This window comes from Telluria sp. ZT3P25, from assembly GCF_059685895.1.
Genome location: NZ_JCASIJ010000001.1, coordinates 3,198,751 through 3,314,093, shown reverse-complemented (window position 1 = coordinate 3,314,093; position 115,343 = coordinate 3,198,751). Strand labels below are relative to the sequence as shown.

General features: G+C 63.5%; 98 protein-coding genes (2 of these 98 only partly in view). 32 read left to right on the top strand and 66 right to left on the bottom strand.

Annotated features, from left to right (window positions below; translation table 11 throughout):
• The 3 genes in view from fliH to fliF are tightly spaced (each overlapping or abutting the next) and all read right to left on the bottom strand, a layout consistent with a single transcriptional unit that may run on beyond the window.
• Window positions 1–611: the 5' portion of a flagellar assembly protein FliH gene (gene fliH, locus AC56LY_RS14690; RefSeq protein WP_499580684.1), read on the bottom strand. 133 nt of this gene lie to the left of the window's left edge; only the first 611 of its 744 coding nucleotides appear in the window; the start codon lies at window positions 609–611; its stop codon lies beyond the left edge, outside the window.
• Window positions 611–1,615 (bottom strand): flagellar motor switch protein FliG, encoded by a 1,005-nt coding sequence (fliG, locus tag AC56LY_RS14685; RefSeq protein ID WP_499580682.1) that lies wholly within the window; start codon window positions 1,613–1,615, stop codon window positions 611–613. Before fliG ends, fliH begins: the two co-directional genes overlap by 1 nt.
• Complete coding sequence (gene fliF, locus AC56LY_RS14680; RefSeq protein ID WP_499580681.1) at window positions 1,608–3,308, bottom strand: flagellar basal-body MS-ring/collar protein FliF; 1,701 nt, start codon at window positions 3,306–3,308, stop codon at window positions 1,608–1,610. The genes fliG and fliF overlap by 8 nt, the downstream gene beginning before the upstream one ends.
• 188 nt (window positions 3,309–3,496) lie before the next feature.
• On the opposite strand from fliF, the gene fliE reads away from it, so the two are divergent.
• Both fliE and AC56LY_RS14670 read left to right on the top strand, forming a co-directional pair.
• Window positions 3,497–3,871: a flagellar hook-basal body complex protein FliE gene (gene fliE / locus AC56LY_RS14675; RefSeq protein ID WP_499580679.1), complete on the top strand. Its 375-nt coding sequence runs from the start codon at window positions 3,497–3,499 to the stop codon at window positions 3,869–3,871.
• A 79-nt stretch (window positions 3,872–3,950) separates the two neighbouring features.
• Window positions 3,951–5,870, top strand: coding sequence for a M14 family metallopeptidase (locus AC56LY_RS14670; protein ID WP_499580677.1), 1,920 nt, complete (start codon window positions 3,951–3,953; stop codon window positions 5,868–5,870).
• A gap of 10 nt (window positions 5,871–5,880) precedes the next feature.
• Here the strand turns inward: AC56LY_RS14670 and AC56LY_RS14665 are convergent, their stop codons facing one another.
• From AC56LY_RS14665 to AC56LY_RS14595, 15 genes are all read right to left on the bottom strand, one after another.
• Complete coding sequence (locus AC56LY_RS14665) at window positions 5,881–7,230, bottom strand: type II secretion system protein GspD (RefSeq protein WP_499580675.1); 1,350 nt, start codon at window positions 7,228–7,230, stop codon at window positions 5,881–5,883.
• Window positions 7,227–7,568 (bottom strand): hypothetical protein, encoded by a 342-nt coding sequence (locus AC56LY_RS14660; protein WP_499580673.1) that lies wholly within the window; start codon window positions 7,566–7,568, stop codon window positions 7,227–7,229. Before AC56LY_RS14660 ends, AC56LY_RS14665 begins: the two co-directional genes overlap by 4 nt.
• A complete protein-coding gene (locus tag AC56LY_RS14655; protein WP_499580671.1) occupies window positions 7,565–8,095 on the bottom strand; it encodes a GspMb/PilO family protein in 531 nt (176 codons plus the stop codon). Before AC56LY_RS14655 ends, AC56LY_RS14660 begins: the two co-directional genes overlap by 4 nt.
• Window positions 8,092–8,754: a PilN domain-containing protein gene (locus AC56LY_RS14650; protein ID WP_499580669.1), complete on the bottom strand. Its 663-nt coding sequence runs from the start codon at window positions 8,752–8,754 to the stop codon at window positions 8,092–8,094. Before AC56LY_RS14650 ends, AC56LY_RS14655 begins: the two co-directional genes overlap by 4 nt.
• Complete coding sequence (gene pilM, locus AC56LY_RS14645; protein ID WP_499580667.1) at window positions 8,747–9,859, bottom strand: pilus assembly protein PilM; 1,113 nt, start codon at window positions 9,857–9,859, stop codon at window positions 8,747–8,749. Before pilM ends, AC56LY_RS14650 begins: the two co-directional genes overlap by 8 nt.
• Window positions 9,860–9,878: 19 nt before the next feature.
• Entirely contained in the window at window positions 9,879–10,766 is an 888-nt protein-coding gene (locus AC56LY_RS14640; protein ID WP_499580665.1) for a DNRLRE domain-containing protein, read from the bottom strand.
• Window positions 10,763–11,254: a PilW family protein gene (locus tag AC56LY_RS14635; RefSeq protein ID WP_499580664.1), complete on the bottom strand. Its 492-nt coding sequence runs from the start codon at window positions 11,252–11,254 to the stop codon at window positions 10,763–10,765. The genes AC56LY_RS14640 and AC56LY_RS14635 overlap by 4 nt, the downstream gene beginning before the upstream one ends.
• Entirely contained in the window at window positions 11,251–11,661 is a 411-nt protein-coding gene (locus tag AC56LY_RS14630; RefSeq protein WP_499580662.1) for a hypothetical protein, read from the bottom strand. The genes AC56LY_RS14635 and AC56LY_RS14630 overlap by 4 nt, the downstream gene beginning before the upstream one ends.
• Window positions 11,662–11,711: 50 nt before the next feature.
• The gene (locus tag AC56LY_RS14625; RefSeq protein ID WP_499580660.1) at window positions 11,712–12,266 is read right to left on the bottom strand and encodes a prepilin-type N-terminal cleavage/methylation domain-containing protein; all 555 of its coding nucleotides are present in this window, start codon (window positions 12,264–12,266) and stop codon (window positions 11,712–11,714) included.
• An 18-nt stretch (window positions 12,267–12,284) separates the two neighbouring features.
• On the bottom strand, window positions 12,285–12,845 hold the full coding sequence (locus AC56LY_RS14620) for a type II secretion system protein (RefSeq protein ID WP_499580658.1): 561 nt from the start codon (window positions 12,843–12,845) through the stop codon (window positions 12,285–12,287).
• A gap of 141 nt (window positions 12,846–12,986) precedes the next feature.
• A complete protein-coding gene (locus AC56LY_RS14615; RefSeq protein WP_499580656.1) occupies window positions 12,987–14,105 on the bottom strand; it encodes a type II secretion system F family protein in 1,119 nt (372 codons plus the stop codon).
• A 5-nt stretch (window positions 14,106–14,110) separates the two neighbouring features.
• Window positions 14,111–16,147: an ATPase, T2SS/T4P/T4SS family gene (locus AC56LY_RS14610; protein ID WP_499580654.1), complete on the bottom strand. Its 2,037-nt coding sequence runs from the start codon at window positions 16,145–16,147 to the stop codon at window positions 14,111–14,113.
• Window positions 16,144–17,697: an HD domain-containing phosphohydrolase gene (locus AC56LY_RS14605; RefSeq protein WP_499580652.1), complete on the bottom strand. Its 1,554-nt coding sequence runs from the start codon at window positions 17,695–17,697 to the stop codon at window positions 16,144–16,146. Before AC56LY_RS14605 ends, AC56LY_RS14610 begins: the two co-directional genes overlap by 4 nt.
• 27 nt (window positions 17,698–17,724) lie before the next feature.
• The gene (locus AC56LY_RS14600) at window positions 17,725–18,102 is read right to left on the bottom strand and encodes a response regulator (RefSeq protein ID WP_499580650.1); all 378 of its coding nucleotides are present in this window, start codon (window positions 18,100–18,102) and stop codon (window positions 17,725–17,727) included.
• A complete protein-coding gene (locus AC56LY_RS14595) occupies window positions 18,099–19,928 on the bottom strand; it encodes a PAS domain-containing sensor histidine kinase (RefSeq protein ID WP_499580648.1) in 1,830 nt (609 codons plus the stop codon). The genes AC56LY_RS14600 and AC56LY_RS14595 overlap by 4 nt, the downstream gene beginning before the upstream one ends.
• A 298-nt stretch (window positions 19,929–20,226) precedes the next feature.
• On the opposite strand from AC56LY_RS14595, the gene AC56LY_RS14590 reads away from it, so the two are divergent.
• Together AC56LY_RS14590 and AC56LY_RS14585 are read left to right on the top strand one after the other, a co-directional pair.
• Entirely contained in the window at window positions 20,227–22,470 is a 2,244-nt protein-coding gene (locus AC56LY_RS14590) for a phosphocholine-specific phospholipase C (protein WP_499580646.1), read from the top strand.
• A 35-nt stretch (window positions 22,471–22,505) separates the two neighbouring features.
• The gene (locus AC56LY_RS14585; protein WP_499580644.1) at window positions 22,506–23,090 is read left to right on the top strand and encodes a PEP-CTERM sorting domain-containing protein; all 585 of its coding nucleotides are present in this window, start codon (window positions 22,506–22,508) and stop codon (window positions 23,088–23,090) included.
• On the opposite strand, the gene AC56LY_RS14580 is transcribed toward AC56LY_RS14585, so the two are convergent.
• From AC56LY_RS14580 to AC56LY_RS14525, 12 genes are all read right to left on the bottom strand, one after another.
• Window positions 23,087–24,583 carry an HD domain-containing phosphohydrolase gene (locus AC56LY_RS14580; RefSeq protein ID WP_499580642.1) on the bottom strand — a complete coding sequence of 499 codons (1,497 nt, stop codon included), beginning with the start codon at window positions 24,581–24,583 and terminating at the stop codon, window positions 23,087–23,089. The two genes, AC56LY_RS14585 and AC56LY_RS14580, sit on opposite strands and share 4 nt — an antisense overlap.
• Before the next feature lie 70 nt (window positions 24,584–24,653).
• On the bottom strand, window positions 24,654–25,406 hold the full coding sequence (locus AC56LY_RS14575; protein ID WP_499580641.1) for a flagellar brake protein: 753 nt from the start codon (window positions 25,404–25,406) through the stop codon (window positions 24,654–24,656).
• A gap of 9 nt (window positions 25,407–25,415) precedes the next feature.
• Window positions 25,416–25,760, bottom strand: a complete 345-nt coding sequence (locus tag AC56LY_RS14570; RefSeq protein ID WP_499580640.1) for an EscU/YscU/HrcU family type III secretion system export apparatus switch protein — start codon at window positions 25,758–25,760, stop codon at window positions 25,416–25,418.
• Window positions 25,753–26,892 (bottom strand): flagellar hook-length control protein FliK, encoded by a 1,140-nt coding sequence (gene fliK / locus AC56LY_RS14565; RefSeq protein ID WP_499580638.1) that lies wholly within the window; start codon window positions 26,890–26,892, stop codon window positions 25,753–25,755. The genes AC56LY_RS14570 and fliK overlap by 8 nt, the downstream gene beginning before the upstream one ends.
• 22 nt (window positions 26,893–26,914) lie before the next feature.
• The gene (locus tag AC56LY_RS14560; protein WP_499580636.1) at window positions 26,915–27,256 is read right to left on the bottom strand and encodes a flagellar protein FliT; all 342 of its coding nucleotides are present in this window, start codon (window positions 27,254–27,256) and stop codon (window positions 26,915–26,917) included.
• Window positions 27,257–27,264: 8 nt separating this feature from the next.
• Entirely contained in the window at window positions 27,265–27,717 is a 453-nt protein-coding gene (gene fliS / locus AC56LY_RS14555) for a flagellar export chaperone FliS (RefSeq protein WP_499580634.1), read from the bottom strand.
• 25 nt (window positions 27,718–27,742) lie between these two features.
• On the bottom strand, window positions 27,743–30,367 hold the full coding sequence (gene fliD, locus AC56LY_RS14550; RefSeq protein WP_499580632.1) for a flagellar filament capping protein FliD: 2,625 nt from the start codon (window positions 30,365–30,367) through the stop codon (window positions 27,743–27,745).
• 179 nt (window positions 30,368–30,546) lie between these two features.
• Window positions 30,547–30,891, bottom strand: coding sequence for a flagellar protein FlaG (locus AC56LY_RS14545; protein ID WP_499580630.1), 345 nt, complete (start codon window positions 30,889–30,891; stop codon window positions 30,547–30,549).
• Between the two features lie 85 nt (window positions 30,892–30,976).
• Window positions 30,977–32,437 carry a flagellin N-terminal helical domain-containing protein gene (locus AC56LY_RS14540; protein WP_499580628.1) on the bottom strand — a complete coding sequence of 487 codons (1,461 nt, stop codon included), beginning with the start codon at window positions 32,435–32,437 and terminating at the stop codon, window positions 30,977–30,979.
• Window positions 32,438–32,629: 192 nt separating this feature from the next.
• Window positions 32,630–34,228, bottom strand: coding sequence for a diguanylate cyclase (locus AC56LY_RS14535; RefSeq protein ID WP_499580626.1), 1,599 nt, complete (start codon window positions 34,226–34,228; stop codon window positions 32,630–32,632).
• Between the two features lie 101 nt (window positions 34,229–34,329).
• Window positions 34,330–34,977: a response regulator gene (locus tag AC56LY_RS14530; protein WP_499580624.1), complete on the bottom strand. Its 648-nt coding sequence runs from the start codon at window positions 34,975–34,977 to the stop codon at window positions 34,330–34,332.
• Window positions 34,970–35,662 carry a sensor histidine kinase gene (locus AC56LY_RS14525; RefSeq protein WP_499580623.1) on the bottom strand — a complete coding sequence of 231 codons (693 nt, stop codon included), beginning with the start codon at window positions 35,660–35,662 and terminating at the stop codon, window positions 34,970–34,972. The genes AC56LY_RS14530 and AC56LY_RS14525 overlap by 8 nt, the downstream gene beginning before the upstream one ends.
• Before the next feature lie 47 nt (window positions 35,663–35,709).
• Between AC56LY_RS14525 and greB the strand changes: the two genes are divergently transcribed.
• Together greB and AC56LY_RS14515 are read left to right on the top strand one after the other, a co-directional pair.
• Entirely contained in the window at window positions 35,710–36,276 is a 567-nt protein-coding gene (gene greB, locus AC56LY_RS14520) for a transcription elongation factor GreB (RefSeq protein WP_499580621.1), read from the top strand.
• A 28-nt stretch (window positions 36,277–36,304) separates the two neighbouring features.
• Complete coding sequence (locus AC56LY_RS14515; protein ID WP_499580619.1) at window positions 36,305–36,919, top strand: biliverdin-producing heme oxygenase; 615 nt, start codon at window positions 36,305–36,307, stop codon at window positions 36,917–36,919.
• A 41-nt stretch (window positions 36,920–36,960) separates the two neighbouring features.
• On the opposite strand, the gene AC56LY_RS14510 is transcribed toward AC56LY_RS14515, so the two are convergent.
• From AC56LY_RS14510 to AC56LY_RS14495, 4 genes are all read right to left on the bottom strand, one after another.
• Window positions 36,961–39,210 (bottom strand): RelA/SpoT family protein, encoded by a 2,250-nt coding sequence (locus AC56LY_RS14510; RefSeq protein ID WP_499580617.1) that lies wholly within the window; start codon window positions 39,208–39,210, stop codon window positions 36,961–36,963.
• 78 nt (window positions 39,211–39,288) lie between these two features.
• Window positions 39,289–39,492 (bottom strand): DNA-directed RNA polymerase subunit omega, encoded by a 204-nt coding sequence (rpoZ, locus tag AC56LY_RS14505; RefSeq protein WP_019922806.1) that lies wholly within the window; start codon window positions 39,490–39,492, stop codon window positions 39,289–39,291.
• Window positions 39,493–39,581: 89 nt separating this feature from the next.
• Window positions 39,582–40,229 carry a guanylate kinase gene (gene gmk / locus AC56LY_RS14500; RefSeq protein ID WP_499580615.1) on the bottom strand — a complete coding sequence of 216 codons (648 nt, stop codon included), beginning with the start codon at window positions 40,227–40,229 and terminating at the stop codon, window positions 39,582–39,584.
• Window positions 40,230–40,400: 171 nt separating this feature from the next.
• The gene (locus AC56LY_RS14495; protein WP_499580613.1) at window positions 40,401–41,288 is read right to left on the bottom strand and encodes a YicC/YloC family endoribonuclease; all 888 of its coding nucleotides are present in this window, start codon (window positions 41,286–41,288) and stop codon (window positions 40,401–40,403) included.
• A 94-nt stretch (window positions 41,289–41,382) separates the two neighbouring features.
• On the opposite strand from AC56LY_RS14495, the gene AC56LY_RS14490 reads away from it, so the two are divergent.
• From AC56LY_RS14490 to hemW, 5 genes are all read left to right on the top strand, one after another.
• On the top strand, window positions 41,383–42,396 hold the full coding sequence (locus AC56LY_RS14490; protein ID WP_499580611.1) for a serine/threonine-protein kinase: 1,014 nt from the start codon (window positions 41,383–41,385) through the stop codon (window positions 42,394–42,396).
• Between the two features lie 8 nt (window positions 42,397–42,404).
• The gene (locus AC56LY_RS14485) at window positions 42,405–43,334 is read left to right on the top strand and encodes a PP2C family protein-serine/threonine phosphatase (protein ID WP_499580609.1); all 930 of its coding nucleotides are present in this window, start codon (window positions 42,405–42,407) and stop codon (window positions 43,332–43,334) included.
• Between the two features lie 11 nt (window positions 43,335–43,345).
• Window positions 43,346–44,077: a ribonuclease PH gene (gene rph / locus AC56LY_RS14480; RefSeq protein ID WP_499580607.1), complete on the top strand. Its 732-nt coding sequence runs from the start codon at window positions 43,346–43,348 to the stop codon at window positions 44,075–44,077.
• Between the two features lie 79 nt (window positions 44,078–44,156).
• On the top strand, window positions 44,157–44,747 hold the full coding sequence (rdgB, locus tag AC56LY_RS14475) for an RdgB/HAM1 family non-canonical purine NTP pyrophosphatase (protein ID WP_499504254.1): 591 nt from the start codon (window positions 44,157–44,159) through the stop codon (window positions 44,745–44,747).
• 1 nt (window position 44,748) lies between these two features.
• The gene (gene hemW, locus AC56LY_RS14470) at window positions 44,749–45,999 is read left to right on the top strand and encodes a radical SAM family heme chaperone HemW (RefSeq protein WP_499580605.1); all 1,251 of its coding nucleotides are present in this window, start codon (window positions 44,749–44,751) and stop codon (window positions 45,997–45,999) included.
• A 13-nt stretch (window positions 46,000–46,012) separates the two neighbouring features.
• Here hemW and AC56LY_RS14465 read toward each other — a convergent pair whose 3' ends face one another.
• Window positions 46,013–46,828: a zinc-binding metallopeptidase family protein gene (locus tag AC56LY_RS14465; protein ID WP_499580603.1), complete on the bottom strand. Its 816-nt coding sequence runs from the start codon at window positions 46,826–46,828 to the stop codon at window positions 46,013–46,015.
• A 369-nt stretch (window positions 46,829–47,197) separates the two neighbouring features.
• Here AC56LY_RS14465 and AC56LY_RS14460 point away from each other — a divergent pair, with 369 nt between their 5' ends.
• From AC56LY_RS14460 to AC56LY_RS14435, 6 genes are all read left to right on the top strand, one after another.
• Window positions 47,198–47,953 carry an NlpC/P60 family protein gene (locus AC56LY_RS14460; RefSeq protein ID WP_499580601.1) on the top strand — a complete coding sequence of 252 codons (756 nt, stop codon included), beginning with the start codon at window positions 47,198–47,200 and terminating at the stop codon, window positions 47,951–47,953.
• Window positions 47,954–48,351: 398 nt separating this feature from the next.
• Window positions 48,352–51,084, top strand: coding sequence for a type VI secretion system Vgr family protein (locus AC56LY_RS14455; RefSeq protein ID WP_499580599.1), 2,733 nt, complete (start codon window positions 48,352–48,354; stop codon window positions 51,082–51,084).
• A gap of 74 nt (window positions 51,085–51,158) precedes the next feature.
• On the top strand, window positions 51,159–51,566 hold the full coding sequence (locus AC56LY_RS14450) for a hypothetical protein (RefSeq protein WP_499580597.1): 408 nt from the start codon (window positions 51,159–51,161) through the stop codon (window positions 51,564–51,566).
• 48 nt (window positions 51,567–51,614) lie between these two features.
• Window positions 51,615–52,898 carry a PGAP1-like alpha/beta domain-containing protein gene (locus AC56LY_RS14445; protein WP_499580595.1) on the top strand — a complete coding sequence of 428 codons (1,284 nt, stop codon included), beginning with the start codon at window positions 51,615–51,617 and terminating at the stop codon, window positions 52,896–52,898.
• The gene (locus tag AC56LY_RS14440; RefSeq protein ID WP_499580593.1) at window positions 52,895–54,277 is read left to right on the top strand and encodes a T6SS immunity protein Tli4 family protein; all 1,383 of its coding nucleotides are present in this window, start codon (window positions 52,895–52,897) and stop codon (window positions 54,275–54,277) included. The genes AC56LY_RS14445 and AC56LY_RS14440 overlap by 4 nt, the downstream gene beginning before the upstream one ends.
• Window positions 54,270–54,530: a PAAR domain-containing protein gene (locus tag AC56LY_RS14435; protein ID WP_499455406.1), complete on the top strand. Its 261-nt coding sequence runs from the start codon at window positions 54,270–54,272 to the stop codon at window positions 54,528–54,530. Before AC56LY_RS14440 ends, AC56LY_RS14435 begins: the two co-directional genes overlap by 8 nt.
• Window positions 54,531–54,632: 102 nt before the next feature.
• Here AC56LY_RS14435 and AC56LY_RS14430 read toward each other — a convergent pair whose 3' ends face one another.
• Genes AC56LY_RS14430 through AC56LY_RS14420 form a run of 3 tightly spaced genes read right to left on the bottom strand, consistent with a single transcriptional unit; the run spans window position 54,633 to window position 60,613 of the window.
• On the bottom strand, window positions 54,633–56,081 hold the full coding sequence (locus AC56LY_RS14430; protein ID WP_499580591.1) for an efflux transporter outer membrane subunit: 1,449 nt from the start codon (window positions 56,079–56,081) through the stop codon (window positions 54,633–54,635).
• Window positions 56,078–59,266, bottom strand: coding sequence for an efflux RND transporter permease subunit (locus AC56LY_RS14425; protein WP_499580589.1), 3,189 nt, complete (start codon window positions 59,264–59,266; stop codon window positions 56,078–56,080). Before AC56LY_RS14425 ends, AC56LY_RS14430 begins: the two co-directional genes overlap by 4 nt.
• A 24-nt stretch (window positions 59,267–59,290) precedes the next feature.
• Window positions 59,291–60,613, bottom strand: a complete 1,323-nt coding sequence (locus AC56LY_RS14420) for an efflux RND transporter periplasmic adaptor subunit (RefSeq protein ID WP_499580587.1) — start codon at window positions 60,611–60,613, stop codon at window positions 59,291–59,293.
• 124 nt (window positions 60,614–60,737) lie between these two features.
• Here AC56LY_RS14420 and AC56LY_RS14415 point away from each other — a divergent pair, with 124 nt between their 5' ends.
• Complete coding sequence (locus tag AC56LY_RS14415; protein WP_307732143.1) at window positions 60,738–61,394, top strand: TetR family transcriptional regulator; 657 nt, start codon at window positions 60,738–60,740, stop codon at window positions 61,392–61,394.
• Window positions 61,395–61,720: 326 nt separating this feature from the next.
• Here AC56LY_RS14415 and tal read toward each other — a convergent pair whose 3' ends face one another.
• The 5 genes from tal to AC56LY_RS14390 all read right to left on the bottom strand — a co-directional run bounded on the left by tal (window position 61,721) and on the right by AC56LY_RS14390 (window position 66,604).
• Window positions 61,721–62,650: a transaldolase gene (tal, locus tag AC56LY_RS14410; protein ID WP_499580585.1), complete on the bottom strand. Its 930-nt coding sequence runs from the start codon at window positions 62,648–62,650 to the stop codon at window positions 61,721–61,723.
• Between the two features lie 19 nt (window positions 62,651–62,669).
• A complete protein-coding gene (locus AC56LY_RS14405) occupies window positions 62,670–63,167 on the bottom strand; it encodes a free L-methionine (R)-S-oxide reductase MsrC (protein WP_332531379.1) in 498 nt (165 codons plus the stop codon).
• 35 nt (window positions 63,168–63,202) lie between these two features.
• Window positions 63,203–64,057: an SIS domain-containing protein gene (locus AC56LY_RS14400; RefSeq protein ID WP_183555662.1), complete on the bottom strand. Its 855-nt coding sequence runs from the start codon at window positions 64,055–64,057 to the stop codon at window positions 63,203–63,205.
• A 9-nt stretch (window positions 64,058–64,066) separates the two neighbouring features.
• Window positions 64,067–65,536 carry a glucose-6-phosphate dehydrogenase gene (gene zwf / locus AC56LY_RS14395; protein WP_499580583.1) on the bottom strand — a complete coding sequence of 490 codons (1,470 nt, stop codon included), beginning with the start codon at window positions 65,534–65,536 and terminating at the stop codon, window positions 64,067–64,069.
• A 138-nt stretch (window positions 65,537–65,674) separates the two neighbouring features.
• Window positions 65,675–66,604 (bottom strand): LysR family transcriptional regulator, encoded by a 930-nt coding sequence (locus tag AC56LY_RS14390; RefSeq protein WP_499580581.1) that lies wholly within the window; start codon window positions 66,602–66,604, stop codon window positions 65,675–65,677.
• 133 nt (window positions 66,605–66,737) lie between these two features.
• On the opposite strand from AC56LY_RS14390, the gene AC56LY_RS14385 reads away from it, so the two are divergent.
• From AC56LY_RS14385 to AC56LY_RS14375, 3 genes are all read left to right on the top strand, one after another.
• Window positions 66,738–67,709, top strand: a complete 972-nt coding sequence (locus tag AC56LY_RS14385; RefSeq protein ID WP_499580579.1) for an aromatic alcohol reductase — start codon at window positions 66,738–66,740, stop codon at window positions 67,707–67,709.
• 72 nt (window positions 67,710–67,781) lie between these two features.
• Entirely contained in the window at window positions 67,782–69,215 is a 1,434-nt protein-coding gene (locus AC56LY_RS14380) for a methyl-accepting chemotaxis protein (protein WP_499580577.1), read from the top strand.
• A 145-nt stretch (window positions 69,216–69,360) separates the two neighbouring features.
• The gene (locus tag AC56LY_RS14375) at window positions 69,361–71,769 is read left to right on the top strand and encodes a TonB-dependent receptor plug domain-containing protein (protein ID WP_499580575.1); all 2,409 of its coding nucleotides are present in this window, start codon (window positions 69,361–69,363) and stop codon (window positions 71,767–71,769) included.
• 53 nt (window positions 71,770–71,822) lie between these two features.
• Here AC56LY_RS14375 and AC56LY_RS14370 read toward each other — a convergent pair whose 3' ends face one another.
• On the bottom strand, window positions 71,823–72,719 hold the full coding sequence (locus AC56LY_RS14370) for an SMP-30/gluconolactonase/LRE family protein (protein ID WP_499580573.1): 897 nt from the start codon (window positions 72,717–72,719) through the stop codon (window positions 71,823–71,825).
• A 24-nt stretch (window positions 72,720–72,743) separates the two neighbouring features.
• Entirely contained in the window at window positions 72,744–74,387 is a 1,644-nt protein-coding gene (pgi, locus tag AC56LY_RS14365) for a glucose-6-phosphate isomerase (protein WP_499570036.1), read from the bottom strand.
• A 230-nt stretch (window positions 74,388–74,617) separates the two neighbouring features.
• Between pgi and edd the strand changes: the two genes are divergently transcribed.
• Genes edd through AC56LY_RS14345 form a run of 4 tightly spaced genes read left to right on the top strand, consistent with a single transcriptional unit; the run spans window position 74,618 to window position 78,388 of the window.
• Window positions 74,618–76,537, top strand: coding sequence for a phosphogluconate dehydratase (gene edd / locus AC56LY_RS14360; protein ID WP_499580571.1), 1,920 nt, complete (start codon window positions 74,618–74,620; stop codon window positions 76,535–76,537).
• A complete protein-coding gene (gene eda / locus AC56LY_RS14355; protein WP_343025066.1) occupies window positions 76,534–77,157 on the top strand; it encodes a bifunctional 4-hydroxy-2-oxoglutarate aldolase/2-dehydro-3-deoxy-phosphogluconate aldolase in 624 nt (207 codons plus the stop codon). The genes edd and eda overlap by 4 nt, the downstream gene beginning before the upstream one ends.
• Before the next feature lie 20 nt (window positions 77,158–77,177).
• The gene (locus tag AC56LY_RS14350) at window positions 77,178–77,714 is read left to right on the top strand and encodes a Rhs element Vgr protein (protein WP_499580569.1); all 537 of its coding nucleotides are present in this window, start codon (window positions 77,178–77,180) and stop codon (window positions 77,712–77,714) included.
• On the top strand, window positions 77,711–78,388 hold the full coding sequence (locus AC56LY_RS14345) for a penicillin-insensitive murein endopeptidase (RefSeq protein WP_499580567.1): 678 nt from the start codon (window positions 77,711–77,713) through the stop codon (window positions 78,386–78,388). The genes AC56LY_RS14350 and AC56LY_RS14345 overlap by 4 nt, the downstream gene beginning before the upstream one ends.
• Window positions 78,389–78,449: 61 nt before the next feature.
• Here the strand turns inward: AC56LY_RS14345 and AC56LY_RS14340 are convergent, their stop codons facing one another.
• Genes AC56LY_RS14340 through AC56LY_RS14325 form a run of 4 tightly spaced genes read right to left on the bottom strand, consistent with a single transcriptional unit; the run spans window position 78,450 to window position 82,568 of the window.
• Window positions 78,450–79,526: a porin gene (locus tag AC56LY_RS14340; protein ID WP_499580565.1), complete on the bottom strand. Its 1,077-nt coding sequence runs from the start codon at window positions 79,524–79,526 to the stop codon at window positions 78,450–78,452.
• A gap of 48 nt (window positions 79,527–79,574) precedes the next feature.
• Entirely contained in the window at window positions 79,575–79,877 is a 303-nt protein-coding gene (locus AC56LY_RS14335; protein ID WP_499580563.1) for an AtuA-related protein, read from the bottom strand.
• 1 nt (window position 79,878) lies between these two features.
• Window positions 79,879–81,216 carry an acyclic terpene utilization AtuA family protein gene (locus AC56LY_RS14330; protein ID WP_499580561.1) on the bottom strand — a complete coding sequence of 446 codons (1,338 nt, stop codon included), beginning with the start codon at window positions 81,214–81,216 and terminating at the stop codon, window positions 79,879–79,881.
• Window positions 81,217–81,248: 32 nt separating this feature from the next.
• Window positions 81,249–82,568 (bottom strand): CitMHS family transporter, encoded by a 1,320-nt coding sequence (locus AC56LY_RS14325; RefSeq protein WP_499580559.1) that lies wholly within the window; start codon window positions 82,566–82,568, stop codon window positions 81,249–81,251.
• A 129-nt stretch (window positions 82,569–82,697) separates the two neighbouring features.
• Here AC56LY_RS14325 and AC56LY_RS14320 point away from each other — a divergent pair, with 129 nt between their 5' ends.
• Entirely contained in the window at window positions 82,698–83,639 is a 942-nt protein-coding gene (locus tag AC56LY_RS14320) for a LysR family transcriptional regulator (RefSeq protein WP_499580557.1), read from the top strand.
• A gap of 21 nt (window positions 83,640–83,660) precedes the next feature.
• On the opposite strand, the gene AC56LY_RS14315 is transcribed toward AC56LY_RS14320, so the two are convergent.
• The 9 genes from AC56LY_RS14315 to AC56LY_RS14275 form a co-directional block, all read right to left on the bottom strand.
• Entirely contained in the window at window positions 83,661–85,325 is a 1,665-nt protein-coding gene (locus AC56LY_RS14315; RefSeq protein WP_499580555.1) for a methyl-accepting chemotaxis protein, read from the bottom strand.
• A gap of 260 nt (window positions 85,326–85,585) precedes the next feature.
• A complete protein-coding gene (locus AC56LY_RS14310; protein WP_499580553.1) occupies window positions 85,586–87,262 on the bottom strand; it encodes a methyl-accepting chemotaxis protein in 1,677 nt (558 codons plus the stop codon).
• 270 nt (window positions 87,263–87,532) lie between these two features.
• Window positions 87,533–88,732, bottom strand: coding sequence for a dipeptidase (locus tag AC56LY_RS14305; protein ID WP_499580551.1), 1,200 nt, complete (start codon window positions 88,730–88,732; stop codon window positions 87,533–87,535).
• Window positions 88,729–90,306, bottom strand: a complete 1,578-nt coding sequence (locus AC56LY_RS14300; protein ID WP_499580549.1) for a serine hydrolase — start codon at window positions 90,304–90,306, stop codon at window positions 88,729–88,731. The genes AC56LY_RS14305 and AC56LY_RS14300 overlap by 4 nt, the downstream gene beginning before the upstream one ends.
• Window positions 90,303–91,337, bottom strand: a complete 1,035-nt coding sequence (locus AC56LY_RS14295) for an N-acetyltransferase DgcN family protein (RefSeq protein ID WP_499580547.1) — start codon at window positions 91,335–91,337, stop codon at window positions 90,303–90,305. Before AC56LY_RS14295 ends, AC56LY_RS14300 begins: the two co-directional genes overlap by 4 nt.
• Complete coding sequence (locus AC56LY_RS14290; RefSeq protein ID WP_499580545.1) at window positions 91,337–93,574, bottom strand: TonB-dependent receptor; 2,238 nt, start codon at window positions 93,572–93,574, stop codon at window positions 91,337–91,339. The genes AC56LY_RS14295 and AC56LY_RS14290 overlap by 1 nt, the downstream gene beginning before the upstream one ends.
• Before the next feature lie 27 nt (window positions 93,575–93,601).
• Entirely contained in the window at window positions 93,602–94,900 is a 1,299-nt protein-coding gene (locus AC56LY_RS14285; protein WP_499580543.1) for a peptide MFS transporter, read from the bottom strand.
• The gene (locus AC56LY_RS14280) at window positions 94,897–95,907 is read right to left on the bottom strand and encodes a dipeptide epimerase (protein WP_499580541.1); all 1,011 of its coding nucleotides are present in this window, start codon (window positions 95,905–95,907) and stop codon (window positions 94,897–94,899) included. The genes AC56LY_RS14285 and AC56LY_RS14280 overlap by 4 nt, the downstream gene beginning before the upstream one ends.
• On the bottom strand, window positions 95,907–97,955 hold the full coding sequence (locus tag AC56LY_RS14275) for a serine hydrolase domain-containing protein (protein ID WP_499580539.1): 2,049 nt from the start codon (window positions 97,953–97,955) through the stop codon (window positions 95,907–95,909). Before AC56LY_RS14275 ends, AC56LY_RS14280 begins: the two co-directional genes overlap by 1 nt.
• Before the next feature lie 137 nt (window positions 97,956–98,092).
• Between AC56LY_RS14275 and AC56LY_RS14270 the strand changes: the two genes are divergently transcribed.
• The gene (locus AC56LY_RS14270; protein ID WP_499580537.1) at window positions 98,093–98,776 is read left to right on the top strand and encodes a helix-turn-helix domain-containing protein; all 684 of its coding nucleotides are present in this window, start codon (window positions 98,093–98,095) and stop codon (window positions 98,774–98,776) included.
• A gap of 330 nt (window positions 98,777–99,106) precedes the next feature.
• Here AC56LY_RS14270 and AC56LY_RS14265 read toward each other — a convergent pair whose 3' ends face one another.
• The 4 genes from AC56LY_RS14265 to AC56LY_RS14250 all read right to left on the bottom strand — a co-directional run bounded on the left by AC56LY_RS14265 (window position 99,107) and on the right by AC56LY_RS14250 (window position 103,771).
• On the bottom strand, window positions 99,107–100,519 hold the full coding sequence (locus tag AC56LY_RS14265) for a hypothetical protein (protein WP_499580535.1): 1,413 nt from the start codon (window positions 100,517–100,519) through the stop codon (window positions 99,107–99,109).
• Window positions 100,520–100,614: 95 nt separating this feature from the next.
• On the bottom strand, window positions 100,615–101,838 hold the full coding sequence (locus AC56LY_RS14260; protein ID WP_499580533.1) for an ABC transporter permease: 1,224 nt from the start codon (window positions 101,836–101,838) through the stop codon (window positions 100,615–100,617).
• Window positions 101,835–102,569, bottom strand: coding sequence for an ABC transporter ATP-binding protein (locus AC56LY_RS14255; RefSeq protein WP_499580531.1), 735 nt, complete (start codon window positions 102,567–102,569; stop codon window positions 101,835–101,837). The genes AC56LY_RS14260 and AC56LY_RS14255 overlap by 4 nt, the downstream gene beginning before the upstream one ends.
• Entirely contained in the window at window positions 102,566–103,771 is a 1,206-nt protein-coding gene (locus AC56LY_RS14250; RefSeq protein WP_499580529.1) for an efflux RND transporter periplasmic adaptor subunit, read from the bottom strand. The genes AC56LY_RS14255 and AC56LY_RS14250 overlap by 4 nt, the downstream gene beginning before the upstream one ends.
• A gap of 172 nt (window positions 103,772–103,943) precedes the next feature.
• Here AC56LY_RS14250 and rpiA point away from each other — a divergent pair, with 172 nt between their 5' ends.
• Together rpiA and AC56LY_RS14240 are read left to right on the top strand one after the other, a co-directional pair.
• Window positions 103,944–104,621: a ribose-5-phosphate isomerase RpiA gene (gene rpiA / locus AC56LY_RS14245; protein WP_499580527.1), complete on the top strand. Its 678-nt coding sequence runs from the start codon at window positions 103,944–103,946 to the stop codon at window positions 104,619–104,621.
• A 14-nt stretch (window positions 104,622–104,635) separates the two neighbouring features.
• A complete protein-coding gene (locus AC56LY_RS14240) occupies window positions 104,636–104,962 on the top strand; it encodes a hypothetical protein (RefSeq protein ID WP_499580525.1) in 327 nt (108 codons plus the stop codon).
• A gap of 84 nt (window positions 104,963–105,046) precedes the next feature.
• Here AC56LY_RS14240 and AC56LY_RS14235 read toward each other — a convergent pair whose 3' ends face one another.
• Both AC56LY_RS14235 and argA read right to left on the bottom strand, forming a co-directional pair.
• Window positions 105,047–105,319 (bottom strand): oxidative damage protection protein, encoded by a 273-nt coding sequence (locus AC56LY_RS14235; RefSeq protein WP_183555634.1) that lies wholly within the window; start codon window positions 105,317–105,319, stop codon window positions 105,047–105,049.
• A gap of 48 nt (window positions 105,320–105,367) precedes the next feature.
• The gene (gene argA / locus AC56LY_RS14230; RefSeq protein ID WP_258835248.1) at window positions 105,368–106,681 is read right to left on the bottom strand and encodes an amino-acid N-acetyltransferase; all 1,314 of its coding nucleotides are present in this window, start codon (window positions 106,679–106,681) and stop codon (window positions 105,368–105,370) included.
• Between the two features lie 54 nt (window positions 106,682–106,735).
• Here argA and hrpA point away from each other — a divergent pair, with 54 nt between their 5' ends.
• Window positions 106,736–110,857, top strand: a complete 4,122-nt coding sequence (gene hrpA, locus AC56LY_RS14225; protein ID WP_499580523.1) for an ATP-dependent RNA helicase HrpA — start codon at window positions 106,736–106,738, stop codon at window positions 110,855–110,857.
• A gap of 64 nt (window positions 110,858–110,921) precedes the next feature.
• Here the strand turns inward: hrpA and AC56LY_RS14220 are convergent, their stop codons facing one another.
• Window positions 110,922–111,584 carry a PRC-barrel domain-containing protein gene (locus AC56LY_RS14220; RefSeq protein ID WP_499580521.1) on the bottom strand — a complete coding sequence of 221 codons (663 nt, stop codon included), beginning with the start codon at window positions 111,582–111,584 and terminating at the stop codon, window positions 110,922–110,924.
• 242 nt (window positions 111,585–111,826) lie between these two features.
• Between AC56LY_RS14220 and AC56LY_RS14215 the strand changes: the two genes are divergently transcribed.
• On the top strand, window positions 111,827–113,668 hold the full coding sequence (locus tag AC56LY_RS14215) for a DEAD/DEAH box helicase (protein ID WP_499582053.1): 1,842 nt from the start codon (window positions 111,827–111,829) through the stop codon (window positions 113,666–113,668).
• Window positions 113,669–113,947: 279 nt separating this feature from the next.
• On the opposite strand, the gene AC56LY_RS14210 is transcribed toward AC56LY_RS14215, so the two are convergent.
• Window positions 113,948–114,988 (bottom strand): SDR family oxidoreductase, encoded by a 1,041-nt coding sequence (locus AC56LY_RS14210; protein WP_183555629.1) that lies wholly within the window; start codon window positions 114,986–114,988, stop codon window positions 113,948–113,950.
• A gap of 294 nt (window positions 114,989–115,282) precedes the next feature.
• On the opposite strand from AC56LY_RS14210, the gene AC56LY_RS14205 reads away from it, so the two are divergent.
• Window positions 115,283–115,343, top strand: the 5' portion of a protein-coding gene (locus AC56LY_RS14205) for a transposase (RefSeq protein WP_499580519.1). The gene runs 341 nt beyond the window's last position; only the first 61 of its 402 coding nucleotides appear in the window; it begins with the start codon at window positions 115,283–115,285; its stop codon lies off the right edge, out of view.

Below are 115,343 nucleotides of genomic sequence, written 5' to 3'. Positions count from 1 at the left end.
ATGATGCGCCAGCCGCCGGTGGCCAGTTCTTCGGCCATGCCATGGCGCACGAGTTCGGCGTCGTGCGGGTTGAGTGTCAGCAGGGCCGGCTGCTGCAGGATCGGCAACTGGTTGATGGCGTCACGCACCACCGACATGATCAGCTCGGGCCGCACGTCCAGGCCGGTGCGCACCATGCCGCGCGCCAGGCGCAGCGCCAGGTCGAGCACGTCTTTCGCGATCGTCTCGTCGGCCTGCGCCACGGCCTCGCCGAAGCTGGCGGCGACCGTGCGCAATTGCTCGAGTTCTTGTGCGGCGGCTTGTTCGCCTTCGGCACTGCCGGCGGCGAAGCCATCGGCATGGCCTGCGGCGTGGCCTTCGGTGCGGCCCTGCGTGCGGCCTTCGTCCAGGCCCTGCTGGAAGCCTTCCTGGCGCGCCGCCTCGCGCATTGCTTCGAGTTCTTCGACGCTCGGCAGCATGACGTTCGGCGGCAGGTCGAGGCCGTTGATGGACACGCCCGCCGGTGGTGACGCTTCAGCAGCGCGCCGTGCAAGCGTGCTGGGGCGCTCGTCGCCAAACGAGGCCATCTCCCAGCGCTGGTAGGCGCTCTGCTGTTCTTTTGGTATTGCCATCAGACGAACGAATCCTCTCCTTTACCACCCAGGACGATCTGGCCTTCATCGGACAGCCGTCGCACGATCTGCAGAATCTGCTTCTGCTGGGATTCCACTTCAGACAAACGCACGGGACCTTTGGATTCCAGGTCTTCGCGCATCATTTCGCTGGCACGCTGCGACATGTTCTTGAACACTTTCTCGCGCAGATCCTGCGACGCGCCCTTGAGCGCGATGATCAGCATGTCGGACTGTACTTCACGCAGCAGTAACTGGATACCACGATCGTCGATATCGATAATATTGTCGAACACGAACATCTCGTCCATGATCTTTTGCGCCATGTCGTTGTCGTAATTCTTGATGTTGTCCATCACGGCCGATTCCTGCTCGCCGCTCATGAAGTTCAAGATCTCGGCCGCCGTACGCACACCGCCCAGCGACGACTTCTTGATGTGCTCGTTGCCCGACAACAGCTTGGTCAGCACGTCGTTCAGCTCGCGCAGCGCGGCCGGCTGCACGCCGTCGAGCGTTGCGATGCGCAGCACCACGTCGTTGCGCAGCCGTTCAGTAAAGTTTGCCAGAATTTCACAGGCCTGGTCGCGCTCGAGGTGGACCAGGATCGTGGCGATGATCTGCGGGTGCTCGTTGCGGATGAGTTCGGCGACCGACACCGAGTCCATCCACTTCAGGCTTTCGATGCCCGACGCGTCCTTGCCGCCGAGAATACGGTTGAGCAGCACGGCCGCCTTGTCGTCGCCCAGCGCCTTGGTCAGCACCTGGCGGATGTATTCGTCCGAATCCAGGCCCACGGTGGAATGCAGATTGGTCTCGGTGACAAAGTCTTCGAGCACCGTGACCACCTGGTCGTGCTGCACGGCTTTCATCTGCGCCATTGCGGCGCCCAGCTTGAGCACTTCGCGCGGGCCGAGGAACTTCATCACCTCGGACGCTTCGGATTCGCCCAGGGCCAGCATCAGGATGGCGGCCTTGTTCGTATTGTCTTTGTCTTTATCACTCATTTGAACCCAACCATCCCTTGATCACGTTAGCGACGATGCGCGGATCCTTGTTTGCCAGCTCTTGCGCCATTTTCAGGTTGGCGCGGTAGCCCATGTCCTGGCGTATCTTTTCTTCTTCCTTGATCGCTTCTTCGGCTGGCGTGTCGGCGACCTCTTCTTCGGCGTTCTCGTCCTTTTCTTCTTCCTTCGGTTCTTCCGGCACAGCGGTGGCTTCGTCGAACTTCTTGATGGCCGGGCGCAGCAGCGGACGCAGGAAGCGGAAGTACAGGAACGCGATCACGGCAGCCACGAAGGCGTAGCGGGCCAGGTCCTTGAACAGCGGGAAGTTCGCCGGATCGCTCCACCAGGTCGGTTCTACCACTGCCTCGGCCGGTTTGTCCACGCCGTCGAATGGCGCGTTGGTCACGTTCAGCGTGTCGCCGCGTGCCTGGTTGTAGCCCATGGCCTGCTTGACCAGCTCATTGATCTGGGCCACTTCGGCCGCGGCCAGCGGACGCACGGTGACCTTGCCGGTGGCCGGGTCGACGCTGCGGCGGTGGTTCACGACCACGCCGACCGTCAGGCGCTTGATGCCGCCCATCGGACGCTGCTCGTAGCGGATGGTCTTGTCGACTTCGTAATTCGTGGTCGAGTTCTTGCTGGTCGGTGCGGTTGGTGCGGCCGCTTCGGCCGGCGGCGCACCCTGGATCGGCGCCGTGTTCACACCCGGCGGCTGGTTCGACAGCGCGCCCGGCACGCCAGAGGCAGCACTACCCGCGCCGACCACTTCCGAACTCTGCGTGCTGCGGATCGCCTGCGGCTCCGGTGGCGAGTTCGGCTTGTACATTTCGGCTGCGGTATCGACCTGGGCGAAGTCCACTTCAGCGGTGGCTTCGGCGCGCACATTGCCTTCACCGACGAGCGGCTTGATGATCGACTCGACCTGCTTGATGATGTTCTGCTGGACCTGGTCGACGTACTTGAGCTGGGTCGGATCGAGCGATTTGCCGCCCGCGCCCTTGTTGCTGGTATCCGACAGCAGCGCACCGTTCTGGTCGACGACGGTGACGTTGCCGGTGGTGAGTTCCGGCACGCTCGAGGCGACCAGGTGGACGATGGCGCTGACCTGACCCGGATCGAGCGCGCGGCCTGGCTGCAGGTTCAGCAGCACGGATGCAGTCGGCTTTTGCTGGTCGCGCACGAAGACGGACGGTTTTGGCAGCGCCAGGTGGACGCGCGCTGCGGCAACCGAGCCCAGCGACTGGATCGAACGTGCCAGCTCGCCTTCGAGCGAGCGCTGGTAATTGACCTGTTCCAGAAACTGCGACACGCCCAGCTTCTGGTTCTCCATCAGCTCGAAGCCGACATTGCCGCCTTTCGGCAAGCCCTGGGCCGCGAGTTTGAGGCGCAGGTCGTGAATATGCTCGGCCGGCACGAGGATCGCATTGCCGCCTTCCGAAAACTTGTACTGCACACCCATCTGGTCGAGCGACGCCGTAATGGCGCCGCCATCGCGGTCGCTGTAATTGGCGAACAGGACCCGGTATTCCGGCGCCTGGCTCCACATCCACACCGCAATCATCAACGCCAGAATGAGCGCGACACCACCACCCACGGCAACGCGCTTGCCCATGGTCGTCTGGAAAAACGACGGGGTAGCAGGGGTCGGCGTGCCTGGTGGCGTGTCGATAAGGTTTTCAGCAGTTGCTGCCATGGTGGAGGGGCCTGGTCAAAATGGGTGGGATAGCCAGCATTATGGAGCCACTGGGCAACATTCAAACCCCGAAATAGCGGGCGTTTACGGGCCTGATTCGCCCGTCGGATTCGCTTTGGCGCTGCTATTCTGATTTCCTGAATGCATTTGTAGAGTTTTCTGCAAGGCGAACACAAGCGGAGGGCAAGATGAGTATTGGCGGCATTGGCGGCATTGATACAAGCCGGATTCAGGCCATGATGGAGCAGCTCAAGGCGGCAGCGACGAAGGCGTCGGCGGCGCCCGAGGCAGCCAGTGGCGTGGGCGGCGCGAGCGCGATCGGGGGCAAATCCGCGGTCAAGCTGGATTTTGCGGAAGCACTGCACAGTACGCTGCAGGGCGTGAGCGACCGTTCGGCCGAGGCGCAAGCCCTGAGCAAGCGGTTCACGATGGGCGACGATACGGTCAGCCTGTCGGACACGATGGTGGCGATGCAGAAGTCCAGCATCGCGTTCCAGGCGACTGTGCAGGTACGCAACAAGATGATGTCCGCGTATCAGGACATCATGAACATGCAGGTGTAGGGCAAGTCCTGCAGCAGCAACAGGGATCGTCGGGCAGTCTTTTTGATAATCCATTATCATTATCGTTTGCCCGCAAACGATGCTTCCGTTCGCCGGGCCCACCAGCCAGTCCTGCCGACGCCATGCAGGCACTGGCATCCCAGTCAAAGGATGCAAGTTGCCGACGTTCCCATCGATCTTCTCCACACCTTTTCTGCTGATGTCGCTTGCGGCATCGGCCAGCACCGCAGCAGAACCGTCACTGCTGCCGCCCGCCGCGCCATGGACGGGCGCCAGCGAACAACTGGTCGCCGCCCCGAACGACCCGTGGATCACGCCGGCCGAGAAATCCGATTTTCAGGATTCTCCTGACGCTGCCAGCACGCTTGACTATCTGCGCGCCATGGATGCGAAGTCCGATCTGCTCTCGCTGCACACGTTCGGCAAGAGCTACCAGGGCCGTGAACTGGTCTACGCGCTGGCGAAGAAACCCGGTGCCGGCAAGCCGGTGGTCATGATCCAGGCGGGCATCCATGCCGGCGAAATCGACGGCAAGGATGCGGGCCTGATGCTGCTGCGCGACATCGCGTTTCGCGGCCGCGATGATCTGCTCGACCGGGTCGATATCGTCTTTATTCCGATCCTGAATGTCGATGCGCATGAAAACACCAGCCCGTTCGGTCGCCCCAATATGCGCGGGCTGCGCACCAAGGGAGCGCGCACCAATGCGCAGGGTCTCGACCTGAACCGCGACTACGCCAGGCTGCAGTCGCCCGAGATCGCCGCCGTGGTCGCACTGCTGCAGCGCTTCGATCCGGCGCTGTACATCGACGTGCATGTCAGTGACGGCACCGATTACCAGTACGACACCACGTACACGTTCGCCGGCTGGGGCAGTTATGCCCGCTCGCGCGCGACCGCCGGGTGGCTCATGAACGACTACACCACGGCTGTCGACGCGGCGTTGGTCGCACAAGGGCATGTGCCGGGTGTCTATCCCAGCTGGATCGATGAAGACCAGCCGGACAAAGGGCTGCGCATCAGCGCCGAGGGGCCGCGTTATTCAACCGGTTACGGCGATTTTGCCGGCATTCCGACGGTGCTGGTCGAGAATCACACGATGAAGCCGTACAAGCGCCGCGTGCTCGGTACCTATGTGCTGCTGGAACAATCGATCAAGACCGTCGCCCGCGATCATGCACGGATTGCGCAGGCCAAGTCGCAAGACCGGGCCGCACGTCCGGCGCGGCTGATGACAGGGTGGGAGCGTGACCCGGAACCGCTGGCAACACGCGACTTCAAGGGGTATCGCTACGACACCTACGACTCGAAGGCCTCAGGCGCACGCGAGTTGCGCTGGACCGGAGAGCCAGTCGACATCGGTTTGCCGGTGTACGGTGTACGCGCGACCAGGGAAATGGATTTTCCCAAAGCCTGGTGGGTGCGGCCAGAGCAGCGGGACATCATTGCAACGTTGCGTGCCCATGGCGTGCAGATGCAAGCGCTTGCCAGGCAATGCACGCTCCCGCTCGAGGTGGTCGGCTTCGCCAACGGCAAGGATCGGATAAACCCCTATAAGGCCGTCAAGAATGTGAGCCTGCCGGCAGGGGCGGTCCGCATCACCTCCGACCAGGCGAAACGATCGCTTGCCGCTGCGCTGCTCGCGCCGGAAAGTGATGACTCCTTCCTGGCGCAAGGCTACTTCGACCAGGCGTTGCCGCCCGAATCGCGCTTGTCCAACCACCTGCTGGCACCATTGGCAGACCGGATGATGGGAAGCGACCCGGCATTGCGCGCAAGCTTCGAGCAAGCGCTTGCCAGCGACAAAGCCCTGTCCTCGGATCCTCAGGCGCGCTTGCGCTGGTGGCTACAGCGATCTGACTATTTTGAGCGCTCGCTGTTTACCTATCCCGTCTTCACTGAGCATGGGACGACGACCTGCCGGTTCGATGCCGGCGTCAGCGCCGACGCCAGTGTCATCCATGACGTGCAACCGGTGAATCCCCGGGAGACGAGGTAAAAGGCAAGGACTAGCGGTCGAGCGTATCGAGCTTGCGGTCGAGCATATCGCCGCGCGTGCGCATCGTCTGCTCGGCCTGCTGGAGCGTGCGTTCCGTGACGCCATCGATGGCCGGGCCACTGGAAGGGACGATGCGCGGCGTGATGACGACAATCGTTTCGGTGGCCGCGCCGCCGTCGTCGGTGCTGCCGAACGCGCCGCCAATCACCGGAATATCCGACAGAAATGGGATACCCAGGCGCCGGTAGGTGCGGCTGCGCTTGATCAGGCCGCCGATCAGGACCGGTTGCCCGTCACTGGCCACCAGCTGCGTGTTTACTTCGGTGGTCTTCTTCGACGGAATGCCGGCCGATACCGAGCCGGAGCTCACTTCGGGCCGGATCTTCATCATGATGCGTCCGTCGGCGTCGACCGACGGCGTCACGCGCAGGATCACGCCGGTGTCGAGAAACTCGATCGATTCGGACGTGACGTTGTTGATCGTCGTCGTCAGGCGATAGCCCAGCTGGTCGCCGACGTTCGTGCTCGCTTCCTGGTCCTCGAGAGCGAGCAGGCGCGGCGTGGCCAGCGTGTGCACGCGGCCCTTGTTGCTCAGCGCGCTCAGGTAGGCCTCGATATTCCCGTTCACCAGGTTCAGGAAAAAGCGCGGGCCGGCGCGCGTGGCAAAGCCGCTCGCGCCAACCGTGTCGGGGCCGTCGCCGCTGAACACGCGTGACCAGTCGACCCCGAAGTTTTCGTTCTGGTCGAGCGTGATTTCCAGGATCTTCGCTTCGATCAGGATCTGCTGCGGCGCGCGGTCGATTTCGCGCAGCACTAGTGCCGCGCGCTCCAGACCCGCCGGCGTCGCTTCGACGACGAGCGTCTTGGTCTGGTCGAGCACGGTCACCGTGCCTGGCACGCCGATCTGGCGCGCCAGGATGGCGCCCACCTTGGTCACGTCGGCGTAGCGCACCTTCATCGCTTTCACCTGCAGAATGGCGCCGCGCTCGGGCAGCGCTACTTTGGGGTCCGAGATCAGAAAGCCGCCCGCACGTTCCGTCACCGTGAAACCGCCGGCTTCGGCGATCGCCTCGATCGCCTCGCGCACCGTCATGTCGTACAGGTTGATCGAGACGTTGCCGCCAACGCCCTTGCCCAGAACGATATTGATGCGTGCGCTGCGCGCAATCATGTTGAACAATTCTTCGATGGGCGTGTCGCGGAACGTGTACGACATCGTCACCGGGGCCAGGGGCACCGGTGCAGTGGCCGTGCTCTTCGTCACCACGGCCGGCGCGGCCGTGTTCGCGGCCGCGGGCAGAGCCAGCGCCAGCGCCGCCCAGGCTGCGCACAGGGCGACGGGCAGGTAGCGCGGCGTCATTGGGTGTCCTTGTCCTGCATCGTCAGCAGGTGCTCACTGCCGGCATGCGTCAGCAGCACGCCGCGCGCATCGATGCGCACGACCTTGTAGCCGGCGACGCGCTCGCCTGTGGCGACGACATTGCCATCCAGATTGGCCAGCGACTGCGCGCCATTGAGCACCACCGCGCGCAGGCGTAGTGGCGTGGCAGGCACGGCGGCGGCGGTGGCTTCCAGTGGCGCGCTGGCCGGCAGCCGGCTGACGAACGGATCGCGCAGGCTGCGGGGCGGGTTGGCCAGCACGTTGGCTGCCATGCCGGTCAGACCGAGCGCCAGCGCCAGTGTCAGGGTGTGTTTCATGGTGGTGTTCCAGTGTCGTAGATGACAAGCTGCAGGGTGATTGCGCGGTCGTCGGTATCGGGGGCGGCTTCCACGGTCAGTCGTTGCATGCCGACGGTTGGTTGCTGCCGTTCGATCGTGGCGAGCCACTCCAGCACGGCGCCATACCCGCCACTGGCCACGATCTCGACCGTGAGCAGGCGCACGCCCGCCACGGTGCGCTGCGCCCCTTGCGCTGCCGACAGCACGGCCACGCCGGACTGCGTGGCGCTGCGGCTGACCGCTGCAATGAGGGCCACGGGCTCCGGTGGCGTGGCCGCGGGCGTGATGGCAGGGGCGGGCGTCGACGGTGATGTCGCGACCGGTGCGGCTGCGCCTGACGCTTCCATCGCGGCCAGCGCTGTCTTGTGCTGCCGGTAGGCGGCCAGCGGCGCGCGCAAGCCCAGCGTCCATGCCAGCAGCAGCACGATGACGACTGCGCCGCCGACGATCAGATTGAGCTGGCGTGCGGGCAGGGCGACGAGCAGGTCGCGCAGTTTCGGGATCATGGCGCCTCCGGCGGCGGAACCAGCGTGACCACGGCGCGAAAATCGATCGCCGGCATGGTCGGACTGGCGCTGCTCGAAAGCAGTTCGACGCCGTGCATGCCCGGTATGCGCCCCAGGTTCGACAGGAAATCGGTGATGCCGTTGTAATCCGCAGCCTGGCCGGCCAGCTCGACGCTGCTGACCATGACGAGCGTGCTGCCGTCGGCATTGCCGGTGGCGATCGTCGTCGCCCGGCCATCTGGCACCGGGGCCGGTGTCGCCGCCGAGGCTGGGGCAGCGGCAGTGGCCTGTTGCAGGTCGCGCTGCAGATGGATGGCGGTCAGCCAGGCCGCCGCGGGCAGCGCGCTGTCGATGGCGGCGGCGAGTGCGGCCAGTTCGCCTTCGCGCCGCAGCGCGCGCAGCAGGCCCTGTTGTTGCAAGATGCGCTCGCGCGCCGCGTGTTCGGTCGCTGCCTGCGCCTGGCTGGCCGTGGCCGCGCTGGCGGCCTGCTGCAGCGTGGTCGTGCGGCGCTCAAGCGCTGCGCTGTGCCAGCGCAGCGCAGCGCTGCCGGCCGCTGCAGCCAGAACGATCGCCGCCAGCGCCAGGCCGGTGCGGCGCAGCGTGCGGCGCACGCGCACGCCGTCGCGGTAGCTGCGCGGGATCATGTCGATATCAGCCATCGGCGCCTCCGCGCAGCGCCAGGCCGGTGGCCAGCGCGAGCGACGTCGTCGCCGGTTCGCCTGCGGGGTCGCGGGCCGACTCGGGGAACGCGCCGAACGGATCGAGCAGGTGCACCGGCACGTCGATCAGCTCGGCGATCCGTGACTGGATATCGGGGTAGCGCGCCAGGCTGCCATTGAGGTACAGGCGGCTGATCGAGCTGCCGCGCGTGCGCGAGGCCACGTACACCTGGGTATGGGCGAGTTCGTCTGCCAGTGCCTGGCAGGCCGGGTGCAGGATGGCGCGGATCGCGCGCTGCAGCTCGATGTGCGGGTCGTCGATCGCCATGCCCGGGCGCGCGCCGATGCCATGCTGGCGCAGCAGGCTGGCGGCGGTATCGGCTTGCAGGTCGAGCGCCCCTGCGACGGCCCCCGCCAGCATGTCTTCGCCAAACGCGATCTCGCGATCGAGCATCAGGCGCCGGCCCCAGATCACGGTCAGGTAGCTTTTGGCGGCGCCGAAATTGAGCAGCGCGACCGATTGGCCAACGTCGCTGCCGTGCAGCGTGGCGAGCAGGCGGCCGATGGCGGCCGGGCCGATGTCCAGCGCAACCGGCTCCAGGCGCGCGTGTTCCAGCATCGCCAGGTAGTCGAGCACCCGGTGCTTGAGTGCAGCAGCGACCAGCACCTGCCGCTCGCCGCCGTCCATGTCGGCGCCCCGCACCTGGTAATAATCGATGACGTGCTGCCCGGCGCGCTCGCCCAGTTGCTCGCTCACCGCGCGGCCCACGGCCTGCGCCTCGGTCTGGCCGGCGGCGACATGCACCGTGAGCGGCAGGATGCGCACGTCGGCCGGGGGCAGCGCGGAAATCACGCGGCGGCCCTGGAACGGCGCCTGCGCCAGCGCGGCATCGACGAATTGCACCAGCGCCTTCGGTGACGCCAGCAGCACATCACGTGGCATGGGATAGGGCAGGGAACTGGCGGCGCGCAGCCGCCAGCCGCCGTCGCGCCAGTCGGCCTGTACCAGGTTGAGCCGGTTGGCGGCAAAATCGGCGCCGATCGGCCGCGCTGCGGATGGCCGCAGCCGGTGCTGAATGGTCGTTACGAGTTGGCGCAATGTCATGATGGGCTCACGTCGATCATCAGCACTTCTTGGCACGCACGATCTGCAGCAGCGGACGCAGGTTGGCGAAGGGCGTTTCGCGGCTATAGAAACTGACGTTTTTGCCGTCCTCGACCAGACGCAGCAGGACGCCATTGATGGGCAGGCGCTTGCTGGCCCAGCCGTCGAACAAGCCGGTCAGGTCCCAGTTGACATCGACGCTGCCGACACTCGCCGAGGCCAGCACGGCGTCTGTGTAGGCGCCGCCGTTCCAGTTCGACCCCGGGCGCGCCTTGGTCCATGTAGCGCCCCTGTCCCACTGGGTGGTAACGCGGTGCACGGCAACCTGGCGCACCACGCCGCTGAAGGCGGTCGGCACCAGGTTCAGCGTGGCCGACACCACCAGCACGTCGTCGTCGATCTCGTCCTTGTCCCAGTTCATCAGGATGTGCGACTGGCCCGAGACCAGGCGCAGCGTCTGCTGTTTCTCTTGCGGGTCTTGCGATCCTGCGCTGGTCAACACGATCGTGGTGTCGATCGTGTCTTCCGACATGTCGACGCGCTCGGTCTGCTTCAAATCGTACAGCTGCAATGGGAGGGACGTCACCTTGCGCATTGCGCCGTTAACGGTGGCGGTGGCGGTGACGTTGATGATGTCCTCGTTCCTGATCGTGATCGTCACAGTGCCCCCACCCAGGGAAATGGGGCCGACGGGCCGTGTCACGCAGTCGCCGACCTGCCCAGACCACCTGGCAGCTGCAACGCCCGCTTCGGCCAGGTAGGCGGCGGCGCGGCCCTCGTAATCGTCATTGATCGAGCGCAGTTCGACGCTGCCCGCACGGTTGATGCCGAACGCCAGCGCCGCGAGCGTGGCCAGCAGCAGCGACACCATCAGCAGCAATGCGCCCTCCTGGCGCCGCGGCATCATGGCGTCGCCCCGAGTCGGACGGTGCGCGCATACGCGACGCTGCAGTCCTGCCCGCGGCTGGCATCGCAATCCGGACGGTCGAAGACGAGCTCGATGCGCAGGACGCGACGCCCGGCACCGATGTCGGGCACGCGCAGGTCGAATGCCCGTACACCGGTGGCGAGCACCGAATTGCGCAGCGTTTTGCCAGCCGGAGCGGTTTCGACGAGAGCGCCGTTAGTGAGCGTGTATTGCCGTGGTGCGAGCCAGGCAGCAGGGTTGCCGAGATTCGCGTCAATTGGTGGTGATGCGCTCATGGCTTGCGTGACAATGCGGTCGAGGACGAAACGGGCATCCGCGTTCTGGTCCAGGCCGGCACGCACGAAGCGCGCGCTGTCGGCGCCGGCGCGCAGCATCTCGCTCAGCGGCAGCATCACGAGCGCCGCGATGGTCAGGCCGATCATCAGTTCGAGCAGTGTGTAGCCGTGTGCAGGGCGGGGCATCGTCATCGCGCCACCAGCGTGGTCAATGGCCAGCGGCCGGCGGGGGCGGCCAGCGCCGTGGTCACGCGCAGCAGATGCTCGCCGGTGCCGCCCAGGCCGATTCTGCGGGTGCTGTCGACGCCGTAGCGGGTGATGGTGACGGTGAGGGCCGGGCATTGGTCCGGCAGCGCCGGTGAGCGGGCGCCACCGGGCGTCGAATAGACCGACGGCGCGTCGGGCGCACCGGCGGCGCTGAGCAGATCGACGTAGGGTTCGGCCAGCACTGTCTCCATCAGCGCGCTGACGCAGTCGAGTTCGCGCGCCGCCAGGGCGCTGTCGGCAGGTACGTTGATGGCGCCGCGCAGCGCATTGGCGGCCGGGATCAGGCAGACCGACAGCAGCAGCAGGGCGAACACTGCTTCGAGCAGCGTCATGCCAACGGTCCTGGTGCGCGATGGGAGAGCGTGCATGGTCGGGAAGATGGTCAGGAAACCGTGATGCGACCGGTGGCGTCGACTGTGATCGTGCGCTCGACATCGCCGGCGCCCAGCACGACCTGGCCCGTGCGCAGCGGGCTCTTGCGTGCGGGGTCACTGCCGACACCGCGCAGCAGCTTGCCGTCCGCATCGAATGCGACGGCCGCAGCGGTCGAGTTGTCATCGAAGGTAAAGGTGCAGCGCACGAGGGCCATGGTGTTTCCGGCGGGGGCAACGTTAAGGTTGAGCAGATAGGGAGCGCGGCTGAACGGATGTTCGACCGGGTCGCGCGCCACCCGTGTGGTGGTCTTGTCGGTTTCGAGTGCGAACACCGCAATGGTGTTGGCCGCGGCATTGCAGTCGAATAGCCGCTGCGCGCCGCTGTACTGCGCGTTCTCGCGGGCGAAGCGCAGGGCGTTGACCACTTCGCCAGCGGCGGCATCGGCGCGAAATTCCGCCACCGGTTGCGCCGTCGGGATGGCGACGGCGGCCGCGATGGCGAGGATGGCGACCACGATCAGCAGTTCGGTCAGCGTGTACGCCGCGCAGCGATGTGCGTACACGCTCCCGAACCCGTCAGCTTAGCGGATCGACCAAGCCTTGCCGTTTGGATCGAGCGCTGTACTGTTAATGATGAAGCGGCCGGTCTTCGTGTCGTAGGCCCAGCCCTTGCTCTCTGCAGTTGGCGCTGCCATTTTGCCGTCAGTCGTGACCAAGATGGTCGCAACGTTGTTGATCGGTTCGACCGGGATGCCCTGGCGTAGATACGGGCCGAAGCGGTAAGCGCCACCGGCGATCGAGCAGGTCTGCCCTGCCGCGTTCGATGAATATTGCATCTGATCCCTCATCGCTTGCTCCGTTCCTGCCAGGCCGGTGCCGGGAACGCCACCAGCAGGGCAATCTGTCGCAACCGCTGAGTTTGTGCCAGGATAGACGAAGCCGGTATGCTGGGCGCGGTATTGCTCGATCGAATTGCGTATGGTTGCCAAATTAGCGTCCAGCGCCGAGCTTTGCGCATCCGACGTCGCCGCCGAAAACTGCGGAATCGCAATCGCAGAAATAATTGCAAGAATAATCACGACGATCAGCAATTCGATCAGGGTAAAACCGGCTGCGGCGGTGCGCTTGAATGAACGGTACATAATAGTTTTCGGGAGTTGAACACCCCTGGATAGGGGCGTTGATTTGTAAAAATTGTCAGTTCCACAGGGTAACATAAGCATGTTTCCACACGGAATGTCGAAATGTATCGTGTGAAGAATGTGTGGTTTTTGAGAAACGATTCAGTGCACAGCGCGTGATAATTTAAATATCGGCAAGATGAGCGAGCTGACAATCGTGCCGACCAGGACACCCATCACCAGCAGCATCACCGGCTCGGCCATCTTCGTCAGGCGTGCCAAGAGGCGCGTCAATTCGCGGTCGTACGAATCGGCCACGCGGGTCATGACGCGGCCCAGCGTGCCGGTCGCCTCGCCGGTGGCGATCATCTGGCGCACCGACAGCGGCACGAAATTGCTGTGCTCGAAGCCGGCGGCAATGCCCTTGCCCTCGGTGACATCGCGTTCAAGATCGAGGATGAAGCGCTGGAAGTCGGCATTGGTCACCACCGCGCGGCAGGCCTCGAGCGTGGCCAGGATCGTCACACCGTGTTCGAGCGAAATGCCCATCACGCGCAGCAGGCGCGTCAGATAGATCTTGGCGAACACGTCGCGCACGACCGGCAGGCGCAGCTTGGCACGGTCGATCGCGATGCGCATCCCGGGCTGGCGCATCAGCATCCAGCCCGCGCCGACAGCGCCGGCCGTGAGCGCCGCGACAATCGCGGCATGGCCGGTGAGCACCTGGCTCACCACCAGCAGCGCGCGCGTGGTAATCGGCAACTGCTCGTGAATCGACGCGAACATGACGGCAAACTTGGGGAACACGAACGTCAGGATGAACACCACCACCCCGAACGAAAACGTCAGCAGGATCACCGGATACGACAGGGCCGAGACCAGCATCGCGCGCAGGCGCTCCTCTTTTTCGTCCAGCTCGACCAGTTGCACCAGCACCTCGGCCATGAAGCCGCCGGCCTCGCTGGCCGCGATCAGGTTGACATAGCTGCCCGGGAACAGCGCATGGCGCCCGAGCGCCGACGAAAAGCGCTCGCCGGCCAGGATGTCGTCACCGATGGTCCCGATCATCGTGCGCAACTGGCCCGGTTCGGTCTGGTCGTGCAGCGACTGGAGCGCCGTGTGCAGCGGCACGCCCGTCTCGAGCAGCAGCGCCAGGCGCTCGGTAAACAGCGCCCGTTCACGCATCCCCGGCGGGCGCGCGCCCAGCGTCCACCACGAGGCAGCGGGCGAGGCGGTCTTGATGGCCGGGCCGGGGCCGGGAGCGTCGAGTTCGATCGGCATGACGGTTACAGGGAATGCACGACGCGCGCGATTTCTTCGGGCGTCGTGTGGCCATCAAAAGCGCGCGCCATGCCGTCGGCGTACAGGTCATGGTGGCCGGTCGAAGCCACGTGCGCGGCCAGCTGGTCCTTGCTGGCGTTGGCCACGATCATGCGCTGCAGGTCGGGCCCGACTTCGAGCAGCTCGTAGATGCCCATGCGTCCCTTGTAGCCCGAGTCATAGCAGGCCGGGCAACCGCGCCCGCGCATCAGGCGCAGGTCGCCCTGGCCGCGCCAGCGGTAAGCCGCCGCCGCTTCGGGCGTGGCCAGGTAGCTGGTGCGGCACCCCTGGCACACGCGCCGCACGAGACGCTGGGCCATCACGCCGATCAGGGCCGACGACAGCAGGTACGGCTCCACGCCCATCTCGACCAGGCGCGAGACCGCGCCCAGCGTGTCGTTGGTGTGCAGCGTGGTCAAGACCAGGTGGCCGGTCAGCGCCGCCTGCACCGCGATCTCGGCGGTCTGGCGGTCGCGCACTTCGCCGATCATGATGATGTCCGGGTCCTGGCGCAGCACGTGTTTCAGGATCTTCGGGAAGCTCAAGCCGATGGCGTCATTGACCTGGTTCTGGTTGATGATGTCGAGCTGGTATTCGACCGGGTCCTCGATCGTGACGATGTTCTTTTCGATGCTTTTCAGGTGGCTGATCGCCGCGTACAGGCTGGTGGTCTTGCCGCTACCGGTGGGGCCGGTGACCAGAATCAGGCCATGGCTGCGCCCCAGCAGGCGCTTGAACGCGCCGACCGCATGCGCATTCATGCCGAGCTTGTCGACGTCGAGGATCGACTGGTTCTTGTCGAGCACGCGCAGCACCACTTTTTCGCCGTAGATGCCGGGCAGGGATGAAAAGCGCAGGTCCACGGTGCGGCCCTGGGTCGCCACCTGGATGCGGCCATCCTGCGGCAGGCGGCGCTCGGCGATGTCGAGGTTGGCCATGACCTTCAGGCGCGAGACGATCGCCGGGTGCTGGTCCACGCGCGGCGACATGACTTCGTACAGCACGCCGTCGATGCGCAGCCGGATACGGGCGCGGTTGCGCGAGATCTCGATGTGGATGTCGCTGGCGCCATCGCGGATCGCGCGCTGGATCACGGCATTGACCATATTGATGACCGGGCTGGCCCCGGCCATCTCGTCGATCTGCGTGTAGTCGTCGGGAATCGTCGACTCGATCAGTTCCAGGTCGCTGGCTTCGGTCTGCACGAAATCGGGCAGGGCGCCGCCATACGCTTCGTCGGCCAGGCGCCGGATATCGGCCGGCGGCGCGACCACGATGCGGATGCGCACACCGGTGCGGGCGCGCAGTTCGTCGATGCTGTGGATCGCCTGCGGCTCGGCGCTGGCCACCGTCAGCGTGCCCTGCACCTGGAACAGCGGCAGCACGTTCAGGCGCCGCGTGACATCGCGTTCGAGCAGCGCCAGCGCGCCCGGGTCATACAGGCCGGTGCGCAGCTGCACATACGGCAGGCCCAGCTGGTCGGCCAGCGCCTGGTACAGCGCCGCTTCGGTGATCCACTTGCGCTCGACCATGATGAGGCCCATGCGCTTGCCGGTCTGGTCCTGCAGGCGCGCCGCTTCGGCAACCTGTTCGGCGCTGGCCGCGCCACGCTCGACCAGGATGTCGCCCAGCTTGCTGCCCGGCTCGCGCACGCGGCGCGGCGCGGTGGGCCGCGCGTCAAACAGCGGCAGCTGCTCGAGCAGGCCCGTGGCGGCCAGGATGTCCTGGAGCAGGGGGTTCGGGTACGCCAGCTTGAGCCAGCCGCCCAGCTCGCCGAGGCGCTCGCCCATGTCGGCCATCATGCTCAGCGCCCGCCCGGACAGCAGCGTGACCTTGCCCAGGTCAACCACGATCGACACCTGGTGCTGGGCCACGCACTCGTTCAGCGCCGCCTGCAGCGTCTGGACAGCCTCGTCGGCCACCAGCGCCGTCAGCGGCGCCAAATACGTCATGGCGCCGATGCGGCTGCGGGTGATCCGCTCGGGGGCAGCGGTCTCGCTCATGCGGTGACGGCGACCTGTGCTGGGGCCGGCGCAGGCGCCGGATCGCGGGCGATGCGGAACTCGGCGATCCAGCCCGGTTCGGCGCGGCACACCGTCTCGAACATCGCCACCACGCCCGGGTCGAGCTGGGTACCGGCGCAGCGCGCGATCTCGGCCATCGCCACTTCGTGGCTGCGCCCGGCGCGGTAGGCGCGCGAGCTGGTGATCGAGTCATAGGTGTCGGCCACCGCGATGATGCGCGCGTTGTACGGAATGTCGTTGCCCGCCAGGCCATGCGGATAACCGGTGCCGTCGTACTTTTCCTGGTGGTGGCGCGCGCCCGGCACCGCGCCCTTGAGGCGGTCGATGTGGCGCAGGATTTCGTAGCTGCGCTCGGGATGGACCATGATGAAGGTGAATTCATCGCGCGTCAGGCGCCCCGGCTTGCACAGCACCGCATCAGGGATGCCGATCTTGCCGACGTCGTGCAGCAGCGAACCCCAGAACAGGTTGTCCAGTTCGCGCGGCGGAAGGCGCAGCGCGCGGCCGATTTCCATGGCGATGTGGTGCACGCGCTCGCTGTGGCCGCGCGTGTACGGGTCTTTCGCTTCGACCGCCTCGATCAGCGCGGCCGCCATCTGCTGGTTGAACTTGCTCGTTTCGGCCAGCATGCTGTGCATGCGCGACAGGCTCGACAGGTGATTGGCCAGCACTTCGCCCAGCTTGCGGTCGCTGTTGCTGAAGTCTTCCTTGTTCGCATGGTTGAGCAGCACCAGGATCGCCACGACCGACTTGTCCTGGAAGACCGGGCAGCACAGGATCTTGAACGGCATGTCGGTGAAGATGTAGGCGCGGCGCGGATCGTCGGGCTCGTTCATGACGATCGGCTGGCGCGACGAATGCGAGAAGCGGTACAGGTCGCCGCGCATCTCGACCAGCACCAGATCCAGGTTATGGATCGGCGCCGACAGGTTGGTGGCCGACACGCACAGGTTCTCGCCCGGCTTGATGAAGGCGGCAACGTCGGCGTCCATGTGGCTGGCCCAGCTCTCGAGCAGCTCGCCGAACAGGTCTTCGCCCGTGGTCATGTCCTGCACCTGGCGGTCGATCGCATACACAAGGTGCAGCTCTTCGTAGCGGTCCGACAGTTCGTCGGCCATCGCATCGAGCTCGCCCTGCGTGCGGCAGTCGTCGGCGATCGTGCTGGCGATGTCTTCGAGCGCTTCGGCCAGTGCGTCCCACGCGAACGGCACGTCGGTGGCCGTCGTGGCCGCTGTGTTTGCACGGACCGCGAGGTAGCCGATCAGGCCGCTTTTGGCGATGATCGGCGTGTAGAGCAGGGTGGCGTCGCCCGCATCGTGGCGCTGCATGCCGTCGCCCGTGGATGGCCAGGCAAAGCCGCCCATATTGAGCGCCGTGATCCACGATGCAAGCGTGCTGTCGCCAGGCGCGCTCCAGCAGGGTGCGCCAGTGGCGTCGCAGACGGCCAGTGCGTAATCGCTTCCGGTGCTGCGGCGCAGCCAGCGCTCGTGGCGGGTGTAGTCGAGGGTCGGCAGAAGATCAAGGGACATGGGCAGGCTTTGGTGGCTGGCGCGGCGTTACGCCAGGGCCGCAAAATGGCGGGACAACCGCGCCACCAGCTGGCGCGGACTGAGGGGTTTTTCCAGGAATTCGGTATTGGCCAGTTCGCGCGCCCAGGCACGCTCGTCGAGCGCGGTCATCGACGTCATGACCAGGATCAGGAACGGGTGGTCCGGATAGGTGGCGCGGGCCAGCGGGCACAGCGTGCGTCCGTCCATGCCGTCCATCTGGATATCGCTGATCAAGACATCGGGCAGCTGCTGCGCCATGCAGGCCAGCGCCGCGTTGCCATCGCTGGCCGTGGCCACGATATAGCCTTCGCGTTCGAGCGACAGGCGCAGCACGCGCAGGACATGGGGCTCGTCGTCGACGAGCAGGATGTGGCGCGCGCTCATAGCACGGCGGCGCCGGCGGGCGCGGAAACGATCTTCAGGTGGACCGAGAAGGTGCTGCCCACGCCCGGCTCGCTTTCGACGACCAGGCGGCCGTGGTGCAGTTCGACGATCTGTGCCGCCAGGTACAGGCCCAGGCCGTGGCCACCGCGCTGGGTGGCGGCGCCCGCTTCGCTGACGCGGTAGAACTTCTCGAAGATGCGGTCCTGGGCTTCCGGCGCGATGCCGATGCCGGTGTCGCGTACGCTGATCACGATTTCATTGTCCTCATTGCGGGCCGCCAGCGTCACGCTGCCACCCGGGCGGTTGTATTTGATGGCATTGGTCAGGAGGTTGTTCAGCGCAATGCGGAACAGGTCCTTGTCGATCGCCACGGCCTCGAGTTCGCGCGGCAGGTCGAGCAGCACGCGCAGCTGCTTGCCTTCGGCGCGCGGCAGCGCCTGCTCATACGCGTCGCGCAGCATGTCGTCGAGCCGCACGCGGTTGCGTTCGGGGCTCATGCTGCCGGTTTCCAGCTTGCTCACATTGAGCAGGTTGCCGACCAGCGCATTCATGCGCTCGATCTCGTCCTGGATCACGTTCAGCGATTCGACCCGCATGCTTTCGTCGTCGCTGTCGGCCAGCATCTCGGCGTACATGCCGATGACGTTGAGCGGCGACTTGAGTTCGTGCGAGACGTGGGCGACGAAGTCGTTGCCCGCCTGGCGCGCCAGGTATTCGCGGGTCACGTCACGCAGCACGACCAGCGTGCCGAACGACATCGTGCCGTGGCCGCCGCTGAGCGGTTGTGCGGTGGCGCTCAGTTGCCGGCCCTCGACATTGAGTGGCGCAAAGTCGGTCTTGTGCGAGCGGGCGTTGTCGCGCAGGTCGCCGCTGTAGCGGCCGAACAGCGTGCGCAGCGCCGGATCGCAGCACCACGCATCGAGCGGCTGGCCAAGGATCTGGTCCATCGGGATGCCCAGCAGGGGCTCGACCTTGCCGGACGCGAACGTGACGTCGCCGGCCGGATCGAGCATCAACAGGCCGTCGGGCAGCGACTGCAGCGCGGCATTGAGCTTCTTGCTGCCGTATTGCAGCAGGCGGTTGTCGGCGGTGGTGTTGAGCGAACCTTCCTCGAGCTGGACGATGCGGGCGCCGGCCTGGTCGAGGTAGTGCTGCATATTGGTGATCAGTTCGCGCATGTCGTCAGCGCCGGGCTGATCCGGCCTGTCGGGCGCGGCGAGCTGGCGCAGCTGGCCGCGCAGCTGGGTGCTGAGCGCCGCCAGGGGCGCCATTTCGCGCTTGATGACGACGTACATGACCGGCACGACCAGAAACATCATCAGTGCCAGCAGCGCGAGGAACGAGACATCCTGCGCCAGCACGGTAAAGCCGGGCTGGTGGAAACCCACGCGGACGAATGCCGGGCCGCCGCTAGCATCGGTGAGCGGGCCATAGAATTCGCGCAGCGGCGCGCCACCGTTCGTTGCCGGCAGCGTCCGTTCGCCGAAACCGGTGCGCGCATCGGCAGGCAGCGCTGTGGCGGGCGTGATGCTGCCGCTGCCCGCGATTTCTGCCAGCGTGCGGCCGTTCGCATCCCCAATCGTGACATAGGCAAAGTCGCTGTCAGCGTTCGACGCAAGCACGGCGGCCAGCACACCGCTGCGGCCGCTGCTGTCGGCGAGGAGGGACATCGGAACCGTGCTGAGCGCCTTGACTAGCCCGACACCCTTGTTGCGCACCTGCGCAGCCTGGCTGGCCTGCTGCCGGACCACGAGCAACGCGACCACGAGGGTGATGGCAGCCAGCGCACAGGCGATGAGGATGATGCCGATGCGGTTGAGTTTCATGCGGATGGACTTGGGAAAATGGAATCTAACGAACTGTAACGATCGAAACTATAGGTCTCGGGTTGCAAACAGGCAAATACAATTCCAATCGTGCGCAACATTTCTTTAAAAAAATAATTGGGTGACAACGTCGAATGTTGTTTTCAGGTTGCTTCGAGGTTTCCTGACAGTTCGGGAATGTGTCATGGCGTCGTCACGATCGGGGCGTACGCTGGCGCCGTCTTGCATCATGTCTGCAAGACAACACTTTGCAACATAAGTTTCCTGGCTAAAACACTTACGTCTTTGGATAGATCCTATGACCTCACGACGCAGTTTCCTGCGCAATAGTGCGCGCGCGGGTATCGCCGCCGGCACGTTTGCCGCCTTTCCGCCCGCCATCCAGCGCGCCCTTGCCATCCCGGCCAATAACGCGACAGGTACCATCCGCGACGTCGAGCACGTCGTGATCCTGATGCAGGAAAACCGCGCCTTCGACCATTATTTCGGCACGCTCAAGGGCGTACGTGGCTTCGGTGACCGCTTCACGATCCCGCTGCCCGAAGGGCGCAGTGTCTGGCAGCAACGCCTGGCCAATGGCAACGTCGTGATGCCGTTCCACCTGGACGCCAGCCGTGGCAACGCCCAGCGCGTCAATGGCACGCCGCACGACTGGGTCGACAGTCAGATGGCCTGGGACAACGGCCGCATGGACCAGTGGCCGCGCTACAAGAATCCCATTTCGATGGGCTACTTCAAGGAAAGCGAGATCCCGTTCGCGTTTGCGCTGGCCAATGCGTTCACCGTCTGCGACGCCTACCACTGCGCGATGCACACGGGGACCGACGCCAACCGGTCGTTCTTCCTGACCGGCACCAACGGCGCCGGGCCCACCGGCACGGCCTTCGTCTCGAATGAGTGGGATGCGATCGACGGCTTGCCGGGCGGCGTCAACACCGGCTATACCTGGACCACGTATGCCGAGCGCCTCGAGAAGGCGGGCGTGAGCTGGATCAGCTACCAGAACATGCCCGACGAGTGGGGCGACAACATGCTCGGCGCGTTCCGCCAGTTCCGGCGCGCCAATATCGCCTCGGGCTATCCGGTGTCCAGCGGCGGCGCACCCGGCCAGCCGTACACCAACACGGGCCAGGCGCTGCCGTATCACGCCTACGATGCGGCCACCGACAACGCGAAGAATCCCCTCTACAAGGGCATCGCCAACACCTTGCCGGGGACCCAGCCCGAGCAGTATCTGGACGCCTTCAAGCGCGACATCCGCGAAGGCAAGCTGCCGCAGGTGTCGTGGATCAATGCACCGTCGATCTACTGCGAACACCCGGGTCCATCGAGCCCGGTGCAGGGCGCCTGGTTCCTGCAAGAGGTGCTCGACGCGCTGACGGCCAATCCCGAGGTCTGGAGCAAGACGGTTTTGATCGTCAACTTCGACGAGAACGACGGTTATTTCGACCACGTGCCGTCGCCTTCCGCGCCATCGCCGGACGGCAAGGGCGGCTACGCCGGCAAGACCACGCTGTCACCTGGCGCGCTGGGGCCGGAATACTACACGCACCCCCGGCCTGCCGGCAGCACCCGCCAACCGGCAGCGGACGGGCGCGTCTACGGGCCCGGCCCGCGCGTGCCGATGTACGTGATTTCGCCGTGGAGCCGCGGTGGCTGGGTCAATTCGCAGGTGTTCGACCACACGTCGGTGCTGCGCTTTCTGGAAACGCGGTTCGGCGTCATCGAGCCGAACATCAGCGCGTATCGCCGCGCCGTCTGCGGCGATCTGACCAGCGCCTTCAACTTCGCGACACCGAACGACGAGGCGTTGCCGGCGCTGCAGGGCCGCACCAATCGCAGCCAGGCCGATGCCCTGCGCGCCGCGCAGCAGCGCCTGGCGCAGATCGCGCCGCCAGCGTCGCCGCAGATGCCGATCCAGGCCCCGGGCACGCGGCCATCGCGCGCGCTGCCGTATGAACTGGCCACCACCTGCCAGGTGCAGCCCGGCGCCACGATGGCTGCCGTGCAGGTCACGCTGAACTTCATCAACACTGGACGCCAGGGCGCGGTCTTCCACGTGTATGACCGCAAGAACTTGGCGGCCGTCCCGCGCCGCTACACCGTCGAGGCAGGAAAATCGCTGGCCGACAACTGGGCGCCCGCAGTGGGCGGCGCGTACGACTTGTGGGTGCTGGGCCCGAACGGCTATCACCGCCACTTTACCGGCAGCGCGCTGCGCGCCGTTGCCGCGGGCCAGGCGCGCCCGGACGTCCACGTGCGCTGCGATGCCGCCACGGGCGAGCTGGTACTGCGCCTGATGAACACCGGCGCGGCGCCGTGCACGTTCAACCTGAATGCAAACGCCTACGCGCAGCTGCGCCAGCTGCACACGCTGGCGCCGCGCACCGAACTGCTCGTGCGCATTGCGCTGGCGGCCAATGGCTACTGGTACGACCTGAGCGCCACGGTCTCGGGCCAGCCCGATTACCTGCGCCGCTTTGCCGGGCGCGTCGAAACCGGCCGCCACACGGTCAGCGATCCGGCGCTGGGCCTGGTCTGACCATGTTCGCTCCCATTACCACCAACAGGAATTTCATGCATCCCATGCTTCGTAACGCGGCCGCAGCCGTCGCCTTTGCGCTGTGCGCACCCTTCGCTTCGGCGACCGTACTCGACTTCGACGACATCACCGGCCCTGACGGCTATGCCGCCGTCGCCGCCAACTACGGCGGCCTCGACTGGTCGGGCGCCGGCCTGAATGTCTTCACGAGCGAGCAGGATCCGTTTGTCGCCCATTCGGGCACGGGCCGGGTCACCACCGACTGGATCGACGGCGGGCCGGTGGCCAGCACGATCCGGTTCCTGGCGCCCACCGTGTTCGACGGCGCCTGGTTCTCGGGCTACGAGGACAGCAGCGTGCGCTTCGACCTGTACTTCCAGGGTCTGCTGGTCGCCAGTACGGCGGCGCTGCAACTGTCCGGCGTGGCCACGTTCCTGGACGCCGGTTGGGATGGCGCCATCGATACGGTCGTTGTCTCCAGCGGCGCACAGGGCTCGTATGCGATGGATGACTTCAGTTTCGGCGGCGTGACCGAAGTGCCGGAGCCGGGTTCGATGGCGCTGCTGCTGGCGGGCCTGGGGCTGGTAGGCGCGTTGCGGGTGCGCCGCACGCAGTCCTAAATCAGCCCCAGCGTCAGCGCGCGCAAGGTTGCCGCGGCGCGGGTCGCGCATCCCAGCTTGCCCAGGATGCTCTCGACATGCGTGCGCACGGCGCCGTGACTGATGCGCATCGCGCGCGCGGCGTCCTTGCCCGTCTGGCCCAGACTGAGGCGCTGCAGCACGTCGACCTCGCGCGCTGACAACAGCTGGTCCGTTGGCGTCGCGATTGACGCCGCGGCGGCGGCTGCCAGCACGGTGTCCACCGCGGTGCGGTCGAGCCGTCCGCCTGTCACCTGCGCTTCGAGCAGGGCCAGCGTCGACGCCGGTTCGTGCGCGGCGCGCCATGGCCGCGGCGAGCGCAGGGCGACATAGACCGTCGCCGCCGCCAGCAGGCGTTGCGGCATGCCGAGTGTGGTGGCATCGAGACTGCGAAAATAGCCGCTGCCATCGAGCCGTTCGTAGATTTGCGAGGCCAGCTGCGCATCGGCCTCGATACCGTCGATCCGGTTGCCGATGCGCGCGGTCCAGTAGGGCGCGCGGCGGATGGCTTCCCAGTCGGCGCTACCCGGTTTGCTTCTGCGTTCCCAGACGGTGTTCGACACGGCCACGCGCCCGATCCCGTGCAGCAGCGCCGCGCGCGCCAGGCTGCGCTGGTCGGCGTCCGGCAGGCCGATGCCTTGCGCAGCGATCTGCACCAGCTGCGCCACGCGGCGCGCATGGCCCGCCAGCCAGGGCAGCTTCAGTTCGACGGTGTCGGCCACCAGTGTCAGCGGCACCGACAGTGGCAGGAAGTCGTTCTGCAGCGCCGGTTCCTCCAGCGTGTCGGCTGCTTCGAGCCATGCCTGCGCGTGCGGCGTTACCTGCGCGACCAGCGCCGCCGGATACCTGACGCCGCCCAGGCGCGTGACCATCGCCAGCGCAGCGCTATATCCATGCGCGCGCGTGAGGATCTCGATGTCGCCGGCCAGCGCCACATACTGCACGACGGCCGGTACCGCACTGCCTTCCAGACCGTATGGCTGGCCGCGGCCATCATGGCGTTCGAACAGGTGGCGCAGGCCGTTCTCGACGGGAGCCGGCAGGCCGAGCATGGCGGCGATGTCGCCCGCGACCTCGCAGTGGATGGCGGCCAGTGGTGTGAGGTGATGCTTCACCTGGTCGAGGCGCGCGGCCTGCTGCGCGCTGAGCGTGCGGGTCAGCATCGCGTGGCGGCCACCGATGTCATCGCCCAGCAGCGTGACAAAACCGGTGGCCGTGGCGGTGCTGCCGGACCAGCGCAAGCAGGCCACCATGCGCGCGTGTGCAGCAGCGGCGGCATCGCCACCGGCAGCCAGCGCGATGCGTGCGGCCAGACGCGCAGCGCGCGCAGAGGCGTCGATGGGCTGGCCCATGGCCAGGTCGCCCACGATCGCGAGCAGTCCCATGGCCTGCGCCAGCGTCACCGTGTCGTGGCCGTGCAGGCCGGCGCTGGCGGGCGAGAGACAAGGGCGGGGTGCCTGGGTGGTCGTGTGCATGAAGCCGATCGTATAGCCAGCCGTATCTGCAGCGGCGGGGCGGACCCCGACCGTGCGGATATCTGAAAAATCAGGCCAGCCCGGCCAGCTTCGCGTTGCGCTCGCGTTCGAGCTTGGTGATGTAGCGCTGTACCCCCGCCAGTGCACCGCGCGAGATGTCGACGAACTGACAGCCGATGCGGCGCGTGGTCTTGTGGTTCAGCAGCGTGAGCTCGAGCGAGTTGCGGATTTCGAGCGAGGTGGCGATCGGCCCGATCTCGGGCAGTTCGATGCGGCAGTTGGCGATCACGCGCCCGACCGTGGTATCGAGCAGCAGCTTGCTGTCGAGAAGGGCGATGCCACCCACGCTGATGTCATGCAGCGCGAACACGCTCATGCCGCCGGCGCCGCCATCCATCGGCACCGGAATCAGTGCGCGCACGGGATTGCTGACCGGCGTGGCCATGCGGTAGTACTCGCGCCGCTGCAGGCGGATCAGGGTGGGGGGAATGTCGGCCCGCAGTGCCGGCTCGCCGCGCCAGACTGTCGGGGCCAGATTGGCAGCGCCGAACAGGATGCGGATCTTGTCGAGCGTGGTTTCGCATTTCGCGCGCGCTGCGCCCGTCATGCGCTGGTTCTGGGCCGGATCGATCGAGCGATCCAGCACCAGCGTGTTGCTGTCTTCGTCCACGGCCAGGATCGAGGTCACGCAGACGTCGGCCTCACCCCTGATCAGCAGGCGGATCAGCTGGTTGTGTTCGCCGATCTGGCGCAGCAGCGAGACGATCTCGCGACGCGATGCGACTTCGTAGTCGTGCCAGTCTTCCAGTTCTGCTTCATCCATTGCTAGGCTTTATGTCCTTGACGCTTGTTCCGGGGGGAGGTGGGGCGTCGGATCAGGTGCGGTGGGCATTGACTCACCGTTCTTTTTAGCCGACTCAATATGATATAGCCATGCCAACAGTTCCGCAATTGCTCGATACAGCGTTGGTGGAATTTCGCGGTCCAGATCGACCTGCATGAGCAGCGACACGAGTTCCTTCGATTCGTGCACGAACACGCCCGCATCCTGGGCGCGCTGGATGATCTGTTCGGCGACCATGCCGGAGCCCTTGGCCACGACCGTCGGCGCTTTTTCGCCGGCGCTGTAAGCCATCGCCACCGCGCTCTTGATGCGCTGATTGGCCTGCTTATTCATGGGCACCATCATCATCGTTCTTCGGCGCCGCCGCGGCCCGCGCGCGGGCGTCAAACCCCGCCAGCGGCGTGCCCACCGACTCGAGTGCGCCGGCCAGGTTCGGCGCGTGCTGGCGCAGCAGGGCGGCAGTGGCGTCGTCGCCGGTCGCAAGCCCGATCTGCAAGGCCCCGCCCACCATCCGCAGCTGCACATCGAGTTCGCCCAGTTCGGGAAAGCGCAGGCGCAGGCGGCTGTTCCAGATCGCCTGCTCGTCGCCGCCGCCGCCGTGGGCTTCGCGCTGCACGTCCCATTCCATCGGCTGGCCGGGCCAGAGCTGGCCTTTCCACGCCAGTTGCGATTGCTCCTGCGCCGCCAGCTGCATGCTGATGAACTGCGCGGTCGCGGGATCCTGCAGGTTCGGGCGCGCGCCGGCCTGCGCCGCCTGTTGCTGCGGTTCGCCCGCCAGTTCGGCCAGCGGGCGCGAGCCCTGCGCCCATTCGGCCACGTGCGATTCGTAGAACACGCCGCTCTTGCCGAACGCCTGTTTCAGGCCGGCGGCCAGCGCCGCCGGATCGGCGTCCGGCGTGGCCACCACCGGCGCATGGCCGGTGACGGCAGTGAGCACTGTCTCGGCTTTCTGGGCTGCCGCCAGCACGCCGGCCAGGGCCTGGGCAGTGGGACTGAGCGTGGTATTTTTCGCTTCGGTGCCGCCGGCAAAGGCTTGCGCGCCCAGCCCGGCGCTGGAGGCCAGCAGCGCGCCGGCGCGGCCAACGGCGGCGCCTTCGCGGTAGCCCAGCGGCGCGCCCGGTGCGTCGGTTTCGGCTTGCGGTGCGGGGCCGGCTTCGGCGAAACCGGTGGCGGTGGTCTGGGTGCCGACCTGGAAGGTGGGGCGGGGATGCAGGCCGATCAGCGTGAGCGGCACGTCGGCGCCGACCAGCGCGCCGGGCGGCAGTTGCATGCGCGCCTGGGTATCGGCGAACTTGACGATGAAGGTGCCGTCAGTCAGTTTGGCCTGGATTTCGCCGTGGATCGCCTTGCCGAGAAGCGGCGCGACGGCGCGCGCAAAGGCTTGCTGGCGCGGGTCGACCGCCTGCTCGGCGGCCTGGGCCGGCGTGATGCGCGTGACGCCGGAAACAAGATCGCGGGGCAGCATCAGTCAACCCCCGCCGGGCGCATCAGATGCCGTAGGCGCGCGCGACGCGGCGTTCGGTCGACTTGCTGTTGATCAGGGACGACAGGTGCGCCATCCATGGGCTGGTCAGGTCGCGAATGCGGCGGTCGGCGTCCAGCATGCGGCGGATCGCATCGACCTTGCGTACACGCTCCTGGCCGGCCAGCGGGCTGACGCCCTCGTTGGCCTTGAGGCGGCGCGCGTGGGCAGCGCATTCCTGTTCGAGCTCGGCCAGACGGTCCCATTCGCTGGCAGTGGCCGCGTCGAGCATGCGCTCGGTAATGCCGACCATCGTTTCGTAGACCGACACCACTTCTTGCCCGTTCATCGTCATCGTCATCGTCATCGTCAACCTTATGCGCTCATCAGGGTAGGGGCACGCTGGATGGCCGGCACGGCCTGCTCAGGTGCATCGTTTTTTTCGCCGATCTGGACCCAGGCTTCGCGCAGGTCGGACATCAGGCCATGGATTTCTTCGATGATCGCGATATCGTTCTTGATATTGGCCTGCAGCAGGCGGCGGCTCATGTAATCGTACAACGCATCGAGGTTCTGTGCGATTTCGCCGCCCGCTTTCTGGTCGAGCGAGGCGCGCAGGCCGTTGTCGATGATCGTGATGGCCTTCGAGATCGAGGCGCCCTTGGCGGCCACGTTCGACGACTTGATGTGGTTGATGGCGCTGAGCAGGGCAACGATCACGCCGTCGTACAGCATCACGACCAGCTTTTGTGGCGACGCGGCAGCAACGCCGGTTTCCAGGCCAACGGTTGCATAGGCGCCGACGCCGCGTTTCGGGGTTCCAAACATAAGAGATTCTCCGGTGATGCTGAAATTATCGGTTGGCCGACAGGGCCGCCAACTGCTGGGTAAGGTAATCCGACGTCGACTGCATCGACGACAGCGTGGCATCGAGTGCGACGAACTGGGCGCGGTAGCGTTTTTCGATGCTGTCCAGGCGGGTTTCGAATTTCGCGGCCTGATCGGCGATGGTCTTGATCGACACGTTCAGGCCGTCGGTCTTGCTCTTGAGCAGACTGTCCTTGCCGACGAAACCTGTCGCCAGGTTGTTGAGCTGAAAGGCAAAACCCTGCGAGAAGGTGACCGCGCCACGATCGCCCAGGATGCCACCCGTGATCGAGACCTGGATGCCTTCGGCGTTCGATCCTGGCGCTGCAGTGAGCGACTGGCCGTTTCCGGTGGCGGCCACGCCGCCGATCGTACCGATGACGTCGGCGCCCTTGACGGGTGCGGCGCCGCCAAAGATCGATTCAACCGCGCTGCCGCTGATGCCGGTAATCGCGATGTTCGACGTCGAACCGTATTTGCTCGAGGACAGCGTCAGGATGCCGTCCTCGCCGACCTTCGCCTCGGTCGCATCGCCAGCGCCGGCAAACGTCGCGTTGCCATTGATCGACGAGCGCAGAAGCGCGGCCAGGTCGTCCTTGCTGTACGTGCCGGCCGGCAGCTTGATTTCCTGTGACTTGCTTTCGGTAACCGGATCGGTCTGGTTCAGTGTGACGCGCCATACCGTGTTCGGTGCGATCGTGGTCGTCGTGCCCAGTGCGGCGCTGCTCGCCAGCGCTCCCTGCGAGGCCAGGCTGGTGATGTTGACGCCATACGTGCCGGCCTTGGTTGCAGCGCTCGACTTGTCGAACTTGACCAGGCCGTCGGTGGTCGAGCCCATGGCCGCAAACAACCCGCCGAAGTCGGCAGCGTTGTCGGTAATTGCCTTGTTCAGCTTGCCCGAATCCAGCTTCAGGCTGCCGTCCTGCTGAAACGAGATGCCGACCTGGCTCAGCGAGTTCAATTTGCCGCCAGTGCCTTCCATGACTGCGCTGATCTGCCGGCGCATCTGGCTCTGGATTGCGCGCACGCTCGCGTCGCCCTGCAAGACACCGCCCTTTTTCGTCTCGGCGTTGTATTTGGTCATGCCGCTCATCGTGGAATTGAGCGTGTTGAAGGCCTTGACGAAGTCGTTCACCGCCGTGCTGATTGCCGCCGTGTCCTTCGTCACGGTCAATGTACTGCTGCCGACCGCGCTGACGTCGAGCGTCACACCCTGGATCGCATCCTTGACGCTGGTGCTGTCGCTCTTGATCTCGATGCCGTTCATGTTCAGCAGCGTGCTCTGGGCGCCGGCGGTCTGGGTCATGCCTTGCACACCGGCCGGGTCGTAGCCGAGCAGGGCGGCCAGAGCCGGGTCGGCTGCCGCGCCGTCTTCCCCCGAGACGCCGATCTTCATTGACGTTGCTTCACCAGTTTTGGTGGACGTCATCACCAGGTGGAACGGATTGCTGCTGCCGTCGGACACGATGGTGGCGGTCACGCCCATGTCCGCCTTGTTGATGGCGTCGCGAATGCCTTGCAGTGTCTGGTCGCCTGCTTCCAGCGTGATGGTCTTGCTGTTGAGCGCGCCGTTGAGCGAAAACCCCGAACCCTGGTGCGAGCCGACACTGCCTGCGGTGAAGCCGGCCGAGGCCGGGTTGTTGCCACCGACCAGGATCTGGTTGCCGTCGTTCGAGCGCAAGGTGACGGCGGCCGTGGCGGTCGTCGTGGCGCCGGTGTTGACGGTGGTGTCATCGTGCTTGAGGCCACCACGCACGGTACCGGTGACCGTTTCGGTCACGTCGATGGTATTGCCGTCTGCGGACTTGAATTGCAGCGTGCCGTCGGCGGCGCTGCCGGTGACGCTGATGTTGGCTGCGGCCAGCGCATTGCGTGTGCCGGCGCTGGCCAGTGACGTGTCGAGCGCGGCACCGGTCAACGGCGCGCTGCCGGTGTTCAGGCTGGCCAGTTGCACGCCACCAACGGACAGTGCATAGCTCGAACCGCTGTCGACGCTCACCTGGCCAAAGCCGGCGAACAGGTCTGCCGCAGTTTCGGTACTGCCCGCAGTGGCGACGACGCCCGTTTTCTCGCTCTGGGCATTGATCGCTTCGGCCAGTGCACGGGCGCTGCGGGTCGTCGGCGTGGTGCTGATCGCCACGCCATTCAGACTCAGCGAACCGTTGGGAATGCCGCCAGCTGCCGCCGCCAGGCCCAAGGCATTGCCGGTCGCGCCAAAGGTGCCACCGGTAATGGTGCCAAACTGGAACGTCAGATTGGTTGGCGAACCGGAGCCGATCGTGGCGGTGCTGCTGGCCATGCCGGACGTTTTCAGGCTTTGCGACTGGGCCAGCTGGGTGACATTGACCTTGTACTTGCCCGGAACGGCGCCAGCGCCGGCGGTGCCGGTGAAGACATCCCTGTTGGAAGGTGACGCACTGAGACCCTGGAAGGTGTTCGACTGGTTCAGCGACGTCAGGGCGCCCTGGAACGCGCCCACGGCGGCGCTGACCTGGCTCAGGGCGTTGTTCTTCTGCTGCAGCGCCGCCGTCTTCTTGGCGTAGTTGTCGAGCGGCCTGGATTCAGCCTGCATCAGCTTCGCTACAATGCCATCGATGTCGAGGTTGGCCACATGTTTCTCCGGTGAAAGCAATAATGTAAGTCATTATCGGCAGAAACAAACCTTACTTAAGAGCGGTAAAGGCGGCTCTATTTTTATTTTGGTCGGGATTGTCAGGAACGATGTCGAAGCACCATGTAAAAACGCCGCATCCGGTCAGGTGCGGCGTTTCGGGTGAGCAGCGGACTGCGTCAGGCGCTTTGGTCCAGCAGGCGCCCCACCATCTTGTCGATCGATTTGGCCATTTCCAGGGCCTCCTTGGTCGGCATCTGGCGGACGACTTCCTTGGTGTCGCGGTCGATGATCTTGACCACGAGCTCCTTGCTCTCTTCGTCGATTTCAAACTCGAGGCTCTGCGCCGATTTTGGCAACGCTTCATTGAGTTTCTTCACGGCGGACGACACCTCGTCCCGGTCTGGCCTGGCTTCAGCTTTCTCCGGTGCTGCCCGTGGTGCCGGGGCAGCCAGCCCGCTCGCCAGCGCTGGACGTTCGTCCAGTTTGGCGGGGGGTGACGACGCAATGGATGGAATTTGCATGGCGTATCCTAACGAAAATTCCCCAGCCAAATTTCTTCAGCCGGGGAACCGCTTACCGAGTGGTACTGTTACTAAGCGTTAGCGATTAGCCACGCAGCAGCGACAGGACACCGTTTGGCAGCGAGTTGGCCTGGGCCAGCATCGACGTACCAGCCTGTTGCAGGATCTGACCACGGGTCAGCTTTGCGGTCTCCGAAGCAAAGTCGGTATCGACGATGCGGCTACGCGATGCCGACAGGTTCTCGGTGGTCGACGACAGGTTGGAAATCGCCGATTCGAAGCGCGACTGCAGTGCGCCGTATTCAGCGCGCTGGCCGTTGACTGCTGCCAGGGCAGCGTCAGCCACCTTGATGGCTGCCTGAGCGCCATCGAAGGAACCGATATCGATGTTGGCCACCGATTTCAGACTCGACGAAGCAGCCAGGGCGAAGCCGGTATCGGTGGTTTCGGCCACGGAGAAGCTCTTTTCCGAGTCCATGGTCACGCGGCCATTGGCGACAGCGGTGCCAGCGGCAGCCAGAGCGACTGGACCGGTATTTGCCTTGCCATCTGCCTTGTAGGTCGCCATGCTCAGGGCGGCGCCGCCGGCGGCATTCTTGTTATCGAGCTGGATGTTTGCACCAGACGTGTTGCTCAGCTTGATACCACCGTTTTCAGCATCGTACTGAGCGGTGACGCCAGTCTTTGCCGTCTGGGCATTGATTGCGCTGATACCTGCAGCGTAGTCATCGGCCTTGCTACCGCTACCCGAGACCGAGAACGATACGAGCACTGCCGTGTCGTTGTCCGATTTCACCTCGATGGCGAACGCGCCGTCGGTCGAGGTGCTTTTCAGCAGCGCATCGGTACGGGCAGTTGCCGTCACACCGGTCTCGCCCGACTTGTTGTTGATCTTCGATGCGATGGTTTTTGCGGTATCGGTGGTCGCCGTGGCGATGGCGCCACTGCCACCGAGGTAACCCGACACCGTGACCGAACCAACTGCAGCGCCGCTGGTAGCAGCTGCCTGGAGGGCATCGCCGGCGACCTGGTTGTTGCCGTAGGTCGAGGTGTTGAAGTTTGCGCCGGTCATCGAGATCAGCTGGCCGGCATTGGCGCCAACCTGGAAGTTCGAAGTGCCGGACGAACCGTCAAGCAGCTTCTGGCCGTTGAATTCGGTGGTGTTGGCGATGCGGTTCAGTTCCGAGGTCAGCTGGGTGACTTCAGTCTGCAGTGCTTTGCGGTCGCTGGCCGAGTTCGACGAGTTCGACGACTGGACAGCCAGTTCGCGGACACGTTGCAGGATGTCGCCCGAGCTCGACAGAGCGCCTTCAGCGGTTTGCGCCATCGACACGCCATCGTTGGCGTTACGGGTCGCTTGCGTCATACCCTTGATTTGCGAATTCATGCGGTCCGAAATCGCCAGACCAGCGGCGTCATCCTTGGCGCTGTTGATGCGCATACCCGACGACAGGCGTTGGATCGAGGTATTCAGCTGCGACTGCGAGGTCGACAGGTTGCGCTGCGAGTTCAGGGATGCGACGTTGGTGTTGATTACTGATGCCATGGTGTTTCTCCAGACTAGGTCTTACTAGGGGTGCAGCGACCGTGCTGCTGTTCACTTTGGTCCGTCGCGTTATTCAGTGACGTTCAAACCGCTGTTGTTGCTGGTAACGGTGCCCTGTGGAAAAAGTTTAGGGCCGGACGCAAAATAAATCGTTTTTTTTACCTGTCTGGAAAAACACGCGCTCAACACTTGTCAATCCGCCACGACTACCCGGTTCTTGCCGCTGCTCTTGGCCTGGTACATCGCTTTATCGGCCCGCGCCATCAGCGATGCCTGTTCTTCGTTCTGTACCCGCAGCGCGACCCCGCACGAGAAGGTGATCAGCATCTTTTCGTTATCGTGCAAGAAGAAGTGCCGGGTCAGCTCGCGCTGTACCCGCACCATGGCTGCGGCCGCCGCGTCGACCGTCGTCTCGGGCAGCAGGATCAAGAATTCCTCGCCGCCGAAACGCGCAATCACGTCCATCGAGCGCAGCGTCTCGCGTACGACCTTGACCAGGTGCTTGAGCGCGGCGTCGCCCGCCATGTGGCCGTAGGTGTCGTTCAGGCGCTTGAAGTTGTCGAGGTCGAGCAGCGCCACGCACAGCGGCGTGTTGCGGCGGTCGGCGCGCGCGCTTTCGCGCTCGAACACGTCGTCCAGGCCGCGGCGGTTCAGGCTGCCGGTCAGCTGGTCTTCGCGCACCAGCTCGCTCATATGCTGCAGCTCGGCTTCCAGTTCGCGGATGCGCTGCTCGGCTTCCTGCACTTCGCGGTGCGCGCCCACCATGCGGTCGCGCGAGGCCAGTGCTTCATCCTGCGCATGGCGCGTCTCGCGCAGCACGTCGTTCAGAACGGTATTGAGTTCGCTGATGTCGCTGGCGCCGCCGATGCGCTCGGAAAAGTCGCCCAGCTTGGCGTGGTAGTCGCCGGTCGCGGCGGCCACCGAGCCGAGGCGGTCGACAAACGTCATCATCATGTTCTTCATCGTCGCGCGCACGTCGGCGATGCCATGTTTCAGGTGACTTTGCTTGATGATCACGTCTTTCAGGCTGCGCGTCGCGTCTTCCAGCGCACGCGTGTCCACGGGGCCGGCGATCAGTTCCTGCACCGCGACCACCTGACCGCGCATATAGTTGTCGTCCTCGAGCAAGCCTTCGATATTGTCGAGCAGCAGGCGGAACAGCCGCAGCAGCAGTTCCTGCTGGCCCGCGCTGTCGTCCTTGCGCAGCTCGATCTGGAAGCACAGCTGCTTCAGGCGCGCCTCGATATCGTGCAATTCGCTTTCGCCAACCGCCGTCTTGACCAGGGCGCCGAGCGCTTCGGCCTCCTTGACCTGTTCCGGGTTGTCGCTCAGCAGTGAGGCGCAGGCAAACGACAGCGTGCGTGCCAGCATGTCGCGCAGCAGGCGCGTCTCGGGCTCTTCGTCGCCCATCGCCATCACCGGGGTATTGCGCCGCAGATGCCGCTCGGTCAACTGGCCCAGTGCCTGGGTGTAGCCGCTCCAGTCACCTGTCTTGACGGCGCGCGTCATGCGCCGGCCGTACTCGGCCAGCTCGCCCGGCGTATCGAGCATGCGGCGCGCGAACCCGCTCAGGACCTCGATGGCCCCTGCATCCGGCGCGGGTGCGGGTGGCGGTGGCGGGGTGCCGGCGATCTCGTCATAGATGGCGCGGTACGCGTCCGGCGTCGGCGCGATACGGCGCGTGGCCAGACGGCGAAACGCTTCGCGTGCGATGTCAGCCGGATTCGCTGCGGGCGCTGCAGCGGTGCCAGGGCCGGCGTTGGCTGTTACGGGTGTGGACGGAGTGGACATGGATTGCAGCGCGGTGCCGGGTTTGCGGGATTGACGACATGATAGGCAGTTTATTTGCCTCGCATCAACAATTATTCAATGGCAGGGCACGCGGCAGGGTGTCAGTCGACCAGGCCGTTGCGGATCGCATACGTGGTCAGCTCGGCACTGCTCCTGAGTTTCATTTTTACCAACAGACGCGCGCGGTATTCGCTGATCGTCTTGACCGACAGCGACAGTTCGCCTGCGATCTGCGTCACGGTCATGCCCGACGCGATCATTGTCAGCGTCTGGTATTCGCGGTCGGACAGCCCCTCGTGGGCGGCGCTTTCATGATCGTCGCCGATCGCGCTGGCCAGAGCTTGCGCAAGTGCAGCGCTGACATACTTTTGTCCGCCTGCCACCAGCCGAATGGCCGTGACCAGTTCGCGCGGCGCGCTCTGCTTGGTGATGTAACCGGCCGCGCCGGCCTTGAGTGCGCGGATCGCATACTGGTCTTCGCGGTGCATCGACAGCATCAGCACCGACAGCTCGGGTTTGTCCTTCTTGATCTGCTTGAGCACGTCGATGCCATTACGGTCGGGCAGCGAGATATCGAGCAGCATCACGTGGCAACGCGTCTTGGCCGCCAGGCGGACGGCATCGTGCCCGTCCTCGGCCTCACCGGCAACAACGATGTCGCGCTCGTCGGCCAGGATCTGCTTGAGTCCTTCGCGCACGATGGCGTGGTCATCAGCAATGCATACCCGGATTGTTACTTTTTCACTCATCCTGTTTCTTGTTCTGTGCCGGGGCCATGGGCGGCGCCAGCCTGGTCTTGACGGTCAACATCGTGCCACCTCCGGGCGCCGGCGACAAGGACAGCGCGCCGCCAAGCGCGCTGGCGCGCTCGTGCATGCCGCGCAGGCCGAATGCATCCGGTCTGCTGCGCACGGCCGGGTCGATGCCGCGGCCGTTGTCGCAGATGGACAGGGTCAGGTGGCGGTCGGCGAGGTGCAGCGTCAGCGTGACCTGTGTTGCGGCTGCATGCCTGGCAATATTGGTCAGCGCTTCCTGGGCGATGTGGAAGAGCGCGGTGGCGTGGTCCGGCGCCGGCTCGTGCGCCAGCGCGTCAGGGCAGTGCGTGATCACGGCGATGCCGGTCTGGCGGGTGAATTCGCGCGCCTGCCATGCGAGCGCGGCCGCCAGCCCCAGATCGAGCGCAGCGGCGCGCAGGCCGAACGAGATACGATGCACTGCGTCGATCGTGCGATCGACGAGCTCGTCAATGTACCCGGTCTGGCCGGCCAGACCGGGCTGGTCGGCGGGCACATGCGCCGCCAGCCGCGCCAGCGCCATCTTGATGGCGATGAGGTTGCCGCCCAGGTCATCGTGCAGTTCACGCGCGATCCGGCTGCGCTCATCCTGTCGGGCGGCGTCGTCAAGGGCGTGCTGGAGCAGGGTGGGCTGGTGCATGGTCGAATGATACGACAAGGGCGCGCAAGTCTCGCTACAATGCATCCATGAACAAGGCATTTGTAAAAGAGTCGGACAACGACGACGATGATGAAGCCCTGATGCTGGCGCAGGCGATTCCTGACGGCGCCAAGAACTACATCACCCCGGCCGGCTACCAGCGCATCAAGGATGAGCTGCTGCAGCTGATCGACGTCGATCGGCCAGAAGTCGTGCGCATCGTGCACTGGGCCGCGTCCAATGGCGACCGTTCCGAGAACGGCGACTATATCTACGGCAAACGCCGCCTGCGCGAGATCGACCGTCGCATCCGCTTTCTCACCAAGCGCATGGATTCGGCGTTCGTCGTCGATCCGAGCATCCAGCATGGCAATGACCAGGTGTTCTTCGGCGCGACGGTCCGCTATGTCAATGGGGCCGGCGAAGAGCATACCATCACCATCGTCGGCATCGACGAGCTCGATCCGCTGCACGGCAAGATCAGCTGGGTCTCGCCCGTCGCGCGTGCGCTGACCAAGTGCCGCGAAGGCGATGTGGCGCAGCTGCAGACACCGCTGGGCATGGATGAGCTCGAGATCATTTCGGTCGACTATCCCGAGCCCGTCACCGACTGACCTTGCAGCCCGGTGCTACTATGTGCGCATGAACCGACCTCACGAAGCGGCGCACGAATCGGCCCACATGACGACGCACCAGCAGACAGATCCCCTGGCGGCATTGCGCGCCGCAACCAACGACCAACACGAACGGCTCGACAGCGGCCTGCCGTTGTCCGGACCTGCTCCTGACTTGCACGATTATGCGGCGCACCTGACGATGGTGCGCGACTGGCTGGCGCCATTGCAGTCGTGGCTGGTGTCGTTTGCGGATGGGCCGCAGCTGGTCTTGCCACCGGTCGAACGCCTGGCGCTGATCGCGGCTGACCTGAACGAGCCCGGCATGCCGCCGCTGGGTGCACCGGCGCCGGCCCACGCGTGGCCACACGATGCCAGCGTCGCGTATCGGTGGGGCGTGTGTTATGTGATCGAAGGCTCGCAACTTGGCGGCAAGGTGCTGTACGGGAAGCTGAAAGATGCCATGGCGCCGCATCCGCTGCGCTATCTGAAGGGCAGCGACGCCGGGCCAGGCCCGCGCTGGCGCGCGTTCATGCTGGCGCTGAAAGAGCACGTGCGGTCGCCGGACGAGATCGCCGATGCCTGCGCAGGCGCCTGCGCAGCGTTTGAAAGTATTTTGAAGCTGAGCCTGGACAAAAAGTAGCGTGGACGGGTTTTCCCGTCCACGCTACGAGCAAACGGGGCTTACGTCCGCTCGCGCTCCACCCGGTTCACGCCTGCCACGCGGCGCAGATTGCGAATCAGCTGCGCCAGATGCACCCGGTCGGCGATCTGGATCGTGAAGCGCAGCTGCGTCATCATGTTTTCGTCGTCCTCGTCCATGCCGACATACGTGATGTTAGCGTCGGACTCGCCGATCTCGGCAGCCACACGTGCCAGGATGCCTTTTTCGTTGTTGATCAACAGGCGAATCCGGCAGTCGAAGCGGCGGTTCAGATCGTCGCCCCACTGCACGGCGATCCAACGATCAGGTTCTTTTGCCAGCAGGCGCTTGGCCGTCTGGCAATCGCAGGTGTGCACCACCAGCGCCTGGTCGCGGCGTAACTGGCCCGTGATCTGGTCGCCCGGGATCGGCAGGCAGCATGGCGCCAGCTGGACTGCCACGCCTTCGCTGCCATAGATCGTCACCGGCGCGATGTCGCTGGCCGGCAGCGGCTTGTGCGACGGCAGCAGATCGGGGTCGCCCTCCATCAGGCCGAAGATCTGGCGCGCCACCAGCGTCGGCATGCGCTTGCCGATGCCGATGTCGGCATACACTTCTTCCATCGAATTGGCCGACGACTCGGCCAGCAGCCGCTCGACCACGCTGGCCGGCAGATCCGGCTTGATGTTGCGTACGGCCAGCGCCTGGGTCAGCAGTTCGAGGCCCAGCTCGGCCGACTCGTTGACGTCGACCAGGCGCAGGTGATGGCGGATCGCCGAACGTGCCTTGCCGGTGCGCACGAACGTCAGCCAGGTCGGGCTCGGGCGCGAATCGGGCTGCGTGATGATCTCGACGATGTCGCCGTTGTGCAGCTCGGTGCGCAGCGGTTGTTCTTCGTTGTTGATCTTCACGCCCACCGTATGGTCGCCGATGCCGGTGTGGATCGAGTAGGCAAAGTCGAGCGCCGTCGCGCCGCGGGGCAGGGCGATGATCTTGGACTTGGGCGTAAACACATAGACCGAATCGGGAAACAGGTCGACCTTGACGTGTTCGAGGAATTCGGCCGAGTCGCCCGTTTGCTGCTGGATATCGAGCAGCGACTGCAGCCACGCATGGGTGCGCTGCTGCAGCTCGGACATATTCGATTCGCCCGTCTTGTACAGCCAGTGCGCCGCCACGCCGCTTTCGGCAGTGCGGTGCATGTCCTGCGTGCGGATCTGGAATTCGACCGGCGTGCCGTACGGACCGATCAGCGTCGTGTGCAGCGACTGGTAGCCGTTGATCTTGCCAATCGCGATGTAATCCTTGAACTTGCCCGGCATCGGCTTGTACAGTGCATGCAGGGTGCCGAGGGCCACGTAACACTCGGCCACGCTGTCGACGACGACGCGGAAACCATACACGTCGAGCACCTGCGAAAACGACAGGTGCTTGTTGCGCATCTTTTTGTAGATGCCGTACAGGGTCTTTTCGCGGCCGTGCACTTCGGCTTTCAGGCCGCCGGCCTCGAGCTGGTTCTTGACCGCTTCGAGGATTTTCTTGACCACTTCGCGTCGGTTGCCGCGCGCCGACTTGATTGCCTTGGACAGCGTCTGGTAGCGCACCGGATACAGGTGCGAGAACGACAGGTCCTGCAGCTCGCGGTAGATATTGTTCAGGCCGAGGCGGTGCGCGATCGGCACATACACTTCCATCGTCTCGCCGGCGATGCGGCGTTTTTTTGCCGGAATCATGAAGCCGAGCGTGCGCATATTGTGCAGGCGGTCGGCCAGCTTGATCAGGATGACGCGCACGTCCGACGCCATCGCCAGCAGCATCTTGCGGAAGTTTTCCGCCTGCGCTTCGAGCTGGCTCTGGAATTCGATTTTCTCGAGCTTGGACAGGCCGTCGACAAGGTTGGCGACCTGCGCGCCGAAGCGCTCGATCAGCTCATCCTTCTTGACGTCCTGGTCTTCGATCACGTCGTGCAGCAGCGCGGCCATGATGGCTTGCGCATCGAGTTTCCACTCGGCGCAGATCTCAGCAACGGCAATCGGATGGGAGATATAGGGCTCGCCCGACTTGCGGACCTGGCCCAGGTGCATCTCGTCAGAGAAGCGGTAGGCTTCCTTGACCTTCTTGAGTTCGGCGGGGGTGAGGTATTCGGACAGCTTGGTGATCAGCTGCGTCACCGAAGCCACGCCCGGCACGATGGGGCCGGCGGGCTCGATGAAGTCGGGCGGACGATTGTCTGCCCGCCGCTCGCGCGGAGCGGGGTTGCGTGAAGCAGAATCTGGAGGTAACAGGTTCATTACGTTAATCGTCTGGCTGCGGTGAGATCAGAATAACAGAAGACGGGATAACGCAAATTCAGGCAACCCCGAATGGAATTACATCGGGACTTTTTTCAGCATTTCGATGCCGACTTTACCAGCAGCGATCTCGCGCAGGGCGACGACGGTTGGCTTGTCCTTGGCTTCGACCTTCGGGGTGTGGCCTTGCAGCAGCTGGCGCGCACGATACGTTGCTGCCAGGGTCAGCTGGAAGCGGTTCGGGATGTTCTTGAGGCAGTCTTCGATGGTAATGCGGGCCATGTGTGCTCCTGGGTTGCTGAATGTTGGGTGACAATGAGTGCGACAAAGAGTGAAACAACGCGTGCGGCGCGCCTGCAACGGCGCGCTCGTCAAGATTGTGGATGATTCGCGTGGATTCCCAGCTGGGCAAACAGCGTAGCGTTGCGGGCAGCTTGTTGGGCAAATCGGCAACGTGTCGCTTTGACAATCGCCTGCAGCTCAGCCAGGGCGACGTTAAACTCTTCGTTGATGATAGCATATTCGAAGTCGGGTGCGTGAGCGATCTCGCCGCCCGCCGCCAGCAGGCGCCGGGTGATGATGTGCGGCTCGTCGGTGCCACGTTTGTGCAGGCGTTCTTCCAGCGCTTCGATCGATGGCGGCAGGATGAAAATGCCGGCCGCGTCCGGGAACAGCTTGCGTACCTGGCGCGCGCCTTGCCAGTCGATTTCGAGCAGGATATCCGTGCCGTTTTTCATCTCCTGCTCGACCGACAGGCGGCTCGTGCCGTAGTAATTGCCGTGCACTTCAGCCCACTCGAGAAACTCGCCCCGATCGGCGCGCGTGACGAAATCCTCGGCGCTCGTGAAGTGGTATTCGCGGCCATCCACTTCGCCCGGGCGCGGTGCGCGGGTGGTGGTGGAGATGGACAGTTTGATGCCAGGTTCGTTCGCCAGCAGGGCGTTGACCAGGGTCGATTTGCCGGCGCCGGATGGGGCGGCGACGACGAACAGGCTGCCGGAAAAGGCTTGTGGGAGCATGGCGGGGTCCTTTGTCAGTACGGTGAGTGTGCGGGTAGGGTGCCGCGGGTGTTCATGTTAACGTCGAACGCGTGGACGGCGCAGCCGCCCACCCTACGCAGGTAGGGTGGACGGGTTCCCCGTCCACGCGTTCAACCGGTGCTGGTATCGCTACCGATTCAATTCTGCTGCTTACTCGAGGTTCTGCACCTGTTCACGCATCTGCTCGATGAGCAGCTTGAGCTCCATCGACGCGTCAGCCAGTTCCTTCACCGACGCCTTGGCGCCGAGGGTATTGGCTTCGCGATTGAGCTCCTGCATCATGAAGTCGAGGCGCTTGCCGACCTGGCCACCCTTTTTGAGGATATGGCGCGTCTCGTTCAGGTGCGCCGACAGGCGCGACAATTCTTCGGAGACGTCGATGCGGATGCCGTACAAGGTCACTTCCTGACGGATCCGCTCCAGCACTTCCTGGCGCGTGAGCGTCGATGGATTGCCGTGACCGGCCAGGCCCAGCGCATCCTGCATGCGGTCGATGGCCTTGTTCTGGAATTGCGAAATGACTTGCGGGATCAGCGGCGTGATGCGCTTGACGATCGCTTCCATCGATTCGATGCGCGATTGCAGCATCGTCTCGAGCGCCGCGCCTTCGCGCCGGCGGCTGTCGACGAACGCGGCGATGGTGGTGACCGTGAGCGCGGCGACGTCGGCCTGGAGCGACTCCTGGCCGATGGTCGATTCTTCGATGACGCCGGGCCAGCGCAGCAATTCGGCCACGGTCATGGGCGCGGCCTGCGCGAAGTGACGCGTCACTTCGCCTTGCAGGCGGGCCAGGTCGGCCAGCAGTTCCTGATTGAGCGCCGCGGCGCCGCCGCTGACCTTGCGGCCGAACGAGACACGTACTTCGACCTTGCCACGCTGGATGGCGGCCATGATGGCCGTTCGCAGATCGGGTTCCAGCGCGCGCAAATCGTCATTGATGCGGAACTGCAAATCGAGGAAGCGCGAGTTGACGCTCTTGATTTCGATCGTGAGGGTTCCGGCAGCGCCTTCGCTGGTGGCGACCGCATAACCTGTCATGCTTGAAATGCTCAATGAAATCCCCGGTTTTTATTCTTTACAAAGCCGACATTTATCCACACAATCGCGCTGTTTAGCAAGGAAACCCAATTGGATGGCTGCACAGAATAACGCTCCTCTGCCCGCAGGACTCGAAATTGCCGGATACCGCATTGTAAAGAAAATTGCGTCCGGCGGGTTCAGTATTGTTTATCTTGCCTATGACAGCGAGGGCAATGCAGTGGCCATCAAGGAGTACCTGCCAAGCGCGCTGGCGCTGCGTCAGCCGGGGCAATTGATTCCCGTGGTGGCCAAGCCCCACCTGGCGGTCTTTCGCATCGGGCTGAAGTGTTTTTTCGAAGAAGGCCGTGCCCTGGCGCGCATCGTGCACCCCAACGTGGTGCGCGTGCTCAATTTCTTTCGCGCCCATGAGACCGTGTATATGGTCATGGCCTACGAGTCCGGTCACTCGCTGCAGGAACACATCGCGCGCGCAGCTGCCAAAGGCAATGGCCTGAGCGAAAACTTCGTGCGCCAGGTGTTCCACGGCGTCTGCAGCGGCCTGCGCGAAGTCCACGCCAACAAGCTGCTGCACCTGGACCTAAAACCGGCCAACATTTACCTGCGTACCGACGGCTCGCCGCTGCTGCTCGACTTCGGCGCCGCGCGCCAGACGCTGCACACCGACGCCCCGATGCTCGCCCCAATGTACACGCCGGGCTTCGCCGCGCCCGACCTGTACACACGCGGCGCGGCGCTCGGCCCCTGGACCGATATCTACAGCCTGGGCGCGGCCATGCTCGCCTGCATGAGCCGCTCGACGCCGCCACCGGTCGATGCGCGGCGCATGGACGATCACGTGCCGCGCCACCTGGCGCGCCTGGCAGGCTATTATTCACCGGAGCTGGTCAAACTGGTGGCCGCGTGCCTGGCGCTCGATCCATTGATGCGGCCGCAAAGCGTGTTCGAAATCCAGAAGGTACTGCAGGCGGCGCCGGCCGCGCCGCTGCCCGCGCGGGCCACGGTCCCGTCGGCAGCCAACGTCACGGCCGACGCGGTGGACGCACATGAAGCACGCGGCGGCTGGCGCGGCCTGGTCGACCGTCTCGGCGCATTCCGGCGCGATTAAAGGAAGTCATGCAATTCTCGGTGTATCAACAAAGCCATATTGGCGGGCGCAAGGTCAACCAGGACCGGATGGGCTACTGCTACACCCGCGACGCCTTGCTGCTGCTGCTTGCCGACGGCATGGGCGGGCATCTGGGTGGCGAGATCGCCGCGACCATCGCCCTGCAGACGGTATCGGCGATGTTTCGCCTGCAGGCGCGCCCGTACGTGAAAAAGCCCGAGCGCTTCCTCGAAGAAGCGCTGCTGCAGGCGCACCACGATATCCAGGCCTACGCTGCCAGCCACGGCCTGCCCGAGATCCCGCGCACCACCGTCGTCGCCTGCCTGGTCCAGCATAACTGCGCCGTGTGGGCGCACGTCGGCGACTCGCGCCTGTACTGGGTGCGGCGCAAGCAGGTGCTGGCCTGCACGCGCGACCACTCGCATTTCGAGTACCTGCTCGAGCGTGGGCGCGCCGACCCGTCCGAGCGCAACACGCACCCCGACCGCAATAAGCTGTATAACTGCCTGGGCGCGTCCAGCCCGCCGAAGATCGCGCTGTCGCAGCAGCACAGCCTGCAGCATGGCGATATGCTGCTGCTATGCTCGGACGGTTTGTGGTCCGTGCTGCCCGAAACCGAGATCGTGCACCGCCTGGCCACGAGCGGCGTCGTGCAGGCGGTGCCGGAACTGGTGCAGATGGCCGCCGCCATCGGCGGTGCGCAGGCCGACAACACGACCGCGCTGGCGATCGCCTGGCAGGGCGCGGCCGGCACCATCGATGCCGATGCGCTGAATGTGATCTCGACACAGATGCTGGCCGAGGATGCCGTCAGCTCCACCATCGTCGCGGGCGATCCGCTGCCCGAAGGCAGCGACGCGTTCGACGAAGACGATATCGAAAAAGCCATCGCCGAGATCCGCGAAGCGATCGAAAAATCCTCCCAGCTGCTCAAGTAAGGACCGACCCCATGACCCACCCACCGCGCCCGAGCGGCCGCGCGCCAGACCAGCTGCGCCCGATCGTCATCACCCGCAATTACACGCGGCACGCCGAAGGCTCGGTGCTGATCGAGTTCGGCGACACCAAAGTGATCTGCACGGCCAGCATCGAGGACAAGGTGCCGGCCTTTTTGAAAGGGAAGGGCCAGGGCTGGCTGACCGCCGAATACGGGATGCTGCCGCGTTCGACCCACAAGCGCATGGACCGCGAAGCCGCGCGCGGCAAGCAAAGCGGGCGCACGCAGGAAATCCAGCGCCTGATCGGCCGCTCGCTGCGCGCCGCGTTCAACCTGCATGCGTTTGGCGAGCGCACGCTGCATCTGGATTGCGACGTGATTCAGGCCGACGGCGGCACCCGCACCGCCGCCATCACCGGCGCGATGGTGGCCGCGCACGATGCCTTCAGCACGCTGCTCTCGTCGTGCGCGATCACGGCGCTGCCGGTACGGCATTTCGTCGCGGCCGTGTCGGTCGGCATGGTGGGTGGTGTGCCGGTGCTCGACCTGGACTATCCCGAGGACTCGGAATGCGACACCGACATGAATGTGGTGATGAACGACCAGGGCCACTTCATCGAAGTGCAGGGCACGGCCGAAGGGGCTGCATTCGACCGCGCCGCCATGGACCGCCTGCTCGACCTGGCGCAGGCGGGGATTGCTGACCTGATCCATTTGCAGAAGCAGGCGCTGCGCGTGGGCTGACTGCGGTTGCCCGGTTCCCGGGCGGCAGGCGCGCGAAGCCGGTAAAATGACCGGTTTCCCCACCTGCACCGTGACCACCATGACCCAGCGCCTGATCCTCGCCTCCAACAACGCCGGCAAACTCAAGGAATTCGCCCAGCTGCTCGGGCCCATCGGCCTCGACCTGCATCCGCAGGGCGAATTCGACGTCCCGGAAGCAGAAGAGCCGTTCGGCACCTTCGTTGAAAACGCGCTGGCCAAGGCGCGCCACGCGTCGCGCCTGACCGGCTTGCCGGCGCTGGCCGACGATTCGGGCGTCTGCGTCAATGCGCTTGGCGGCGCGCCCGGTGTGTATTCGGCCCGCTACGCTGGAGAACCGAAGTCCGACGCCAACAACAGCCGCAAGCTCGTCGCCGACCTGTCCACGCTCAGCGACAAGTCAGCCTATTACTACTGCGTGCTGGTCTACGTGCGCCACCCGGAAGACCCGCAGCCAATCATCGCCGACGGCCGCTGGAATGGCGAAATCATCGCCACGCCGCGCGGCGAGAACGGCTTCGGTTACGACCCATACTTTTTGATCCCGTCGCTGGGCAAGACCACGGCCGAACTGGCGCCGGACGAGAAAAATGCGCTGTCGCACCGTGGCCAGGCGCTGCGCGCGCTGGTCGAGAAACTGAAAAACACCTGACATGATCCCCATTAAATTCGTCGGCGAGAACGTACCGCAACCGTTGGCCGGCGAGCCCCGTTCGCCCGCGACGGCCGCGCTGCAATACCTGCAGCCGGGCGCGCTGAACCTGACGGCACTGCCGCCGCTGTCGCTGTACGTGCACTGGCCGTGGTGCGTGCGCAAATGTCCGTACTGCGATTTCAACTCGCACGAAGGCAAGGGCGAGCTGCCCGAGAAGGATTACCTCGACGCGCTGCGCCTGGACCTGGAACAATCGCTGCCACTGATCTGGGGCCGCAAGATCCACACCGTGTTCATTGGCGGCGGTACGCCGAGCCTGATGTCGGCCGCGGGCCTCGATCGCCTGATGTCCGACCTGCGCACCCTGCTGCCACTGGAACTGGACGCCGAGATCACGATGGAAGCCAATCCCGGCACCTTCGAGGCCGAGCGCTTCAAGAGTTATCGCGAGAGCGGCATCAACCGCCTGTCGATCGGCATCCAGAGTTTCAACCCGGCGCACCTGAAGGCGCTCGGGCGCATCCACGACGGCGACGAAGCGCTGCGCGCAGTCGAGATCGCAAAAAACACGTTCGACAACTTCAATCTCGACCTGATGTACGCGCTGCCGTCGCAGACGCTGGCCGAGGCGCGCCATGACCTGGAAACGGCGCTCGCGTTCGCGCCGCCGCACCTGTCGCTGTACCACCTGACGATGGAGCCGAACACGGTGTTCGCGAAGTACCCGCCATCACTGCCGGACGACGACCTGAGCGCCGACATGCAGGACATGATCGCCGAGGTGACGGGCGCCGCGGGCTACGATCACTACGAAGTCTCGGCCTATGCCAGGGCCGGCCGGCGCGCGCGCCACAACCTGAATTACTGGCAGTTCGGCGACTACCTGGGCATCGGCGCCGGGGCCCATTCGAAGATCTCGTTCCCGCATCGCATCCTGCGCCAGGCCCGCTACAAGCAGCCGGCATCGTTCATCGAGGCGGCAAAGCGCGGCAACCCGGTGCAGGAAGAGCACGAGATCGGCCGCACCGACATGGGCTTCGAATTCATGCTCAACACGCTGCGCCTGACCGGTGGCTTCGATCCGAACCTGTTCGGCGAGCGCACCGGGATGAGCATCAACACGATCACGAAGTCGCTCAACGAGGCTGAAGCCAAGGGGCTGATCTACCGCGATCACAAGCTGATCAAGCCGACGGAACTGGGGCAGCGGTTTCTGAACGATTTGCAGGAAATGTTTTTGGCCGAGTAAGCGTCTCGGTTTTTCAGGCCTGCACGACGCCTGCCATCGCGCTGAGCGTGCGTGTGAGGCCGGCCACGACGCGCGCCAGGCCGTCGAATTCGCCCGGTTGCTGCGCCTCGTCGTTTTCATCGGCGGGCAACGGCGCGGTGTAGAAATAGGGGTAGCCGAGAAAGTCGCTGCCGGTGATCAAGAGGGTCGTCGTGGCGGGGCTGCCATCGCCATCGCCATGGCGTGAGAGCGTCAAGCCCATCACGTGGGCCGAGGTCGCCAGCCCGTGGTGCATCAGCTGCGGGTCGCTGCGCAGTGCTGCAAACGCCTGGCGCACGCGCTGCGCCCCATCGGGCGTACCGATGAATGCGATGAAGTTGCCGGCGTCAGTGTCTTCCGCGCCTGACTTCGCAGCCTCCATGAAGAACACGAAGCGGATCTCCGTCCCGGGTGCGGGCCGCAGATCCTTGACGGCGCGCGCCAGTTCGAGCACGGCCGCTGCGCCGACATCACCCCCCGGCCCGACGCGTGCGCCGATCACGAATGTGCGTTCTGGCATGCTGCCTGGCGTCACGCTTGCAAGCGTGGCTTCGATGCTGTGGGTGGCATGGTTGATGCTGTCGCTGTCGATTCGCTGCCTGTGCAGCACGTAGCCATACCGGCGCAGCGATGTGTCGACGTACTGCATGGGGCTGCTTGGCGCGCCCGGCGCGAGAGCCCGGGCATGGGCTTGCAGGCGCGCCGCCAACGGCGTGGTGTCCGACTCGGTCTCGACGGTCAGCGTTGCCAGCACGATCGCAAGCAATATCGCGAGGATGACTTTCCAGTGCGATCTGAAGAAATGTCTCATGGCGTCACACGGCGCCTTGCGGCGCGTCGTCGGCAATCGATGCAACCAGTGTAGCCAATCCCGCCAATATCTGCGGCGCCAGGGGAGGGCAATGCCGCGCTACAACGAGGTACCCACAATCCGTCAAGTCTGCTTTGCGCCAGAACGACGTTACGGCTGTGGCATAGCAAAAAGCCAGATCATATTTCGGATGTGATTGATATTTTTTGCACATCGACTTATGAATATTGCATGGACTTTGATGTACTCTTGGTTGGTATTTTCTGATTTCCTTCGGTTAGCGGCTGGGTCTGCAAGGCGGAAGAATCTTGTTCCCTGGCCTGTTCGTCGCAATGGCGCGACGTTGTCATCAGCAACTTAGGAGCGGACATGGCCACAAATATCGATATTCTGGAAGTGCAAACGCAGCTGCTGAAACTGGGCTTCGATCCGGGCCCAATGGATGGCATATGGGGGCGACGTACGATCGCGGCATTGCGCGCCTTTCAGGAGTCGAAAGGGCTGCAGGTCGATGGCATTCTTGGGCCGAAGTCGCTGAAAGCCTTGTTCGAGGGCGTGGCAGATGACCAGCACAGCATTCCCGGCGAGCTGCCCTGGATGGCCGAAGCGACGAGATTGATTAATACGAGGGAGTTTTTGGGCGACCTCGACAATCCTGTCATCCTTGACTGGGCCGATGACCTCGATATCCATTATCCCGGTGATGAGGTACCGTGGTGTGGTTTGTTCGTCGGGCACTGCATCAACGGTACGCTGCCGGAAGAAACCTTGCCGACAAACTTATTGAGCGCGCTTGCGTGGAAAAATTTTGGCAACGACATTTCACCTCGTTACGGCGCCATCATGGTCTTCTGGCGTATCAGTGAACATAGCGGTAAAGGGCATGTCGGCTTTTATACCGGCGAGGACGACGATGCTTATCGTATTCTCGGCGGCAACCAAAGCAACAGTGTCTGCTATCAGTGGGTATCCAAGACGCGTTTCAAGGCGGCGCTCTGGCCTGCTACTGCCGTATCGTTGGAGGGCTTTGCATCTGCGCGGATGTTTGACCGCGCAGCCGACCTGGCAGCAAGTGGCAACAGGGTGTTTGCGAATACCAGTGCGGGCCTGCATCCACCGCACTGACAAGGACAGGAAGGTGTGCACGTAACCTGCCAGAGGTCACGTGCACAAAAAAAACCGGGCCACGTAGGCCCGTTTTTTATTCACTCGGGTGCCGACGGTAGCATCGCAAGCAACATCGCGAGGATGACTTTCCAGTGTGATCTGAAGAAATGTCTCATGGCGTCACACGGCGCCGTGTGCGCGTCGTCGGCAATCGATGCAGCTAGTGTAGCCAACCCCGCCCACATCTGCGGTGCCCTGGGGAGGACAACGCCGCGCTACAACGCAGTGCGGCGTGGATGCCACAGCGGGAACGATGACCGTCGGCACGTTGCGCATCGTCAACTTCGCCACAGTTTTGCATCGCTAAGATCGGGCGTTGCCGTGTGCTCTGCGGCGTTCATCGTAAGGCGACGACAGTGAAACTCGATCAACTTGCTGCAAGCATCATGGGATTGTCAGACGCAAAACGCGCCATACGTCTTCGTCTATCGGGCGCCAATGGCATCGTCGACGATCTGCTGCTCGTGAAATATGTCAGCGGGGTAGAGACAATGTGTGGCGGGATCGAATATGCGCTGCAATGTGTATGTCTCAGGGCCGGGCTGGCGCTGAAGGACTTCATCGCCAATCCGGTGGAGCTGCAGTTCGTGACCGATACCGGATCGCTCCGCACGGTCTGCGGGATTGTCGGAGGCGCGACGGAGGGGCAGAGCGATGGCGGTCTGGCGACCTATCAGTTGATCGTCCGGGACGCGATTTCTTTGTTGGAGGAAACCTGCAACACGCGGGTATTTCGCAATCGCAGCGAGGTCGACATCACCAATATCATGCTGCGCGAGTGGTGCCAATCCAATCCCATTGTCAGCGCCGCATTTCGCTTCGACCTCAGCGGACTGAAGACATATCCGGCCCGCGAATTCACCATGCAATACAACGAATCCAATGCCGCCTTTCTGCGCCGTCTATGGAAACGGCGCGGCATTGCGTGGTTTATCCGCGCCGGTGCGTCGAATGAACTGGGGAGCGACGACACGCCTGTTCATACGCTTGTGCTGTTTGACCAGCCAAACGCGCTGGAACAGAACCCAGCTGGCCCGGCGCGCTACCACCGCGACCACGCTACCGAGCAACGCGATAGCATCACTGCCTGGCATGCCGTACGCAAGCTGACTGCCGGTCGAGTGGAACGCCAAAGCTGGAACTATCGGTTTGCATGGTCGATGAGCAGCCAGGATACGAGCCTGGCGAATCAGGGCCAGTCAGGCAACCGGTTCGCATCCACTCTTGACGACTACCTGATCGACTCGCCGCACGTCGGCGACAATTCGGACGACTACCGCTACCTTGGCCTTGCGCGCATCCAGCGCAAAGAGTATGAGGCCAAATTCTTCGAGGGAGAAAGTGGCGACCGCGACATGCGCGTCGGGCAGTGGCGCAGCATACGCGGGCACCGCGAAATCGATTCGCATCCGGAAGCGCAGCGTGAGTTTGTCTGCACTGAATTGCGGGTGGAGGCTGAAAACAACCTGCCCACGACCCTGAATGAACGCGCTGACCGGTTATTCACACTGAATCGCTGGAGCGGCGAACTGGTGCGCGCCAGCGCCGAGCGGGGCGTACGTTATACCAATCGATTCACTTGCGTACGGCGCGGCATTCCAATCATTCCTGCCTTCGATCCACGCATCGATCTGCCGCGCACGGCGCCGCAAACCGCCATCGTTGTCGGCCCTGCAAATCAAGAGATTTTTTGCGACGCGCTGGGGAGAATCAAGCTGCGATTTCCGGCGTGTCGCGCACAAGACCATGAGCATGCCAGCGGCGCAGGAACATCGGACAGCGACCAGGATTCGGCGTGGGTGCGTGTTGCGACTGGTTGGGCAGGCAACCGATATGGCGCGATCTCGCTGCCGCGCGCAGGCGATGAAGTTGTCGTCGTATTTTTGGGCGGCGACCCGGACAAGCCGCTCGTGATTGGCAGCGTCCATGGATACCGGACACCGCCCCCGTCTTTCAGCGGCACCAGCGTCCTGCCCGGGGATAGGCACTTATCAGGAATCGTAAGCCGGGAGGACGAGGGGGGACGCGCGAATCAACTGCGCATGGACGATACGCCGGGGCAAATCAGCGCACAGGTCGGGAGCGAGCACGATCACAGTCAACTCAACCTGGGTTATCTCACGCAGCCACGCTGTAATGGCGCCGCCGTGCCACGTGGCGAAGGCGCTGAATTGCGGACAGACGGAGCACTGGCATTGCGCGGTGGTCAAGGCGTCCTGATCAGCGCGGATGCGTCGTTGCGAGCGGCGGGACGGCAGCTGGATCGGGATGGCTTGACTGGACTGGCCGAGGCGCTATCGACCGTACAAAAGCAGCTGGCCGAGCTGGCCGAGGCCCATGAAACAGATGCAGTAGAAGGCGAGTCGTTGTCGCAGGTGAAGTCGCATCTGCAACAGTGGGAACAGGGCAGCAACACGGCAGGGCAAGCTGCAGCAGGGACTGGTGCGCCCATTGTCGCCATCGAGGCACCGGCGGGGGGGATCATTGGCAGTCAGGCTGGCGTCACGATCGGGGCGCAGACGCATGTGGATCTGGTCAGTGTTGGGAATACCCAGCTATCTGCTGGTCGCAAACTGATGCTGCATGCGCTCCAGGGAATCAGCATGTTCGCGCACTCCCTCGGAACCAAACTTGTTGCGGCGAGCGGGAAGGTGGAGATTGTTGCTCAGGATGACAACGTCGAGATCACGTCAGCGAAAAGGATTGTTCTGACGGCGACGGAGGAGATCGTCTTGCAGGCCCCGAAAGTGTCAGTGGTGACGCAGGGCGCGCAGGCGGCATTTGGGGATGGAGCGATTACGCATCAGTGCACCGGGAGTTTTATGGTTAAGTCGGCTAAAGCAGAATTTTCAGGTGCAGGGGATGGAGGGATGCTTTCGTTGCAAATGTATGAAAGTGATGTTGAATACGATCAGCATGTTCGACTGGTTGATTTGTCTACCGGTGAGCCATTAGCGGAGCAACGTTATCGAGTGACTGTTGAAGATGGTCAGGTATTGGAAGGGCGTACAAATGCAGATGGAGTGACTCAGCACTTCTCGTCTGATATCCCATTTGCCCAATATAGGATTGAAGCCATCGACGACTAACTATAGTAAAGGTGAAAATCAGTATTAGATGTCACATTGATGCTATCAGCAGTAAGAATCAAGAAAGGTATGCGATGAAGATTATTCCAAAGAAAAATGGATACAAGCTGCCAATCAATCCAGAGAAAAAACAAGGAAAAATTTCTCAAGGTTTCGTCACGCCTAAACAAGACAAAAATCCACAAGTTCAAAAAATTCCGCCTAAGCGGGTGTTACCAATCGTTTTTATACCGGGAATTATGGGGTCAAATCTGAGAATGACGGAAGCCCGCCAGAAAGAGATTAATGGGACGCATAATATATCCTGGCGGCCAGATAATTCCAGCGTGACTGTGGCGCAATACAACGATAGTCCAATCGAGAGGCAATTGCGTCTGGATCCAGAAAACACTGAAGTTGACACCTACGATCCTTTGAAAAACCCGACCGGAAACCTTGAAGAAAGTTCAGACTCACGCAATCAAAGTGTAACGTATACCTGAGGATATAGAGGTTGGAACAGACTCGATGGGCCCTTACTACAGCCAGATTTGCCGGGGACTAAAAATCGCCGTAATCAGGACCAAAAAGCTCGGGAGCGAGGCTGGGGGGAAATTTATTTTGGAAGTTATCAAAAAGTTCTTGAGGTCTGTGAGAGTAAGCTCAATTCTGCATTTTCAGGCGGCGCAATGGATCTATATTTGCAGACCAATATTCTAAAAATCGACCCAAAAAAGTGGCAGGCAGATCCGAGCATTCTTATGCTCCCCCTTGATGAGAGTTCTATGCGAGACGCCGTTAAAGGGTGTTGGTTCCCAGTACATGCAATGGGTTATAACTGGCTTAAAGGAAATTTTGAATCTGGTGTTGTTATTGCAAAAAAAATTAATACTTTGATTGATAAGTATAAAAGTGAAGGCTTTGAATGTGAAAAAGTAATTCTTATAACACATTCGATGGGAGGGATAGTCGCACGCGCGGTTATACATCCTGCGATTGGAAACGCAAACGATAAAATCTTGGGAGTCGTTCACGGAGTTATGCCTGCCATGGGTGCAGGGGCAGCCTACAAGCGAATGCGTTGTGGCGTTGAGGGCGAATGGACAGCACCGACAGAAAGAATAACAGCAGGGGTTTTGGGAGATAACGCACAAGACGTAACTGCAGTACTCGCGAATGCTCAGGGTGCCTTAGAGCTGCTTCCAAATCAGTTTTACGGGGCTCATTGGCTGGAATTTCGAGATGAGAAGAAAATATTGAAAAGCTGGCCTGCGCAGTGTCCATACGAGGAAATTTATAAAGTAAGAGCGAAGTGGTTTAGTCTGTTCCGAGAACGATGGATTAATCCGGCAAATGCGATAGGAGTTGGAATTCAAAAGACTTTGAATTTATTGGACGACGCTAAGAGCTTCCACGCTAAAATTGAGAATACTTATCACGATCAAAGTTACGCTCACTATGGGGTCGATCCTGATAGAAAGGCTTGGCACAAAGTGACTTGGAAGGTTGATGATGTGGTCGATTCAAAAAATATTGATTCGTTAAAGATTGTGGAAGACAATCGAAAAGGAAGTCTTAGTCTGGTCGATCTGAAAGCACCAGAAGATGTCAGAAAGGTTAATTTTTTAAGTGTCGAGATGCTTGGTCCAGATGCCCCTGGCGATCAAACCGTGCCGTCTCATTCAGCAGATGCACAGCTTTTAAGTAGAAAATTTAAAGGTGTATTCCGACAGCAAGGCTACGAGCATCAGGGGAGTTACTCGAATCCTGTTGTATTGGCATCAACTTTATATTGTCTATTTAAAATAATTTCAACAATGAAATGGAATAAATGATGAGAAGGCTTATTTCTCATTTTTTTGCATGGTTGATTTTTATACTGGCGATATTGTTAGTTATTATAATCGTCAACGGAAGAGAGGGTAAGCTGATGCCGGCGTCTAAGAAAATAGATAAAATATTTGAGCATACACGTATGGTATGTTTTGGACGATTGCGCGTAAAAATTCCAAAGGACGCATCTGTCATCTACGGGCCTATTTCAGTTGATGGAAATATACAGTTTTACCCCGACCAATCCTCGAATATCTCTACACTGGTAAATTCACGTTTGCAAGAAATCAAAGTGGAAAAAAGCTACTTGGCAGATTACTCACTCGCCAAGCTGCCAAAAATTGGAGAAGTCGTCGATGGTATTATCCCAGGTCAGAAAATTATCTTCGGGGCGAAAAGTTCAGTAAGTTATTCGATTCATTCTTATATTCCAATGAAAAATGACCTTTTTATTCACTACATCAGCAGTGCAATGCCCAGTGAGGACAATGTTTCATTGATAAATAAAATTGCTGGTCAGCTCAGATCCCGCTCTGAGAATGAAATTCCTGCAGAAATGGGAATGTGCGTTGAAGGGGGTTTTCTGGAAGTTGATGCAGAATACGAAAATAGTGCTATAGGTATTTATCTAAAAGAAATTCCAGATGTCCGAATTTCTATCGAAGCACGTAGAAACCATGATTATTTGCAAGAGGATAGTGCTCCGGGGCGGCTGCGGCAACAAGCGAAAGAACATGCTGCCAATCTTGGATTAGGAAACTTTTTCTCCAGTATAAAAATGCTACGAGAAGGACCCCGTCAACTGGGAGTCTGGCATGGTGAAGAAATTCTCACCAGGCGACCGGCTTACAAGAATGATACAGATGCACATGAATTCCGGTTCTTCAGCGTTGGTGAGGCAAACAACTCGCTGCATCCTTTGCTGGATATTCGACTCGATTCTGGCGTAAAGGATGACGCGAAAGCCAAGGTCAAACCCACCCTTACAGATGACGAAGCCTTGGCCCTGTGGGACAGATTGCTGCCGTCTATCGACATACGCCAGCCAAGCGATGCAACCGTGGCCAAAAAGCTAAGTCAAAAAGCACCGCTAGGAACTACAATTCAATCAGGCAACGTATGTCCGCAAGCGGGGCAATGGCAATGCACTGACAAGCGAAGAATCGAGGGGGAGCGATCTCGTATATTCTGCGAAGGGGAGAAAATCCCACCAGTGATTGTGGCGGGCCATAAGAGTCTTCTAAGGACACTTATCGGTGACGTTTACCGTATTGCTCAAACTGAATGGCAATTGGTAGCCTATTCCCCACCGTCTTCTATCGCAGAGGAAATCGATGGTCTTTGCGAAGATATCCACAAATCAAAAGATAGCCATGCCTAACGTCATCCGCCTGCACGATCCTACAAGCCACGGCGGCAAGGTCATTGCCGTCGCCGCAACCCATTTCACCGTTGGCGGTATCGCCGTCGCCTGCATTGGCGACACATGTGCATGCCCGATCCACGGTGACGGCACTATTGTGGAGGGCAAGCCTATGCAAACGATAAATGGCAAGCCGGTTGCTTATAACGGCCATAAGACCAGCTGCGGCGCTATGTTAATCTCGACCATCGCGACATTCACCCACAGCTAGGGCGAGCCACGCGTCCGGGCCTTCCAAGCCGACCTTCACATGCAAAAAAAAACCGGGCCACACAGGCCCGGTTCTCATTCACTTCAGCAGCAGCGATGCAACTTACCTCGCCGCCACCGGCGTCCCGCCAGCTTGCGCCGCCGGTTCCACCCAGCCGCCGCCCAGCACGCGATACAACGCGACCTGGTTCTGCAAACGCAGCAGATTGGCCTGCACCGACAATTGCTGCGACTGGAACAGCGAACGCTGTGCATCGAGCAGGTCGAGCTGGCTGGCGGCGCCGCTGCGGAAGCGCAGGTCGGACAGGTTGAAGCGGTCGGCTTCGGCTTCGGTCACGGCAGCTTGCGCACGCAGCTGTTCGCTGTACGTCGCCTGGCCGGCCAGGGCATCCGCCACTTCGCGGAACGCGGTCTGGATCGATTGCTCGTAGCGCGCCACGGCGATGTCGCGCTGGGCACGGGCGGCGCCCAGCGTGGCGGTGTTGCGGCCGTAGTCGAAGATCGGCAGGATCGCCTGCGGTGCGAACGACCAGCCCCAGGTGCCGCTCTCGAACAGGCCCGACAGCTCGGTGCTGGCGCTGCCGGCGCTGCCCGTCAGCGAGATGCGCGGGAAGAAGTTCGCGCGCGCCGCGCCGATGTTGGCGTTGGCTCCGATCAGCTCTTGCTCGGCCGCACGGATGTCCGGGCGGTTAACCAGCAGATCCGATGGCAGGCCGGCCGGCAGGTCGGGCAGCTCGGTCTTGGCCAGCGTGGCGCCGCTCGAGACGTCCGCCGGCAGCGGCTGGCCGACCAGCAGCGTCAGCAGGTTGATGTCCTGGGCGCGGAAGCGCTGTTGCTGCGCCAGCGTGGCCAGGGCCGTTTCAACGAGCGAACGCGATTGCTGGATATCCAGGCGCGATGCGACGCCGTTCTCGAAACGCAGCTGCGTCAGGCGATCCGAATCCTGGCGCGTCTTGAGCGTGTCCTGCGTGATGCGCAGCAGCTCTTCGTCGGCCAGCAGTTGCAGATACGCGTTGGCAACCGATGCGATCAGGCTGATCTGCGTTGTCTTGCGCGCTTCTTCGGTGGCCAGGTATTGCGCCAGCGCGGCTTCGCTCAGGTTGCGCACCCGGCCAAACAGGTCGAGCTCGAACGACGTGACTTGCAGGCCCGCCTGGTACTGGCTGTTGATCGGCTGGTCTTCACCGACGGTCTGGCGGTTGCCGCTGACACCCAGGCCCACCGATGGCAGGCGATCGGCGCGCGTGATGCGGTACTGCGCACGCGCCTGCTCGATGTTGGCAATCGCGATGCGCAGGTCACGGTTGTTGACCAGTGCCTGGTCGATCAGCTGACGCAGACGCGCATCGGCAAAGAACTGCTGCCACGCCACGGCTGCCGGTGCCTGGTTGATCACCGGGCTGGTCGATGCCGTGGCCGCTTGCGGCACAGCCGGGAAGGCGCTTGCCACCGGAGCAGCAGGGCGCTCATAGTCCGGCGCCAGCGACATGCAGCCGGCGAGTGCCATCGACAGCGCCAGTGGCGTGACGATCAGTTTGATGTGTTTAATCATACTTGTTTCCCTTGTTCTGCGGCCTGGCGTTCCTGTTTCTCGAGCTCATGCTGTTTTTCCTGCGCATGGGCATACATCTTGTTCTGGCGCTCGCTGCCCTTGAAGAGCGTACGGACAACGACGAAGAACACCGGCACGAAGATCACGCCCAGCACGGTTGCCGTAATCATACCGCCCATCACGCCGGTACCGATGGCGCGCTGCGATGCCGAACCGGCGCCGCTGGCGATCACCAGTGGCAGCACACCCAGGATGAAGGCGAGCGAGGTCATGATGATCGGACGGAAGCGCAGGTGGGCCGCTTCAAGCGCGGCGTCGAACGGCGACTTGCCTTCGGCTTGCAGGTCCTTGGCAAATTCGACGATCAGAATCGCGTTCTTCGCCGCCAGACCAATGATGGTAATCAAGCCGACCTTGAAGTAGACGTCGTTGGACAAGCCCCGCATATTGGCTGCCAGCAGCGAGCCGAGAATACCCAGCGGCACCACCAGCATGACCGCCACCGGGATGGTCCAGCTTTCATACAGTGCGGCCAGGGCCAGGAACACCGCGAGCAGCGCGAAGCCGATCAGGATGAACACGGTCGAGCCCGAAAGCAGTTCCTCGCGCGACTGGCCGGTCCACTCATACGAGAAGCCAGGCGGCAGACGCTCGGCCAGGCGCTGCATTTCGTCCAGCGCTTCGCCGCTCGAGTAACCAGGCGCCGGTTCACCGGTCAGCTTCATTGCAGGGTAGCCGTTGTAGCGGTTGGTCTGCATCGGGCCGGTGGTCCATTCGGTCGTCGCGAACGACGACATCGGCACCGGCTGGCCCTGGGTATTCATCGCATTGATGCGCAGCAAATCGTCCGGCTGCATACGCTGGGGCGCATCGGCCTGCACGATCACGCGCTGCAGGCGGCCACCGTTCGGGAAGTCGTTGACGTACGACGAACCCATCGATGTCGACAGCGCCGTGTTGATCGCGGCGAAGGTCACGCCCAGGGCTTGCGCCTTGTCGCGGTCGATGTTCAGCTTGAGCTGCGGTGCATCTTCCAGACCTTCCGGACGCATGCCCGTCAAGATCTTGCTTTGCGACGCCATGCCCAGCATCTGGTTACGCGCGGCCAGCAGGGCAGCGTGGCCGTTGCCGGCACGATCCTGCAGGCGGAACGAGAACCCGGTGCCGGTACCCAGTTCCGGGATCGGCGGCGGGCTCACCACGAAGATGAACGAGTCGCGCAGCGCGCCCATGTGACCGGTGATGCGGCCGGCGAACGATTGCGCGTCCTGGCCGTCGCCCTTGCGTTCGTCCCATGCCTTCATCGGGATGAACGCCAGACCCATGTTCTGGCCCTGGCCCGAGAACGAGAAGCCGGTAATGGCCACGATGTTGGCCGTTTCCGGCTGCTTCATCACGAACTCCTCCATCGAACGCAGGACGGCGCCGGTACGTTCGGCAGTCGCGCCTGGCGGCAGCTGGACGTTGGCGATCACGTAACCCTGGTCTTCGTTCGGCAGGAACGAATTCGGAAGGCGCGTAAACAGCACGCCGACCACGACGACCAGCACGGCAAACACGACCATCCAGCGGCCGGCACGCTTCATCAGGGCGCCGACGAAGCCTTCATATTTCTTGGCGCCGGTGGTGAACTTGCGGTTGAACCAGCCGAAGAAGCCCTTCTTGGTGTGATTGTGGCCAGCTTCGATAGGTTTGAGCAAGTGCGCGCACAGCGCCGGGGTCAGCGACAGTGCCAGGAATGCCGAGAAGGCAATCGAGGTCACCATGACCACCGAGAACTGACGGTAGATGTTACCGACCGCGCCAGCGAAGAACGCCAGCGGCACGAACACGGCGATCAGGACGACGGTCACACCGATAATGGCGCCCGAAATCTGGCCCATTGCCTTGCGCGTGGCTTCCAGCGGCGGCAACCCTTCTTCGCTCATGATGCGCTCGACGTTCTCGACCACCACAATGGCATCATCGACGACGATACCAATCACCAGCACCATGCCGAACATGGTCAGCACGTTGATCGAGAAGCCCATCGCCAGCAGGCAGGCGAACGAGCCCAGCAGTGCGATTGGCACCACGATGGTTGGAATCAGCGTGTAGCGGAAGTTCTGCAGGAACAGATACATCACCAGGAACACCAGCACGATCGCTTCGATCAGCGTGTGGACCACTTGCTCGATCGAAATCGAGATGAAGGTGGTGGAGTCGTAAGGAATCGAGTACTTGATACCGTTCGGGAAGAGCTTCTGCAGCTCTGCCATGCGGGCCTTGATCAGTTCCGCGGTTTCAAGGGCGTTACCGGATGGTGCCAGCTGCACGCCGATACCTGCCGATGGCTTGCCGTTCAGGCGCGCCGTGGTGCTGTATGACTGGCCGCCGACTTCGATGCGGGCCACGTCCTTCAGGCGCACGGTCGAGCCGTCCTGATTGGCGCGCAGCACGATGTTGCCAAACTGTTGGACGTTCGACAGCTGGCCCGTCACGATGACAGTGGCGCTGATCTGCTGGCCCTGCGCGATCGGCAAGTCACCGATCGTGCCCGATGCGACCTGGGCATTCTGCTGCGAGATCGCGCTCGTCACGTCGGCCGGCGACAGGTTGTAGCCGACCAGCTTGGTCGGATCGATCCAGATCCGCATGGCCTTTTCGGTACCGAACAGCTGGGCCTGGCCCACACCGGTAATACGCTGGATTTCAGGCAGCACATTGCGCGAGGCGTAGTCGCCCAGCGCAATATTGTCCATCTTCGGGTCATCCGACGACAGGATCGTAAACAGCAGGAAGTTCGAGCGCGACTTGTCGACGCGCACACCTTGCTGCGTTACCGCCGGCGGCAGACGCGGGGTCGCGCGCGACAGGCGGTTCTGAACGTCGACCTGGGCCAGTTCCGGATCAGTGCCGGTCTCGAAGGAAATGGTGATCGAGCCAGTGCCGTTGGCTTGGCTGGTCGATTCCATGTAGATCATGCCCTGGGCACCGTTCATCTCTCGTTCGATAATCGAGATGACGGAATCCTCCAGAGTCTGCGCCGACGCACCCGGGTAGGTGACGTTGACGACGATCGCGGGTGGCGCCACGGATGGGTATTGGGCGATCGGCAACTGCTTGATCGCAACAGTACCCAGCACCATGATGAACAGCGCGATCACCCATGCAAAAATTGGGCGGTCAATAAAAAAACGTGCCATTGAAAAGTCCTGTTCGTTTTATTCTTAGCGGCTGCTGTTGGCCGGGGTCGTTGCACCCGCTGCCGGCGAACCGGAACTCGGGGTGCGCGCACCGGAAGCATTCGCACCAGCGGCGGCCTGAGCACCGGCAGCGTTCGGCTGAGCCGCCGGGGCGCCTGCCTGGGCCGGCGCCTGGGTGCCGGCCGGGGTCCATGGCACCGGCTTGACCGGGGTACCTGGCGGCAGCATCTGCAGCTTCTGGAAGCCGTCGACCATCACTTGTTCGCCTTCTTTCAGGCCGTCGATGACGATCCAGCTCTCGCCTTGCTGCGACGCGATCTTGACCGTGCGGGATACTGGCTTGTTGTCGGCACCGATGACCATCACGGTATCGCCGTTCTGGCCGCCACGGGTGACCGCTTGCTGCGGCACCAGGATGCCGCGCGTTTCCGACTGCGACAGGCGCACGCGTGCGTACTGGCCTGGCAGCAGGGCGTTGTCCGGATTGTCGATGGCAGCGCGCAGCGTGACCTGGCCACTGGTTTCATCGACAGTCACGTCCGAGAACAGCAGCTTGCCCTTGCGAGGCAGCACGGTACCGTCGTCGAGCACGACCGTGACCGGCAGCTCGGCATCGATCTTGCCGCCGGCCTGCTTGCGCAGGCGCTGCAGGTCGTTCGCCGATTGCGTGATGTTCAGGTACATGCGGTCGGTCTGCTGGATCAGGGCCAGCTCGGTCGACTGAGTTGCCGAGACCAGCGCACCTTCAGTGACCAGCGAACGGCCGATGCGGCCGGAGATCGGCGCATTGACGTTGGTGTAGCCCAGATTGATCTGCGCCACGCGAACCTGCGCGCGGGCGGCGGCTACTTCGGCCTCGCCCTGACGTTGCGCCGCGATGGCGTTGTCGAATTCCTGTTTGCTGACGGCAGCGGCTTCGACCAGCGGCTTGTAGCGGTCGGCAATTGCCTTGGCCGCGACCAGATTGGCCTGGGCGCGTGCCAGGTCAGCCTGGGCGGAAGCGACCTGGGCCTGGTACGGCGCAGCGTCGATCTGATACAGCGCCTGGCCCTGCTTGACCATGCTGCCCTCGGTGAACAGACGCTTCTGGACGTTGCCATCGACGCGGGCGCGGACCTGTGCGGTGCGGATTGCCTCGACGCGGGCTGGCAGCTCGGTCTGCAATGCGACGGTTTCGATCTTGGTGGTGATGACACCGGCCTGGACGGCAGGAGCCTGCTGGCCGCCAGGGGCGGCGCCGGCTGGGGCTGCATCTTTCTTGCCGCAGGCGGACAACAGAACCAGGGCTGCCAGGGTGGCGGCAGCGACCCGGGTCAGGGACAGGGACGAGGATTGGGCAGGGCGCATTACGTGTGCTTCCTTCTAGTTAGTAACGCGTCGATGTCACACGCCCGTCATGCAAATATGCGGAGGGTGATATCAACACTGGCTTTTGCAAATAGTTTTATATACTATCACGACTGTATGTAAAATGTTTTGCCCCCTTGGAATTTTGGAGTACCCCCCGAATATGGTCCGCAGGACGAAAGAAGAAGCCGCCGCAACACGCGACAGCATCCTTGACGCAGCAGAAATTTTGTTCGCAAAAAATGGCGTTTCAAGAACGACTTTACAGCATATCGCTACTGCGGCGGGCGTGACGCGCGGTGCGATTTATTGGCATTTTGTCGACAAGGGCGCCGTGTTCAGCGCCATGATGCAACGCGCCACGATGCCGATGGATGCCGCCGTGAAGCTGGCAGGCGAACGCGCGGACACCGATCCGCTGCAAAGCCTGCGCAACGAAATGCTGGCGGTGCTGCAAATCGTGGAAGGCGACGAAAAGGCGCGCCGCGTGTTCGAGATCGCCACGCTCAAGACCGAATTTACCGACGAGGTCGATTCGGCGCGCGCGCACAAGCGCGAATCCGTGGCGCGCTGGCGCGGCCGGCTGCAGGAGCAGTTCACGCAAGCCATGGCCGACGGCACGCTGCCGGCCACGGTCGATCCACGCAAGGCGTCGATGTCGGTCTGGGTCATGCTCGACGGCCTGATCCGCAACTGGATCTTCGAGCCGGGCGCATTCGAGCTGGTCGACCTGGGCGCGGAGCTGATCGATACCTACATGGCAGGCTTGCGCGCACGCTGAGCCCCGGCTTTACACATGTAAATCCAAGAAAAAAGCGGGGGTCAGGTCTGACATTCGGACACGATCTCGACAGTCGATCAAAAAAAGCGGGGGTCAGGTCTGACATTTGGACACGATCTCGACAGTCGGGGAGCCGGGATTAGCTAACACCAGGCCATGTTAGTACTGGGCACGACACCGTTAATAGTGGCCAAGGCTGAGGTCGTGTCCGAATGTCAGACCTGACCCCGGCTGTGTGCCCCCGGCTGTGAGACGTTTGTTTGTACAGATGTAAAACAACAAAAAACCCGGCCGCAGCCGGGTTTTTGTTTGGGCAACTGGTGTGCTTAGCGCATGCCTTCGATCATTACTTTCAGCTTGATCGAATCGACCACGAACGCGCGGATTCCTTCGGCCAGCTTTTCGGTCGCCATCGCATCTTCATTGAGCATGAAGCGGAACGTCTTTTCGTCGATCGCGATCTTCTCGATATCGGCGCTGTCGTCCTTGACCAGCTTGCGCTCGAACGGCGCGTCGCTGTCGGCCAGCTTTTGCAGCAGGTCCGGCGAGATCGTGAGCAGGTCGCAACCGGCCAGCTCGAGGATCTGCGACGTGTTGCGAAAGCTTGCGCCCATCACTTCGGTGGCGTAGCCGAATTTGCGGTAGTACTGGTAGATGCCCTTGACCGACTGCACGCCCGGATCGTCGGCGCCCTGGTAATCGGTGCCGGTCGACTTCTTGTACCAGTCGTAGATGCGGCCGACGAACGGCGAAATCAGCTTGACGCCCGCTTCGGCGCAGGCCACGGCCTGGCACAGCGAGAACAGCAGCGTCAGGTTGCAGTGGATGCCGTCTTTTTCCAGGATCTCGGCAGCGCGGATGCCTTCCCAGGTCGAGGCGATCTTGATCAGCACGCGCTCGCGCGACACGCCCGCCGCTTCGTACAGCGCGATCAGTTCGCGGCCCTTGGCCACCGTGGCCTCGGTATCGAACGACAGCGCCGCATCGATCTCGGTCGACACGCGGCCTGGCACGAACTTGAGGATTTCCACACCGAAGGCGATCAACAGGCTGTCGATGATGCCGTCGATCGACGCGTCGGGCGCGTTGGCGATGGCTTTCTCGAGCAGCGGGCGGTATTCGGGCTTTTGCACGGCCTTCAGGATCAGCGACGGGTTGGTGGTCGCGTCCTGCGGCGTGTAGGCCTTGATCGACTGGAAGTCGCCGGTGTCGGCAACGACGGTGGTGAATTGCTTGAGCTGTTCGAGTTGGTTCATGGTGGTCTCTTGAATATTCTTAGAAATCGGTGCCCGCGACAAACGCGGCCAGCATGGCTTCCAGGCCGGCGCGGTCTTCGTCGCTGAAGCGCTCGAGCTTCGGGCTGTCGATATCGAACACGCCGATCAGCCGGTCGTCCTTGAGCACCGGGATCACGATCTCGGAGGCCGACGCCGAATCGCAGGCGATATGGCCCGGGAATGCATGTACGTCGGCGACGACGATGGTCTCGCGCTTGACGGCGGTGGCGCCGCACACGCCGCGCCCGAACGGGATGCGCGCGCAGGCAGGCTTGCCCTGGAACGGGCCGACCAGCAGATCGTTGCCTTCGCCCTTTTTGGACGGCACGGTGAAGTAGAAGCCAGCCCAGTTCAGGTCGGCGATGGTGTCGTAGACGAGGGCCGAGAACTGCGACGCATTGGCCGTCAGGTCGCGTTCACCTTCGAGGATGCTCGTGACCTGGCGTACCAGCAGGTCGTAATCGGGGCGGTCGCTGCGTTCTGGATTGATGTGCATGGCGTTGCCATTTGGCGGTCAATAAAAAAACTATTTTAGCCGATGAACGAATCGAACTGCATGTCGAACTCCTGCAGCGCCTTCTGCGCGTTCTGCATTTTCTTGCGAAACTCCGGCCCGCGCCGCAGCGCCAGGCCCACCGCCAGCACGTCAATCACGACCAGGTACGCCAGGCGCGCCGAGATCGGCGTGTACGGGTCGGTTGCAAATACCAGATCGATCGGGATCAGCAGTGTGGCCATCTCGGCCAGCGGCGTGCCCGATGGCGCCAGCACGATCACCTGCGCGCCGCCGGCCTTGGCCAGCTTGGCCGACCGGGTCAGCGCCGGGTTGTTGCCGCGCTGCGAAATGGCGACCACCGCATCGCCTTCGCGCAGCAGGGCCGCCGCGATCGAGTGAATTGCCGGGTCGGTGTAGGCCACCGTCGGCACGCCCGAGCGGAAGAATTTGTGCTGCGCGTCGGCCGCCACGAAGCCGGACGTGCCCTGGCCGTAGAACTCGATCTTGTTGGCGCGCGCGAGGATCTCGAGCGCCTGCTGGACCAGCTCCGGCTTGAGGTTGTTGCGCAGGTCGAGCAGCGTGTTGATCGAGCGGCTGCAGATCTTGTTGATCAGGTCCGACGCCAGGTCGTCCTGATGCGGCGCCTCATTCGCGCCGGGCAGGGCCAGCGCCAGGCCTTGCGCCAGTTTCAGCTTGAACTCGTGCCAGCCGTCGTAACCGAGCGTGCGGCAAAAGCGCACGACGGTCGGTTCCGACACGCCCGCGTTGCGCGCGAGCGCCGTGATGTTCTGGCTCACGGTGCCGGACGGCGCGGCCAGCACCGCGAGCGCCACCTTGCGCTCCGATTTGGAGAGCGTGTCGAGCTGGGTGCGGATCGAGTCGAGCAGCATGGGTCAGCCTTAGTCTTCGGGCAGCGATTCTTCGCGCCACTGCAAGCCGTCGCGCCCGATCAGGGCACTGGCCGCAGCCGGCCCCCAGGTGCCGGACGTGTACGGGGCGGGCGAGGTGTCGTCCTGTTCCCAGTGTTCCAGGATCGGCTCGACCCATTCCCACGCCGCTTCCAGCTCGTCGCCGCGCATGAACAGTGTCAGTTGGCCGCGCAGCACGTCGAGCAGCAGGCGCTCGTACGCTTCCATGCGCGGCGACGTGAACTGCTCGCGGAAATCGAGTTCGAGTTCGGCCTGTTTCAGGCGCATCGAGTCGCCCGGCGTCTTGGCCATCAGGTTCATCGACAGCCCTTCATCAGGCTGCAGGCGGATCACCAGGCTGTTGGGCTGGAAGCTCGACGTCGGCTGGTTGAAGATCGAATGCGGGATCGGCTTGAAGCGCACGACGATTTCGGCCAGGCGGTCGGACATGCGCTTGCCGGTGCGCAGATAGAACGGCACGCCGGCCCAGCGCCAGGTGTCGATTTCGGCCTTCATCGCCACGAAGGTCTCGGTGCGCGAACTCTTTGGCGCATCCGGTTCGTCGCGGTAGCCGGGCACCGGCTGGCCGTCGATGTAGCCCGAGCGGTACTGGCCGCGCACGATATTGTGCGTCAGCGTCGTCGGCGTGAAACGCTTCAGTGAGCGCAGTACCTGCAGCTTGGCGTCGCGCACGGCGTCCGGCGCGATCGAGGCCGGCGGCTCCATCGCCACGATGCACAGCAGTTGCAGCAGGTGGTTCTGCAGCATGTCGCGCAGCGCGCCCGAGTTGTCGTAGTAGCCCATGCGGTTGCCCACGCCGATCTTCTCGGCGATGGTGATCTGCACGTCCGAAATCCATTCGCGGCGCCACAGCGGCTCGAACAGGATGTTCCCGAAGCGCAGGGCCAGCAGGTTCTGCACGGTCTCCTTGCCCAGATAGTGGTCGATGCGATAGATCTGCGACTCGGCGAAGACCTTGCCCACGTCCAGATTGATCTGCTTGGCCGAGGCCAGGTCGCGGCCCAGCGGCTTTTCGAGCACCACGCGCGAATTGGGCGTGGCCAGGCCCGTGGCGGCCAGGTTGTCGCAGATCTTGGCGAAGATCTGCGGCGGCGTGGCCAGGTAGTAGACGCGCGTGAGCGACGTATCGGCGCGCAGGGCGGCGACCAGATCGCCGTAGGTGCCGGCATCGGTGGCGTTCAGTGCCACATAGGTGATGCGGCCGAGGAACTTGTCCCAGTTGGCGCCAGATGGCGCTTCCTTGATGTGCGGCTTCGAGTTGGTCTCGACCATGTGCAGGAATTCTTCCTGCGTGGCGTCGTCGCGCCCGACGCAGATGATGCGGGCGCTGGCCGGCAGGTCGCCCGCCACGTCGCGCGCGAACATGGCAGGCAACAGCTTGCGCATCGCAAGGTCGCCACTGCCGCCAAAGAATACGAGGTCAAAATCGGGAATCGCCATGATGGGTCGGATCGGTGTCAGTAAAATGGTTTTGTAAATTTACTACATAATTTATATGGGATCAAGAAAATCTACTACGTTTCTGCAGGTACGACTCATGGTGCCATATCTGCCACTAGCACGGCGCAGGCCCGATTTTCACGGCCGTGGTGGTGGGAACTGCCACCCGTTCTGCTGCGCGTGCACCTGCTTGCCCAGCCAGTCGGCGAACGCGCGCACGGTCGAGGCCAGATGCCGGTCTTGCGGATAGATCAGTGACAGCGGAACGGGTGGCCCCTGAACTGTCGACAGGACGCGCACCAGACGACCCGCTGCCAGGTGCGGCAACGCCACATAGCTGGCGACCCGGATCAGCCCCAGCCCTTCGAGACCGCAGCCCAGATAGGCATCGGTGTCATTGACGATGAGCTGGGTGCCGCTCGCAATCGTGCGTTCGGCGCCATCGACCGTAAAGCGCCAGTCGGTCGCGCGACCAGTGGCGGCTGACTGGTAGCCGACGATGTCATGCGCGTCGAGCGCATCGAGCGAATGCGGCGTGCCGCAGCGCGCCAGGTAATCGGGCGAGGCGCAGGTGATCCAGTCGAAGCTGCCCAGATGGCGCGCCACCAGCAGTGCCGATGACGCCGGCGTGCCGGCCCGCACCACGCAATCGACGCCTTCCTGCACCAGTTCCACCGGGCGGTCGCCCAGCGTCAGGGTCAGGTCGATGGCCGGATACTGGGTCTGGAACGCGCGCAGGCCAGGCAGTACCACGGCCCGTGCGAACGAGGATGTCATGTCGACACGCAGCAGTCCGCGCGGTGCGACCGTGCTGTCGGACAGGGCGGCCTCGACCCCTTCGATGGCGCTCAGGATGCGCTGGCAATGGTCGTAATACAGACTGCCGTTGGGTGTGACGTGCAGGGTGCGCGTCGTACGCTGCAGCAGGCGCACGCCTAGGGACGCTTCGAGTTCCTGGATCGAGCGGCTGATCGTCGAACGCGGCACCGCCAGGATGTTGGCCGCACCGGCAAAACTGCGTGCTTCGACGACGCGCGAAAAAATCTGCATTGCCCGTAACTTGTCCATCGATCCTGCCTCGCTGATCTGCCTGATCCGTCGATTATCCCATCCATCGCAATTCTGAAATGCCGGCGGGCGGGCTTACGCGCAAAAGGGTGGGTGACCATACTTCACGCCATTCACCAAGACAGGAACTCACATGACAAACCACGACAATCCAGACAATGCCCGTCACACGCTGGTGCTGGGCGCCGGTGAACTCGGCATGGCCATCCTGCGCCATCTGGCGCCGCGCCAGAAGGCTGCGGGGCGCGCGCTGGCCGTTCTGGTCACGCCCGGCTCGATCGCCGCGCCGACCCCGCAGCAGCGGCAGGATCACGCCGCATTGCACGCGCTGGATGTCTCCCTGGTGCCGTTCGACCTGGCAGAGCGCAGCGAAGAGGAACTCATCGCCTTGCTGCGTCCGTTCGACACCGTCATCAACTGTACCGGCTTCGTCGCCGGCCCGGGTACCCAGCTTCGGCTGACCCGGGCGGTGCTGGCTGCCGGCGTGCGCCGGCATATTCCGTGGCAGTTCGGGGTCGATTACGACATCGTCGGCAAGGGCAGTGGCCAGCCGGTATTCGATGAGCAGTTCGATGTGCGCGGCATGCTGCGCGGGCAGGACCGGACCGAGTGGATCATCATCTCGACCGGCATGTTCACCAGTTTCCTGTTCGAGAAGACGGCCGGCATCGTCGACCTGGACGCCGGCATCGTGCGCGGCCTGGGAAGCTGGGATACGCAGGTCACAGTCACCACGCCCGATGACATCGGCCGGTGTACCGCCGCAGTCCTGTTCGAGATGCCCCGCATCGCGAACCAGGTCGTGTATCTGGCCAGTGACACCGTCTCGTACGGGCAGCTGGCAGACATCGTCGAGCAGGTGACGGGGCGCAGCGTCGAACGTACCTTGCTGACGCAGGAAGCGCTGCGGGCCGGTCTCGCCGCACAGCCGGACGATACGAAGGCACGCTACCGCCTGGCCTTCGCGCGCGGCGACGGGCTGGCCTGGAGCAAACAGAATACCTACAACGTGCAGCGCGGTATTCCGACCTCTGACATCCGCACCTGGCTCGCGCAGTTGTCGCGCCGCGCAGACAATCAGCCCACCGGCATCCATGATGAATGACAGTTCCACCGAATGGGACTATAGTTTCCACACGTAAATACCGCAGCCGTTCGAGCTGAGGACGAGGGAGACATGATGGGCTGGATGCAAAGTGTGGGACAGGCACTGTCGCCGTTCGGTGGCCGGGCCGTGGGCGGCAGCATACGCGCGCTGGTGGTCAAGGCGCGCGATGGCAGTATCCGCACGGCGATCAATGCCGCACGCCTGCGCAAGGAAGTCGACCAGGCACAGGCCCAGGCCGTGAGCCAGCACCAGGCGGCCAGCGCGCTGGCCGCTGCCGCGCGCGAAGTCACCGAGCTGTCGGCCGGCGTCAATGCCGGTACGCTGCGCATCGCCGACACGGCCGCGCGCAACCTGCATACGGCGCGTGAGTCGATGGATGAACTGACACGTCTCGAAGCGCGCATGCGCACCATCGAGGCGCAGGTGCACGGTTTTTCGGACACCGTGTCGCAACTGGTCGGGCACCTGCACGAGATCGGCGAATTCGGCACCGTCATCGAGAACGTCGCCAACCAGACCAATCTGCTGGCGATCAATGCCGCGATCGAAGCGGCGCGTGCCGGCCCGGCCGGGCGCGGGTTTGCCGTGGTGGCGTCCGAAGTGCGGCGCCTGTCCCAGGTCGTCAACACGGAAGCCGTGAAGATCGCGACCGCCAGCAGTGCGATGCGCGGGCTGGTGGCATCGACCTCCAGTGCGACGGCCAGTATCCTCGACGGCGTGAACGTCTCGGCGCGCGAGGCTGGCAGCGCGGCGAGTCACCTGACGACCTTCGTGGCGGATTTCGAGCGCATGACCGCAACCGTCGACCAGATGGCACTGGCGATGCAGTCGCTCGACGGTGTCAATCAGCAGATCGGGGCGCGTGTCGGCGAAGTGGCGAGCAATGCGTCCGGGGCGGCAGCAACGATGCAGGATGCGTCGCGCCGGGTCGACGAAGTGCGGCTGGCAACCGAGGAGCTGCAAGGCGTGCTGGCGGGTTTCCGCACCGGCGGCACGCCATTCGACGCGCTGGTCGACGCAACCACCGTGCTGCGCGAAGAGGTGTTGGCGTGCCTGAAGCGGCATGCCGCGGGCGGCGCCAACGTATTCGATCAGAGCTACCAGCCGATCGCGCAGTCCGATCCGCCGCGCTTTACCACGTCGTACGACCGCATCGTCGAGCGCGACCTGCAAATCCTGTTTGACCGCGTGCTCACCGATTTGCCGGGCGCCGCCTACGCGCTGGCCGTGGACAACCGCGGCTTCGCGCCGACCCACAACACCAAGTTTTCGCGCCCGCCCAACGGGCAGCGCGAGCACGATCTGGTGTATTGCCGCAACAAGCGGATCTTCGACGACCCGGTGGGCATCCGGCTGGCGAAGAACCGCGAGCCGTTCCTGCTGCAGACCTATCTGCGCGATACCGGTGAGGTGATCAACGATCTGTCGATGCCGATCGTGATCGACGGGAAGCACTGGGGCGCGGTGCGCATCGGCTACGATTCGGCCCGGATGATGGGCTGAGCGGGGCGCATGCTCCTATCTGCCGATTCCCGATATAAGCATAGGCAAAATCGATATTGGCAACGCAATTGGAGGCCTGTTAAGCTTCGCGTCCCTTCGGCGGTCGAGGTACCGCCGTCACCGACCAGAAGAAGAGAAGCCCCCCATGAGCTGCAAGCACCATCACGCCAACCCGCATCGCGCGGTCCTGATCCTGAGCCTGATCGCAACCCTGGCCCCGACCGCCGCGCTGGCCCAGGATACGCCGCCACCGGCGCCGGCCGCCCAGGACGTGCAGACGATCGTCGTCACCGGCACCCGTTCACTGAACCGCCGCACGCTCGATTCGGAGTCGCCCGTCGACGTCATCGGCAACAAGGAACTGCTCAGCACCGGCTCGGGCGAGCTGGCCACCGTGCTTTCGCGCCTTCTGCCATCGATGAATTTCCCGCGCCCGAGCGGCGCCGATGCCAGCGATGCAGTGCGTCCGGCGCAGCTGCGCGGCCTGTCGCCCGACCAGACGCTGGTGCTGGTCAACGGCAAGCGCCGCCACACGTCGGCTGTCGTCAACGTCAACGGCACCCTGGGCCGCGGCTCGGCCCCGGTCGACCTGAACGCAATTCCGCTGGCGGCGATCGAGCGCATCGAAGTGCTGCGCGACGGCGCCGCAGCCCAATACGGCTCGGACGCCATTGCCGGCGTGGTCAACATCATCCTCAAGCGCGGCGCCAAGGGCGGCGAAGCGGAAGTGGTGTATGGCCAGTATGATGCGGGTGACGGCGAGCAGGGCACCGTGCGTGGCTCGGCAGGCTTCAACCTGGGCCAGGATGGCTGGGTGCGCATCGCCGTCGAAGCGGCCGAGCGCAACGCCACCAACCGCTCGTTCGCCGACCCGCGCCCGTCCGCCGGTCCACGCCAGGGCCTGATCACCCAGCGCTACGGCGACCCGGACAGCCGCCCGCGCACGCTGTTCGTCAACAGCGAAGTGCGCATCAACGACGACGTCGACTGGTACGCCTTTGCGAGCTACGGCGAGCGCGACACCTCGTCGGCGGCGACCTTCCGCACCGCGTTCACCGACAACAACCGCACCACGCTGCGCTCGCCCCTGTATCCGGAAGGCTTCCAGCCGCTGCTGGGCAGCACCTCGACCGATGCCTCGATCGTGACGGGCCTGCGCGGCGTGGCCGGCGGCTGGCGCTGGGATGCGAGCCTGAACCATGGCCGCAACCGCTTCACGCTCGACGTCAACGACACGGTCAACTACAGCCTGGGCGCGGCCAGCCCGACCAGCTTCTATGCGGGCGAACTCACCTCGAAGCAAAGCCTGGCCAACCTGGACGTGGCGCGCGAGGTTCCGGTGTCGTTCATGAGCGGTCCGCTGACCGTGGCGCTGGGTCTGGAAGCGCGCCATGAATCCTATGAAATCGGCGCGGGCGAAGCTGGTTCGTACTTCGGTTCCGGCGCGCAGGGCTATTCGGGCTTCCGCCCTGAGAATGCAGGCGAAAACAGCCGCAACAACAAATCGGTGTACCTGAACCTGGAAGGCGACATCACGAGTGCACTGTCGGGCGCCCTGGCGCTGCGCCATGAGCGCTACAGCGATTTCGGCAGCACCAACTCGGCCAAGGCATCGGCGCGCTATGCGTTCACGCCAGCCTTCGCGCTGCGCGGCACGGCCTCGAACGGTTTCCGCGCGCCGTCGCTGGCCCAGTCGTTCTACACGATCACCACCACCAACACGCTGCTCGTGAACGGCACCAGCGCGCTGGTGGAGACGGGCACCTTCCCGGTCGGCAGCGCCGCCGCCCGCGCACTGGGCGCGCAGCCGCTCAAGGCCGAAAAGGCGCGCAACCTGAGCATCGGTGCGCAGTGGCAGCCAACTCGCAACTGGACCACGACGGTCGACCTGTACCGCATCGATATCGACGACCGCATCGTGTTCTCGTCGAACCTGCAACTGGCGAATGCGCCGGCGCTGTCACGCGCGCTCGCATCCCAGGGCGTGTTCGTCGGCGCGGCGCGCTACTTCACCAATGCGGTCGATACGCGCACCAAGGGCGTCGACGTGGTCAGCACGTACCGCCTGAACTTCGCGCAGGGCGCGCGCGCCGACCTGACGCTGGCCTACAACCATAACGACAACGAGGTGCAGGGTGTGGCGGCGTCGCCGGCGGTGCTGTCGGGGCAGGGACTGTCACTGGTGGACCGCCAGAGCATCAACCGCCTGACGGTGGGTTCGCCGAAGGACAAGCTTGGCCTGACGGGTGACTTTACGCAGGGTGCGTGGAATGGCCGCGCCGTGGTGACGCGTTACGGCGAATTCACGGTGCCGCAGAACGATCCGGCGCTGGACCAGAACTACGACCCGCAATGGGTGCTCGATCTGGCAGCAAGCGTGCGCCTGAACCAGTGGCGCCTGACGGCCGGCATCGACAACGTGACCAACCGCTATCCTGCGCAGGTCACGTCGCGGGCCAACCTGAACGTGAACGGCACCCAGCCGTACAGCGTGTGGGCGCCGAACGGCTTCAATGGCCGCTACTTCTATGTGAAGGCCGGCTACACCTGGTAAGCAGGTGCGGGCCCGGGGTCAGCGCGACCCGGGCTTCAGATTGCGCTCCGGGTTCAGATCGCGTACTCAGGCTCTTCGCGGCCCGCCACATCGAGCCGCACCGACAGCACCTTGCCGGTGTGCGGATACTGCGCGATCTCTTCGCTCGACCGACCGTGGCTGGCGCTGGTGATGTACAGCGTGCGCAGGTCGGGTCCGCCGAAGCAGACCGACGTCGGGCAGCGTACCGGCAGTTTTATCTCGCGCACGATCTCGCCGGTTGGCGAAATGCGCAGCACGCGCCCGCCTTCGAACATCGCGACCCAGTACATGCCTTCAGAGTCGATCGTCGCGCCATCGGGCCGGCCGCCGTAGTCCGGCGCCGTTTTATCGGTCGGGAAGGTGAGGATCGTGCGGCGGTTGCTGTGCTCACCGGTGGCCACGTCGAAGTCGTAGCAGTCGATGCGGTGCGAGGTGGTATCGGCATGAAACATCGTGCGGCCATCCAGGCTCCAGGCCAGGCCGTTCGAGTTGGTCATGCCGCCGCGCCAGGCGCAGCGCAGGTTGTCGCGTGCGAGCACGTACATCTCGGCGGCCGGCTGGTCGCGCGGCTCGTACATGGTGCCGATCCAGAAGCGGCCCGCCGGGTCGACGCGGCCGTCGTTAAAGCGCACCTTCGACGTGTCGTAGGGCGCATCGGCGATCGGGGTTTCCGCACCGTCGGTCGTGTTCAGGCGCAGCAGGCGTTCGCGCGTGGCCACGACCAGAAAATTGTTGTCGTCGATCGCCAGCGCCGACGGGTTCGAGCCCATCTTCCATGACGAGAACTTGCCGCTTGCTGCGTGCAGGCGGTTGACGGTCAGGCCTTCGATATCGACCCAGTACAGGGCCGATTCGACTTCGTGCCAGATCGCCGATTCGCCCACCAGCATCGGCGCATCGTGTACCACTTCAAATTTTTCGGTTGCCATAGTCTCGGGATCAAAGGTTCGGGATCAGACCGCGGCTTTCGCGCGCGCGATCAGGCCGTTGGTGGAACTGTCGTGCAGGTTAGGCACCGGCTCGCCCGCCAGTTCGGCCTCGATCTTCTTGGCCAATACCTTGCCCAGCTCAACGCCCCACTGATCAAAACTGTTCACGTCCCACAGCACGCCCTGGACAAACGTCTTGTGCTCGTACAGTGCGATCAGGGCGCCCAGCGTGGTAGGCGTCAGGCGCTCCATCAGGATCGTGTTGCTCGGGCGGTTGCCAGGGAAGGTCTTGTGCGGCGTGAGGCGCTCGACTTCGTCTGCCGGCAAGCCTTGCGCCGTCAGGTCGGTGCGCACTTCGTCGGCGGTCTTGCCCTTCATGAAGGCTTCCGACTGCGCGAAGCAGTTCGCCAGCAGGGCAGTGTGGTGGTGGTCCATCTCGTGCGCCGGGCGCAGGGCGGCGATGAAATCCATCGGCGTCACGTCGGTGCCCTGGTGCAGCAGCTGGAAGTAGGCGTGCTGGCCGTTGGTGCCGCACTCGCCCCAGATCGCCGGACAGGTTGGCGTGTCGACCGGCTGGCCGTCGCGCGTGACGCGCTTGCCGTTGCTTTCCATGTCGAGCTGCTGCAGATAGGCCGGGAAGCGGTTCAGGTCCTGGTGATACGGCGCGATCGAGACCGAGCTGCATTCAAGGAACTGGCGGTTCCAGAAGCCGATCAGGCCCAGTAGCGCCGGCAGGTTCTGCTCGAGAGGCGCAGTGCGGAAGTGTTCATCCAGTTCGTGCGCGCCGGCCAGGAAGTCCTTGAAGTAGCCGAAGCCCACGGCCAGCGCGACCGGCAGGCCGATCGCCGACCAGACCGAATAGCGGCCGCCGACCCAGTCCCAGAACGGGAACATATTGGCCGGGTCGATGCCGAAGGCCTTGATCGCCTCGGTATTGGTCGATGCGGCGACGAAGTGCTTCGCCAAAGCCTCTTCAGGCGCGTGCGCCAGGAACCAGCGGCGCGCGGTCTGCGCGTTCATCATCGTCTCGGTGGTGGTGAAGGTCTTGGAGGCGACGATGAAGAGCGTTGTTTCGGGATCGACCTGGCCCAGGGCCGCGTCCATGTCGTGGCCGTCGACGTTCGAGACGAAGTGCATGCGCAGGCGCGGATGTGCGTAGTGGCGCAGGGCCAGCACGACCATCTTCGGGCCCAGGTCCGAGCCGCCGATGCCGATATTGACGATGTCCGTGATCGGTTTGCCGGTGTGGCCCAGCCATTCGCCGCTGCGCACCGCGTCGGTGAAGGTCTTGATGCGATCGAGCACAGCGTGGATGTCGGCGTTGATGTCCACGCCGTCGACCACGTGCGACGCACCGCGCGGGGCGCGCAGGGCGGTGTGCAGCACGGCGCGGCCTTCGGTGTTGTTGATGCGCGCGCCCAGGAACATCGCATCGCGCCGCGCTTCGACACCGCGCTCGCGCGCCAGCTGCATCAGCAGTTCAAGCGTGCGCCCGTCGAGGCGATTTTTTGAATAGTCTAGGAACAGGCCTGCAGCCTCGTCGCTGAATCGCTCGAAGCGCTGCGGGTCGGCGGCAAACAGATCGCGCATCTGCCACGTGGTGGCAATGTCGGCGTGCTGGGCGAGGGCCTGGAAACTGGCGGTACTGGTCAAGGATGGCTGGCGCATGGGGTCCGGGGTGCGTGGCACAATGTTGTCGTTAACAGATTATCGAATAATACAATTATCTGCGCGTAAATTCACTACATAAAAGCGCGTGTGCGCCGTCAGGATAGCAACTACCGGCGCTTTTCGGAATGTGCCTTCATGCTCATCCATACAGCACCGGGAGTCGCGGAAGAGCGTAGCGACCCAAATTGTAGTAAAATTTCAGATACTAAATTCAGGAAGGAACGAACATGGCGCTCCACCCCGTAGTCGAACAGGTTACCAACCGCATCATCAAGCGCAGCGGCCCGTCGCGCGCTGCCTATCTGGCGCACCTCGAGGCCGCCCGCATCCAGGGCGTGCAGCGCGGCGCGCTGTCTTGCACGAACCTTGCCCACGGGTTCGCCGCGTTCCCGGCCAACGACAAACTGAAGCTGCGTGAAGTCAAGCAGCCGTCGGTGGCCATCGTTTCTTCCTACAACGACATGCTGTCGGCGCACCAGCCGTTCGAGGGCTATCCGAAGATCATCAAGGACGCCGTGCGCGAGATCGGCGCCGTGGCCCAGTTTGCCGGCGGCGTGCCGGCCATGTGCGATGGCGTCACGCAGGGCCAGCCGGGCATGGAACTGTCGCTGTTCTCGCGCGACACCATCGCCATGGCCACCGCCGTCGGCCTGTCGCACAATATGTTCGACGCCAGCCTGTACCTGGGCATCTGCGACAAGATCGTGCCGGGCCTCCTGATCGGCGCGCTGCACTTCGGCCACATCCCGGGCATCTTCGTGCCGGGCGGTCCGATGACGTCGGGCCTGTCGAACAAAGAGAAAGCGCGCGTGCGCCAGCTCTACGCGCAGGGCAAGGCCACGCGCGAAGAACTGATGGAATGCGAAGCCGCGTCGTACCACGACGCCGGCACCTGTACCTTCTACGGCACCGCCAACAGCAACCAGATGCTGATGGAAGTCATGGGCCTGCACCTGCCGGGCGCCGCGTTCATCACGCCGGGCACCGAACTGCGCGACGCGCTGACCAGGAGCGCAGCGCGCCAGGCGGTGGCGATCTCGCAGCAGGGCGGCACTTACATGCCGATCGGCCGCATCGTGGACGAGAAATGCATCGTCAACGCCATCGCCGCCCTGCACGCGACGGGCGGCTCGACCAACCACACGCTGCACCTGGTGGCGATCGCGCGCGCGGCCGGTATCGTGATCGACTGGGACGACTTCGACCAGCTGTCGAAGGTCGTGCCGCTGCTCACGCGCATCTACCCGAACGGCGAAGCCGACGTGAACCACTTCCAGGCCGCCGGCGGCCCGGGCTTCATCATCCGCGAACTGCTGGACGCTGGCCTGGCGCACGAAGACGTCAACACGGTGCTGGGCCACGGCCTGCGCGCCCACTGCAAGGAGCCGTTCCTGGGCGAGGATGGCAAGACCATCTGGCGCGACACGCCACTGCAGAGCGGCGACGAAACCGTGCTGCGCCCGGCATCGAACCCGTTCAGCCCCAACGGCGGCATGGTGCTGGTGCAGGGTAACCTGGGCCGCGCCGTGATGAAGATATCGGCCGTCAAGCACGATTACCACGTGATTGAAGCACCGGCGATCACGTTCGATTCGCAGGAAGATTTCATGGGCGCCTACAAGGCCGGCCGGCTCAATCGCGATTTCGTCGCGGTGGTGCGCTTCCAGGGCCCACGCGCCAACGGCATGCCGGAACTGCACGCCCTGACGCCAGCCCTGTCGAACCTGCAGGATGCCGGCTTCAAGGTGGCGATGGTGACCGATGGCCGCATGTCGGGCGCGTCGGGCAAGGTGCCAGCGGCGATCCACGTGTCGCCTGAAATCCTGGCCGGCGGCCCGCTGGGTCTCGTGCGCGACGGCGACATCATCCGCGTCGACGCCACCACCGGCACGTTGCAGGCGCTGGTGCCGGCCGAAGAATGGGCTGCGCGCAAGCAGGCCACGACCGATTTGAGCAAGAGCCACATCGGCATGGGCCGCGAACTGTTTACGATGTTCCGCGCCTCGATCAGCGCCGCGGAGCAGGGCGCGGCGACGTTCCCGCTGCCGTCGCCGATCCCCACCATCGTGCCGCTGCACGAAGGCCTGGACGCCAATGAGGTCGTGCCGGGTTCAGACGAAGACTTTCTCTTTAGGACGCAGAAATGACCTTACTTGAAATTATGCGCTCGGCGAGCGTGATCCCTGTCATTGCCATCGACGATCCGGCGCACGCCGTGCCATTGGCCAGGGCGCTCGTCGCCGGCGGCATCCGCGTGCTCGAAGTCACGCTGCGCACGGAACACGGCCTGGGCGCGATCCGCGCCATGAGCGAAGTTGAAGGCGCCATCGTCGGCGTCGGCACCCTGACGTCGCCCGAAGAATTCGTCGCCTCGCGCGACGCCGGCGCCGTGTTCGGCGTCTCGCCGGGCCTGACGCCAGCGCTGATCGCCGCCGCCAAGTCGAGCGGCCTGCCACTGCTGCCGGGCGTGATGACGCCATCCGAAGTGATGGCCGCGCGCGAAGCGGGCTTCCGCCAGGTCAAGCTGTTCCCGGCCATGCAGGCAGGCGGCGTGGGCATGCTCAATGCGATCCGCGGCCCGCTGTCGGACATGACGTTCTGCCCGACCGGCGGCATCACGATCGAGACCGCACCGGCCTTCCTGGCCTGCAAGAACGTCGCCTGCGTGGGCGGTTCGTGGCTCACGCCGAAGGACGCGATCGAGGCCGGTGACTGGGCCCACATCACCGCGCTGGCCAAAGCCGCCGCGGCGCTGCGCGCCAGCTGACTGGCGGCGGGCGACGCACCATGCGCTCGTACTTTCGCCCCCTGAGCGAAGGTGAAACCAGATTGGCGTCGCTGCTGTTCGGCGACGCCATCGATGTTACCCGCGTGCGGATCCACAACCGCCGCTACATGCCGTTCCAGCCACGGAACTGCTGCATGACGCCCAACGGCAGCATGTATTTTCACCACTCCTGTTTTCTCCCCGACTATGCACGCGGCGATCCGCCCGCGATCCACTGGTTCATGCACGAGATGGTGCACGTCTGGCAGCATCAGCTCGGGTATCCGGTGCGTTTGCGCGGCGCGTTCCGGATCGGGCTATCCTATGGCTACACGCTGACCGAAGATGCTACGCTGGAGGACTTCAATATGGAAGCGCAGGGGGATCTGCTGGCGGATTACTTCGTGCTTAAGCACTTGCGCCGGCCCGAGGCCATGCGGCAGCAGCGCTATCGCGACAGCCTGGCGTTGTACGAGAAGGTACTGGCGCGGTTTCTGGTCGACCCTGGCAGCCGCGCCAGTCTGCCGCGTGGGCCAGCGCGCTGGCTGGCCGCATGATGCTCCCGTTTTCCGTGGGCGCGATGCTGGCCGCCACGGTCCTGTGCGCGCCCGCGCTGGCCAGCACCTGTTTTGGCAGCAGTGGAAGCGGGCGCATCGAAGGCGCGGTGGCACTGCCGCTTGCGGGCGTCAACTTCGCTGCCTACTCGGAACTTGGACTCAAGCTTGGCCGCACCTGGGTTCATGCGCAGTTACGCGATGTGGTGCTGGGCGCGTATTCGACACTGTCCCGCAGCACGCCGGACGTGCAGTACGTCTATGGCGAGACCGGCCTGCGCACCGGCGGGCCGATGCCGCCCCATCGCACGCACGAGAACGGGACTTCGGTTGACTTCATGGTGCCGGTGCGCGGCCGGGATGGCCGGCCGGCGCAGTTGCCGCGGACCGCGCACAACCACTATGGGTACGATCTGGAATTCGACGATGCAGGCAAGCTTGCGGACTTGCGCATCGACTTCGCCGCTATTGCCGCGCATCTGGCGCAGCTGGATCTGGAAGCACGGCGTCATGGTTTCGGGATTGCGCGCGTCATTCTGGCGCCTGAGTACATCCCGAAGGTGCTAGCCACACCTGCAGGCCAGAACATCAAATCGCTGCCGTTCATGAAGACCATGCCCTGGGTTCGGCACGACGAGCATTACCATGTCGATTTCGCGGTCAAGTGCGCCAGGTAGACCGGCGGCGGCAGCTGCCGTGGCCAGCTGCGCTATCGAACCGCTCGCCAGCTTGCCTCGTTCAGAACGTATGCCGCAACCCGATATTGAAAGCCCGGTCGCCCGAACCAGCCTCGGCATTGTTACCCACCGTATAGCCAGCGCCATTCCGGTTGTCGATCATGCCGTACGAGGTATACGCACTGGTGCGCTTGGACAGCGCATGCACGTAGCCCACCGCATACTGCGCGGCGTCCTGGTTCAGCGCCGTCTTGTCGTTCTTGCGGATGTACGAGGTCATGATGGTGCCGGCCGGGCCGACCGGGATGGTGACGCCGACCAGCGTGTCGTCGCCGCGCAGGCTTGGTCTGAACACCCTGCCGTAGGGGAGTGGCGTGGCATTGTTCAGTGGCGCGCTGTTGAGCCCCTTGTCGTTGCTGTAGGCGAAGAAGACCTTGACCACCTTGAAGTCGACATTCGCCACGAACAGCGTGTTGCGACCGCTGTCGGTGCCGGTGAGGGTGGCGCTGTCGTTGTTGCGATGGTTGTGCGCCAGCCGGGCGTTGACCGGCCCCTTGGCATAGTTGACGCTGACGTTGTACTGGCTGCCGGCGTCGCTGTCGCCGGCGGTCTCGCCCAGCGAGTACAGCAATCCTGCGCTGAAGCCATTCTTCACGGGCGTCGTGTAGATGATCGAATTGTTCGCGCGCAGATTGGCGCCCGCGACCGGGAACAAGTTCTTGGCGCTGCCCGACAGGCCGCTGCCGAATGGATCGCCGACCTGACCGAGGGCATTGTAGGTCAGGGTGTACTGGCGCCCGACCGTCAGACTGCCGGCGTCCTTGCTGGCAAGTCCCACGAAGGACTGGCGGTTGAATGCCTGGCCGGACGAGGCCAGCGCACCGGTATCGATCGAGATCCCGGCCTCGAGCACGAACAGCGCCGAGACGCCCGCGCCCAGTTCTTCCGATCCCTTGAATCCCAGGCGGGAGGCGGATGCGACGCCGCTGCTGACTTTGGTGACGTTGCCAGCTGCGCCCCCGCGTTCGTTGACGATGCCGGCGTCGGCAATGCCATAGATCGTGATATTGGATTGGGCCTTGGCTGCGCCGCTGGCAGCAAGCAGCATGACGATCGGAATCGCCGGTGATAATTTCATGTTTGTCTCCGTGTGTTTTTATGGTGTACAGCGTGGCGGCATGGCGACTCAGTCGAGTTCCATGTCGAGCAGCATCGAGCTGAGCGATTTGCCATGCGCGTCCAGGGCCAGCGAGCGTGTCACGCCGCCGCCCAGCGCCTGCTGCATGACGAAGTTCATTGCGCCCAGTTGCGGCAGCAGGTAGCGGGTCACCTGGCCGTGCACGATGCCGGCGAAATGCCGGCGTACCCGTTCGGCGGTGACGTGCTGTTCCAGCAGCGCGTAATCGGCCGCGTGAAACGCGATCAGGGACAGGTTGGAAATGTCGCCCTTGTCGCCGGCGCGCGAATGCGCGATGTCGCGAAGTTTCATGTCAGGTTTCCTCGAAATGGATCACTGGGCTGACCTGCGCGGCAGGCAGCAGGGTGGAGCGGATCGCGATCACTTCGCGCGCCGATCGGGTGGCGCCGCCACCGCCCGCCGGCCCGCAGGTGTACAGGGTTTCGACTTCGTTGCCGATGCGGATCGCTTGCTGCAGGCTGGCGGTGCGGCCGATGACGCGCAGCCGCACCTCGCGCGGTTCGGCCTCAAGCGGCCCGTCACGGTCGCCATGCAGCGCATTCACGCCGATCAGGTCATAGCGCACTTCGGTCAGTGCGACGCCCGTCAGTGCGAATCGCTCGGCGACGATCGCCTGCGCCAGGCGCGCGCGCGCCAGTGCGCCTGGCCCCGCGTACGAGATCTGGCCTTCGCCGATGTAGCTGTCGATGTAGCCGATCGATACTTTCAGCATGCCGCTGCACGGATGGCCGCTGGCGCCCTGCAGGTTGATGCGGTCCGGTGCGCGCTCGGTCATCGTCACCGCCGAGAAATCGGCCACGACGTCCGGCGTCTGGTATGCAGCCGGGTCGTGGATTTCGTACAGCAGCTGCTCGGTGCAGGTGGCGCGGGTCACGTAGCCGCCCGAACCGGCCACCTTGGTGATCTCGACGCTGCCGTCCTCGCCGATCACGGCAAGCGGGAAGCCCAGCCGCGCCAGGCTTGGTACGTCCTTGACGCCGGGATCGGCGAAGTAGCCGCCGCACACCTGGCCGGCGCATTCGAGCAGGTGCCCGGCCAGCGTGCCCTGGCCCAGGCGCTGCCAGTCGTTCATCGCCCAGCCGAAGGCGTGGATGGCTGGCGCGAGCACCAGCGCCGGATCGGCAATACGGCCGGTGATGACGATGTCGGCGCCTTGCGCCAGCGCGTCGACCAGCGGCTGCGCGCCCAGATACGCGTTGGCCGACAGCAGCCGGCTGCCCAGTGCCGCCACCGGTTCGCCGGTGTCGTCGAGGTAGTCGCCCTGACGCAGCTGTTCGAGGACGTCGTCGCCCGTGATGGCAGCGATCTTCAGGTGGCCAAGGCCGAGCGAGACGGCGATCTGTCTGGTTTTAGCGGCCGCCGCGAGCGGGTTGGCCGCGCCCATGTTCGTGATGATTTTGATGCCCCTGTCGGCGCAGGGCTTCAGCACGGCCAGCATGCGCGCTTCGAGCAGCGGGTCGTAACCGAGCGCCGGATCCTTCATCCGGGCCTGCTGGGCGAGGGCGATGGTGCGTTCGGCCAGGCATTCGAACACGAGGTAATCGAGGTCGCCATGCTCGGCCAGTTCGAGCGCCGGTTCGATGCGGTCGCCCGAATAGCCGGCGCCGCAGCCGATGCGTAGGGTTTTCATGGTGCAGTCTTTCGAAAGGGTCAATGGGTGCGTCAGAACGGGAACAGCCCGATCAGCGCGGCGACGCATGTCATGAATACCGTGGTGGCGAGCAGGTACGGAATCGTGAAGCGCTGGTGTTCTCCCAGGTCGATGCCCACCAGTCCGACCAGCAGGAACGTTGCCGGTGTCAGCGGGCTGACGGCAAAGCCGGTCGTCATCTGGCCGAGCAGCGCGGCCTGGGCCAGCTGCACCTGCGGCACGCCGAGGGTATTACCGGCCTCGGCCAGCACCGGCAGTACGCCGAAATAGAACGAATCCGGATCGAACACCAAACTGAGCGGCATGGACACCAGGCCGGTGACGAACGGCAGGTGGCTCGCCAGGCTGACCGGGATGCTGGCCGCGAGCACCTGGGCCATCGCGGTCAGCATGCCGCTGCCTTTCATGATGCCGGTGAAGACACCGGCGGCAAACAGGATGCTCGCCATCATCAGGGCAGCCTTGGCATGCGCATCGACGCGGGCGCGCTGTTCGGCGACATCCGGGTAGTTCATCATCAGGGCCAGCACGGTGCCGAACATGAAGCAGGCGACCGGATTGAGCACATTGCTGATCATCGTTGCCAGCACGATCACCACCAGCAGCAGGTTGGGAATGAAGCGCCCGGGCCGGCGCAGCTTTTGTTGTGCCTCGTCGATCTCGGGCACGTGGTGGCTTCCCATGCTGCCAGCGGCGCCGGCAGGCGCGGCCCCGGTGGGGCCCAAACGACGCTGCTCGCGCACGCCCATCATCCAGGCGCAGCCAAAGACGAACAGCATCCCGGCGATTTGCACCGGCACCATCGGCAGATACAGCTCGGTCATCGGAATATGCAGCGCGGCCGACGCGCGCAGCGTCGGGCCGCCCCATGGCAGCGCGTTGGCCACGCCGGCCGACATGGCAACGATGCAGGCCAGGATGCGCTTGTCCATCTTCAGCTTGATATACAGCGGCAGCATCGCCGGTACGGTGACGAGAAAGGTGACCGCGCCGGAACCGTCGAGGTGGACGATCGCCGCCAGCACCGCAGTGCCAAGGGTGATGCGGGCCGGGTGGGTGCCGACGATTTTCAGGATGCGGTTGACGATCGGGTCGAGCATCCCGGCGTCGGTCAGGATCCCGAAGAACAGGATGGCAAACAGCAGCATGCCGGCCACCGGTGCGATCGCCTTGATGCCGTCGGTGATGAAGGTGCCGATCTCGGCGCCGAAGCCGCCGATCAATGCAGTCAGTGCGGGGATCGCAATCAGCGCGACAAGGGCGGACATCTTCCTGCCAAGGATGACGAACAGCAGGGCGAAAATAGTAAGAAAGCCGAGGAAGGCCAGCATGAAAGTCTCCAATTTATTGTATGTGCTGATCGATGCAGCACTTGAAGCCATTCTGGGGGGCCTTGGTTTTTGTTGTAAAATGGATTTTTCCGATTGATTGTGCGGCTTTTTCGATAAGTGGCAGGCGCGATGCTTCCGAATATCTCCACCAAGCAGTTGCAGGCGTTCCTGGCCCTCGAGCAGCACCGGCATTTTACCCAGGCGGCCGAGCGCTGCCATCTGTCGCAATCGGCGTTCAGCGCCGTGATCCAGAAGCTCGAGGCGACCGTCGGCGCTAAACTGGTCCAGCGCGACACGCGCAACGTCACCCTGACCACCGAAGGCGAACTGTTCGTGGAAGTGGCGCGCGCCTTGCTGGCTGACCTCGACGCGGCCTTCACCGACATGGGCGACTTCATCGCGCGGCGCAAGGGCAGGGTGGCGCTGGCCGTGCTGCCATCGCTGGCGGCCAACGGCATACCCGAGGTCATCGCGCACTACAAGGCCACCTATCCCGGCATCACGGTGCAGCTGTTCGATGCGCTGTCGGACCAATGCCTGCATTTGCTGCGCCAGGGCAGGGTCGATCTGGCGCTGACCGCGCCCGGGGCGAACCTGGCTGAATTTTCAACCCGCACCCTGTGCAGCGATCCGTTTTTCTTTGTCTGCCGGCGCGATCATCCGCTCGCGCGCAAGCGCAAAATCCGGATGCCCGATCTGGTGGGCTGCGAGCTGATCCACCTTGCGCCATCGACCAGCGTGCGCCAGCACGTCGACCAGTTGACGCGGGGGCTGGACGTGCGCCATTCCGGTCTTGAGGTCGAGCACCTGGCCACGGTGGCGGGCCTGATCGGGCAGGGACTCGGGGTGAGTCTGGTGCCGGAGCTGACGCTGTTCCAGTTCCGCAGCCTGGACCTGATTGCCATTCCGCTCGATGCGGCGGCCGTGGTGCGCCCGATCCTGATCGTCCAGCGCAAGGACCGGGCGTTATCGCATGCCGCGCAGGGCATGCTTGAATTGATCGAAGCGCGGCTGTCGGCCAATGGCAGGCAGCGCGGTGCGAAGCCGGTCGATGCGGGGTTGGGCCTCTAGCCAGCGCCCCGGCGCGGCCTGTCAGGCGACGGCGTTTTCTGTCAACCCGACTGGCCTGGCTTTCTTCGTACGGGCGCGTGCCGGCGCTGGCGCGCGCAGTGCCAGAGAGCGGCTGGCGTCAGGGCGGGGCGCGTCTTCCTGACCCAGGTTGAACACGCTGACCAGCTGCGCCAGGGTCGTCGCCTGTTCCTGCAGCGCCGCGGATGCTGCCGCTGCTTCTTCGACCAGTGCCGCGTTCTGCTGCGTCACGCCATCCATCTGCGTGATCGCCTCGTTGACCTGTTCGATGCCGGTGCTTTGCTCGGCGCTGGCCGACGCGATCTCGGCCATGATGTCGGTCACGCGCCCGATGCCCTGCACGATTTCCTGCATCGTCGCGCCGGCTTCACCGACCAGGCGTTCGCCGGCATCGACCTTCTGGACCGAGTCGATGATCAGGCCGCGGATCTCCTTGGCTGCGGCGGCTGAGCGCTGCGCAAGGTTGCGCACTTCGCTGGCCACGACCGCGAAGCCGCGGCCCTGTTCGCCGGCGCGCGCCGCTTCGACTGCCGCATTCAGGGCCAGGATATTCGTCTGGAAAGCAATGCCGTCGATGACGGCGATGATGTCGCCGATCTTCTTCGACGAGGCATTGATCGACGCCATCGTCGAGACCACCTGCGACACCACCTGACCACCATGCGCCGCGATCTGGGATGCGTTCTTGGCCAGGACATTGGCCTCGCGCGCATTGTCGGAGTTCTGGCGCACAGTGCTCGTGAGCTCTTCCATCGAGGAGGCGGTTTCTTCGAGCGAGCTGGCCTGCTCCTCGGTGCGTGAAGACAAATCCATATTGCCCGACGAAATCTGACGCGACGCAGTGACGATGTTTTCAGTCCCGGTACGCACTTCGGTCACGGTCTTGCGCAGGCTCGTGCTCATCGTCTTGAGCGCATCGAGCAAGTCGCCGACTTCGTCACGCGACTCGGCGCGGATTTCAGTTGTCAGGTCGCCGGCGGCAACCTGACGCGCCAGGCCCACGGCGCGCCGGAGTGGCATGGTGATGCTGCGCGCCAGCAGCATGCCCAGCACGATGCTGGCCACCAGCGCAACCAGTGCCAGTACGATCAGCGAGCGCCGTGCCGACTGGTCGAGCACTTCGATGTGATCATTGGCAGCCGTAAACAGCATCTGCTGGAAGGCCGCGACTTTATTGACGCTCTCGGTGTAGGCAAGCATCTCCGGCATCACTTTTTGTTCAAAATATACCGGCACCTGCGGATTGTCCGGCCCCAGTTCGCGCTTGAGCTTGTAAGCCGCGTTGCGCGCGTCGATGTAGGCGGTGCGGCGCGTTGCCACGGCGGCGATCAATGCCTTGCCTTCGTCACTCGTGATGCGCGATTCCAGCTCGTCCTGTACCTTGCTCACGTTGGCGCTGACCGCCTTCATTTCCTTCTCATGGTAGGCCTCGTCTGCTGGCGAGGTGCTCTTGAAGCGGGCGATGGTACTGACCCGGTTGACCGCCACCCCCTGGCGCCATTGTGTGGCCAGCATGAATTTTTCAGAAGCCTCCGACATCTCTGTCTTCGCATTTGAAATCTGGAAGAGTTGCCATAGTGCGTTGCCTGCCATGAGGGCCATGAGGCCCACGATAATGGCGAGCGTCGCACCCAGGCGGGTGCCAATCTTGAGGTCCTTGATGTTCATTTCTATTCCATTCCTGACAATAGGGGAGACGATCGTGGATGCCTTCAGACGATTGTACTTACAGGCAATCCTTGTTTCAGAATAATCCCTGATCGAGGCGTATTGACAGCGGGAATGAAAAATTCGTTGAATGTGTTGCTGGGAGAAAACGAAATAATATGTGAACATTACCTTGGGCAGGTAACGCGCATAATAACGTTGTAAAGATGATTATTTTATTCGCCACAACGGGCCAGGGCGGCCCGTTGTGGCAGACACCATCAGGCGATGGCGTCTTCTTCGTCCTCGACCCGCTCGACATTAGTGCGCGATGGTGTTGCGCTGCGGACGGCCAGCGAACGCCCGGCCGCTGCCGGCTGCGCAGCCTGGCGCATAGCCCCTGGCCTGCCATGACCGACATTGAACACGCTGACCAACTGCGCCAGTGTCGTCGCCTGCTCCTGCAGCGATGCGGCCGCTGCTGCGGCTTCTTCCACCAGCGCCGCATTCTGCTGTGTGACGCCGTCCATCTGTGTGATGGCTTCGTTGACCTGCTCGATACCCGTCGACTGTTCGGCGCTGGCCAACGTGATGTCCGCCATGATCTCAGTCACGCGCCCGATGCCCTGCACGATTTCCTGCATCGTCGTGCCTGCTTCATCGACCAGGCGGCCACCGGCTTCGACCTTCGTGACCGAGTCGCTGATCAGGCCGCGGATTTCCTTCGCCGCTGCGGCTGAGCGCTGCGCGAGGTTGCGCACTTCGCTGGCCACCACTGCAAAGCCGCGACCCTGTTCACCAGCGCGGGCCGCTTCCACTGCGGCATTCAGGGCCAGGATATTGGTCTGGAACGCGATGCCGTCAATGACGGCGATGATGTCGCCGATCTTCTTCGACGACGCATTGATCGACGCCATCGTGGACACCACCTGCGACACCACTTCACCGCCATGTGCGGCGATCTGCGATGCATTCTTGGCCAGCACATTGGCCTGGCGTGCATTGTCGGCGTTCTGGCGCACGGTGCTGGTCAGTTCTTCCATCGACGACGCCGTCTCTTCGAGCGAGCTGGCCTGCTGCTCGGTACGCGACGACAGGTCGAGATTGCCCGAGGCGATCTGCTGCGATGCGGTGACGATGGTCTCGGTGCCGGCGCGCACTTCGGTCACGGTCTTGAGCAGGTTGTCGTTCATGGTCTTGAGCGCCAGCACCAGGTCGCCCACTTCATCGCGCGATTCGGCGCGGATATCCGCCGTCAGGTCGCCCGAGGCCACCTGGCGCGCCAGCCCCACAGCATGCGCCAGCGGACGCGTGATGCTGCGGGTAAGCAGCCAGCCGCAGGCCGCACCGATGGCCAGCGCAGCGATGCCCAGGCCGATCAGGATGCGCGTTGCCGACACGACGATGGCGTCGATGCTGGTGTCCGCATCGGTGAACAATTGCTCCTGGTATGTCGCGAGTTTCTCGATGGTGGCGACGTAAATGCGCATTTCGGGGATGACCTTGGTTTCGAAGAACGCCTTGACCTCGGCGTTGTCGGCGCCAAGCGCGCTCTTCATCTTGAAGCCCTCGTTGCGCATTACCGAATACTTGGCGCGCTCAGTGGCAATGTCCGCCAGTAGCGCCTTGCCCTGTTCGCTCTGGACCAGCGATTCGAGCTCTTTCTGCAGTTTGCCTGCCTTGTCGCTGATGACTTTCATCTGCGCGTCGTGGTACTTCTCGTCGACCGGATCGACACTTTTGTACTTGGCAACAGTGCTGACGCTGTTGGTGACGGTGCCCTGGCTCCACTCCTTGGCCAGCTTGGCGCGGTAGGACGTTTGCGCCATGGTCTGCTTGGCGTCGGCAATCCGTTCGAGCTGCCAGAAGGCGACGCCCAGCATCAGGACCATCAGGGCAAGCACGGCGGCAAAAGCGCCGCCGAGGCGGACGCCTATTTTGAGATCGTTGATTTTCATAGTATCCGTTCAGGTAGCAAGTGATGCCCCGGCAACCTGGTGAAGCCGGGGCGTGCATCATGCCGGGAACGCAAGTGCACAGTGGCAAGCGTAAACGCAGGCACGCTGATTGGATATCAAAAATCCGGCAATAACGATAATTGTTGCTGGTGCGAAACAATATGATACTTGGTTGTTATTATCCGATAATGATTGCTTATCGAAGTTGTCGGCGAGCTAATGTCGATGAATGTATCTGCCATAACGCAGGGCTATGGTCGATGGCCCTGTTCAATGCGCTGCCTTCGCTGCCGCATCCATCACACGCAGCAGATTGCCGCTCCACAGCTTGCCCAGATCTGTGTCCGACATCCCACCCGCCTTGAGTCGCGCGGTGATGCGCGGCAGCAGCGACACGTTGTCCAGCCCAGGGAAACCGCCGCCGCCATCGAAGTCCGCACCCATGCACACGTGATCGATGCCGGCAACGTCGATCAGGTGCTGCAGCGAGGCCATGTATTGGTCGAAGCTCGTGCTCCACATCGGCGTGGCCGCTTCGAGTGCCAGCCACTCCTTGCCCAGCGCCGTCTGCTGCGCCGGGGTCATGGCGCCGATGTGGTCGATCTGGTCGAACAGTTCGCCCCGTCGCGGACTCATGCGCATGTCCCCCAGGTAGATGGTCGACGCGCAGACCGCGCCGCCGGCCGCGGCGATGCGGCGGATGCGCGCATCGTCCAGGTTGCGCGGATGGTCGAAGCTCGTGCGCGAACTCGTGTGCGACAGCAGCAGCGGGGCGTGCGACAAGTCCAGCAACTGATCAACGACAGCGTCGGACGCATGGCTCGCGTCGATCACCATCCCGAGCCGGTTCATCTCGGCCACCCAGTCGCGCCCCAGTGGACTCAGGCCGTTCCAGCGCGGCGTGTCGGTTGACGAGTCGGCAAACTGGTTGTTCAGGCTATGCACCACGCCCACCAGGCGCACGCCCTGGCCCTGGAACTGCGCCAGCGCAGTCACGCTCTCGCCGAGCGGATAGCTGTTCTCGATGCTCTTGAATGCCACCAGCTTGCCGGCCGCATCGAGGCGGCGCGCGTCGTGCGCGCTGGTGGCCACGCCGATGCGGTCCGCATGGCGCGCGAGCGTGGTGTCGATCAGCGCGGAGCGTGCCAGCGCATGGCGGCGCGCGGCGGCAAAGCCGTCCGCCGTCAGCGGCCCCTGCTCGGTATAGATCACTAAGAACCCGCCATCGAGGCTGCCGTCGGCCATGCGGGGCAGGTCGAGTTGCGCGATCTCGGTGGTCGGATCGTGACGGGCGCCGAAGTCCCAGCCGGCGCGGTCGAAATGCACGGGCGTGTCGAGGTGCGCGTCGAGCGTCAGCAGCTTGCGGTGTGTCGGATCCACGGGGTTCGGCGTCGGCGTCGGCGCCGGCGTGGCGCAGCCGGCCAGCAGTGCGCAGGCCAGTGCCATGGTGGACGTCATCGTGCGGTTCATTCGGGCGCCTTGATCGGGGTGAAATTCAGGTCCGTGTAATCCCAGCTGAAATCGGCAATGGGCGAGACGGGCTTGAGGCTGATGCGTTCGACCTTGCCGTCCTGGTCGAATGCAAAGCTCAGATACGCTGGCTCGATGGTTTCGTCGTCGAAGCGTGCGATCCAGGTATCGTACTGCCAGTGCACGAGCGGGCCGGCCATGCGCGGCGTCGAGCCGAAGTCGACCCGCAAACCATTCTTCGCCGCCGCGATGGTGATCTTGCCATACCACGGGTCAGCGTAGGTGCCCGCCAACGCTGCCGGCGCCACCAGTGGCTTTGTGCGCGCCGGTTTGGCGGCGCTGCTCTTCTGCAGCGCAAGGCCCTCCGCGATCTTCTTCGCCTTATAGGTTTCGAACGTGGCCGGCCAGTCGGCCTTCGGCTTGGCCAGGTAGTGGTCGGCCAGCTCGTACATCAGGCCCCGCACCAGCTCCCCGTCTTCGCTGTTGATTGCAATCGCAAAGCCCACCTTCTGCTCGGGCAGCATCACGACGGCCGTGCCAAAGCCCAGTACTGCGCCGCCATGCCAGACCATGCGCGCGCCGCGGTAGTCCACCAGGTCCCAGCCCAGGCCATAGTTGGCGAAGGTCGATTCGATGAGTTTCAGTTCCGGCGGCATCTCGTCGAGCGGCACGGTCATCGATGGCGCCCACATCTGCGCGTGCGTGGCCTTGCTGAAGACACGCTTGCCATCCGGCGCGACGCCGCCGGCCAGCTGCGTGTGAAGCCACGCCGCCAGGTCATTGGCGCTGCTGGCCACGCCGCCGGCGGGCGCCGCGTTGCGGCCCAGGTCATCGCGCTCGTCCAGGCGCACCTGCGTGCCGGCGCCACGCAGCCCGCCATCCATCCGCGCATGCGGGAAGGCGCGGTTGGCAGTGGCGAAGTTATCGACGTTGTCGGTGGTGGACAGCCGCATGCCGCTCGGGCGCAGCACGTGTTCGCGCGCGTAGGCCTCCCACGGCTGGCCGCTCACTTGCTCGATGAGCTGGCCCGCCACGACATACATCAGGTTCGAATACGCGTAGGTACTGCGAAAGCTGGTGGCCGGCTTCAGGTAGCGCACGCGGCGCACGGTCTCGGCGCGCGACAGGTTCGTGCGCGGCACGAACAGCAGGTCGCCCGCGCCGTAGCCCAGGCCGGCGCGGTGTGTCAGCAGGTCGCGGATCGTGAGTTCGCGCGTAACCCACGGGTCGTACATCTGGAACGCGGGCAGGTGGTCGGTCACCTTGTCGTCCCACGTGAGCTTGCCGGCATCGACCAGCGTGGCCAGTGCGGCCGCCGTCATTGCCTTGGTGGTCGAGCCGATCGGGAACAGCGTGTCGCCGTCGACGGGCGCCGGCGCGCCAAGCTGCCGCACGCCGAAGCCGCGCGCCAGCGTCGTCTTGCCGTCTTCGACGATGGCAATGGCCAGGCCCGGCGTGCCCACGCGCTGGCGCAGCGTCTCGACGCGGGCTTCGAAGCCGGCCGGCGGCGCGGCCAGCGCAGGGGCGCAGGCAAGCGTCAGCAGGATGGAAGGAACAAGACGAGGGCAGTTCATGGCATCTCCAGGCAAGCATAGAGCAGGCGCTCGAAATCGGCGCCGCCGCGCATCGGATCGGCGACAGGGTACGGCAAACGGCGGGCATGTGCCTCGATGGCGGCCTGCGCAGCCGAGGTATCCATGCCGCCGGTATTGAGCGCGACGCCGATGCAGCGGATTGCCGGATTGGTCACGCGTCCGAGCACGATCGTCTGCTCGATCACGGTCTCGATCGACGGCAATGGCGAACCCGGATACCCGAGCTGGTGGCTGCGCGCCGGGTCGTGGCAGACTACGAACATGTCGGGCTGGCTGCCATGCAGCAGGCCAAGCGAGACACCGGCAAACGCGGGATGAAACAGCGAGCCCTGGCCCTCGATCACGTCAATGTGCGTGGGCGCCGCCGCGGGACTGAGCATCTCCGCCGCGCCGGCCACGAAGTCCGACACCACAGCGTCGATCGGCATACCGCTGCCGGCGATCATGATGCCGGTCTGGCCGGTGGCGCGAAAGGTCACGTCCAGGCCGCGTGCGGCGAGGCCACGACGAAGGGCGAGCGCCGTATATTTTTTGCCCAGTGCGCAGTCGGTGCCGACTGTGAGGATGCGCCGGCCCGCACGTGGCCGACCGCTGGCAATCGGGATGTCGGCGGGCGGCGTGCGCACGTCGATCAGGCGCCGGCCGTGGCGCGCCGCGGCGTCCTTCAGCACCGCGAACTGGTCGAGGCGCACGTGCATGCCCGAGACGATGTCCAGGCCCGCCGCCAGCGCCTCGGCCAGCGCCGGCACCCAGCTTGCGGGGATGCTGCCGCCCGGCGCCGCCACGCCGATGACGATGGCGGTGGCGCCCTGCGCCGCGGCTTGCCTGGCGCTGAGGCCGGGCAGGCCGGTAGTCACCGTGGCACCGGGCAGGCGCAGCTCGCCCACGCAGCGCTCACCGGCCCAGTCGCGCAGCCCAAAAGCGGTCTTGGCGAAACCGGATTCCGTCACGTCGCCGAGAAACAGCAGGCAGCGGCCAACGGCGCGTGCGTCGTTCGGTGCGGGCATCATCAATACTCCTTCGTCAGCGTAAAGCCGAGCGTGCGCGGCGCAATCACGCCGGCGCCGAGCGCGCCGTTCGGACTGATGAAGCCACCGTTGGCCAGCAACGTCCCGGTGGACGTCCTGCCGTCGCTGTTGCCCAGGTTCTTGCCGAACAGCTCGACGGTCCAGGTACCGAGTTCGATGCCGGCATGGGCGTCGAACACGTTGTATGAGGGGATCTCGCGCTGGCGGCCATTGGCCGTGCGGTAGTCGAAGTCGAACGACGCGAACTGCCCCGCGATGCGGCGCACCGAGACGCCGGCGTAGGCAGGCGTGGTGTCACGGATCGTCCAGCGATAGTCGGCCAGCAGCGCGGCCGTGTATTTCGGCGAGAAGGGCAGGCGGTCGCCCTTGAAGCCGCCCACCAGCGGATCGGTCGCACCATCGAGGCGCGCCTTGTTCCAGGCGCCGTTGGCCGACAGGCGCAGGCCCCGCATCGGACGAAAGCCCGCGCTGATCTCGACGCCATCGGCGGTGGCGCCGGCGCCGTTGGTGTTCACGCCAAAACCGTTGACTACCGCCAGCAGCTGGATGTCCTTCCATTTGATGTGGAAGGCCGACAGGTCGAGGGACCACATGCCGTCCACCGTCTGGGTCTTGATGCCGGCTTCGTAGCTCATCACGCTGTCCGAGTCGTAGGTGGCGGGCGTGCCTGGGCCGGGATTGGGCGGCAGCACGTTCGGCCCGCCGGGCCGGAAACCCTTGGCCGCGCGCGCATACACGGCGCTGCGTTCGCTGAACTTGCGCTTGAGCGCCACGGCATAGGTAAACACACCTTCGGACGAATCGGCGCTGTCGTCGGCCGGCCCGCCGGCCAGCGCGCCGTCGCCGGTCTGGCGGCCGTCCTGCTTGTTGTGGCTATAGCGCCCGCCAACATCGAGGTCGTACACCGGCGTAAGGTGGATGGTCGTGTTGGCAAACGCCGCCACCTCGCGGTAGTTCGAGCGCAGGCGGATGTCCGCCAGCAGCGGCAGGCCGGTTGCCGGTGTCATCGACCCCGGCACCAGGGCGTGGTAGCGCTGCGCGATGGCGCCTTCTTCGTCGGTGTAGTACAAGCCGGCCAGCCAGTCGAACGTCTTGCCGGTGTTGGAACTCAGGCGCAGCTCCTGCGTGAATTTCTTCAGTTCGACTTCCTGGCCGAGGTAGAGCTCACTGCGCACGCCGAAAATGTCTTCGACGATGCCGGTCAGGTTGAAGCTGACGTCTTCTCGCACGAACTGCTTTTGCGTGCTGTAGCTGGTCGACGAGGTCAGGCTGGCTGCGCCAAGGTTCCAGTTGGCAGTGCCATTGAAGACCCGGTAGTGGATGTCGCGCATGTGCGGGACGAACTGCGACTGCGTCGGACGGCCATACAGCGTCTCGAGCGTGTCCGGGTCGCTCTCCACGGTGCTGGGCGCATCGGTGGCGATGTTCTGCGCCACGGCGCTCAGGCGCAGGTCGAATGTGGCGCCCGGCTTGTACAGGAGCGAGGCGCGCCCGCCGTAGTTGCGGGCGCCGTTGATATTGCGTTCGATGTCCGAGCCGGCAGTGCCGATCGAATCGATGAAGCCCGGCTCCTTCTGGTACGAGCCGGACATGCGCAGCGCCACCGTGTCGCTAAGCGGCGTGTTGACCACCAGGTTCGAGCGGTACGACACCTTGCCGCCGTCGACCGTCGCCGCGCCCAGCCGCGCGCGCAGTGCGAAGCGGTCCAGCTCCGGCGCATTGGTTACGAACTTCACGAGACCACCGAGCGAGCTGGCGCCGTACAGCGCGCCCTGCGGCCCGCGCAAGACCTCGATGCGGGCCAGGTCGAACGTGTCAAAGTCACCCGCCAGGATTGCGCCATTGGCCAGGCCACTGCTGGAACCGAACGGCGTTTCGTCGAGGTAGACCGCCACGGTCGAGGCCACGCCGCCCGTGTCCAGCCCGCGCAGCACCAGCCGGCCTTCGCCCGGCGTGCTTTGCACCAGCTGCAGGCTGGGCACGAGCTTGAGGTAATCGGCAAAGCCGGTGGCCTGGTGCTTGTCGAGCGTGTCGCCGCCCACCACCGACATCGATTGCGGCACGTCGACCATCGTCTGCGCGCGCTTTTGCGCCGTCACGACGACTTGCTGGACGTCGTCCTGCGGCGCGGCCTGGTCTGCTGCGAAGGCGCCCGATAAGGCGCCCGATACGGCCAGCGCCATGGAAGTCACTGCGATACGGCCTGCTACTGTTGCCATGTGAATCTCTCCCGGTAGTCGTTGTGATTAGGGTGCGGATGGTGCGGGCGTCATTGCGTGCAGCCGGTCCGCTGCCTGCATCGGCTGGTGCAGACGCCACAGCAGGCCGGCGGCGATCGCCGACAGCAGTGCGAGCAGGGCGAAGAACGCGCCCGGGGCAAAGCGGCTCCACAGGCTGCCCACCAGGCCGGCCGCCAGGCTGCCGGAGAAGGTGACGAGGAACCACGCCGCCACCGTCGTGCTGCCCAGATGGCGCGGCGCCAGGCGGGCAAACAGGCCCAGGCCGGTCGGCAGGATGAACAGCTCGCCGATCGTCAGCACTAAAAAGAACAGCACGAGCCAGATCCAACCCGTGGCCTGGCCATTGGCAGTCCAGCCGACCGCTGCCAGCAGCAGGTAAGCCAGCGCCACGATCAGCGCGCCGCACGCCATGCGCCGCAGCGGCGCCTGGTCGATGCCGGCCGCTGCCCGGCGGTGCCAGTAGGCCAGCAGGGGCGGCGTGAGCAGCATCACGAACAGCGGATTGAGCGACTGGAACCAGGTCATCGGAATCAGAAAGCCCCCGGCCGCACGATCGACACCGCTGTCGGCCCACAGCGCGACCGTGTTGCCGACCTGCTCATAGGCGGCGCGAAACACCGTGACGGCCAGGCCGATCCCGATCAGCACCAGGATCGTTTCGCGGCCCAGGCCGCGCGGTGCTTCCGTTGTCGCGGTGGATCTGGCGGGCAGGGTCTCGGGCGGCAGGTAGCGCGCCCCACCGACGTAGATGGCAAGGCCCAGCAGCATGCCGATGCCGGCCAGGCCGAAGCCGTAATGCCAGCCATACAACTCGCCCACGGTGCCGCAAATCAGCGGCGCCAGGAAGCCGCCGATATTGATCCCGACGTAATACACATTGAAGGCCCAGCCACGGCGCGCGTCGCCGCGCGCATACAGGTCGCCGACCTGGCTTGGCAGCGTGGGCAAAAACAGCCCGTTACCGAGCGCGATGGTGGCCAGTGCCAGGTAGAACAGGGCGTCGAAGGTCATCATGAAGTGGCCCGCCGCCATGACCGAGGCGCCGATGATGATGGCGCGCCGCTTGCCCAGGACGCGGTCGGCCAGCATGCCGCCGAGGATCGGCGTGAAATAGGCGGCGGCCGTGTAGGCGCCGTAGATGAACGAGGCGTGCGCCTGCCCGAACAGCAGTTCCTTGGTCATGAAATAGACCAGCAACGCGCGCATGCCGTAGTACGAGAACTGTTCCCACATATTCGTCAGGAACAGCACCGTCAGGCCGCGCGGATGGCCGAACCACGTGGGCTGGATCTGCGTGCCGGTCATGCCGTGGCCTTCGCTGCGCCGCCCCAGACGGCGGGGCCCGACCAGACATTGCCGGCGAAGTACTCGACGCCCGGACGGCGATCGGCGGCCAGGAAGATCGGGCCATCCAGGTCGACGATGTCGCATTCCTGGCCCAGCACGAAGCTCGGGGCCATCGCTAGGCTCGAGCCGCCCATATTGCCGACCATGACCTGCAGGCCCAAACGCCGCGCTTCCTGCGCCATCAGCAGGCCTTCGGTCAGGCCGCCGCATTTGTCGAGTTTGATGTTGACGATGTCGTAGCGTCCGACGCTGGCGGCGATGTCGTCCAGCGACTGGATACTCTCGTCACCCGCGAGCGGAATCGGCGAACGCAGGCCTTCCAGGCTGGCCTCCTGGCCGCGCGCCAGCGGCTGTTCGAGCAGCGCCACGTCCTGTTCCACGAGGCCGGCAATCAGCGCATCGAGCTGGCCCGCCGTAAAACCCTGGTTGCCGTCGACGCCCAGCCAGACCTCGGGCCGCGCGGCGCGGATCGCCGCCACGCGCGCCAAGTCGAGTGCCAGGTCGCCCGTCAGCTTGATCTTGATCGAGCGCGCCTGCGCGTGGCGTTGCGCGGTGGCGGCCATCGCCGATGGCGTGTCGGCGCCCAGCGTGAACGTCGTGCGCAGCGGCCGTGGCGCCGATTTGCCGGCCAGCTGCCAGACCGGCACGCCGGCGCGCGCCGCTTCGAGCTCCCACAGCGCGCAGTCGACGGCATTGCGCGCGCCGCCGGGCGGCAGGATCGCGCGCAGCGCGTCGCGCGTGGGGCCCGCGGCGATCGCGGCGCTGGCGCCGTCGAGCTGCGCCAGCATGTGCGGCGCATCGTCGCCAAGGTAGTACACGCCGCCGCCTTCGCCGCGCCCGCTGTGGCGGCCATCGCCGAGCGTCACGACGACGACGTTGAACGCGTCGAACAGGTAGCCCGAGATGCGAAACGGTGTGGTCAAGCGCAGCTTCTCGACGGCGACCGTCACGGTAAGGCGGGCCATCAGTAGGCCACCGTCATGGACAGCAGGCCGAAGCGCAGGCAGACATAAGCGATCAGCAGCGCCGAGGCCAGGAACAGCACGCTCCATACGCGGCGCAGGCGACCCTGGCCAGGCGCAAATGCCAGTTGCAGATTGCGCGCGCCGGCCAGCAGCGCCGCCACGAAGGCCAGCAAGCCGCCGATCTGCAGGAGCCACAGCCACGGATCGAGCGAGGCGGTGGCATATTTAAGGCTGATATCGAACACCGATACGATGCCCACCCAGCCCGCCAGCACCGCCAGGCAGGCCGCAGCCGCGATGCGCGTGGCCAGCGCCGCCTTGCGCGCCGGGCCGGTCAACGCATGCTGCAGCTTGAAGCGGCGGCGCACGATCCAGCCGGCCGGCATGGCCAGTACCGCGAACACGAACACGGCCAGCGCCACGCATAGCGCTGGCAGCAGCCAGGCGCCGTTCTTCCCGGCCGGGACAGGCTCCATGACCATGAACGGCGACATGAAGTCCATGCTCCAGCGGACCACGCGATCGTTAACGACCTGCGCTGCGAGCCGGTCTTCGCCATTGCGGTCGCGCCAGACGAACGGCGCAATCTCGACCCATTCCTGGGGCCGGCCATTGGTCCCCACCATGGCGGGGATGACGAGCGCGCCCTTGTCGTCAACGGACACCTTGACCTGCCCGAGCAGGTCGAAAATGGCGAAGAAGTTGGTCTCGGCGCGGCGGCTGCTCTCCCACGAGCCGGTCATCATCTGCGCATGCTGCGCAGCGAGTTTCGCGTCGACGCGGCCATCGGGCGGCAGCGTGGAGGGGAGGTAGCGGTCCGAGAAGTCCTGGAACAGGGCGCTGCGCAGCGGGTTGGAGGCGCCTTCGCGCCCGCTGCTGTTGACCGACAGGTACAGGCCGACGCCATCGTCCATGTACAGGTGCAGCGACGTGTGGAACGCTTCGGTGTCGCCCAGGTGGGCGATCACGTTGCGGCCATTGACGTTGGTTTCAAAAAAGCCCAGTTCCATGCGGTTCAGTGGTGGCAGCAGGGACACCGGGTTGACCTTGTCCAGCGAACTGCTGTGCATCGCGTTGGCGGTGGCCTCGGACAGGACACGCGCGCCGTTGAACTGGCCTTTCTGCAGGTGCGCGATCATGAAATTGGCCATGTCGGTGCCGCTGGCCGACAGGCCCCCGGCCGGCGCCGAGTTGACGACCTCGAAGCCCAGCGACGGCTGGCCTGGCTTGCTGTAGCCGGTGGCCACCAGCGGCGCCAATGCAGGCGGCAGCGGCTGGCGGAAGCTCGCGGTGCGCATGTTCAGCGGGGCGAAGATGCGCTGTTCGACGTAATCGTCGAACGACATGCCGGCAATGCGCCCGACGATGTAGCCGGCCAGTGAGGTGGCGTAGTTGGAGTAGGCCGGCGTGGTGCCGGCGTCAAAGATGCGCGCCGGGACGCGCTCCTTGAGCAGTTCGCCGAGCGGGCGGATATCTGCCTTGTCGTAGACGATCAGGTACTTCACCGACTCTTCGAAGCCGGCCGTGTGGGTCATGATCTGGCGCATCGTGACGGGCTTGCCGGCACGCGGGGCGATCTTGAAATCGAGGTACCCGTTGATGTCGGCATCCAGATCGAGCTTGCCCTGTTCGACCAGTTGCATGACGGCGGTCCAGGTCACGAGCTTGGAGACCGAGCCGGGACGAAACAGCGTGCGCTCCGGGTCGACCGGCGTGCGCTTGTCGACGTCGGCGTAACCGAAGCCGCGCGCGGTGAGGATCTGGCCGTCCTTGACGACGACGACAACCGCGCCGGGGATATCGCTCTTGTTCAGCGCGAACGGCATGTAGCCGTCGAGCCAGGTGTCGACATCCGTCTTGTCGAGCGTTTTGCCATTGCCGGCGCGCGGCGCCGCAACCAGCGTTGGCGGCGGCCCGGATGGCGGCGTCGCCGCCGGCTTGGTGCCTGCAGGCGAGGGCGGCACTGCCGGGGCCTGGGGCGCCTGCTGCGCGGCGGCGCCGGCGCTCCAGCAGACAACGCTCATCAAGACCATCTTCAGAAATCTCATCAAGGCTCCCTATCCATACGGTTGATTGCGGTCGATCGGGCCAGCCTATAAAATAAAGCTTGATCCGAGTATTTTTCTCTGATTAGAGAAATATCTACCCAATCGGAAACCATGTCAACACTTTATGATTGCCGTCCATGACCTCTGAATCCCCAACCCTTGGCGCGTTGATCCGCGGCCTGCGCAGCCGCAAGGGGTGGACGCTGAAAGAAATGAGCGCAAACAGCGGCATCCCGGTCTCCACGCTGTCGAAGGTGGAGCACGGCCAGTTGACGCTCAGCTACGACAAGCTGTACCAGCTGAGCCAAAAGCTCGGCATGCGCATGTCGGAGCTGTTTGCCGAAGAAGACAAGGGCGCGGACACGCCGGTGACGGCGCGGCGCAGCATCGGCGACCTGGCCAGCGCGGTGCGGGTGGAGACGCCCAACTACGACTACCACTACCTGTGCGCGGAGCTGCGCCGCAAGCGGATGATTCCCGTGATCGCCCGCATCCGCGCCAAGTCGGTCAAGCAGTTCGGGCAGCTGGTGCATCACTCGGGCGAAGAATTCACATACGTGCTCAAGGGCGCGGTCGTGCTGCACAGCGAGTTCTACGATCCGGTGGTGCTCAGGGAAGGGCAGTCGATCTACTTCGACTCGAGCATGGGGCACGCGTACCTGGCGCCGGAAGGGTGCGACGAGGCCGAGGTGCTGACCGTGATGTCGAGTGAGGATGAGGAGCAGATGCAGGCGATCATGTCGTCGCATGTGCACGAGGAAGCTGACGTACCGTTGGAAGAGCCGAGATCGGCGAAGTTGAACAAGCGCTCCATTAAATAGATTTGCAGGCTTGCGTATCGGCTCGAAAAAGTTATCTTATTTCGGCCTAAAGAATACTTCGGAACGAGAGTTCATGAAGGTCTTGCTGGTAGCGGTCAAAATTTTGAAGACTCGGCCGCCTCACGAATCAGTGGATCGCTGTTTTCTAAACCGCATAAATACGGAGAAGCAGTCGTACTATAATAGCTCTTCTAGATTGCTATTCTTTGATTGCTTGGGGGCTGGCACTATTCTTCATTGGTCACAGCATATCGAACTGTGGCCGTCATGGTATTCCGATGCTCGAAACCATAGCTGGCATCACGAGCCTCCAATCCAAGTCTGAATAATCTATTCAGTTTTCATTGTGGTAACCGATCTTTTTGCGAAAAAATCGTTAAATACTGGCACACCAAATTGCTCTTGCTTGGTAAAGGCATTATCTAGCTGCAACTCAAGGTTGCGTATTCTCAGAGCAATATGATGACGAACTGCTGAGAGGTTCGCTTCATTCTCACCTAAGGCGAGCCGAATGCCGTCTGTTGGCCATCCCATAGTACTTGAAAATGGCGCATGTGATTGAGATGGTTCTTTATGCAGAGTTCCAGGCCGCATTGTGCAATGCCAAGCTGCCAACTCCGGCTCTAGTTCTACTTCAGTCAGCCAGTTGAGTTCACCTAAAGCACTTCCCTCAGCTTCTACTATAGAATCTGATGCCGAAACCAGATTATCCGCAGTGCGGCGTAATTTTCTAAAATCTTGGGTGATCTCATTAAATGTAGGTATCCCAGGTTTTGGGTCATCGAACTTAATTCCTGGCATCTGCATGTACATCGTGCGAAAGCGATTTACCGAATAGACAAATGCCCAAGCATCCATAAATACATTCGCAAAATGGCTAGGAATTTCGACCGATGAGGTATGTAAAGCCATTTGGGTAAGCGTTTCATATATGCGACCATAAGCAATATCCAAAAATTCTACCGTGTAGCGGAGTCCATCTAGAAATATAGTCAGCTTAGGTTCTAGATTGGCAGGAATTCGGCGCAGTGGTGAGTCTCTGTTGAGCAGTATCGGTTCATGTCCTTGAACTAGAGTGAAATTTCCTGCAGTCCTACGAATCAATCGTTTTGGATCTTCCCATTTGCTTATTGATGGATCAGGTTCACCAGTTAAGTTTTCTTTTGCGGAATCTTTATTTCCAATGCTTTTTCTATTTTTTGATAACGAATTTTCACTTAAGCAGTATGATGCAGCTCGGTTTAATGCGCTACTAATTTCATCAATGGCAGCGTGTGACATTATAGTCATGTCTTTTAATTCATGGATATAACGCCATTTAACGAACGGTGCTGATTCGGATCCTATCGAATTCAGTGCTGTCAAAAATATTTCTATTCTTCTGTCAGTTGCATCTTCAGCTGGATTAATTGAGTTGTTCCTAAACATGCCGGCAATTATCGCCTTGCGCCGGTCAGTAATTTGATTCCACAAATCCTCTAGCAAGTGAACTCTCTTTTTTGAAACTTTCGATCCTTCCGAAATTTCCAGTGTAATAAAAAATTTCAAGAAGAGTTCTATGGCGAAACTTGAACAAACAACTGCTGGAAAAGATAACTCGGGGTGGTTTATCTGCTTGCCTTCCTCGCTGATGAGCAGTCCTGAGTAGGCATATGCAGAAGCAATTGAGAAAATTGTCGCGTAGTCGTCAGGAGATTTTCCAGGAATAAGCACGAGCGAGGGGATTGCCGGTTTTTCGTTCATTCTTTCGCACTCCTGAAATATTTCAAGATTTATTCATGTTTAGGTACTAGTTCTGCATTTCTAGATCTACTAAAAACACAGGCATCAGTATCTGATTATTCGTAGCGCAGGCAATCCACCGGCAGCAGACGCGAGGCGCGCCGGGCCGGATAAAAGCCGAAGAACACGCCCACCGCCGTGGCAAACCCGCACGCCACCATCACCGCGCTGATGGTGAGATAGACCTCAAAGTCCGCAAACTTCGTGATCAGCGCCGCGCCGCCGGCCGCGATGGCAATGCCGACCAGGCCACCGGCCAGGCAGATCACCACGGCTTCGGCCAGGAACTGCATCAGCACGTCGTTGGGCCGCGCGCCGATCGCCATGCGGATGCCGATCTCGCGCGTACGCTCGGTCACCGACACCAGCATGATGTTCATGATGCCGATGCCGCCGACCAGCAGCGAGATCGCGCCGATCAGCCCAAGCAGCAGCGCCACGCCAGCCGTGATCTTGTTGGCCGTCTCGGCGATGGTATTGAGGTTCTGCACCCGGAAGTCGTCGGGATCGTCGACGCGGATCCGGTGCCGGCTGCGGATGACTTCCTTGATGTCCTCGATCGCGTCCGTCATCGCCACCCCGGGCCGCCCCTGCGCGTTGATGTAATGAACATTCTGCGGGAATGGCGACTTGACCAGGTTGGCGCTGGCCGCCGTGATCGGCACCAGGATCTGTTCGGCCAGGTCGGTGCCGTCGGTCTGGCGGCCTTCGCCGGCCAGCACACCCACCACCTGGAAAGCGACGTTCTCGATGCGCAGGAGCTTTCCGAGCGGGTCGGCGCGGTAAAAGAACTGGTCCGCCACCTTCTGGCCGATCACCACCAGGCGCGCGCTGGCGCGCACATCGCTTTCGCTGAACAGCGTGCCCTGGTCGACCTTCCAGTTACGGATGGTGAACATCGCTGGCGTCACGCCCATGACCATGCTGCTGGCGTTCTCGTTGCCGGCGGTGACCTTGAAGCTGCCCTGCAGCGCCGGCGCGGCGCCGGTCAGGCTGGGCAGCGCGTTGAGTGCTTCGGCATCGTCCAGCGTCAGCACCGCCACCTTGCCTTCGCGGGCGCGCTGGGCGGCCGTGCGGTCGCCGCCCGGCATCACGTAGACCATGTTCGTGCCCAGCATCTGCAACTGCTTGCCGATGAAGCGCTGCATGCTGTCGCCCAGTGCCAGCAGCAGCACGACCGACGCGATGCCGATCACGATGCCCAGCATCGTCAGGGCGGTGCGCAGCCGGTTGGCCGCCATCGAACGGAACGACTCGATCAGGACCTGGACCAGATTCATCGCGCCGCTCCCGCCTGGCTGCTTGCCAGTTGCAGGCCTTCGGCCGCCGGGCCGTCGTACAGCACGCGGCCATCCTTCAGGCGCACCAGACGCCGGCTGTAGGCGGCGACGTCGGGTTCGTGCGTCACCAGCACGATCGTGATGCCGCGCTCGCGGTTCAGGGTGCCGAAGCTGGTCATGATGTCGTCGCTCGTGTGGGTGTCGAGGTTGCCGGTGGGTTCATCGGCCAGCAGCAGCGGCGGATCGGTCACCAGTGCGCGCGCGATCGCCACGCGCTGCTGCTGGCCGCCCGACAGCTGGCTCGGGGTGCGTCTGGCAAATTCGCCCAGGCCCACGCGCTCGAGCTCCTGCACCGCGCGCGCCTGTGCCTTGGCGCGGCCCATGCCGCCATAGATCAGGGGTAGGGCGACGTTCTCCGCCACGCTCATGCGCTTGATGAGATTAAAGCTCTGGAACACGAAGCCGATCGTGCGGTTGCGGATGTCGGCCAGTTCCGCGCGGCCCAGCGTGCGCGTGTCGACGCCATTGAGCAGGTAGGTGCCGCCGGTCGCCTGGTCCAGGCAGCCCAGGATGTTCATCAGTGTCGATTTGCCGGAACCCGACTGGCCCATGACCGAGACGAAGTCGCCGTGCTCCACGCGCAGGTCGACACCATGCAGCACCGGGGTTTCGACCGCGCCGCTCAGGTAAGTCTTGACCACGCCGCGGATGTCGATCAGCGGCCCCGTCATGGATTTTCCGGCGTGGCCAGCGAGCGGGTGACGACGCGGTCGCCCGGTTTCAGGTCGCCCGAGACCACTTCGGTATAGCGGAAGTTCGACAGGCCGGCGCGGATATCGACCGGTTGCGGGTGGTTCATCGCGTCCAGCTTGTAAATCTTGAACATGCGCGTGGTGTCGCTCGCATTGCGGAATGCGATGTCATCGTCCTTGACCGGCGCTGGGGGCGCAGCGGCGGCGGCCGGCTTGGCATCCTTGTTGCGCTTGCGCTCGGCCTCCTGTTCTTCTTCCGACAGCCGGAAGCGCAGTGCCGTTGTCGGGATGCGCAGCACGTCCGGACGATTCGCCACCACCAGCCGCACCTGCGCCGTCATGCCGGGCTTGAGCAGTTCGTCGACGTTGTCCACGTCGAGCACCACGTTGTACGTCACCACGTTCTGCACCACGTTCGGCGCGAGGCGGAACTGGCGCATGGTGGCGGCAAATTCGCGGTCGGGATAGGCATCGACGACGAAGCGCGCCGGCAGGCCGTCCTTGAGCTGGCCGACGTCGGCTTCGGATACGCTGGTATCGATCTGCATCTTGGTCAGGTCTTGCGCGATCTGGAACAGGTTCGGCGTGTTGAACGAGGCCGCCACGGTCTGGCCCAGGTCGATCGTGCGCTTGATCACGACACCGTCGATCGGCGAGCGGATCACGCTGTTGTTCAGGTCTGCGCGTGCGCGGTCGTGCTGTGCCTGTGCCAGCGTCAGGTTGGCCTGGGCGACCTGCATCTCGCGCTTGGACTGGTCGAGCGCGAGGCCGGACAGGAAGTTCTGCGCCACCAGCTGCTCGTTGCGCTCGAACGTGGCCTGGGCCAGGCGCAGGCTGGCGCGCGCCGACGCGATATTCGCTTCGGCCTGGCGCACCTGGGCATTGAAAATGGTCGGCTCGAGCTTGAGCAGCACCTGGCCCTTTTTCACGCGGTCGTTGAAGTCGGCATTCAGTTCGGCCACGGTGCCCGACACCTGCGAGCCGACATTGATCAGCGCGACCGGATTGATCGTGCCGGTGGCGGTCACGGTCTGGTTGATGGCACCGCGGTCGACGACGGTGCTTCGGTATTGGGATGGCGGTACGGTGTCGTCCTTGCGTTTGACGACAGCAACGGCAACGGCGACGGCGGCGAGGACGGCAACGGCGATGACAACGCGCTTCCTGGTGAAGATGTTCATTGTATGTATGCCAGATAAATACCAAGTAAAGGCCGAGTTTGATGCACCCGTGCGCGAATGGCAATGCATGGCGCATTGGCAGGCCTGAATTTGGCAGCGAAGGCGCGCCAATTTTGGAAAAAGGGCGGCGCCGATCCGCTAGAATGGCGTATTCCTTTTTTACCGAAGCATCATGACTCAAGACGAACTGAAACAAGCCGTAGCGCGCGCCGCCATCGATTACGTGGTCGAGGGTGAAATCATCGGCGTGGGCACCGGCTCGACCGCCAACTTCTTCATCGACGAACTGGCAAAAATCAAGGACCGCATCAAGGGCACCGTTGCATCGTCCGAAGCCACGGCAAGCCGCCTGCGCGGCCACGGCATCCCCGTCTTCGACCTGAACGATGTCGAATCGATGGCCGTCTACATCGATGGCGCCGACGAAATCAACGCGCAGGGCGCGATGATCAAGGGCGGCGGCGCAGCGCTCACGCGCGAAAAGATCGTCGCCTCGGTGGCAAAGAAATTCGTCTGCATCGCCGACGGCTCCAAGCTGGTCGAGACGCTGGGTGCATTCGCGCTGCCGGTCGAAGTGATCCCGATGGCGCGCGCTTCGGTGATGCGCCAGCTGGCGGCGTTGGGCGGCCAGCCAAAGCTGCGCCTCAAGGCTGGTACCGGTCAGGCGTTCATTACCGACAACGGCGGTGAACTGATCGACGTGGCGGGCCTGAAGATTACCGATCCGGTGGCGCTGGAAGAAAAAATCAACCAGATCGTCGGCGTGATCGCCGTTGGCCTGTTCGCCAAAGCCGGCGCCGATGTCTGCCTGCTTGGCACGGCCGACGGCGTCAAGACCCTGTCGCTGTAACCGGAAACCCGATCATGAATCGTGCGCTGCTGCTGTCCGCTTCTTCGCTCGCTGTCTTGCTGGCAGGTTGTTCTGTCTTTGGCAGTTCGGTCGATTTGTCCGAGCCTGCCGTTGTGGCGCCAGCGGCGTCGACCGACGTGACAGCGATCCAGCGCACGCCGTTCAAGGTCGGAGAATCGTCGCACACGGTCGAGAAGCTGGCCAAGGCGCAGGCCTGCACCAGTACGCAGGGCGCGGGCCTGGTGACCGAGCCGGGGCCGATCGAGGTCTACCGGATGCAGTGCCAGAATGGCCAGGTATTCATGGCGCGCTGCGAACTGCGCCAGTGCAAAAAGATGTAAGACACCAGGCGTAAAAAATCCCGCTCGCGGCCAGTGCCCCGAGCGGGATTTTTTTGTGCGCCAAGCGTATGAAGCGCGACGTGCTTACACCGGTGGCGGCACGTAGCCCATTGCCTGGTCGGCGCCTTCGCCGAAGAAGTGCTTCTCCAGCTGGGTCGCCAAGTATTTGCGCGCGCGGTCGTCAGCCAGGTTCAGGCGGTTTTCGTTGATCAGCATGGTCTGGTGCTTGAGCCATGCCTGCCAGGCTTCTTTCGAGACCTGCAGGTACAGCTTCTTGCCCATTTCGCCAGGGACCGGTGGGTAATCCAGGCCTTCGGCTTCCTTGTTCAGTTTGATGCAGTGGACGGTGCGGGCCATCGAGTACTCCTGTTATTCGTTCGGTGATTCGGTCATGTAAGACGCGTATTATAAAGTTTTGATCAAGACCTGTGAGCGGCGCTGCCAGTTGTACATGTGCTGCCTGTCTTTCGGCAGGTCGTCCACGGTGGCCGGCACGAAGCCGCGCTTCTTGAACCAGTGCGACGTGCGCGTGGTCAGCACGAACAGCTTGGTGAGGCCGGCTGCGCGGGCGCGGTTTTCCATGTGCTTGAGGATGCGTTCACCGTCGCCCTGCGTCTGCGCGTCCTGGCTCACGGTCAGGCAGGCCATCTCGCCCATCTTCGATTCGGGGAACGGATACAGCGCGGCGCAGCCGAAGATCACGCCATCGTGGTCGATGACGGAGAACTGGTCGATCTCGCGTTCGATCAGCTCGCGGCCGCGATAGACCAGCGTGCCATCGGCTTCGAGTGGTTCGATGAGCTTGATAATTCCGCCAACGTCCTCAATTGTGGCCTGACGCAGGCTTTCGAGGTTCTCGTGGCTGATCATCGTGCCCACGCCATCGTGCGTGAAGACCTCGAGCAGCGCCGAGCCGTCCATCTCGAACGGAATGATGTGGGCGCGATCGACGCCGGCGTTGCAGGCCTTGATCGCATGCTGCATGTAGAACGCGGCCGAGTCGGACAGGAAGCCCGCCTGCAGCACGGCTTCGGCCATGTGCGACGACAGCTCGCGGATCTCGGTGCCGGCCGCGTCGACGATCATCGGCGTTTCGGTAATGAAGATCAGCTTGTCGGCGTGCAGTGCGATCGCGGCCGACGCAGCGACATCTTCCAGCGTCAGGTTGAAGATTTCGCCGGTGGGCGAGAACCCCAGCGGCGAGAGCAGCACCAGGTTGTCTTCGGTCTGCAGGATCGGGTGGATTTTTTCGGCGGCGATTTTGCGCGTGACGCCCGTGAGTTCGAAGTCGACGCCGTCGATCACGCCAAGCGGGCGGGCGACGACGAAGTTGCCCGAGACGATGCTGATCTGGGCGTTGGACATCGGCGTGTTGGGCAGGCCCTGGCTGAAGGCGGCTTCGATATCGAGGCGCAGTTCGCCGGCGGCTTCTTTCGCGCATTCGAGGGCGGCGGTGTCGGTGACGCGCACGCCGTTGTGAAACCGCCCCTCGACGTTACGCAGATCGAGCTGTTCGGCCACCTGCGGACGCGAGCCGTGCACCAGCACGATCCGGATGCCCAGGCCAACCAGCAGTGACAAGTCCTGCGCCAGTACCGGTAGCGCGCCGGCAGCAACGAGCTCGCCGGGGAAGGCGACCACGAAGGTCTTGCCGCCGAATGCGTGAATGTACGGCGCGACCGAGCGCAGCCACTGGACGAATTGGGTAGGAGTTTCCATTTGCCGCATTATAATTCGCTGCGCGATGTGCGCACCAAAACCTTGTAAAAATCAATGTCTGAACAGAGTAACAAGCCTTCGCAACGACCGGCGCGCGCCGTAGACGCCACTTCGACCACCACGGCGGCCCCTGCACCTGCCCAACCACGTCCACGCCGCGCGCGTGGCGAGGGGCAGCCACGCCAGGAGCGCCCGCCGCGCGAGGAGGTTCCGCGCGAGCGCAATCCGCTGCCGCCGATTACCTTCCCCGAAGACTTGCCGGTCTCGGGCCGGCGCGCCGAAATCGCCAAGGCGATCCAGGAGAACCAGGTCGTCATCGTCTCGGGCGAAACGGGTTCGGGCAAGACCACCCAGCTGCCGAAGATCTGCCTGGAGCTGGGCCGCGGCAGCCGCGGCCTGATCGGCCACACGCAGCCGCGCCGGATCGCCGCGTCGTCCACCGCCAAGCGCATCGCGCAGGAACTGGGCACGCCGCTGGGCGAGCACGTGGGCTTCAAGGTGCGTTTCAACGACACGCTGCAAAAGGGCGCGTCGGTCAAGCTGATGACCGACGGTATCCTGCTGGCTGAAACGCAGACCGATCCGCTGCTGCGCAACTACGACACGATCATCATCGACGAGGCGCACGAGCGCAGCCTGAACATCGACTTTTTGCTCGGCTACCTGAAGCAGCTGATGCCGCGCCGGCCCGACCTGAAGATCATCATCACGTCGGCGACGATCGACGCCGAGCGCTTCGCGCGCCACTTCGGCAAGGGCGATGGGGCGGACCTGAAACCGGCGCCGGTGATCGAGGTGTCGGGCCGTCTGTACGCGGTCGAGGTGCGCTATCGCGCGGTCGATCGCGATCCGGTCGCGGGTGTCAATACGTCCAAGCCTGCGCAGACCTCAGATGCTGCGCCGAATCTGGCGCCGAGGGCGCAAGCCGCGCGCGACAAGCGCGACCTGATGGACGCCGTGGTCGACGGCGTCGATGAAGTGTGCCGCCTGGGGCAGGGCGATGTGCTCGTGTTCCTGCCGGGCGAGCGCGAAATCCGCGATTGCGCCGAGGCGCTGCGCAAGCACCATCCGCCGCATGTCGAGATCCTGCCGCTGTTCGCGCGCCTCTCGGTCGAAGAGCAGGATCGCGTGTTCCGCACGACGAATGCGCGCCGCATCGTGTTGTCGACCAACGTGGCCGAAACGTCGCTGACGGTGCCGGGCATCCGCTACGTGGTGGACACGGGCCTGGCGCGCGTAAAGCGCTACAGCTTCAGGAACAAGGTCGAGCAGTTGCAGGTCGAGCCGATCGCGCAGTCGGCCGCCAACCAGCGCGCGGGCCGTTGCGGCCGCGTGGCCGATGGCGTCTGCATCCGCCTGTTCGAAGAAGACGATTTCCTCAAGCGTCCCAAATTTACCGAGCCCGAAATCCTGCGCTCGTCGCTGGCCGCCGTCATCCTGCGCATGAAGGCGCTGCGCCTGACGGACGTGGAGACCTTCCCGTTCATCGAGGCGCCGCAAGGCCGCGCGATCGCCGACGGCTACCAGCTGCTGCAAGAGGTTGGCGCGGTCGACGACACCAATGAACTGACGCCGCTGGGGCGCAAGCTGGCCAAGCTGCCGCTCGACCCGCGCGTGGGCCGCATGATCCTCGCGGCGCTCGACAACGGCTGCCTGACCGAGATGCTGATCGTGGCGTCGGCCCTGTCGACGCAGGACCCGCGCGACCGTCCTATCGAATACCAGCAGCAGGCCGACGAGAAGCACAAGAAGTTCGCCGACGAGCGCTCGGAGTTCCTCAGCTACCTGAAGATCTGGGCCTGGTTCGAAGACGCGATCGAGCACAAGAAAACCAATCGCCAGTTGCAGGAAAACTGCCGCGCCAACTTCCTGTCGCAGGTGCGCCTGCGCGAGTGGCGCGATGTGCACTCGCAGCTGCTGACCATCGTGCGCGAGCAGGGCTGGCGCCTGAACGAGTCGCCGGCAACGTACGAACAGCTGCATATCTCGCTGCTCACGGGTTTGCTGGGCAATATCGGCTTCAAGGCCGAGGACGAGCAGGCCGGCATCTACCTGGGCGCGCGCGGCATCAAGTTCCACATCTGGCCCGGTTCAACGCTGGGCAAGAAAGCAGGGCGCTGGATCATGGCGGCCGAACTGGTCGAGACGACGCGCCTGTATGCGCGCACGATCGCGCAGATCCAGCCGGAGTGGGTCGAGAAGGTCGGCGCGCACCTGCTGAAAAAATCGTGGGGCGAGCCGCGCTGGGAGAAGAAGCAGGCGCAGGTCACGGCGCTCGAACGCGCGACGCTGCACGGCATCGTCATCTACGGCGCGCGCCGCATCAACTACGGCCAGCGCAATCCGACTGAAGCGCGCGAGATTTTCATTCGCGACGCGCTGGTCGCGGGCGACTATGAAACGCGCCTGCCGTTCTACATCCACAACCACAAGCTGGTGAAGGACATCGAGAACCTCGAGCACAAGTCGCGCCGCCAGGACGTGCTGGTGGACGACCAGCTGATCGCGGCCTTCTACGACAGCGAGATCCCGCGCGACATCGTCAATGGCGCCGGCTTCGAGAAGTGGTACAAGGACGTCGCGCGCGAGAACCCGAAGCTGCTGTACCTGAACCGCGAAGAGCTGATGCGGCACGAGGCGGCCGGCATCACCACCGAGCTGTTCCCGAAGACGATGACCGTCACCGGCATCGAGATGGGGCTGTCGTACCACTTCGAGCCGGGCAGCGTTCGCGATGGCGTGACGCTGGCCGTGCCGCTGTTCGCGCTGAACCAGATTCCGCAAGAGCGCGCGGCCTGGCTGGTGCCAGGCATGATCAAGGAAAAGGTGCACCTGCTGCTCAAGTCGTTGCCACAAAAGCTGCGCCGCCACTGCGTGCCGCTGCCGGATTACGCGGCCAAGTTCGTTGAGCGCATCCACACGGCCGGCACGTTCGGACGGGGCGACCTGATCGACGTGCTGATCGCCGACGTACGCGCGCAGACGGGCACGCTGGTGCTGACGGCCGACTTCAAGATCGAGACGCTGCCGGCGCACATGTTCATGAACTTCAAGGTGATCGACGAGCACAGTCGCCAGCTGGACATGGGCCGCAACCTGGCCACGCTGCAGGCCGAGTTGGGCGGGCAGGCGCGCGAGAGTTTCCAGAAGATGGCCGAGTCGGCGCCGGCGTCGAGCGGTTCGCTCGCGCGCTTGGCGCGGCCTGGTGCAGTCGGTTCGGGCGCAGTGGCTACTGCTGCACCCGCCGCGGCGCCGGCGGCCAAGGGCAAGGGTGCCCAGCCGGCCGCGCCGGCGGTGGCCTCGGCCAAGGGTGCGTCGACCAGCAGCCAGCACACGAAGCTGACTGCGTGGACGTTTGGCGACCTGCCGGAACTCCTGGAGATCAACCAGGGCAAGCTGACGCTGATTGGCTTCCCTGCGCTGGTCGACAAGATCACGCACTGCGATCTGGAAGTGTTCGATGACCCGAACGTGGCGGCGCGCACGCACCGCGTGGGCCTGCGCCGCCTGTTTGCGCTGCAGTTCAAGGAGCAGCTCAAGTTCGCGGAGAAGAACATCCCCGGCCTGCAGGGCATGGGCATGCAGTTCATGAGCCTGGGTTCGCAGGAAGACTTGCGCGACCAGATCGTGGCCAAGGCGATCGACATCGCCTGCCTGCAGGATCCGCTGCCGCTCAATGCGGCGCAGTTCAACGCGCGCCGTGACCAGGGCAAGGGCCGCATTGGCCTGTTGATCAACGAGGTGGCGCGTCTGGCGGGCCAGGTGCTGGCCGAATTCCACGGCATGCCCAAGCGTGTGCAGACCCTGCCGCAGGCAGTGTCGGCGGACATCATGGGGCAGTTGCAGGCGCTCGTGCACAAGCGCTTCATCGCGGACAACGAGTACAGCCAGCTGGCGCACTTCCCGCGTTATCTGAAAGGGATCAACGTGCGGCTGGAGAAGCTGCGCGGCAATCCGACGCGCGATGCGCAACTGATGGCGGAGTGGCAGTCGGCAGCGGCGCAGTTCCAGCGCACGCTCAAGAACATGGGGTCGAAGAACAACGATCCACGCATGATCGAGTTCCGCTGGATGCTCGAAGAACTGCGGGTGTCGCTGTTCGCGCAAGAGTTGAGAACGCCAATGCCAGTGTCGGCCAAGCGTCTGCAGAAGGTGTGGGAGTCGATGCAGCGGTAAGGACGATCATGGCTGACGGCTTAGTTGATCGCTAAGCGCCAGCCATGTGAAAGCCGTCGTTCAATCAGCCGATATTGCTGCCCCGGATCCGGCTCAGATCATCGTCGTCGCCCAGGTTGCCGGCACGCGGGTCGAGACTCGCGCCCGAGCCCTGATTGAGCGACGAGTCGCTCATGCTGCTGCCCGATCCGGCCACGTTGGCGGAACCCGCCGAGCCTGCGCCCATGCTCGAACCCATCGAGCCGCCCGTATACGTGCTGCTGCCGGTGGCCGCGCCGCCCACGCCACTCGTCGGCACACCCGGCCCCATGGTCGGTGCGCCTGCGCGCTGCGGGTCGGTGCCATAGAAATCGTGCACGTCGCCGGCCCAGATCGAGTCAGCCATGTCGGGCCACGCGTCCTTGTCGAAACCGGGCGCGGATTTGAGGCGGTCTTTTTCGACGTTGAGCACGAAGCGGTGGTTGACCGTATCGAGATGCAATGCCTGCCATGGCACGGCGAACAGTTTCTCGCCCATGCCCAAAAAGCCGCCAAAGGCCAGCACGGCGTAGGCAACCTGGCCGGTCTGCATGTCGAGCATGATGTCCTTGATGTCGCCCAGGTCTTCGTCATTGGCATTGACGACGCTGTCGCCAATCAGCGTGTCGGCCCCCATCAGTGATGGTCCCGGACCTGCGATGCTGGTGTCCTTGTACATGCCATATTTGTCGCGATCTGCGTAGCTCATATGTTCCTCCATGTGACGTTGTGGACAGTGCCTGCGGTCAACCCGATTGGGAGGCACCGTGACCCTGTCGGCCCATGGTAGGACGCTATTGAATTAGGGCGCGCGCGCCAGCACGTCGGTCGGCGTCATTATCTGGCGACGGCAAAATGCAACAAACGATACTAATGCATTAGAGAAATACTATTTTTATCGGTTTGCCCTGGAACGATCGGCTACATTGGTGGATCGACAGGAATACGTTAATGGCAACTCTCATCCCATCACTCAGTGCCTGTACGGCGCGCATGACCTCTGGTGAACGACGCTTCGGCTTGCGTCTCGAAGACAAACTCGAAGATGACTACCTCTGCTGGTATGACGTGAGTATCGGCGCGCGCAACCAGCATCCCGATTTTATTGTGTTTCATCCTGCACGCGGTTTGCTGGTGCTGGAAGTGAAAGACTGGCGCCTTGGCACCCTCGTCAGTATCGACAAGCAGCACGCCGTGATCGTCACCGACACCGGCACCAAGCAGGTCATGAATCCGCTGGAGCAGGCGCGCCAGTATCTGTACGCGGTCACCAACAAGCTGGAGGGCGATCCGATGCTGGTCTGGCCATCGGGTAGCTTGAAAGGAAAATTTTTCTTTCCCTATGGTTGTGGGGTTGTCCTGAGCAATATCACGCGCAAGCAATTTGACGATGGCGCGTTGGGCGAGGTTCTTCCGCGTCACCTCGTTATTTGCCAGGACGAGATGACCGAGAGTGTGGATGACGAAGCGTTTCAGGCGCGGTTATGGGGCATGTTCCCCATCAAGTTCAAGATGAAGCTGTCGTTGCCGCAAATTGACCGCGTGCGCTGGCATATGTTTCCTGAAGTGCGCATTGGCGTTCAGGCAACTCCTTGCGAAGAACATGGCCAGATCAGTACCGAAATTCCGGACCTCATCCGTGTCATGGACTTGCAGCAGGAGCAGCTGGCGCGCAGCCTGGGTGAAGGGCATCGCGTGATTCACGGCGTGGCGGGTTCCGGCAAAACGCTGATCCTGGGTTATCGCGCCGAGCATCTTGCAAAGCTTAGCCAGCGGCCGATTGCGATCCTTTGCTACAACAAGACCCTGGCCGCCAAGCTGGCCGCCATGATCGAGCAAAAGGGGCTGGGCGATAAAATCGTGGCCATCAATTTCCACGCGTGGTGCATGCGCCAGCTTGACACCTATCACGTCGACAAGCCCGCCAGGACAGCCGATCTGGATGCTTATTTCGAAGCGTGCATCGATAGCGTGATCCGGGGCGTGGACAGCGATCTGATTCCCCGGGGGCAGTACGACGCCGTACTGATCGACGAGGGGCATGACTTCAAACCGGCCTGGTTCAAGCTGATCGTTCAAATGGTCAATCCCGAAACCAAGTCGCTGCTGGTCTTGTACGACGATGCACAGTCGATTTATCACACAGCAAAGAAGCTGAAATTCTCGTTCTCGAGTGTCGGCGTGCAGGCGGCAGGGCGCACCACCATCCTGAAACTCAATTATCGGAACACGGCCGAAATCTTGGCAGTGGCGCGCGCCTTTGCCGCCGAACTGCTTACCGCGCACAATACCGAAGATGACGAGGCGCCCACGGTCCAGCCGATGAGCACGGGCCGGCATGGTCCGAAACCAATTCTGGTGCAGCTGCCAAGTCTGCAGAAAGAAGCCGAATTCCTGGCTGACAAACTTGCTGCGGCCAGCAAGACTGGCACGCCATGGGGCGAAATGGCACTGATCTATCGGCGCTATGGTGTCGGTAAAGTGCTGGCAGAAGTGCTGCAGCGCCGCGACATTCCGTTTCAGTGGCAGCAGGCAAAGGGGGCGGCCTATTCTCCGGTGCACGACAGCGTCAAGCTGATCACGATGCACAGCAGTAAGGGCCTGGAGTTTTCACTGGTGGGCATTCCGGGCCTTGGCGCCGAGTTCAAGGAAGAAGACATCGTCGAAGACGAGGCACGTCTGCTGTACGTGGCGATGACCCGCGCCACGCATGAGCTGGTAATGACCTGCGATGCGGTCACACCCCATACACACAAGCTCAAACGCGCAATGACGGTGCTGGAAACGATGTAAGTGTTGCGTGAAGCACACGGCAACAAGCTGCTTGATGCCAGCAGGTAAGACTATGCGAACCAGCGTACAGAAGAGCTGGACGGCAATGGTTAATCTGCAAAGCAATACTTTGGAGAACAATCATGACTGTCACGTCACGCTGCAACAACGCGGGTCCATTGGGCCGCCGGATCCCGACCCGCCCGTTCGCGGCGTTGCTGGTGCGTCTGCTGCGTCGCCACTGAGCACGCAGGTTGACTAGTCCACCCCGCAAGACCGGGCGGACCTGCTAGTGGGCGCTTACGGCTGCCCGCCACCACCCGCTACGCCATACACATGGCCGGTGGTGTAGCTCGATTCATCCGACGCCAGCGTGACATAGGTCGCCGCCAGTTCAGCTGGCTGGCCAGGGCGCTTCATCGGCGTATCTTCGCCGAACTTTGCGCGGCCTTCCGGTGAATTGCCGCCCGCCAGTTGCAGCGGCGTCCATACCGGCCCTGGCGCCACCGCATTGACCCGAATCCCTTTTGACGCCATCTGCTTGGCCAGCGACTTGGTGAACGCCACCTCGAACGCCTTGGTCGACGCATAATCGAGCAGTTTTTCGGGTGGATCGTAGGCCGTCTGCGACGACGTGTTGATGATCACGCTGCCTGGCTTCATGTGCGGAATTGCCGCCTTGGTGATCCAGAACACCGCATACACATTGGTCTTGATCGTCCAGTCGAACTGTTCGCTGGTGATGTCGAGGATCGAATCGTGGTTCTGCTGGCGCGCAGCATTGTTGACCAGGATGTCCAGGCCACCGAGTTCGCGCACGGCGGTTTCCACCATCTTCTTGCAGAACGCTTCATCGCGGATATCGCCCGGCACAGCCACTGCCTTGCGGCCGGCATCGCGGATCAATTGCATCACTTCACGTGCATCCGGCTCTTCGGCCGGCAGGTAGCCGATCGCCACGTCCGCACCTTCGCGCGCGTACGCGATCGCGGCAGCGCGGCCGATGCCCGAGTCGCCGCCCGTGATCAAGGCCTTGCGGCCGGCCAGACGGCCACTGCCGCGATAGGTGGTTTCGCCATGGTCAGGGCGCGGTGTCATCTTGCTGGCCAGGGCAGGCCATGGCTGATCCTGATTCGGGAACGGTGGACGCGGATAGCGCTTGGCTGCTTCGCGCGCGGCGCCGGCGGCTGGCTGGTTGCCGCCCGCGGCTTGCTGGGCCAGGGCCGGCACGGCCGCGGCCGAGGCGGCGACGCCGGCGGCCACGGTGCCGACGAACCGGCGGCGCGATGGCGCCATGTCTTGTGTGGTCTGGTTCTCGACCTTCTTGTCTTCCGAATGCATGCTTGCTCCTTGGATGTGGTGGCAGGGTGCCGATAGCGGTCACGACGTTGATAAAGATGTTAGTCGTTATCCAATAGTCATGGAGTTCGGTAGCAGTAGGGCAATGTCTTGGAAGGGAAGTTCATGGCGACTGAATCAGGCTGCGGTTTGCATGTCGTTGATGAGGATTGAACCCGGAAGCCAGGCAGGTGTCGAACTCCGACTATGACAAGGGAGGGCACCGTGACATCCTTCAGGTTCGTGAAATCAGGCTCACATCGTGCGTTGTTCGACCGTCCTCGGCCGGTCAGGGCGATGGCGATCCCGCAGCCGGAGGGCAGTCTTGACCGGCTCGCGGCGCTCATCGCGGACAGCA

Coding starts and splice junctions, on each gene's coding strand:
- fliG (WP_499580682.1), bottom strand. CDS start 1,615: ATGAGTGATAAAGACAAAGACAATACGAACAAGGCCGCCATCCTGATG.
- fliF (WP_499580681.1), bottom strand. CDS start 3,308: ATGGCAGCAACTGCTGAAAACCTTATCGACACGCCACCAGGCACGCCG.
- fliE (WP_499580679.1), top strand. CDS start 3,497: ATGAGTATTGGCGGCATTGGCGGCATTGATACAAGCCGGATTCAGGCC.
- AC56LY_RS14670 (WP_499580677.1), top strand. CDS start 3,951: ATGCTTCCGTTCGCCGGGCCCACCAGCCAGTCCTGCCGACGCCATGCA.
- AC56LY_RS14665 (WP_499580675.1), bottom strand. CDS start 7,230: ATGACGCCGCGCTACCTGCCCGTCGCCCTGTGCGCAGCCTGGGCGGCG.
- AC56LY_RS14660 (WP_499580673.1), bottom strand. CDS start 7,568: ATGAAACACACCCTGACACTGGCGCTGGCGCTCGGTCTGACCGGCATG.
- AC56LY_RS14655 (WP_499580671.1), bottom strand. CDS start 8,095: ATGATCCCGAAACTGCGCGACCTGCTCGTCGCCCTGCCCGCACGCCAG.
- AC56LY_RS14650 (WP_499580669.1), bottom strand. CDS start 8,754: ATGGCTGATATCGACATGATCCCGCGCAGCTACCGCGACGGCGTGCGC.
- pilM (WP_499580667.1), bottom strand. CDS start 9,859: ATGACATTGCGCCAACTCGTAACGACCATTCAGCACCGGCTGCGGCCA.
- AC56LY_RS14640 (WP_499580665.1), bottom strand. CDS start 10,766: ATGATGCCGCGGCGCCAGGAGGGCGCATTGCTGCTGATGGTGTCGCTG.
- AC56LY_RS14635 (WP_499580664.1), bottom strand. CDS start 11,254: ATGACGATGCCCCGCCCTGCACACGGCTACACACTGCTCGAACTGATG.
- AC56LY_RS14630 (WP_499580662.1), bottom strand. CDS start 11,661: ATGACGCTGCTCGAAGCAGTGTTCGCCCTGCTGCTGCTGTCGGTCTGC.
- AC56LY_RS14620 (WP_499580658.1), bottom strand. CDS start 12,845: ATGTACCGTTCATTCAAGCGCACCGCCGCAGCCGGTTTTACCCTGATC.
- AC56LY_RS14615 (WP_499580656.1), bottom strand. CDS start 14,105: ATGCCGATCGAACTCGACGCTCCCGGCCCCGGCCCGGCCATCAAGACC.
- AC56LY_RS14610 (WP_499580654.1), bottom strand. CDS start 16,147: ATGAGCGAGACCGCTGCCCCCGAGCGGATCACCCGCAGCCGCATCGGC.
- AC56LY_RS14605 (WP_499580652.1), bottom strand. CDS start 17,697: ATGTCCCTTGATCTTCTGCCGACCCTCGACTACACCCGCCACGAGCGC.
- AC56LY_RS14600 (WP_499580650.1), bottom strand. CDS start 18,102: ATGAGCGCGCGCCACATCCTGCTCGTCGACGACGAGCCCCATGTCCTG.
- AC56LY_RS14595 (WP_499580648.1), bottom strand. CDS start 19,928: ATGAAACTCAACCGCATCGGCATCATCCTCATCGCCTGTGCGCTGGCT.
- AC56LY_RS14590 (WP_499580646.1), top strand. CDS start 20,227: ATGACCTCACGACGCAGTTTCCTGCGCAATAGTGCGCGCGCGGGTATC.
- AC56LY_RS14585 (WP_499580644.1), top strand. CDS start 22,506: ATGCATCCCATGCTTCGTAACGCGGCCGCAGCCGTCGCCTTTGCGCTG.
- AC56LY_RS14580 (WP_499580642.1), bottom strand. CDS start 24,583: ATGCACACGACCACCCAGGCACCCCGCCCTTGTCTCTCGCCCGCCAGC.
- AC56LY_RS14575 (WP_499580641.1), bottom strand. CDS start 25,406: ATGGATGAAGCAGAACTGGAAGACTGGCACGACTACGAAGTCGCATCG.
- AC56LY_RS14570 (WP_499580640.1), bottom strand. CDS start 25,760: ATGAATAAGCAGGCCAATCAGCGCATCAAGAGCGCGGTGGCGATGGCT.
- fliK (WP_499580638.1), bottom strand. CDS start 26,892: ATGCTGCCCCGCGATCTTGTTTCCGGCGTCACGCGCATCACGCCGGCC.
- AC56LY_RS14560 (WP_499580636.1), bottom strand. CDS start 27,256: ATGACGATGACGATGACGATGAACGGGCAAGAAGTGGTGTCGGTCTAC.
- fliS (WP_499580634.1), bottom strand. CDS start 27,717: ATGTTTGGAACCCCGAAACGCGGCGTCGGCGCCTATGCAACCGTTGGC.
- AC56LY_RS14545 (WP_499580630.1), bottom strand. CDS start 30,891: ATGCAAATTCCATCCATTGCGTCGTCACCCCCCGCCAAACTGGACGAA.
- AC56LY_RS14540 (WP_499580628.1), bottom strand. CDS start 32,437: ATGGCATCAGTAATCAACACCAACGTCGCATCCCTGAACTCGCAGCGC.
- AC56LY_RS14535 (WP_499580626.1), bottom strand. CDS start 34,228: ATGTCCACTCCGTCCACACCCGTAACAGCCAACGCCGGCCCTGGCACC.
- AC56LY_RS14530 (WP_499580624.1), bottom strand. CDS start 34,977: ATGAGTGAAAAAGTAACAATCCGGGTATGCATTGCTGATGACCACGCC.
- AC56LY_RS14525 (WP_499580623.1), bottom strand. CDS start 35,662: ATGCACCAGCCCACCCTGCTCCAGCACGCCCTTGACGACGCCGCCCGA.
- greB (WP_499580621.1), top strand. CDS start 35,710: ATGAACAAGGCATTTGTAAAAGAGTCGGACAACGACGACGATGATGAA.
- AC56LY_RS14515 (WP_499580619.1), top strand. CDS start 36,305: ATGAACCGACCTCACGAAGCGGCGCACGAATCGGCCCACATGACGACG.
- AC56LY_RS14510 (WP_499580617.1), bottom strand. CDS start 39,210: ATGAACCTGTTACCTCCAGATTCTGCTTCACGCAACCCCGCTCCGCGC.
- rpoZ (WP_019922806.1), bottom strand. CDS start 39,492: ATGGCCCGCATTACCATCGAAGACTGCCTCAAGAACATCCCGAACCGC.
- gmk (WP_499580615.1), bottom strand. CDS start 40,229: ATGCTCCCACAAGCCTTTTCCGGCAGCCTGTTCGTCGTCGCCGCCCCA.
- AC56LY_RS14495 (WP_499580613.1), bottom strand. CDS start 41,288: ATGACAGGTTATGCGGTCGCCACCAGCGAAGGCGCTGCCGGAACCCTC.
- AC56LY_RS14490 (WP_499580611.1), top strand. CDS start 41,383: ATGGCTGCACAGAATAACGCTCCTCTGCCCGCAGGACTCGAAATTGCC.
- AC56LY_RS14485 (WP_499580609.1), top strand. CDS start 42,405: ATGCAATTCTCGGTGTATCAACAAAGCCATATTGGCGGGCGCAAGGTC.
- rph (WP_499580607.1), top strand. CDS start 43,346: ATGACCCACCCACCGCGCCCGAGCGGCCGCGCGCCAGACCAGCTGCGC.
- rdgB (WP_499504254.1), top strand. CDS start 44,157: ATGACCCAGCGCCTGATCCTCGCCTCCAACAACGCCGGCAAACTCAAG.
- hemW (WP_499580605.1), top strand. CDS start 44,749: ATGATCCCCATTAAATTCGTCGGCGAGAACGTACCGCAACCGTTGGCC.
- AC56LY_RS14465 (WP_499580603.1), bottom strand. CDS start 46,828: ATGAGACATTTCTTCAGATCGCACTGGAAAGTCATCCTCGCGATATTG.
- AC56LY_RS14460 (WP_499580601.1), top strand. CDS start 47,198: ATGGCCACAAATATCGATATTCTGGAAGTGCAAACGCAGCTGCTGAAA.
- AC56LY_RS14450 (WP_499580597.1), top strand. CDS start 51,159: ATGAAGATTATTCCAAAGAAAAATGGATACAAGCTGCCAATCAATCCA.
- AC56LY_RS14440 (WP_499580593.1), top strand. CDS start 52,895: ATGATGAGAAGGCTTATTTCTCATTTTTTTGCATGGTTGATTTTTATA.
- AC56LY_RS14435 (WP_499455406.1), top strand. CDS start 54,270: ATGCCTAACGTCATCCGCCTGCACGATCCTACAAGCCACGGCGGCAAG.
- AC56LY_RS14430 (WP_499580591.1), bottom strand. CDS start 56,081: ATGATTAAACACATCAAACTGATCGTCACGCCACTGGCGCTGTCGATG.
- AC56LY_RS14425 (WP_499580589.1), bottom strand. CDS start 59,266: ATGGCACGTTTTTTTATTGACCGCCCAATTTTTGCATGGGTGATCGCG.
- AC56LY_RS14420 (WP_499580587.1), bottom strand. CDS start 60,613: ATGCGCCCTGCCCAATCCTCGTCCCTGTCCCTGACCCGGGTCGCTGCC.
- AC56LY_RS14415 (WP_307732143.1), top strand. CDS start 60,738: ATGTTTTGCCCCCTTGGAATTTTGGAGTACCCCCCGAATATGGTCCGC.
- tal (WP_499580585.1), bottom strand. CDS start 62,650: ATGAACCAACTCGAACAGCTCAAGCAATTCACCACCGTCGTTGCCGAC.
- AC56LY_RS14405 (WP_332531379.1), bottom strand. CDS start 63,167: ATGCACATCAATCCAGAACGCAGCGACCGCCCCGATTACGACCTGCTG.
- AC56LY_RS14400 (WP_183555662.1), bottom strand. CDS start 64,057: ATGCTGCTCGACTCGATCCGCACCCAGCTCGACACGCTCTCCAAATCG.
- zwf (WP_499580583.1), bottom strand. CDS start 65,536: ATGGCGATTCCCGATTTTGACCTCGTATTCTTTGGCGGCAGTGGCGAC.
- AC56LY_RS14390 (WP_499580581.1), bottom strand. CDS start 66,604: ATGGACAAGTTACGGGCAATGCAGATTTTTTCGCGCGTCGTCGAAGCA.
- AC56LY_RS14385 (WP_499580579.1), top strand. CDS start 66,738: ATGACAAACCACGACAATCCAGACAATGCCCGTCACACGCTGGTGCTG.
- AC56LY_RS14380 (WP_499580577.1), top strand. CDS start 67,782: ATGATGGGCTGGATGCAAAGTGTGGGACAGGCACTGTCGCCGTTCGGT.
- AC56LY_RS14375 (WP_499580575.1), top strand. CDS start 69,361: ATGAGCTGCAAGCACCATCACGCCAACCCGCATCGCGCGGTCCTGATC.
- AC56LY_RS14370 (WP_499580573.1), bottom strand. CDS start 72,719: ATGGCAACCGAAAAATTTGAAGTGGTACACGATGCGCCGATGCTGGTG.
- pgi (WP_499570036.1), bottom strand. CDS start 74,387: ATGCGCCAGCCATCCTTGACCAGTACCGCCAGTTTCCAGGCCCTCGCC.
- edd (WP_499580571.1), top strand. CDS start 74,618: ATGGCGCTCCACCCCGTAGTCGAACAGGTTACCAACCGCATCATCAAG.
- eda (WP_343025066.1), top strand. CDS start 76,534: ATGACCTTACTTGAAATTATGCGCTCGGCGAGCGTGATCCCTGTCATT.
- AC56LY_RS14350 (WP_499580569.1), top strand. CDS start 77,178: ATGCGCTCGTACTTTCGCCCCCTGAGCGAAGGTGAAACCAGATTGGCG.
- AC56LY_RS14345 (WP_499580567.1), top strand. CDS start 77,711: ATGATGCTCCCGTTTTCCGTGGGCGCGATGCTGGCCGCCACGGTCCTG.
- AC56LY_RS14340 (WP_499580565.1), bottom strand. CDS start 79,526: ATGAAATTATCACCGGCGATTCCGATCGTCATGCTGCTTGCTGCCAGC.
- AC56LY_RS14335 (WP_499580563.1), bottom strand. CDS start 79,877: ATGAAACTTCGCGACATCGCGCATTCGCGCGCCGGCGACAAGGGCGAC.
- AC56LY_RS14330 (WP_499580561.1), bottom strand. CDS start 81,216: ATGAAAACCCTACGCATCGGCTGCGGCGCCGGCTATTCGGGCGACCGC.
- AC56LY_RS14325 (WP_499580559.1), bottom strand. CDS start 82,568: ATGCTGGCCTTCCTCGGCTTTCTTACTATTTTCGCCCTGCTGTTCGTC.
- AC56LY_RS14320 (WP_499580557.1), top strand. CDS start 82,698: ATGCTTCCGAATATCTCCACCAAGCAGTTGCAGGCGTTCCTGGCCCTC.
- AC56LY_RS14315 (WP_499580555.1), bottom strand. CDS start 85,325: ATGAACATCAAGGACCTCAAGATTGGCACCCGCCTGGGTGCGACGCTC.
- AC56LY_RS14310 (WP_499580553.1), bottom strand. CDS start 87,262: ATGAAAATCAACGATCTCAAAATAGGCGTCCGCCTCGGCGGCGCTTTT.
- AC56LY_RS14305 (WP_499580551.1), bottom strand. CDS start 88,732: ATGAACCGCACGATGACGTCCACCATGGCACTGGCCTGCGCACTGCTG.
- AC56LY_RS14300 (WP_499580549.1), bottom strand. CDS start 90,306: ATGAACTGCCCTCGTCTTGTTCCTTCCATCCTGCTGACGCTTGCCTGC.
- AC56LY_RS14295 (WP_499580547.1), bottom strand. CDS start 91,337: ATGATGCCCGCACCGAACGACGCACGCGCCGTTGGCCGCTGCCTGCTG.
- AC56LY_RS14290 (WP_499580545.1), bottom strand. CDS start 93,574: ATGGCAACAGTAGCAGGCCGTATCGCAGTGACTTCCATGGCGCTGGCC.
- AC56LY_RS14285 (WP_499580543.1), bottom strand. CDS start 94,900: ATGACCGGCACGCAGATCCAGCCCACGTGGTTCGGCCATCCGCGCGGC.
- AC56LY_RS14280 (WP_499580541.1), bottom strand. CDS start 95,907: ATGGCCCGCCTTACCGTGACGGTCGCCGTCGAGAAGCTGCGCTTGACC.
- AC56LY_RS14275 (WP_499580539.1), bottom strand. CDS start 97,955: ATGAGATTTCTGAAGATGGTCTTGATGAGCGTTGTCTGCTGGAGCGCC.
- AC56LY_RS14270 (WP_499580537.1), top strand. CDS start 98,093: ATGACCTCTGAATCCCCAACCCTTGGCGCGTTGATCCGCGGCCTGCGC.
- AC56LY_RS14265 (WP_499580535.1), bottom strand. CDS start 100,519: ATGAACGAAAAACCGGCAATCCCCTCGCTCGTGCTTATTCCTGGAAAA.
- AC56LY_RS14260 (WP_499580533.1), bottom strand. CDS start 101,838: ATGAATCTGGTCCAGGTCCTGATCGAGTCGTTCCGTTCGATGGCGGCC.
- AC56LY_RS14255 (WP_499580531.1), bottom strand. CDS start 102,569: ATGACGGGGCCGCTGATCGACATCCGCGGCGTGGTCAAGACTTACCTG.
- AC56LY_RS14250 (WP_499580529.1), bottom strand. CDS start 103,771: ATGAACATCTTCACCAGGAAGCGCGTTGTCATCGCCGTTGCCGTCCTC.
- rpiA (WP_499580527.1), top strand. CDS start 103,944: ATGACTCAAGACGAACTGAAACAAGCCGTAGCGCGCGCCGCCATCGAT.
- AC56LY_RS14240 (WP_499580525.1), top strand. CDS start 104,636: ATGAATCGTGCGCTGCTGCTGTCCGCTTCTTCGCTCGCTGTCTTGCTG.
- AC56LY_RS14235 (WP_183555634.1), bottom strand. CDS start 105,319: ATGGCCCGCACCGTCCACTGCATCAAACTGAACAAGGAAGCCGAAGGC.
- argA (WP_258835248.1), bottom strand. CDS start 106,681: ATGGAAACTCCTACCCAATTCGTCCAGTGGCTGCGCTCGGTCGCGCCG.
- hrpA (WP_499580523.1), top strand. CDS start 106,736: ATGTCTGAACAGAGTAACAAGCCTTCGCAACGACCGGCGCGCGCCGTA.
- AC56LY_RS14220 (WP_499580521.1), bottom strand. CDS start 111,584: ATGAGCTACGCAGATCGCGACAAATATGGCATGTACAAGGACACCAGC.
- AC56LY_RS14215 (WP_499582053.1), top strand. CDS start 111,827: ATGGCAACTCTCATCCCATCACTCAGTGCCTGTACGGCGCGCATGACC.
- AC56LY_RS14210 (WP_183555629.1), bottom strand. CDS start 114,988: ATGCATTCGGAAGACAAGAAGGTCGAGAACCAGACCACACAAGACATG.